Raw genomic sequence first — 114,099 nt, forward strand, 5'->3', positions numbered from 1 at the left:
GCTGGAAACTATAACCTATAAAAGTCAGACGTATACAGGATCAGGGGGAAGCGGAATTTATATTATACGCACCAATGATTCCACTATAGCATCTAATAACAATGTGATGTCAGCTTTACGAACGATTAATGAAATATTGCAGCGTTCAATAAGCAAAACTAATCCCGATACAGCTGCTAAGGTTATTACTTTTATTGAGGGTCTGATCTCGCAGGGACTCATTGAGGCAAAAGGAGGTATTAGGCTACCTTCCGGAGCGGCTTTATACTCTGCTTATGTAGATGGTACTTTGGCCTTTGCGATGGACGAAAACGGCTTTGTAATCTATGAGAGGGGTACAGCAAACAAATGGAGTGTTATAACTCATGCGGGTGCCGAATTTCAGAATCTTGTAATCAAGTTCCTCGCTCAAATAACCGACCTAGAGGTGTTGAATAAGGCTACTACGCTTGATTTGGTAGTGCAAGCACTTGCTAAGACTTATAACCTGACTGTAGATAATACGGCCGATATTATGCACGGGATCATTCGGGAGTACTTAACTTCCGAATCCTTTGTTTCCGGTTTTCTAGGTTCAGGTTTCAAAATATGGAAGGATGCAAACGGAGATTGGTGCGGTGAGTTTGATAAACTGACTGTTCGTAAGATATTTACCATCTTCGAACTGGTAGTACAGAAAGTGGTACATCAGGGCGGTATGGTAATCCGTTCCGCTGCTGGTGGAAAGCTAGTCAAGGTTACAGATGGTGGGAGTTATTGGAAGTGTGAGCATGATTCTACCGATGATTTTCTTCTTGATGATCAGGTGTTATGCCAGACATTCACGGGTACCAGCATAAAACGTTATTGGCGCAAGGTTACTTCTGCCGGAGCGGGTTATTTCAATCTCTCTAAAACAGATTGTGAAGTCGGAAGTGCAACCCCTGAAGTTGGGGACAATGTGGCTGTATTAGGTAATCGTACTAATACGGATAGGCAGAGTGCACAGATTGATTGTGCTGTAGGTGTCAATGCTCCATATCGTGATGATTACGCAGGGATTAACTCGTATTCGCTAGAAGGCAAGTTGGTATGTCGTTCAGGAAATTGTGCAGGTATTGTAGATGATGTATTCGGTGCATTGGATGAAACGATAAACTTCTATGGAAAAGGTGTACGTTTAAGAGGTTCATTTGCTTTGGAATCTTCCGGCAAATTAGTCGAAGATGCTATATCGGATGCTCAATCTGAATCGAATGCTTATACCGATGGTAAGATTACCACGGTAGAGACAAACTTTGAGATTCGTGAGGGGCAAATCAGTACAAAAGTGCAGGCGGCTACCACGGCAGCCACACAAGCATCCGGATACGCAGCGTCCGCTTCAGGTTCCGCTTCTACGGCTAGTACTAAGGCAAGCGAAGCGGCTGGCTCGGCTTCTACAGCTACAACCAAAGCCACAGCAGCTTCAAATTCTGCCAATGCAGCCGCCGGAAGTGCTACAGCCGCACAAGATGCAGCGGATGATGCAGCCACAATCTTATCGCAGGTTAGTACTAAAGAGAGTAGTATCAATCAGACAGCGAGTTATATCACCTTGCAAGTAAAAGATGTAACGACTAAGGTTGCTACTGTCACAAGTAAAGCCAGCGAAGCCGCTACCTCAGCCAGCAATGCCAAAACGAGCGAAACAAATGCCTCGGGTTCGGCATCTACAGCATCAAGCAAGGCTTCGGCCGCTGCTACTTCTGCAACAAACGCAGCGAATAGCGCCACAGCTGCTGCCGGATCAGCGACCACCGCTGCCAATATATTAACGGAGGTAACTGAGAAGAAGTCAAGCATTGATCAGACGGCTGATAGTATAACGTTGAAGGTTAGTGAAGTCAATACTAAAACAGCACAGGCGGTTACTAGTGCAACAAATGCTGCAAATTCGGCTACGACCGCATCAACAGCGGCAGGGACTGCAACAACAAAGGCTACAGAGGCCGCTAACAGCGCTTCAACGGCTACTACAAAAGCTACTGCTGCTTCCGGTTCTGCCAGCGCAGCAGCAACTTCGGCGACAAATGCTGCAACATCGGCCGCTAATGCCGCTAATATCCTGACCTCCGTTACTACAAAACAGAGTGAGATAAACCAAACGGCTGGTAATATCACTTTGCAGGTTACTGAGGTGACAACGAAAACAGTTCAGGCCACAAATGCGGCTGAATTGGCTATGGCTATGAGCAAGGGTAAGATGCTATATCGTGATCCGACATTTGTATCGGGTTTAAATGGTATCTACGTCTATAACAATACCGGCAATGGTACGGTTACTCATGCTCGTGTATCTGGTATATCCGGCAATCCAAACGGTTCAGGCTATTGCCTTAAAGTTACTACTACGGGAGCAGCAAGCCCCGGTTGGGGAGGTTTCTATTTTGGTACTCCCACGAAAGCAAATCAAGTGCTTGTCGTTCGGTTTGTCGCAAATATACCATCGGGGTGTAGCATTGAGTTCGCATCTAATGCTACAGGTGACGGAGGTTCAAGATATTGGCTGACTAATCACATCGGTACAGGCAAATGGGAGGAGTACGCATTTAAAGTAATATGTGGTTCTACGGGCTCATTCTCATCTACAAATTTCTTCTATCTGTCCGGCGGTTCGACTCCCACCGCATCAGCTCCTCTGATATGGCATGTTTGTTATGCTACCGTGTTTGATGTGACGGATGTGGATGATGTACCTACACGTACAGAGGCTTCCAACGATGCTCAGACAAAAGCCAATGCAGCGGAGAGTAACGCGAAGAGTTATGCCAATAGCACTTTTACGACTAAAACGGAGTTTAGTTCGCAATTGTCAGTCCTCAATAATTCTATATCTTCAAAGGTTTCACAGACTGATTTTAATTCGTTGAATACCCGTGTTTCTTCTGCAGAGCAAAAGATAACGTCTGATGCCATCATTTTAACGGTATCATCTACCATTACAACGGCAAAAAATGAGGCGATTAATGCAGCGGCTACCGATGCCACTACGAAGGCAAACAACGCAAAATCGGGGGCTGTATCAGAGATTGTATCTAGTTTTAATATAACATCGGGCGGCATAACGATAGGCTCTAAAACAATAGCTCTTACCGGGTTAGTTACTTTTTCGTCTTTAGCAAGCGATGCACAGACTAAAATAAATACGGCTCAATCGACAGCTACTAGTGCGTTGGATAGTGCTAATGCGGCCGGAGGTGGGCTAACCACATTAAGGAATTCACTTGGGAGTCTTGCTTACGATAGTCTGGTAGAAAAGGCAAAGCTTGGCACTACAATCATAGAAGGTGGATATATCAAAACTACTCTTCTGGAAGCCGATAAGATTTTAACGCCAGATCTGCTTGCCACTAAGATAGCGGCAACGGATATAACCACTGGGCGATTAACCGTTACTACAGGTGCTAAAGTCGCAGGGTTTAAAGTTTCGGGCAACTCCCTAACGAATGAAGGCTTTAATAACGATGCGTACATCATCATGCGTAATGATACTCAGGGGACTTTTGTCGGTATCGGGGGAAACGTGGCTAATCGTATATCTGAATTTGCCACAACGGCCAGAATCGAGAATGACAGAAAAGACAGTCCTACGGGCAATGTTATCGCTCTAAAACTGTCAGCTTCTGGTTGTCGATCTCCGTATTCAAACATTGCTCTTCAAGTTGTATCTGGATTTATTTCAGGGTTTAGATTAAATGTTCGTACAGTCTCATCCTCTCAGACGTTGACCGTGATGGATAATATTATCATATCTGTATCGAATAGTGACATAACGCTCACTCTTCCGCCCGTACCGGAACTCGGTCAAATGTATTTCATAAGAAAGAATGGCGGTGGACGTATATGGATAAGTGGAAGCTATATAATTAACGATGGAGACTGGTATAGTGAAAAGTCTACAAGTGTACAATTGAATCGAGGTGGTCTGGGAATACTTGTGTATAACGGCTATTACTGGACTTGGAACAATATGAATGGATAAATTAATGATTATGAAATTTGACTTTAGAAAAATTGCAGTAAAAGACATCGAGGGGAAGGAAAGTAACCTTGATATTAGTAAAGAGTTAGGCAATACGATCTACAAAAACACCCCTGATTTGGGAGAGTTGGAGTTCGCACAGGAACTCTATAAAAAAGGAGAAGTAGAAGTTGACGAGCCGAAAGCGGAAATCATACGAAAGTATCTTGAAATCGGTCAGTTTTTTGCATTTGTGAAAAAGGCTGTGAATGACAAATTAGATTCAATTAACCCTAAAAAATAAAAGATCATGTTTACAGAAGAATCAAGAAGTATCACAGTAACCGGCTCAGCCGAAAGCGGCGGGTTTGTCTACAAAGTGAATTACAGCACTGATGGCGATAAGCTGTTAAGACTGCACTGTAATGTCTATAAGAAAGCGAGTGAGACGGAGCCTGAACAATATGTTGGACTCATGTTTAATGAGTCAGGCAACAAGCAGTTTTCGTTTCCTCAAGATATCGATGTTGCGCCTCATGTTACTGTCTTTGAGACAGTGCTTGCAGAGGTGAAAGCGGGATTGACAAGTGAAGTAACCAAATAATAAACTGAAGAAAATGAAAGGATTAGATTCTATTATAATAGCACTATGGGTTATACTGGCATTCTATGTGAGTGACCTGCTGCTTATTTTCAGCGACCTCTGGAGTGGACTTCGTAAAGCAAAACAGCGGGGAGAAATGAAAAGCTCCTATGGGCTAAAGAAAACGGTAGATAAGATAGCCAGATATTTCAATATGCTTTTTGCTATTACGATTATTGACTGCATACAGATGGCAGTAATTTACATTCTGGATAATTACTATGGTTACGGAATACCGATGTTACCAGTGCTTACCGCATTAGGCTCAATATTCATCGGTGTTATTGAGGTTAAATCCATATACGAAAAAGCAGAGGATAAGATTAAGATTGAGTACGAGCAGGCTGCTAAATTAGTGGCTGAATTCGCAAAAGCAAAGTCTGATCCGGCCGAGATCGCTAAAGCAGTGGTAGAGTTTATTAATAAGGATAATGTAAAGGAGGAAGTAAAATGACAGCAAGAGGACTAAGAAATAACAATCCGGGCAATATCCGGATAACGAAAGATAAATGGCAGGGGTTAAGAGAGAAGCAGACAGATAAGTCTTTCTTCCAGTTTACCAGTATGCCATACGGTTATAGGGCGCTAATTCGGACGCTACAGAATTACCGCAATAAATGGGGGTGCAAAACGATAGCTGACTTCATCAAACGTTGGGCACCTGAAAATGAGAATAATACATCTGGTTATGTCACCCGTGTGTGTAGAGAAATGCAAGTTCCGTCTACCTATGTGCCTGATGTTCACGATAAGGTTACTATGTGTGCTTTTGCAGCTGCAATTAGTCAGGTTGAAAATGGAGTGCCGGCTGTGATGGAAGATGTTAGAAAAGGTTGGGAATTGTTATGATAGCGTGGATAATATATACAGTAATAGCACTCGTTGTAGTGCTATACTGCTTGAAAGCAAAAACGATCGGGCATGTTCCCGATTTCCGCAAGCCATTCTCTTTGGCACTGTTAGGGGTTTATACGACCATCATGCTTGTATGCTGTTCGTGTCGAAGCTCTAATCCTGTAGTGCAGACAGATACGCAGATTGAAGGCACTGAAAACACAAAGGAAGTAAAGGTTAGTAGCGATAGCACTAGCCTAACGGTTTCGCGTGATGTGAAATGGATGAAAGAGTGGATGAATAACTTCTCCTTTGATTTCAGTAAGCTCGAAACAAACTGGTCCGCTCCTGACTCTACCGGTAAACAGTATCCTACATCGACATCTGAAACAACTGGTAAAGCGTCTTCTCAATCAAAGGGTACTGAGCAATTCAATGATAATTCAGTGTTGCAGTACCAACGAATTACGCACGCTATAGATAGTTTAAGAAAGCGTGTTGAGATGCTTATTAAGCAAGATCAATCACCTGTGCCTGTTGAGAAGAAGCTGAATTGGTGGCAAACTACTTTGATTTGGACTGGTGGTATTGCTTGGATTGCAGACATTATCTATCTTTTTGTTTGGATGAATAAGCGGACTAACTGGATGAGTCGTTTGTTAGGCTTAATAAAGAAACTGTAGTATGGTAGAAAGTGCTACGGACATTAACAAATGTAACAAGTCTCGCTGAAAGAGAAGCGGGGATTTTTTTGTTTTTTGCTTATATCTTTTACCTTTAAAAAGACTATGTATAATGAGAATGCAAAACGGGAAATTGCCAATTATAAGAAGCTGTCAAAAATCCTAGATTTTAGGGACGAGAAGGGCAACGACCGTATGCAGGACGAGATACAAGCTAATTACGACCGTATTCGGCAAGAAGTCCGCCAAATTGTCGAGGGCGAAATTACCCGTATCAAGAACGACCCGGATTTACAGCATTTGATTAAGGAAGAGGATTAAATCAAAATACCCAATTCTCCAATTGATAGCAGGAGGACTGGGTATCTCGTTTACATTTGGGTGTTTTTGCAACCATCAGTTACATGAATTTATCATGCTTTACTCTTCTCGTGATGGAAAAATTGAAGCCAATTCTTCCTCAATATCAATTCCGTAAGCAACAGCCATTTGTGCTATCATAATTCCGAAAACACCTCTTAATTCACCTAAGGCAGAGTTAAATTTCCAACTACTTATACAATCGTGGTTATTTATATAGAATCGAACTTCTTTATCTTTATTTGGAAATTGATTTACAAATTTTCGAGATGCTTTTCGCATTGCACTAACATATCCATAGAGCTGCGTATCAGATGGAATGTCCTGCATTTTATCTGTCAAATAATGTCTGATTTCAATGATTGAATGTACACAATGGTCGAGACATTCTTGTTCGTAAGGATTGTATAAAACTCTCCTGTCTTCTAAAAAACGAATAATTTTGTTTGCCTTTGTTCGCTCTGTTTCCGTTGGATTCCACGATATGCCAAAAATCGGACAACTAATTCCTGTAAGGCGTTCTCTTATATCTGTAAAATTCATATTTAAATTGTTTCTATTTTTCTAATATTATTTACTATATTATTCGCAGCTTGACGATTATTGGCACACAATTTCATCTCTTCTTCAATTGTTTTTTTGTCGAAATCTAATTTATCCAACAGGAAACGATGCTTTATTTCAAAAAGCATAAATACATCATCCCAAGTCATTGCGTAAATCTCAAATTGGTCTTTTATATGGACTAAGAATCGTTTGTTTTTATCTTGAAACGCCTTATATTGGTCTTTTACATAATCATCAACTTTATTGCTTACAACAAAAAATTTCCACGACCGCAATTGACTGTTGAATCCATCTTCTCCTTTTATTAAATCCACATAATCTTCAATTTGTCGAAATTGTTCTTTCCCAATAGTAACAGTAGGGCGTTTTAACTCAACGATAACATTTTCTTCTAACATATTTGAATGGTCTGATGCATCTGCCACTTTGTGTTTTCGACACATAAAAATATCCGGTCGTCTATTCCGTTCAGGAGAATCGATTTTCACTTTCTTTTTTTCGCCATCCAACACATGTAAATAATTGGACAGGGCTTTTTCAAATGTTTCATCAGCAGAAACTAAATGAAACTGTTCTCCAAAAAGCCAATAATTATCTTCTACTGCTAATTGAATATGTTCTCGTTCAGTAGAGAATTTTTTAAGGTCAAAAACGAGATTCCTTAATTGCTCTACAACATCACATCTGTTTCTTATCATCTTTATTGTCCGCAATATGCGACTTAATGATGTGGTTCGTAATGTTTGAGCTAACTGCACTCTCTCTTCGGTTGAAATGTCAACAATACTACCTAATATTGAAAGTATATTTTCTCTTTCATCTGTATCCAAGAGAAGATTTAGAAATCCGACACAAGTTTGTGACTGCTCTTTTTTTAAGCCCTTAAAGATTTTAGGCTGTATGCAATATATCTCTTTTATTACATTTAGTAAATCTTGTTTTCGCTCTTGGTCGTATTTATTATCTCTAAATGCGGGCAGTATGCCATTTTGCTCATAATCAGATAGTAGTTTATTTGCAGCACCCTCTTTTACAAATCTTTTCTCTCTTTCTTTCAATAGAGATAGGAGCTTCTTTTTGAGTATTTTGTATATATCATCAGACTGATTCTTGACACCATCTAATCTTGGATGGGGTTTTTCTTCAAAAGCGAAATTGTCAAAATATTCAGAGATGATGTATAGGCTATGGAAGAAGTTTATAGCGTTGTTATTAAATGATGTCAGTTCCTTGCCAAGTTCAAACTTATCACTTTTCAAATAGTAATAGTAGAATTTATCTCCGATATTCTTTTCCCATCTAATATATGATATTTCAAAATCATAATCAGATATAGTGATAGGTATTGTTTCTGACTCTGCAATCAAATATTCATAGTCAATTTCAACACCATTCATGGTTAATGAATAACCTTTTTGTTTATTTAGATATAAAAACCATCCAAATTCTTGTGCAAGAAACTCACTAAAAGCAGGAACATAGAAGTGGTTTGCTGAAAAATCTTTTAAATCATGAAAATACACATCTGTTCCAGTTGCTCCAGATGTTATTTTTTGATTGTTATTAGTTTCGTAATGGTCTTTATCTCCAGCCCCTATTGTAATTTCATATTGAATAATCGAATTGTCTTCTGCTTTATATCTTGTTTTCCAAATAGCTTTAGAGCAAAAATTAATGAAAGAGAAACGCCCTTTCCCTTTTTTTCCTCTAACGTCAGAAGTCCTTTGATATGATTGTTGTTTTTGAGAATCAAGAAATGCACCAAATGTCGAAGCAATCGTAGATAGGTTTATACCATCCCCATTGTCCGATATTATGAAATGAGAAATATATCCTAACTCGTTAGCATCAAAATGAATATCAACATTAGATGCCTTAGCATCAAAACTATTCCAAATATATTCAGCAATAGCCAACTTATAATCTGATGGGATTCCAGCATTATCAATGCTTTTATCGCTTGTGGTTACTTTGCTTCTCATATTTTATTTATTCTAAAGTTTTCAAAATCTATTAATCTTGTATGCAGACGCACCATTGCTTCAATAGCTTTTTCTATCGGTGGCATTTTTTGTTTGTCAAAAGCCAATTTTTTTAAATCGGAGGTGTATGCCGTCATAATTTCCGGTTTTGCCATCATCTCTTTTGCTGATTTGAAAATGGGTGCATCCGCCAACGAAAGGTGCGACTTGGAATTTTTGTTCAGTCCATCTTCGACCGTAACCCGGTACATCGCTTCCAAAAATTCGTCCGAGTGCAAATATTCTTGATATTCAGGAGTGTGTAGTAACTGGCATAAATCGTAAATATCACGAATGTGCTTTGCCAGTAAGTTTACAGTATCTTCATTATAGGACAATTTGACAAGTCGTGAAATCTTATCACAAATGGTTTTTCTTGGATTAATACATTGGACATCGAATCCCTCCAGTCCATATTCTTGAATTAAATCTTTCCGTTCAATATTTTCAAGAAAAGTTGTAATAATTGGTTTGATGGTACGACTGTCAGCAGGGTAATACATTTGTTCCTTATCCGATAAATCGCAGGACTTTATTTCAACCTCTAAATTCTCCTTTAACCCTACACCTTGAAAAACATTCTCATAAGAAAAGAACAATTTACGGAAGTTTCCACCTGTTTCCGACAACTCTTCACGATATATATCGGCATTCTGTTCTATGACGAATTTGGAGAGTTTCTTGTTCAGTGTTTTTTCCGCTTGTTTGGAGGCTGTCGTATCTCCTGTGAAAACAAACAAGTCCAAATCCTCCGAAAAACGTTCAATCACTCCATAGGCTTTTGATAAAGATGTCCCACCTTTGAAAAATACTTTTTCCTTGTATTCAGACAAAGCAATCTCTTTGAGTATTTTACATACCCAATAATCTTTTTCAATATGTGATTGTTCGTAACCGAAATGGTCTGCTGCCAATGCAATTAACTCTTTAAATATCTCCTTGTCCGAATGTAAAGCCATATATTTAAGCCATTTTATAATTCAGATTAAACCGTGTTGTGGACAGTATTGTACCGGAAATTTCACGCTGTAAGTCTTGTTGTCCAATCTCGCCCAGCATATCCGCCACAATCTTTCGCACACGAGGTGGATAATCCTTTGTCAAAGATACTACTTTTATAAGTTCTGTCGTTGAAAAACCTTTGAAATATTGATTCTTAATGCGTTCGTATATATCTTGTTCGGTGCTTCCGGGTATGTGTTTTATATCTTTTACGGCATCAAGTACCCGTAGATATGGAATGTTGTTTTCATTGAGATGAGCCATAGAGTAGGCTTTTACACATTCAATATCCAAGTTTTTGAATCGGAAGCGACGTACTGGTTTAGGTGTAGCTACGGTAATGGTGGTTGCCACTTGTTCTGTTAAGCCCATCTTATTGTAGATGTATGCTCCGGTAATATAACCATCCAACTTTTGGGTAATGTATCGGAACTGTTCATCTTGATATACGGGTAATGAACCTAATCCCAAAGCAGACTTGCGGGGACGAAAATACGCTCCTTTTTCAACTCGCACCAGTACTCCTTTCTTGTTCTGCTCTGACAGTAGTACAGCTACATTTGCCAGCTTGTCGTTGGGAAACGACAAATCCCGGAACGTAAATATACGCCCCGTATCTATCCGCTCAATCTGCTGCAATATTTCTCTTCTAAATGAAGCCATAACCTCTACTTTTCTGCAAAGTTAATCTATTATGTTTTTATATGCAAATACATAACGATTATTATGCCGAAAATATTATGTGAGATTTATTCAGGCTAATTCTCTTGCCAGTGGCGAGAGTTTTTTGTTTGGCAAATTTCTCTCATCACTGCTGAGAGTTTTACGATTCTAAGTGTAGTTTCAATATGTAACATGAAATTGTAGCAACAGTGTTGCGACAATTTAAGCCGAAGCAATCACTTCACATAGACTTCTGCGGATAAGCTGGTACACCTGCGGACACCCTGTCGCCAATCGTCAATATATGGCATACTTAGTCTGTAATTTTGGATGGGACTATTCCCGTAAACCACTAAAATTCCAAAAGAGATGGATGCAAAACAGCTTGAATTAGTCCACAGTAGAAAGACAGAATGCTGAAGCACTGTGGAAGTTCTGAAAGAAGAAGTTTTAGATGTGCTGCAAAAAGAACAAGATTTCATGATAGAGATACGCAATAAAATTTCTTTATTAAACCGATGAATTTGGTTTTAGTTGCATCCCTTTTCCCACGATATTTAGGTGAAATTATACATAAAAGACAGTTTTCGGAGATATATAGCCAACTAGAAGCAATATATAATTTTTGAAAATTCAGATACCATTGAAATAATTTATCAAATAAATATATCTATCTTTGAATCGAATTTTAAATCTATTATTATGTTAAAACCATTAAAACAGTTTGTTTGTGATGAGTGAGGTCAAGTGATTAATTCTCCCGAAGAAGGATATGTGGAATGGGAAAGTGTGGTTGATGAAAAAGGGAGAGGTTTTGCTCGTGGGTTTAGAATAGTTCATGTCTCGCATGCATCTCCCTTAAAACATACAAGAAAAGGGTGTTATAAATAGGGCCAAAGCGAATACCAGAGTGATATTGATTTGGAACATTTTCTTCAAAATGCTCATCAATATATGTTTTCTTGCTTGATTTAGGATTCTTGCATGACAGAAATAACAAAATTGGATGTCAGGTTTCTTATTTTAGAGAATTTGTGGATTTTTCCAAAAGACTTACAATCTCTTACTACGAAGAAGCAAGACAATATTTTGAAGAAGCTCTTGAAGATGAAGAAATATGTGGTGATGAAAATGAAATTTATATTTTTAGTGAAGAAAAATTAAAAAGTATAGTTCAAAGATATGATAGATACTAGAATGTACTTCGAAAGGAAATTGACACATAAATTTGTAAAATAGATGTTTCCAGTGTTAGGTGTTCTTACCTGCATCTATGCACGGTTTTAAATAATATCTCGAATTATGGATTGGAGTTGGTTGAAAGTTATCATAGAAAAATTGCGTATTCATTCTGTTGTAGGTTCTGGTGTTTTTGTAACATTATGTGCAATCCTATTCACCAAAGACTACTGGGCTTTAGCTCTAGCTGGTTTGTTGTCTTTCCTGATAATTGAGTTTGTCATTTATTTATTTGGATTCTTAAAGAAAAAACGTATAGTTAGAGAGATAAAAATGAATGAAAGGCAGAAATATGAAGAAGAGCAAAGACAGTATACTGATTTAATTTGGTTGTTGTTTTTGGGGCTTTCTGAGAGGAATCTGAAACTTGCTTTAGCTACCTTTGGCGCTCCAAGAGATCCGACTGATAAATATGTACGCATAGTAAAGATGGATAGTTTGTTATACAGCCAATTGCTGTCTAGTCAGTATTCAGGTTACGGAAATTCAGACCCTTTTACTATTTCTATAAATAATAGTAGATCAATGATTGTTTGCCTTCAAAAAAAACATATTGGAGATTCAATGGTAGTTTATTTCGATTCTTATTTTTATAATTTAATAGAAGAGTTCTTAAAAACTGGTGTCAAGAAAAAAATATAATAAGTATTTCTATCATTCATGTATGTGCGTGAAATTTAATGGAATCACGCTTTTCTTGTTAATCTCCTATAATTTCCCCATATTTGCATTGCATTACATTCTGAAAGGCGAGGTAACTTGCTAAAGTTGCTACGGGCGTATACACGTCCGTTTCTTCTGTATATATACGGTTCTGACCCCCGTGTGATGTATTAATGTACTCACAGCCTTTCAGGTGTAATGCAACGGGAAAGCGGAACCGTTCTTTGTATCCGCTCTTAATGCCTGATGCAATGACATTAAGTATGTGGTGCCTTTTTATTTGTGTGAGTTGTGAAATGTTAAACTTTAGGTTTCCATAAGAATAAATGCTGTTTGATTGTTATTAAATAATAAATGATATTTGTATGGCTTTTATTTCAGATCTTGTTAAAATAGAATCTGTCAATATTTCATTGAATATATCGACGGAACTTCTTGAAAATATTTCAAGTGATATTAAAGCAATTAGTAGTCAACTCGATTCATTGATAAATGCTGGTTATCGGGAAGCTTTGCTTTATGAGAGAGAAGGTAATATCTCTAAATATAGAGAGTGTATCATTAAGGCAATTGCTGTTGATCAGTTTAATATTCTAGCGCAACTTGCATATGTAAAGATTCTTGTGAGTGAGGAGAAGTACACTAATGCGATTGAGCAATATTGGGATATTATGAATAAATTTGGAGCTTTGGATGGTTTTGTACCTCGCGAATTGGTAAATATATATATTAAGACTAATCTTGAAAATATAGATAGGGATAATTTTTCTATTAAACTTGCTCCTGAAGAAGCTGATAGCCACTTTGGTGTAACTGAGATTTGGGCATCTAGAAATATCTTTGTTGTGAAATGGGTCAGACCTAAAACAGCGTGGTTTATATTTTCTAATAATCATTCAGAAAGATCTTTTATTAAATGCTTTAATATTGAAAATACTAATCTTTTTGAGTTTTCAAATAAAACAATTGAAGTGTTATCTGTAACTAATCAGTTTGTTTTTCTTAAAGCTGATGGCCGATTAATTTGTTTTGATTATAATGGGAATCAAATTGAAAATGACTTATTGGCTATGATCTACGAAAAAATTCTGAGTAGATCGATTTCATATAATAGATTTACTATTCCGTTAGGAGAGACTAAGACTGTTGGAGATATTAGCATGCATCATAAAACAATTACAGTTGAAACATTTAAACCTGATACAGAAACCCTAACAGAAGTTATGAAGGTTCCTGTTAGTGCTGTTGAAATAAAGAAAACTAAAGCGATATAGTCGCTTTTTTATAATATATAAAGACCGTGACTTGATTAAGTGAGGGTTATATTGGGCTTGATAAATATCGTTATTGTATTTAAATGAGATGAAACATGTTTATTAATATGTAAGTTTTGTTTGCATGTGATTGAGTACTTATTCTTTTCTGGGAACTCCCCATGTTTATTCCACATTAAATTAAGACTGGTTGATATTAAACTTATACTATCATGACAGATTTTAGAATGACTTCAGATGATAAGTTGGCTGTTATATACACTGTGATGAACAGCAAAACGTTTGGCCAACGTGAAGCAGCTAGCATTGTTGGAGGTAGGGGCAGACTTTTTAAGCTGGTTGGTGAAGGAAAGATACGGGCTGAGAAACCGACGAAGGTGCAGAACGGTAAGTGGTTTTGTAATGCGTCCGATGTGCTAAGATATGCAGCTGTTAGTTATAGAAAACCGAGAAAGGTAAAGAAGAAGAAATAAAGATTCGATTTTTGTAACTAATTTGTTACATAGAATGTTGTTAATATGGTTTTCCTGTATTGCGGAGATTCAAAGTATATATTTTCGTATTTGATCAATAGCCTCGATTCCAGATCTAACAATTACATACTTACTCAGGCAAGCTAAAGTTTGCCCTTGTAATTCCTTTACATATCTCTCCATTTTACGCTCTCCCCATATCAACATGGAGTCCGTCGTGTAATCTGCCTTATTATCATATTCTTTCATCATCATAATGTCGGCTCACATCCGAAAGCGGCACACATGAGAATATATTTCTCTTTGAGACCCAATTGTGTATATCTGTCAACTGCACTACTTCCACGCTTATGAAGGCCGGCTGCATATTTATCAATCTGCACTTTATTCATTAGATCTACATGAGTTTTGCGGGCAAGCTTACTACTTGCAACCTCATAGACAAACTGATACTCATTAATGCCCAATGTCGTATTAAATATTGCAACTTTCCGGTTTATCTCGTAAAATTCAAGTAGCTTTTTAATTTGGTAATTATATCCGGTTTCTCCGTTGCCATCTGGATAATAGGGGAGTAGGGCATTGTTTGATAATTCGCCCTTATACTTCATTATAATATCGTACGCAATGGAGATAATAGGAGTTTTAACTTCTGTGCGAATCAATCCGTCTCTATGTGTTTTTTGAGGCAAATAGTGAATATATGGTATTCCTTCTTCAATGCCAATATTATCAAAAGTGAACCGTCTAAAATCACCGACACGGCAACCAAAACAGCATTGTACGATGAATAGATCTTTCACCCGTTGTAGCGACTCTGGGCATTCCTTTTCTAATAGCGTATTAAATTCTGCTTTGGTCAGGAAGATAGGCTCATCGTATTGCTGCTTCATTATAGCCTCTTTCTCTTTTCCTATTTTGCGGAATGGAGATACAGGGATAATATCGTTACTTTCGAGTTCAACCATGAATGCTTGCAGGAGTAGAAGTTTTTCAGCAATTGTGTTTTGGCTTCTTTCTTTAGATGGTTTATTTCTATTATTCATATCAAGGTACAGGGCTGGATATTTATCAACCAGTTTATACTCTGTACGCAGGAACTCACGAAATTTTAAAATAATATCTTTATTAAAATCCTTAACGGAACATCCATCCATGCCATTGATAATAAAGAACCGTGTTAACTCGCGGATAACTACATCATAGTGTTTTTTTCTGCCAGTACCTATAATGCCTGTATCTAACCAGCCATTAACATAGCGTTGAAACATCTCACATAATGGTTCTTGTTCCTCATCCACTTTGGCATATTTCTCAGGATTATGAAATTTATCTATGAAGAGGGTTAAATCATCTTTGCTTAAGTCTGTATGTGCCTCACAGAAATTTATTATTGAAACGGTCAAATTTGATAAAGTGTTGCTTGCTTCTAGCATTTCTTTGCGTGTTCCTTTTCCGTCTTCAGCACGTGGCAATGCAATTGCTCCGTTCTTAAATCTATTAGGATATACGTAAATACCGGACTTAACTCTTAGCCTAACGTTTCTATTCACGTTCACTCGTAATAGAAGCTCACTTTTACCGTTCTCATTTACTAATGATGAAATAGTAATGTCTATTTTTGCCATGCTTTAATCTTTATAAGGTATCTACAAATGTAGATAGAGTGCGGACAAAAAACAAATATTTTGTCCGCAAAGTTGCAATCTTATGAAATCTTGTCCGCACTTATGCAATAGGCTTATTTCTATAATCGCCTGATTTACAGCGGTTATATGCTTTATGTGGTTTTATGTTATTAGCAGTATTGAATCGCTTCGGAATCACGAAAAGCAGTCTTATGGGCTGCTTTTTTTGTGCTGTATATCAGCCACTTACATCAAAATAGCCTGAAAATCAGCGTTTTATGGGATTTGAACGTTTTGTGTTTAGCCACAGCGAATCACATATAATCACACCAAATATACATCTTTGCATTGCAAATGCATTGCACATCACAAAAAAATGCGTTGCATGAAATACCCAAATTTAAAATTCGTATTTGATCGCCGAAATGTGGCGAGTTTAGAGAGATTAGCTTCTGTATATTTAGAAGTTTCATTTCAGAGAAAAAGAAGAGATGTCCCTACAGGTATTAGATTGTTTTCTAATGAATGGGATGATAAAAAGCACGTAGTTAATCGTATTGATAGTATTGAATTAAATACGCAGCTAGAAACGACGTTAAGCAAGGTTCGAAAGATCATGCTTAAAATGCAAGAAGAAGGTGAGGAGTTTAGCCTTGATAAATTCGATGTCTATTATAAGGGGCTCGACAATAATGGCTCATTCCTTGACTTTATGTTTGATATGATCGCTAAACGTCCGTTAACAGAATCGACAAAGAGGCAACACCTCGTTACGTATAATATGTTAGTTACGTTTGGTAAGATACAATCTTTTAAAGACTTGACTCCAACCATGATAAAAGCCTTCGATGATCATATTCGTACCGATGGAGTAAAGAAGTGTCAGGCTACTATATTTAATATCCACAAGCGTTTAAAGCCGTATGTTCGTGAAGCGTGCGAGCGTGGTTATATAAAAGAGAATCCATACGACAAATTCACAGTTCAGGCCGGGAAAAGCAAAAGCCGAGAATTTCTAAATATGGATGAGATTCAAAAGATACAGTCTAAGAGTCTGAATTCGCAAATGGATAAAATACGGGACTTGTTTTTATTTGGCTGTTATACCGGAATGGCTTATTCTGATATTGAGAACTTCAATTATGAGAAGGATGTAGTGAGTAGTGGAGGAAACTATTTTATAGAAGCCCATAGGCAGAAAACAAATACAAGCTTCTATGTAATGCTCTTAGAGCCTGCTTTGAAGATTCTTAAAAAGTACAATAACGAGTTGCCTGCAATTTCTCTACAGAGATACAATACCCATTTAAAAACGTTAGGCGCGTTTTGCGGGATAAACAAGACGCTTACATCTCACCTTGCTAGGCATACATTCGCAACTACTATAACGCTTGCAAATGATGTTCCTTTGGAAGTTGTTTCGCGTATGTTGGGGCATACTAATATCAAGACTACTCAAATATACGCAAAAGTGCTAAATACGTCGATAGAAAGGCACATGAAGGAACTTGGGCAGAAAATGAAGAAGAATAAAAAGAAGGCGGCTGAATAAGCCGACTTCTTTGCATACAAGCCGATTGAGTATTGAGTTGGTAATAAGGTGAAAATATCTGAAGTCAAAATAAAAAACTCAATAAATATTAGAATAAAACTAATTTTACAGAGAATATCCAAAATAAAGTGTATATTTAGGACTTGTTGCTTGGGTATACTCACATCTAAGATAAGTTGATTAACAAACAGTATAGAAAAATGAAAAATAAGCCATCAAATAAAAATCAAGCCTGCTTAATATTTGAGCGTTGCTGGCCTTACTTAGCATGTTTTGTGATTTCTGTCTTCTTATACAGTTATGAATCTACACCATATATACAGAGAATGTTCGAGTCTATTAATAATACAGTGTTTCTTACTGCAATGCTTACTTCTTTAAGTATTATCTTTGGATTTCTCTTAACTGCATTTACGAGTATATTACAATCAGCATCAGAACCAATAAAATTACTTAGAGAATACGGCAGGTTTAAAGAGCTCGTACAATATAATAAGGAGGCTGTTATCTGTATTTTTATATCTGTAATTATGACATCTTTATTTTTGCTTATTAACAATACATCTTCTAATTGTATATTTAATGTATTCAAGTCTTGTTGGATTATATCTATACTATTATCTACTTTTTTAAGTTATAGATTTCTATATATATTTTATAAATTAATCTAGCGTACCAACAAGTGATCGAACTGTTTCAGCTTGTCTTACATAAACACTAGTGATTCCGCTTTTTCTTTCTGAGAACTGAAGCCCTGATGCTATATTTTGCTCCTCTAAAGGAAAGCGATCTTTTATTTTATCTAAAACAAAATTAATGACCTCGTCAATAATTTCGACGTCTTCTTCTTCAGAAGATCTTCTACTGCCCTTTATTATTAACTTATTATATCTATCAGATGAACTTGCTTCCGTTCGATTAAACATATGTGAAAATACATTGATAACTCTCAAAACCTCTTCTTTGATAAGCCCACCTTTCACTTCTTCTCCTTTTAATACTAATTTCATATCTTTAGTAGCATTAATATTTTTTGCCGCTTCAGCAAATTGATGGATAGCTCCTGTTGTATTTTGTTCGCGCAACATTAAAACCGGATTAGCTATTTTAACTTCTACTTCCATAACGCTCAACATATTGTTAACTCTATCATAAGCATTTGGTTTTAATATGGGAGCTAGTGTAATTGAAAGATTTGGCACTCCATTATTAGCTGCATGTAGCTTAAAATAATCTTCAATTTGTGTGTTAGAAAGTCCTAGTCTATTAACTTCTAAATACAAAGCAGCGGTAGTTGGATCGTATAATATAACATTAGGATATGCAAGTCCTTCTCCATCGGCTAGAGATACTGCTGAATATTCTTCCCCACCTGGCCTATGAGCAGGAGGAATATTCCTTTTCTGAGTGGCTACAAAGAGTCCTGTAATTGTCCCATTGCTATTTCTATTTACATAATTTAATTCGGCAGTCTTATACTCATTAATAGCAATTGGGCTTTGATAAGCTTCGTCTAGAAGCAAATTTTCGAAACTCATATCTCCCTGTAATTCTAGTCGAAAAATAACAACATTTTTGAAAGCCATAGTACTTGAAATTTAGTGGTTAATATTATTTTATATATAGTGATAAAACTTATTTATTTGCAAATATATAATAATATAAATCAAAATCAACTTTAGCTTTATTTTTTTTGTATACTATTCATTATTTATTTTTATTAAAATATTTTTTCTATATAATATATGAGAATTCGGATTAAAATTCACTACTTCTTGCCTAATCCCCTTCAAGCCCCACCGCCACCAAAGAAATCTATGTTTATAGACTGCATGTATGATCTGAACAATACTATCTCGGCTTTGCACAACCATACTCGAATCACGCAAACACGCATCAACACTTAACCACTTATCCCGATAATGAAAACAACTATCCGATTCGGGCACATAAACAAGGCTATCGCGGGTTACAGTTTCAGTGTGGGTGATATACTGCACATCTTTAGGGCGTAGCTTAAACTCTTTAATAAGCTTGGCATCATTGGCCCGATATTTCTTTAACTCATCCACTGTTAACCTGAGTGCGCTAACAGAAAGTACATTCAGGCTATCCCGTATTTTATACCTTTTTGCGTCTTCCATTAATGTAGAAACGTTACCTGCTTGCCGTTTTGCTTCCATACGCAACGTTTTGTTTTGCCGGAGTAGAAAGGCTACTCCGGATAACAAAGCAATGAAAACAGCCGTTATAATCAAATATTTTTTCATGGCTTATCAATTATTAAAGTAAATTCCAGCCCGCTTCAACGTCTGCCATAACAGCGGGCGTTGCATTCTCAACCTGACTAATTGCAGCCGCAAAAGCGCACATGGTAGCTTTGTCTTCAATGTCCGGCATATAGGTAGACGGAACTTGCATTTCTTTGCAAACGCGCGATATATAACCCGATGTGTTGTTTTCGCTTTTAGGAGCCCATCTTTCGATAAACTCCGCAATAGTTTGTCGATTGTGTAATTTGCGATAGTTCTGCAACAATTTTATAAGCGCACGATAACCGTATGGCATTGCTTTAAATTGCTTGAATGATTTATCCGTGCTAGGCTGTATTTCTCCAATCCATTTTGTTGTACTAATCCGGATGTTACCGGGATTGCAATTCTTTAAACCTCTACTCATTTTTTTACCTCCTTTTCATTCATATAATCGGCCACGGCCTTAACAATTTCTTTTATATCATCCTTATTTGCTATGATTCTTCCGGCTAACTGTCCGGCATGCTCAAACTGAACCTTATCCTCTGCTTTTTCGTAGATGGATTTGATTTCAATTACACCGATAAAGATTGCTCCGACAGCGGTTAATATTGGAATCATTGGCCACGAGTAACCATAATATGTATCTAAGTACCAAACAACTGCCATGTGAATACAATCCACAAGGGTGACGGCAAATAGCATGTTATAATACTTGGCAATTTTCTCAACTGTCTTTTTTAGGCCGTAACTAGAACACAGCTCTTTACGCTTCTTCGCTTTTCTAAGGCCACTGCATAAGTCAGAACCAATGAAGCCCAACACGGCAATATATATGCCCAGTAGCATACACAATACAATAATTATTTCATCTACTCCTTTCATTGCTTACTCTTTTACTTCTAATGCTGTTTTTATTTCCGAAAGTATTGTATCAAACACTGTAACATGCGGTGCAATATCTGTATCCTGTGGGAACGAAAACTGTTTATTGCCATTTTCCTGAGACATAAGTCCGGCGTATTGCTCAGGCTCTGTCTCTGTGGTTTTCTTATAAACATTGCAATGAAGCTTTATAAGCTTATTGCCGTCGGCTTTATAATCTACCTTGTAATTGAAATCTCCGCTTTCGGCTGAGCCTGTAACGGCGGTTGCTCTTGATTTTTCTGTAAACATGATCTTTTATTTTTTAAGATTAATAATTTCATCTAAAACAGGACACAAAGCTTCTTGTACAAAAGCAAGAAAACCCTCTCTCACATACTTATTCAGTATAGCGGCTTGCTCTGCATTAATTTCTACTTCACCATCTTTATAGATGTTACGAGCCAATTCTAATTCCCCCAAATCGGCCGTATTCCGGTAAATTGAATTGCCGAGCTCTTTACTAATATCAAGGCTACTTTCCTTCCCCTCGATGTCTTTTACTTTGATTTTTCTAAAGTCAAATTTCATAATGTCTGAATTCTATAAATTAATTTTGTCTATTGATAATATATGCCCTGTAAGCATCGCTTCTACTTGGTACGCTACTGGTAGAACTTCCGTCGTAAAACATGCAAAGCTCGTAAGAATCGCCTTGATCTATCCCAAAGCCTCCGTTATTAATAGCATTGTTCCAGTCTCTTAATTCAGGGTAATTATATCCCGATATACCAGATATGCCGGATGATGATCTACCGTATAATTTACCTGAATTCCCTGCCGTACTAATAACTGTTAATCTGACCGTAAAGGCTTTTGTATATGATATTCCGAGCGTGTCACACATGGAGGCAAGGGTTGGCAATACAATAGCGCAATTCGAATAGTTAAAATACACAAGGATAAATTCGGAAGTTAGAGTACCAACAACTGAATACTGATTATTTGCAGCAAAACTATATTCTCTGAAACCATAACCGCTGACAAACCCATTTAATACACCATTCCCATTGCCCAGAAAGGCATAATTCCGATTGCCGTTGTTAGTGCTTCTTATATCAAAAGCGATTCCGACATTCGGCAAATAGTTTGAGGTCGTATCTATAAATTGCCCTAGTCGTGATGTTCCTAAAGTATTATACGTACCGATAATGGCCTGTCTGCTTCCGGCATTGAAACCGATCATACTGGAATAAAGAAACATACCGTCGCTACCAACATTATCAGGACTGGCCGATATACCGATACGGTTGCTACCGATTGAGAACCCTCCGACTGTACATCCTTCTGATACCGTAAGTCTGGTTGTGGTAATATTTGTTGCCGCTATCTTGTTTGCCAGCAAAGAGCCTGTAATTATTGCATTAGCATCAATCAAAGATGTTTTAATGTAACCGCCCTCAACAATTGTACTATCTAGCTTAGCAAGTGACACAGCATTAAGATATGCAAGGCTACCCAATGAGTTTTTTAAAGTATCACTATACGTTTTAGCTAAAGCAAGGGCACTATTGGCTTTAGTGGTTGCATCAGTGGCGGCAGTGGAAATTGCGGTTGACTGCGCGTTGTTCGCCTTCGTTGTTGCGTCCGTTGCAGCGGCACTGATTGCGGCCGATTGAGCAGAGTTTGCCTTAGTGGTTGCATCTGTAGCCGCGGTACTGATTGCTGCGGATTTAGCTGTATCAACATAGCCAGTAGTCGCTTTGTCGTTGATGGTTGACTGCGTACTTGAATCAAGGGAACTAAAAGTTACTTTACCAGCAAAACTAAGCGTTTGGCCAAATATAGATATGCCTCCGGTTGTAATACTAATGCCTGATTTGATTGCATACACGTCAGGTGTATATTCATTTTTGCTACAATCAAAAACGGTAGCATAACACAACCACCATGTTACTGTTTCATCTGTAGAATTATTGAGATAATAAAAGTTAGTGCTTGAATTGCCTCCGTCACCAGCTCTCACATACGAAACATATTCAGCCCATTTTCCTTGTCCCTGTGTTGGCGTTAACCATTTCTGATACCCACCCGATCCCATACTATTAGAAGCAAATACAATAGAACAATTCGTTGGCACCCATGCGATAAACTTACAAATGTATTCCGCATAAGGCTGTGCATAATTACCAAAGTAAAAACCTCCGCGCCCTGGTGTCATACCAAATCCGGATGCTACAATTTTAATTTGATAATTGGAATCAGTCGGATTATCGCTATACCTTGGTACCCGTCCTATCGTAACCGTGCCATTGCCATTGTTATTATATACATTTATGCTATTCATCGATTCTTTAAAGGCAGGATCGATAAATAACATTTTTGCTCCAGCAAGTTTTGCAGCTAGATTTGAATACGAGATCGCCGTATCAATAACTTGACTCTGTACCGTGAAATTGATTGCATCCGAGGTTATCTTAGCTTCAGCAGAAGACAATCGGGTATTAATGCCGTTGACAGTTGTTGAGTCAGCTTTCAAGCTAATTGAACTCTCTAATTGAGCAATCTTAGTGTTGTATGTAGTAAGGGGTGTAAACGTGTTGTTTGAATACGTTTTTGCGTTGCTCTCCGCTGTGTTGGCCTTAGTTGTCGCATCCGTTGCTGCGGTTGAGATAGCGGAAGACTTTGCTGCGTTGGCTTTGGTTGTCGCATCTGTGGCAGCCGCATTAATCGCCTCGTTTTTAGCCGTCGTGATAGTCGATGATACCGTTGAAATAATTGCATCAGACGTAATTTTTTGTTCAGCAGAGGTAACGCGAGTGTTCAACGAATTAAAATCCGTTTGAGACACCTTGGACAATATCGAATTATTCAGGGCTGCAAACTGTAAACTAAACTCTGTTTTAGTAGTGAATGTACTGTTAATATATGTTTTTGCGTTGTTTTCAGCCGTATTTGCTTTAGACGTTGCATCATTAGCAGCCGTTGAAATTGCGGTTGACTGAGCGGCATTTGCTTTTGATTGAGCGTCTGTCGCCGCTGTGTTAATCGCTTTGCTTTGCGCATCCAATATTTCCGTCTCTACTGTTTTCCCGGATAGCAACCTGAATATACCTTTCAGGTAGACATTTGAACCATACAAGCCGCTTCCGGACAGTACGCCAAAGTCAGGATCAGTTATACCCGATAAGTTACCTGTACGATTAATAAGCTTGCCAACTAGCGAGTACGAGTTAATCCCTGCATAATCATCCCTGTAAGGAGCATTGACACCTACAGCACAATCAATCTGTGCACTTTGTCGGTCTGTGTTGGTACGATTACCTAAAACAGCCACATCGTCTCCAACTTCAGGGGTTGCGCTTCCGGCCTCACAATCCGTTTTACTCAGATTGAAATACCCCGCTCCGGCAGAAGTAACTTTGCGCCAATATCTCTTAACTGTTACTCCCGTAAAGGTCTGGCATAATACTTGATCATCAAGAAGAAAATCATCGGTAGAATCATGCTCGCATTTCCAATAAGTACCACCATCGGTTACTTTCTTTAGCTTTCCACCAGCGGCAGAACGGATTACCATACCACCCTGATGCACCACCTTTTGAACAACCAGTTCGAAGATGGTAAATATCTTACGAACCGTCAGCTTATCAAACTCACCATTCCAATCACCGTTTGCATCCTTCCATATTTTAAAACCACTGCCTAGAAAGCCGGAAACAAAGGATTCGGAAGTTAAATACTCCCGAATGATCCCATGCATAATATCGGCTGTATTATCTACAGTCAAATCATGCGTTTTAGCAAGTGCTTGCACTACCAAATCAAGTGTAGTAGCCTTATTCGATACTTCTAGGTCGGTTATTTGAGCGAGGAACTTAATAACTAAATTCTGAAATTCAGCACCCGCATGAGTTATAACACTCCATTTGTTTGCCGTACCTTTTTCGTATATAACAAAGCCGTTTTCGTCAATAGCGAAACTTAACAAACCATCTGTATAAGCTGAATACAAAGCCGCTCCGGAAGGCAGTTTAATACCACTTTCTGCCGTAATAAGCCCTTTTGAAATCAGACCTTCAATGAAAGTAATTAGCTTGTTTGCTGTGTCTGCTTTGTTTTTGTTTAAATACGTGGCTTCGATCGTCTTTAAAACATCCTCAATAGCTCTGTTCACCTCTTCCATAGTACGAAGAGATGAAAAGGCATTGTCATCGGATAAGACAGTTTCGTTATCCGTTTGAGCTATTATTAGTTTACGCATCTCTAATAAGGTGCGTAAAGACGAAAGAACGTTGTTTTCTGTGAATATGGAATCTTCTAAAGATTTAATGACTTTGATGGCAGAACCAGCATTTTGATTAACAACGGTCGTATTACCTCCACCGCCTTTTACCACTACAGTTCCAGTCGGGTAATTCTTCGAGCGTGGTTGTGCCGGAATTATTTTTGATTTAATATCTATCATTGTTTTCTACCATCTTACAATTAAACTGTTCCATTTTAAAGTCAAGCTCCCCGCCTGTAGTTATGAACTTCCTGTTTGGCATGTGCTTGTCTGAGAGCAACGTAATCGGTGTTATTCGCGCGTCACTCATTAATATTTGGTTTAATTTAATTTTGGTAGCTCCATATTGTCCGATAATCCGCTTTATAAGGTGTTCTTCTGGCCGAATAAGTTGATCATACAAAGAAGAATATAAATTGTTACTCAGATAATCATCGTTTAGAAGAACTTTTCCGTAACACAGTCCGTCATTGTTATATGAGGACAATTTGAACTTAATCTCATCCAATTCATTAATATATTCGCCGTTTACTACGTTCTCATAATATCGGTCGTTGCTTTCTGATAATTCATCTTCTAGTCCGTCAATAAGCTTGTAACTCATCTTTAAATCTTTGATGTAGTACCCAATTCCGGCGAAACTGTTTGTGTAGTTCCCCGGCGGTGGAGTCAAGGAGTACATGACAAATTTAAGCTCACCGAGCAATGGCTTCCCTCTAGGTAATTCTACTACATAACCATTTAACCCATCATACGGCATATTGAGTGTTTTGGTGTTTTCATTTTGGCCAAAACTTCCACCTGAAACTTCTGACATGGGAAAATTGATATTAAAACGAGCGGTACTGTCTGGTACCCAGCTAACGCCGTTATAATACTTGTTTCCAATTGATAATGAGCATTGGCAATATGGTGTACCTTCTCGTTTTTCGGAATCGGTAGACAGATCATCATTTGCAGTGATTTGGATATAACAGCTAATTGCGATCGCTCCATTAGCGTATGAAGCTACGGGTAATTGTGATGCAAAAGTTAGTATTTTATCTCTTAATAGGAAATCATGATTCCCGTCTGTTCGCTTCCAACCTCTGCGAACCTGTATTAGCTCCTCCCAATTGTAGTTTGTAATATCAGGATTCCATTGCCCGTTCTTTTCTACCATGTTGTACACACACCGCTTGATAGGCATAGCCCCAATAATTTCGTCTGGTTTGTTTTTGTATGAAGCTAATTCACTTTCAGAAATTTCATTTCTATTTTTATTGTATTGGAAGAACTTATATACTCCCGGTATATAAAATCTCTTAACAGTCACTTTATTCCCAGAAACTTTGTCTTCCGGATTAGCAAAAGATTTTAGCTTACTGTAATCCTCGGTAGGGAATATATCTCCTACATTATAATTACTTGTTCTTACTGAGGCTTTGTTATAACCGCCCAATAAATCAAGGGTATGCTCAGAACCGCTGAATTGAATCTCTTGAACGGATAGGCTGTTTCCTGATTCCATCGTGAAAGAAGAGAAATCAGGTGTATATTTGCAATACTTCCCATTATGGTCTATGTCGACAAAATACAGTTCGCCCAACCAATCCACACAAGTCCAATTTAGAAACCTGCAAATTTCTTCGATGACTTCTTTCAAGTTCATGGCTTTATCGTCTTCATCGAAAAAGTTCTGTTCACTGACCGTCATACTTTCAAGTACATTGGCAAGCTTCTGGTAATCTTCTGCATTCTTAGCATATACGTGCGGAATATACACCGCCGAATATACACCACGTGATTCCGTGACACATCTTTTGAGTAAGTACCATAACGACACAAAGCTATAATTGTCTTCGGCCTTTCTGTATGAAATATATTCTAGCGTACTCATTGCCGATATACACTGTATTTCAAGTACAAATTTGGTTGATGTGTAATCCTGTGTATATAATTCGGGTTTGACAAATCCAGTCCAAATAATAACGCCTTCTCTTCTAAAAATAACCCGGTATTGTTGGTATTTAGTTGAGTATAAACTTTGCAAATAGTCACTGCCTACTATCCGAATTGTAGCGGTAGAGAAGCGGGTAGGAGTGTACAAAAACTCTTCGTCGTCAATCTCAACACTAAAAGGACTCTCTCCATTTCCTGTTAATTCGATAACTTCCCCTTCGTAGCCATCTTTTTGAATCTCTACCAAATAAGTTGTTTCTTTTCTTGATTTAAAGGGTACTGTATATATCACTCCGTAACTCATAGCTTCTTGCCTGTTTTATTCATGTAGTTTTTTAATACGAGATATAAATCGGATGTGCGTATTTTCCAATCTCCCGAAACGTCTATACTCCGACTGGACTCGTCTGGACTTATTGATTCTCTTAATGAATTAGAGAGAGTCCCGACTTGTATTCTTTGTATTGCGCCACTATTCAATTGCTTGAATAAGTTGGCTTGTTGCGAACCGTTCAATATCATTTCACCGCTATTAAGCAATGCGGGCACTTTGTCACCTGAAAATGAACCGCCGGGCACAATACCACCATTGGCAAACTTCGGAATGCTTGCCATAGCCGCAACGATAGCCGCTATTCCTGCAACGCCCAAAGCGACACCGACAAAAGGAATACCCGCATGTGCCGATATTACTTTTGCTCCCGCATTTTCAAGTTCAGCGGTTGTATTGGCGTTGGTTGTGGCTGTGTCACTCGTTTTGATGCCGATTAAGGCTGCAATTGCAGGAATTGCTTGCCCTATCGTACTGAATAAAGAAGCACCCCATTGAAGAATAGAGGCTGTATTGCTATCAAATGCACCGGATACGTTTCCCATTATGTTACCGATAGCACTTAATGATTCGCCGTACTCTTTGTTCGCGTTAATATCTTCCTTAGTGATGGAAGGTTTAATTTTTTCGAGTTTAGTAATTTTCTTAGAACTACTTTTTATATTGTTACCTAGTCCGGCCTGTTTTAATTCGGGCATATCACGTTTGCCAAATTCAGCTCTGAAATTCAGATTGATTTGCTTAGCTTCAAGTTCTTCTATAACTTTAAACAATTGTTGCCTTAACTCATCCGTTGCAGCTTTATTATATTTCTCTCTCGCCTCTGCTAATTCTTTTGAAATTTCATTCAATGAACCTGCGGGCGATTCTTTAGCATTTTGGGCGGTTTTGTTTGATGCTCCACTCTTCGTTTTGTAAGAACCATTAATTTTAGCATCTGCCATATTGAGTTGAAGCGTGTCGTCGCTAATGGCTGAAAACATCGAATTTGCTTTTGCGTTTAGCTGCATCGCTTTGTTTAACATGGATTCTTCGCTATCATCCATTTCACTAAAGTAGTACATGAATTCTTTATTACGCCCGTCTTGCGTTTTTGCCCATGCGTCAAATTCTCTTTTAGCCTTCAAAGATGCTTTGCTGTGTATAAGTAAGCCACTTTCAGGGTCAACATCCATTAATGACGCTGCCTTTTGTTTCCTTGTTTTATATTCAGAGCTTCCGGCAATCCATTTGCTACGGTTCGATTCTTTCAACATCCAATCCCATGTAGAGCGGGCAACATTACCTTTAAAGCCCTGCTTTGCAATTGCAGTGTCTAGGGTAGAATATGCAGTCTGCTTATTTGTTCCGGCCAAACTCTTCTGTAGGTTGGTTATTTTTAACTGATAATCCCGGGCTTTGGCTAATGCATCATTACGCTCTTTATCCGATCGACTTCTATCTCTTGCAATGTTAGCTTGAATATTTTTTTGAGTGGTGAGGTTATTTATTTCAGCATCAGAAAACAAGCTCTTCGTCGCGAGTTCGTCAAGCGCATCGGCCAAAGTACCAGCCTTGCCGATTACATTTTGCAGATTGTTTATAAAGCCAGAAAAATCACCCATTGCGATAGAAGCAAAAAAAGAGTCGACGCTTGCTTTCATTTGATCTGTCACGCGAACATAAGCGTCCCCAGTTGTTTGCGTGCTATTTATAGTTTTTCCGAAGGCCTCCATGCCTCCAACCGCTACGCCTATAGCCCCGGCAAATTTGAGAATTCCAGCCCCGGCATTTTTTGCCATTTCAGTTATGGAACTTTGGTAGTTGTTTACGCCCTGTTTGGATTTGGTAAGATTTGCATCAAACCCTTTTGTGTCAAGTAATAACCGTGTTAATATATCTGCCATGATTAATCTTTTAGTGTTGATTCAATCGCTTTCGCTTTTTGCCGTAATCTTTCTATGTCCGCATCGGAAACAATATTTGCCTGAGGCTCGCTTTCTTCTTTATCCCACGGGAAACGAAGTATATCTGTTTGTTTGAGCTCTTTTGTGCTATTGGATTGAGCTATGATATAACCTAATACGCGCGCCTGTTCCCATGCTTCGCGGTTGCGCATGGATAAGCCTTCGAGGAAATACCGAATTTCTGCAAAACTCATTTTATCCAGAAAGTAATCGGGTGAAACACCGCCTTCACCCACTACACGCGCATAGAGCTTTCGAATGCTTATTTCCTCTTCTTCTTTTTTTTTACATATTCCTCTTTAACTTCTTCTTGCTCTTGCCTCTTAATTTCGTTCAAAATGAAATCTTTGAATTCTTCAAATAAGGAAGGCTTATCATCACAGAGTTTTATAAATTCGTTGAAGGGTATTGCAAAGTCTTCGTTGTTTGCAAGTAGCGCCGAATAGAACAAAATGTACTCGTCCAGTAACTTGCCGAACTTAAACGGATAGCCAGTCAAACCTTCAAAAATGAATAGTATTCTAAGCGTATATTTTAGTTTGTACGCTGTTTTGTTGATAGTGATCGTTTTCATTATGCTTTGTTTTTAATTAGAAAGAGCGGTTTTTATGCCGCTCTATACTTGATTATTATATTTAACCTTCGGCGGATGTTGGTTTTAACGGGCCCGCGCCTTCGAAGTTTACTGTATAAGTTGCCTTATCACCATCCGGGGCGTTCAAGTCAAGTGATGTTATGCGCGCTTTACCCGCATAGGATGAAGCCGGAAGCGTCCAGCCATTATCGGGAATGCCGTTTGTACTCGCATTTGCCGGAATACCAAAATTAATATCCACCAACGCACAAGATACCATTAACGCAAACAGTGTATCATATCCGTTCACGTCTTTGTCGGCACTAAAAGCGTTATCACTTGAGCCTGACCACGATAGGCTCTTTATATCTTTGTCCGTCCAAATGCCCGAATCTTTGCTTTGCGTGTCCATCGTTTCGGCTGATACGGTCAATTTGCATGATGTGGCTAATGCTAAGGCTTTGCCGTTGGCGAACAACATCAAATCTTTTCCTAAAACTGTTTTTGCTTTTGACATATACTTTATATTTGAAATGTTAGTTACTCTGTTTCCGTCTCAAAAGAGAAGGTAATGCGTTGTATAAAGGTGTCTTCAATAAAATCTTCATCGGCGGATATTACCTTTGCGTCGACAACCGAAAAGCTATTATATTCGCCTCCTTTATTTTCCAATGCAGACCTGACCAATTCAATGATTTTAACCGAATCGGCATATTTATCACTTGCCACAATTAATTCTGCCGTTGTGTTATCACCTGTGCTGTATCGGTCTTTGGTATATCCCGGTGTTAATGAGCCTCGTTTATAGATGATAAAAGGGAAAGTAGTCTCATGTGTGGCCACAATAGGAAATATCTTTTCTCCAACTGCAAATATCAGCTCCTGTGAAGCTGACAATTTCTGTAATATGTGTACGCCTATGGATAAACTCATTTCTTTTTATTTACAACTTTCATTATTGAATTGATAATGTTCTGTTCTAAAGATTTTTCGGCTTCGTTCTTCTTGCTTTCAACTGCGGTTCTAAAGAAGTAAGAAGCGGTTATACTACCTCTGTTTGCTCCTTTATTGGTAGCTCTTTCTTTAGTTCCAAGTTCAAAGAACTTCAAAGTGAACGCCTTCGAGCCTTTTTTGCGCCTGTCAAGTAAATCGACCCGTGCACCGGAAGCATTTCTATAGATGGCTACGTGAACCTCTTTCTTTAAACTATTTGCTTTTACCACTGCACCCAAATTCCTCTGCGCTTCTTTGCGGATAATAGAGACGGACTTTCTAAGAGCCGATTTGATAGCCTTCTTTGCATCCTTGTCATTCAATTGAGAAAGTATTTCGTTGATACGTATTGTGTCAACGGTTACTTTGTATGAAGCTTGTGTACTACTCATTGATTGATTCAGCTTGTATAATGGTTGCTTGTTGTATTCTGTCCCGGTTTATCATGTTAATCTTATATTTCCGGCCTTCATATATGATTCTCATTTTTTCCTGCACTTCTTTGGTGTAGCGAATCATAAACGTGAGAACTTCGGTGTTTATCACCTCGTTGTTGACTTCCTTACGTGAGCCCGAATTGAAGCGAACGTAGGCTCTCTTTTTAAATACTTCTATCCATTGATCAGACAAACCGCCGTATGTGTCGCGTGTGGGATCGTTTTCAAGAAAGGTTATTATGTCTTTTAGTAATCCGGCTTGCATTATTGGTACTTTTTAAATGGTCTGATCAAATAGCTGAGAGAATAGGGGATAACTGAAGGAGCGGCAAAAGAAACAGGTTCCCGATTTGCGTAAAAATTCCCTGCAAGTATTTTAATGGCGTGCTTTAACATAGGGTTAAACTCTCCGCCTTTTACATACTCTTCAAGTGGGGTCTTTATTGTTGTTTCGATTGATAACATAGCAACTTTTAGTATATCAGTCAAATAAGCATCATCATCACTAAAATCTATATTCAAATGCTTTTTTAATTCTTCAACTGTAACGTATTCCATCTTCTTTTATATTAAAAAAGGGATTAGGGCAAATGCCTAACCCCTCTTTGCGATTTTATTCACTTAATTATTAAACTTTCTTCTTTGCTATTGCAAAGGCTTCGGTTCGCGCCACAACAATATCAAAATCGGAGTTTAGCACGAAGTTTATGATATTAGCTTTTGATTGTGTGTATGGGTCAACAATCAGATCAATATCACCGAATTGGCCGATTGCGCAATAGGAGAATACGCCAAAACCGATAGAATCAGCATCCATGTAATTAGTTACTAATACCGGATAACCGTTAATCATATTGTCTTTGCAAATCATTTCGGCAGAGCCTTTTTCTTTGGGTGTTGATTTGAGAGCACCATATACGGCCGGGGTGCAAACATAGGCTGCTGTTCCGTCTGTCACATCCACACCTTCACTCATAACGGTAGTTTCAAGGGATACGATATTTGCGAAATTCAAAGCGGTTTCATATTCTACATTTGCTTGCTCTTTAACAAAAGGTCCGTTACTAGCACCATCCAATTTTGTTCCCGAAAACATCCATTTATTCAATAATCTTGCTGAGCCCAAAGAAATTTGTTTGAGTACAATGTCCTGTAACGCATAGTTTGTTTGTTTAATGGCTTTGCGTGATACCGGAATAGATATAGAAACGCGTTTGGGAAATGCGGTAATCTTGCCAATGTTCAATTTCGTATCTCCCACGGTTGCATTCTCCCCTTGAATGCTTGCTTCAACTGCTTGCAAGGTTGGGAATATAAGCTCACCAACAAGTCCGCTTTGCATTTTAATGCCCAGTTTGTCGATGATAAGACCCTTTTCGAGCGGTTCAATCACTTCACCAACTGTAACAGGAACCATCGGAGCTACTCCGGCGGCATCGGTAACGGTTGCATCGGCGCGTTCAATAACTTTAATGCCGTTTTCTGTTACCACTCCGGAATAGTCAGCTAATGAACGATGGTTCACAATGTCATCTACCGCTTTGGCAAACAATGCTTTGCCATGAATAGCCTTTTTCCCCTGCATTTCGTTTTCAAGATTCCTTTTTTCAATCTTCACTTGTATAAGCTCCTTTTCATTCTTCAAACTTGTGAATGCGGTTTTTTCGTCATCGGTCAATGATCTTTTTTCGGATTCGGCCTTATCCAAAATGGTTCGCATCTGTTCTTTTAGTTCAGCAACTCTTTCAAATTCTTTTTTCATACTTAAATAAGTTTACGTAAATTATTAATTTGTTCCATGTATTTTGTATCTGCTTTCAGCAAAGAAAACTCTATGTCCTCAATTCCTCGTACTGTCACATCCGTACCGAAATATGCAGGGTCGGATACTAACGATACATCAAAAAGAAGGTCTATCTTATGCACTCTTCGAATCAAAAGTCCCCCTTTCTTTTGATAGGATACATTTTTTGTTTCATCCGTCCAGTACGCGAAGGAAGAGCCGAATATGTCTCCCCGGTTAATCATTTCTATAGCGGAATCACCTTCTTGCGTATTAGGCGAATCGAACTTATATCTCATGCCATAATCATCTACGCACAAGCCCAAAGAACCAACTCCATGATTTGAACGGGCTAATAACCTTTGTTTATTATGTTCTGCCAATGCTTTAATATCGCATGAGCGTATTAATTCCTCTGTTATCGCTCCACTTTCAATTATTTCAATGAATGCGCCCTTTTTCTCCTTATCGTATTGGATGCGCGATTCTTGATTGAATACGGCTCCATATCCCTGAATCGTTCTTCCTGTTAATATTTGGGGAGCTGCTTGCTCTGTAAAACTGCGTATTTCCATGACTTAATAATACTTGTTTTCCTATATGCTTCTTATTTCTCTTTTGGTAGCTCTACTTTTTCGCCTCGAATCTTTGCCGAATTGATAGGAGCCACATTGCAACTTATCATAGCTACGTCTCCGCCTTCAATTGAAGGTAAACCGTTTTTGTGGCGGATGTCATTGGTAGTAAGTACTCCAAGTTCGTGCAAGGCTTTCCAATAGGCGGCTTGCGTTGTGAGATCGGTTTGATATAGGGCGCTTAAATCAAAAGATATTTGATAAATAGCCGCAACACTATCCGGAATAAGTTTAGCGTTAAACTCGGCCTCTATCTGTTTTAAGATAGGTTGTAATGTGTCGGTTAAAAAAGAAACCTGACTCATTTCGGATGCCTTGTAATTGGTGGCCTGTCCGGCAAATGCTTTGTCCGGGTGAACGCCGTAAAAGCGGCAAATATCCAATACGCTGAATTTCTTTGTCTCTAATAGCTCTGCATCTACTGGATTAATCGAAAGTTGTTGAAACTTCAAGTCTTCTGAAATGGCTATGATGTCTTTGCCTGAATTTAGTTGAGACTCCACACGGTCGGCAACGGGCGACGTTTGTTCATAGTCAAGCGCATCAAGTCCTGCCATTCCTCCGGACGCACCGTACAAAAGAGCCTTTACCTTTGTTCCGTTTTGGAATGTTTGCAAATTCTGATTATCTGCACTTGCTGCAATACTCAAAACTCTGTGTGCATAAGTAATAGTGCTTACTCCGGTATAGCCTCCATCTAAACTCTTATTCCGTAGGTGTATGATTTGGTCGGCCTCAAAAGTTCCGCTTATGTGGTTAATCGCATCGGAGATTACATAGCGGTTACTTATCTTATCGTAAGCAACCGAATTATTTGAGCACAGAATCAATCCAGACACGTCGCCGAATGAAGTACGGATGAAAATATAAGCATTCCCGCTATTAACCATCTGTATGATTGCATTCTGTATCATGTCGAAAGAGTTTTGTCTGTTGTTTGGGCGGCGTGTCAATATACCGTATAACTCGTTCTTTTCATCTACAGCGAAATAACCGTCTTGCTTCCTCTTTATCTGCAAGGGCAAAGAAGCGATTGTTCCCGATAAGATAGAGACGCAACGATACACCGCTGCCAATTGCATAGCACTATTTGCGCTATATACGTCAATAGGCTGCGATGGTAAATTAGGCAACCGGGCATTTATGGCTTTTCCGGTGGTGGTACTATTAATCGCGTCCAAAGAGCGTTTTTCCGCTTTACCTTTTCGTGAGAAACTAAATAGGTTCATATTGTTATCGTGTTATGTTGTTGAATAAATAAAATGTCATCAGGTTAGTTATTACCCCGTCAATCTTTAGGTTGTGAGTTTTCTTTATAGGTTTTTTATTTTCGTTCCTATCTTCATCTAGTACTGCGTTTGCGAAACAATACCAGTTAATAGGGTTTGGATTGAAGGATACAAGCTTTCTTTTTACAGCCAACTCGAAAGATTCCACGGGACTCGTGAAGGTTCCGTAAGTCTGTTTAACCGGAAATAAAATGTTTTTTGCTCCGGAAGAAGAAAGCATGTTCACGAACTCAGCCGATTTGTATGGGTCGTATCCAATACCTAAGATTTTGAGTGATTTGTTTCGTCTAAGAATGTCGGAAACGATAAGTTTATAATCTATCACGTTCCCATCGCATAATATCAAAAAACCTTTTTCCGCCCAACTTTTATAAAGTTCCCGATTGGGATGTTCGGCCAATGCTTCGCGTGGAAAATAGTAATCCGTATGTGAATGAAACGAATGAGACTCAGAGGAATACAAAGTATAGGTGACAGCGGAAAAGTCATCGCAAACGGATAGATCGACGGCGGCCATGCACGGCGGTCTATTGGCCAGATTATCTAACTTTACATCTTTAGCAAGGGCTTCGATTTCTTGTGCTTTGAGCCATATTTTATCGCTATTTTGGGCAAAAATATTTAGTAGCTTTGTGCGAAACTCTAATGCATCAGGTGCACTGAATAATGCTTTTTGGTAGGCATCTGTATAAAAGTCCTCGTAAACGGTTATACCCATGTGGGGCTGAACTTTTCGCCAAGTGGCCGGATCACCTTCTTCATCGTTAACGTCAGGTTCAAATATGTGGGCAAAAATAGAATCGTTTTCAATTTCACCTCGAAGGACTGCTTTATACATTTTCAGCATTTCAACGAACGGGGCAGTTTGCTTGTCGCTCGCTGTTGTTATCACGACGGTTAAAGGGTTGAGCCGTGCGCCCATTGAAGAGGTTAAAACGTTCTTCAATGAAGCGCTATCGGCTTGCGAATATTCGTCTACTATCACCATTGAGGCATTAAGGCCGTCCAATTTATCAGGATTGGAAGCCAAGCACCGGGCGAATGAGGTTTTTCCCTTTATTCGGTTGTATATAATCTCCCGATTGATAGTGAAGCGTTTTAGCTTCGGGTCGAGAGCTTTTAATATGTTTCTTATTTCGTCAAAGCATACTTTTGCTTGATTGTATGAATTGGCGGCAACGTATGTTTGGGCATTCGCATCACCAAATAACAGGTCGTAAATCGAAAGGCTTGCAACACTGGTCGTTTTGCTGAATTTACGCGGAACAAATAAAAGAGCCTCGCGAATAAGGCGTTTGTCTGTCCCGGGCTTGTAAAAACCTACAATGTTAGCGAACTGGAATACTTGTATAGGAGTTAATTTGTACCGGGTTTTCCCTTTCGTACCGGAAAATTTTAGTGATTCATAGAATACAACGAACTTCTTAACCTCACCTATACGAAAGTCGTACATGTCAAGCAGGCGAAAGAAACGCCGGATAGCAAGCAACTCATAAAGGTTGTGTGCTTCTGGGTTATTAATGCAGCTTATAATGTAAGAGTTTAGCCGCTTATCAGCTTTATCAAGCTGATAAGCAAAGACATTAATGGCTTGCAAAGAACTAACCGTGGCTTTCTTTAGCTTTATCAATTCGTCATTTTCCATCTTTCCCCGCTTCGTTAACGTCATTAATTAAATCGTTAACCTCGTCGTCTTCGGAAGAGGAAAGTGTTTGCAGAGTTAAGCCAAGTTCACGCAATTGCTTGCGTGTGGCTTCGAGCGAATCGAACAGAATTTTAAAAGATGGGTGTGCGGTTAGCTTGTCGTTGTTTTCTCGCGATTTCTCTTTTACAAAGGAATGCACGCCTCTCTTAGAAATATCTTTTAATGCTATTTTGAAAGCGAGATACGCTCCGGCGCAAAGCTCAATACACAAATCCAAATCAGTTGAATATGTACCCTGAGTTTCCATTGCGGTGCAAATCCTTTGCTTTATGTCGTCCAAATCGCTCATGTTTTTATATGCTTTTTACACATATAGAAACATGCTATATATTTGGTAGCTCGCTAGTTAGCTGCAAAAAAGACTACCCCCAACGCGTACCCCCTCATTTTGAAAAAATCTCGTGCATGTACATACTAGGGAGAGTGGGTTTCACTCTTTCCGGCTAGAAATAAAAAAACAGCCCCCCTTCATTATAAAGAAGAGAGTCTGTTTGAAAATTAGAATCTTTTTATTTTCGAATATAGGTATTATTAAATGGCGTTTTCTATTTTTTAGATTTTAAATATTCATTAAGTGTGGCCCTCCTAAATCTCAAAGATTCATCTTTTTTTTGCGCATCATCTGTCTCAGCTAGGAATTTGTTTATTTCTTTAATCCTATTTAAATTCTCATCATCGCCCAATTCTGTCCTAATATATATTTTTTGATTATCTAGTGAGTAATTATCATCGCTCGTTTTATGGGAAAAGTTATCAAAATAACGATTCCCTCCTTTTCTTAATAAATACATTTCTTTTCTCAATTGATCAATTACTTCAATTATATACTTACTTTCGGATATTTCTGTTTTTTCAATTGATGCTGGAATTAAGCTTCTGCCAAAACTTTTTAGGAAAGGAGAATAATTAGGGTCTGCACTTGACTTTTCATAAGTTCCGATGATACTTTTTATTAATTTGGCTTGAAATTCAGCAATTGAATGATATCTTAATGAAATGGGGTATTGAATATGCTCAATGCCGCTAGTATCAAATGCATACTCTGTTTTCTCATCTTTTATAATAATCGTAGGTTTATCAAATGCAAGCCTCATTCCCAATTCAAACATGACATTAGGGTTCTTAGAACTTACGTCGCATATTACAATATCATTATTATATATGTTAGTAACAATTCTATCATGAATTAAACCAATAGCAGTATCGTCACTTACTAATTTCGCTTCGAAATCAGTCTTATTTACAGCTTCACAAAGTATATTAAGCACATCTTGCCAATGATTAGGTGGGTATCCTACTGTATCAGCAATAGGCATTATTATACCGCACTTTTTTTTGCTCGGAACATTAGCATTATTATCAACGCTAGATCCGTTTTCTGTGTTTTTTTTGTTTTCCATATATTATATAATTAAGGTTGCAAAACTAATAAATATTTTTAAGTAAATATTGGTTTTAAATAAAATATTTTAATCGTCTATTTCAAGAATTTCTCTTCAAACCTTTCCGTCGCCCGTTTATTGTTCGCCTGAATAGATTCTTTCGAATGACTAAATGCGCGTCGATGTATTTCAGCATGGCACGGATGACACAAGCTTTGCAGATTGTTAAAGTCAAACATAAGATTCTTCATACCCATTTCATGCGGTACGGATTCGACTGGGGTTCTATGATGTACTTCGGTTGCAAGCGTACTCATGCCTTTTGTTTCGCACACTTCACAAATCGGGTTTGCTTTAAGCTTATCAATTCGAAGCAGCTTCCACCGCTTCGAATTGATTAATTTAATGTATATTGGATTACGACTCATGGCATTTCTCTATTGGTCGGGCATTCTTAAACGGTCGGAACTTCCTTGCTTCTAAAATTGCGTCATTTGCTTCTTGACTCGTATTAAAGCAAAGAGCATGTTCAAGTAGCAAAGTTCTCGGAGGATCGCCATGTCCGGAAGTAAGATATACACCTTTTTCCAATTCAACAATGTATTGCGTTTTCTCTGCCCAAGGCTGTTTCGCACTTTTAGGTTTATAATTCCATCCGTTTAACTCGTAACATTTCTTGCGAATGACTTCCTCATTCAAATCTTGATCTATCTTGTCGGCCGTACCGTCATGATTATCACGATACAGTTTGTAATGACCCATGTGGCGACAATAGTGGTAGTCCGGTCTTTTATGTACTTGCATGTCTTTATTCATATTCATACGTTGTGTTAATAATATAATCTATTCAAAAAAGCTAATCATTCAAATCATTTTTAAATCTCTTCCCATGATTCGCAATCTTCGTTTTCGTCTTTTGTCGGCTTCTTCACTGCAACCCGAATCGCCTTTTCCGTGAACTTGCTTGTCAGATAATTATCTGCTTCCTCCCAATTAGAGAAGCAAAGGTTCGGGTCGGTATAAAGCGACACAATTGTTTCGTTTAGCTTATCCATCGCGCCGAATGCACTGGAATTAATAGTTCCATCCAATAGCGTGAATTTCTCGCTAAGACGTTGATAGTTCTCTGTAATGAATCGATCTATGTAAAGGCGATTCGTTTCATTCACGGCAAATGTTTTAGCCGGAACGTTATGCAAATAATTTACATTTCTAGGTTTTGTTATTCTTCCCATAATCGTAATTGTCCGTTTATCTCGTCAAGTTTGTACTGAGGTAATTTTCTCTTTGGTTTAACGAAGTCGAATTGTCTATCCGCTTCGGAAAGGTCATAAAACATCTGTTTGATTTCGTCAGGAACGGGCTCTTCCTCTTCGTCGTGTTCCGGGTCGGCGACTCGTAGAAAGCAATGCCACAGGTATTGATTGATTTCGTAGATGCTTTTAAACCCAAATTTCTCTTTGATCAAATCGGCTCGTTCGTATGCTTCGGTTGAGATTCTCGCAACGACCTTTTTAAAGCCCCGTGGTTGGATTTTCTTTGGTGTCTTCATATCTTCCCTTGTTTTGATGGAAATAATTGCTCTATCGCGTCCGTATCGCCTTCTGTGGCTCTTCTCTTTAGTTCCATGTACCAGCTCCATGAAGTATATCCGTCTGGTATTGGCGAATTGCGGGCTTCAATTTCATCTCTAAGCCGATTCAGTCTGAGCCTTTCGAGTTCTATGTTCCTGTCGCTTCTGAATCGCTTTATTGCCTCACAGAACGCTATCGGGTCGAACGAACCGTAAAATCGGCCATAGATGCCAAGCTTGAACCGGGCGACAAAAAGCATAAATTCCGGAAGCTTCAAAAAACCATAGTGCGATAGAATCAGTTCGGCCAGTTCCTTCCGGGCGTCTTCGTTCAAATCGTTTTTAACCTGCGTGAACAGGTCGATGCTGTTCAGTTGGATGCTAATCCATGAAAGCGCGTTTGTTCGTCCGTATGCCTCCGAAACAAGTTGTATCGTTGGCGCATCGCTTGTGTACACTCGTTCGGTGTTGTTTGGAAGCCTTGCACCCACTTGCGGATTGAACGCTTTGCCCAATTCACAAAAAGTTGAGTACTTCGTCGTCAGGCAAGTTATCTGGGCTTTCTTCTGCGTTGTTTGCAATGTCTGCAATGATGTTTCTTGTCTTGTCAGCTTTACTAAGTTTCCGATCTGTTTCATTGAGTTTATTTGTTTTAAACCAGTTTGAAAAATGAAATTTTGCATCTTTGATTGATTTTGAGGTTTCGCCCCTGTTTTGAAGTTCCGCAAAGAAACTTTTTAAGTGAACCGCAAACCTCTGGGGCGTTAAGTGCTTGTTCATACAAAATTGTTCGAGCCAGACTCTTTCGTTCAAAAGCGAATCAAGGCAAACATTCAAGTCAACTTCGGCCTCGTGCGCACATGTATACGTGGGCGTTAGAGGAAGAATATTATTCTTCTCTTTCTTGTATGTTTCCGTTTGCGTATCTGTTTGCGTGTCTATTTGGTTTCCGTCTGTGATACTGTTTGCGTTATCATCTGTATTATTATTTGTATTACTATCTGCGTTACTGTTTGTGATACTATCGCTTTGATATTTATCGTAATTTAAGATTGTAATTATCTGATTTACAGTACCATTCACTACCTTAATTTGGTTTTCGTTTTCTAGTTCATTAAGGAATCGTTTTACTTTCCCTATTGACCACATCCACCGTTTCGATAATTCATCTAAACTTTTTCCAATTTGGCCACGTAATAACGAAACCTTAATTCCGCGCTTTCTATAAGAACTCTCTTTATAGCTTGCAATCATTATCAAATCGGCCCATGCTTGACCACGAGAAAACTTCTCGCTCAGCCATAAATCTGAATTCAGCATTTGCCGATGTAGCTTAATCCAACCTTCCATTACTTATTTGTTTTTATAATAATTACACATGCGAATTCCAGTCGATCTATATATTTTATAAATGGAACAGAAACACATAAAATTATTTACTCCATTTGAATTTATACAAGTTCTGCAATTAGCTTTAATGTTAACTTTATTTGCCATTGTTAGACCTCCTTTATTTTAATTCCATGTACTTGCAACATGAGTTTGCGCTTGATTATATATTCTTTCGTTTTCATGCCTTTAGAATCCTCTACGATCGTTTCACCATTTTGGATATATTGAAAATCTGCATAATAGCAAACGGCTCTTTCTAGGAGTTTCTTTTTATGAAGAGCCTTTCTTATGCCTTGTACATCGTAGTGTTCGTATTGCGCCGGAATAAGCTCGTATTTAACTTGTTCTTGCAGACATGAGATAATACCCTTCTTTTGGAGCAGCTTTAATTGTTGCGCCCGGTTGTATTCTCGAATGGAATCATAACCTTTGTACTTTACATTCTTATACTTTGCCATGCTTTATTAATTGATTTGTGAATAGTGGAGCGAAGCGGAATCGAACCGCTCATTCTGCTTTCTGTTTTGAAAGAAGTTCTAACCATTAAACTACGCTCCAATGTGCCGGGACTTTCACCCGGCCGATTTTACTCTTCTTTAGGTGTGTATGGGTAAACGTCCATAATTTCGGTTTCCTTAACCATTTCAAGGCTGTAGTCGGCAAGTGTGCCCTTCATGCTTTCTACTAAGCGATCTTTGGCCTCTTGTAGAGTGTCGGCTTGTACTAGTACATTTGATTTCGTTTTGCGCTCTTTGCCGCTTTTCTCGTCAAGTGTAATAAAGGCAATTCGACATTTAAAGAAGCGATCGCCGGAATCGTGAAAGAACGTTTCGCTATATGCGGCTCGCGCTATGGCGGTTACTGTAAACTCTCCGGATATGAACGGAGTAACTTGCTCAATAATGCGAGCCTCTGCTTCGGTGAAACTCAGCGCGTCGACTAAATAGGGTTCAGTAACTTTTTTACTTATTCCGTTTTCGCCTAATTTCTCATAACGGATTTTACATTCAAACCATGTGTGCATCATTTTGTCTATTTTTAAAAAGTGAATATTATGTTAGTGTTGTGACGGTCTATTTGGCTTTTTAGTAAGCTTTCTTAGGCTCTTTTTGAGCTTGTGTATTTCATTTTGTACAGGAACATTGCCTTTCGATTCAGGTTGTAATGCTTCGATCTCTAACTTTATCTTTAGCACTTCTTTGGCGGACTCTATACAGTCCGGGAAGTCGCGCCCGCTTCTAAGTGATTCGTCAATTATTTCATTGGATAGCCTAATACGGTCGTATAGCTTCTGTATGTTTTCCACATGATCAGCCCGGTGTAGTTCTATTATTCTACCGTCATTTATATACCCGTCGTAAATCACATAATAAAGAGTGTCTACGTCCGGGCGGCCGATGAAGTGCCCAAGAAACTGCCAATAGTATTCGTTCTTGTCGTCTATCCCGTTAAGGAATTGAAGCGACTCAATTTTGCCCTGAGACATTGGGCATTTGATTTCTCCCAATGCTATTATTTTGCCATCAAATCCGTAAACATAGAAGTCCGGGCTATCTCCAAAACCTTTAAATGGTTCATTGAATACAATATCTTTGAAGTCCGTTGTGCATGATTTGATTTCACTGATCAATTGACTACGTAGCCATTCAATTGCAAGCGATTCGTTTGCATGTCCCCAGTCAAGGGCTTTGCCCGTTGGACTTTCTCGCATAATTCCGGTTCTTCGTTCATAGCGAACTAAGTACATTTCATCAAATGCAGCTTTGCCAAACGGTGTTCCTTTTCCGGCTTTCATTAAGTCGGGAAGGGTAGAAGCGGTTATTTTGCCACGACGCTCCTCTTTCCATTCCATTTCTTTTTGCTCAGGCGATTTCATAATTTATAAGCTCTTTTATTTGGTCTTTGGTGAATCTATATTTGCCTTGTACGGTAGAAAGTTTATACCCGCTTTTCAGAGCGTCAATAATATCTTTCCATACAGTTGAATTCGTTTCTACAGGAATGAGCTCTTTCTCTTTTGGAATGAATGGCCTGATTCTAAGAGCGTCAACCATTTCACCAAATGCGTTTACTCTCGCTGAACCGATTTGTATTCGCCCGCCGTACCATTGTTCGATAAGTGGCGTTTTAAAAAGCTTCTCCATCGTTTTACAGTTGGTTTTGTTTAGTACCAACGGTTTCACGTTCTCTTCGAAATACAAAATCGTGCATTCCTCTTTTTTGCCCGATGAGTTTGGGACTTCTTTTCTATCTGTCTTTTTGATGGTTAAAACAATGTCTTTTCCTTCGGGCAAACATTGAACTCCCAGATAGTCATAATTGAATAAACTTTTCCAATGTGTCATAATCCTTTTAATTAAAAATTATCATTGTCTTCTGATTGATATAGCGTAGAATGGCATGATTCGCAAACGGTAATCATTTTGGAACTGTGTTTCTTTAAATGCACCACTTCAACTTCAATCTCTATTCCTTCGCCGTCTTCTAGTACCTTGCCGCAATCCTCGCACCGTACAATATCGGAAGGACATACGCCAAGGAAAGAGCAACGTCTACAGTTGCCAATGCATTCAATTTCCTTGTCTTTCATTTCTTCGATGATTTAATTCGTTACACACTAGTACATAGAGAATCGTTAAAGCAACGATACATAATGCAACTATTAATTTACCTCGTTCTGGTTCGCCCTCGGCTAATACGCATGCTATGAACATGGCTATTACGGCAACGGGGCTTTGTTTTAGAGTTAGCATAATGATTTCTATTAAAGTATTTGGTTGTCTTATTTGCCTAGAAAGCATTTGAGAATTTCGTTTTTCGAAAAGAACTTTCTTCCGCCTTTCTTCTTATATGGAATTTCCCCTCTTGAACACCTGTTATAAATTGCGTTCACTTTGACACCAAGCATATCAGCAACCTGTTTAGTTGTGAGTATTTCATCAGAACATTTGTTTATTGCTGCTTCAATAGTGGGAGAGATAGCTTTCGCCAATTGATTTATTTCCGCTAATGTTTTCATATCTGAAAGTTTCTTCTGGTTTTCACTCCGCCGCTTGATAGAGCTTTTTCTCTGATCCTTTCGGGCATTTCCCCCTCTGTGATGTATCTGAGCGCGTTTCTAACTGTTTGTTCGGATACTTCAAAAAGTATTGCTAACTTCTTTACTGAACCTCTTTCTACTAAAATTCTTGCCATATTATTAACTTTTAAAATATAATTCCTAACTTTGTGGAATGTGCTTTGCGTTTTGCTTCGCACAATGTTTTCGTTTTGGTTCTGCAAATATATCGCCATTTGACGATATATTAAAATAAACTCATGCATAAAATCGTCAAATGGCATTATTTAGAATTAATATAAATAATTAAAACAATGGAAAACATCGTAATACAAAGAGTTATTGAGGTGATTAAAGATAAGAATGTGAGTCCTAAAAAGTTTGCTGAAATAATAGGATTCAATTATTCAACTCTAAATAATTATATATCAGGTAGAAGAACATCTATAGAAGTATCTCTATTATATAAGATTTCATTGTCGTTTGACGATATATCATTGGATTGGATTATTACCGGAAAAGGGAGTATGTATAAGAATGCTTTAGAAGACGCTAATACAGATATTGAAAATCTGAAAGAAGAATTAGCCATGCTAAAGGGTGAGAATAGAGTGCTTCGGGAACAAATTGGTCTCGGAGAAAAAAAAGAATCAAAGCATAGGAGTGCGTAATAATAGATTTTAAAACACGAAAGATAATAAAGTAATGAAAAAACTATTTCTAGGTTTAATGTTAATGAGTTTTCCAATGTTCGCATTTGCGCAATTTAGTATTGATAAGATAGATGAATTTACAAATGACGCGATTGTGGCAACGGAAGGTGTTGTATTGCAGAGAGGCTTTTCGACCAGCTTTATATTAAACCTTAAACATTGTATGGGAAAAGACTTTGTAGGATGTGTATTAACGACAAATAAATGTTATAATATCTACGGCGATGAATCTTTATTGTATATCAAGTTTAGTGATGGCACAATTCGCAAAGCCACTTGTTACGAAAATGCGACAGCGAAATATACAATAATGTCAGGTGTTACCTTTTGGAACACGTCGATGATCTACACCCCAGAAAAGGGAATGATAGAAGATTTAGCTACGAAAGATATAGTGAAATATAGATATGAGACAAGTGTCGGCAACTTTGAAAGTGATGTTAAGCCTAAAAAGGCGAAAAAGTTTAAAGAGCAAGCAAATGCATTTTTATCAAGGCTATCACCTTTGAATAATTGGAAAGAAAAGACAGGAAAGTAATATGTGTAGATTTGGAAGGTTGAAAGGCTTCTTAATTAGTGTATCAGAAAAATCAAAGGACTGTTTTGATAGATATTGTGGCTTACAACCCGCATTATTTCAATGGAGCGAATTAAAGAAGATTTTTAGTATAATATACTTAATTTATTATTAACATTTAATTTAAAAGCTATGGAAGACGATTTTAAAGAGCTGTTGTTAAATCGTATTTATAGAGATATGAAGCAAACAACGACAGACAAGTATTATGCATCTTTGCTTTTAGATAGGCAAATATTAGTGTCAAAATGCTTTAATTGTTTAGTTTCGGTGTTTTCGGTGGGTGGTGCTGCTTTCTCATTGGTGGATGTTATCATACCAATGGCTACGGGTATGATTGTAGGCATTTTTACTATTGTAAAGCAGTTTTTTCCTGTGATATTTATGGAACCAAATGATATAACAAAATTGAATAGTATTATGACTGATTATGTGGTGTATGGTCATCGTTTGCAAAATATATTTGATAAGCTCTTCACTGGTGTTCTCGCAACTGATGAAGCATCCAAGCAATATGATGAACTAACCACTTTGTATGCTGATAAACAAATGATGCTGAGTAAATTATTTGGGAAAATAAGAAAAAAAATGAATGCGAAAGCTGCTCTTAAAAGTGATAATTATTTAAACGAAATATATCACAATGAAAATAAATAATATCGCAATAGAATTTTCATCTATGAGTGCGAAAGGCAACGCTTCTTCTCCTATCGTACGCATAAATGAACAAGTTGTACCATTTGGCAAAGTGAACCTAGAGTACAATACAAAAAAAACAGGTTGTCGGGTTTGTGTTGGGGTTAAAAGAATGAATCTTGATATGCTAATGAAAGCAAAAAAAGGGATTATTCCAAATGAAGTTAGCGCTGCGCCTTTAGGATGTTTGAGTGATCCCGGAAGCAGCACAAGGCCAACAAGACCTATAAAACCTAGTATCCATATTACAATAGGAAATCTTGAAGATAATAACAAAATATTTTCCGCTGAAGAAATAGATATAGCAATCAAGAAAAATAAATATCGAAAGAGGAAATAATAAAATACTTTATAAGGGTAATTCTATTATTTATTAAAAATATGTAATAATTATGGAAAAAAGTAGTCTGAATTCTAACAGAGATTTTATTTTTGAAGATCTAACGCAACCGGGAAGTGCTCCAAGACCTCAAAGGCCTAAGGTTGAACAACGAGGACTGCCAGACGTTGGGCATTCTCAACGTCCAGCAACTCATTCTCCGGCTCCATCAAAGCCGAATCCAAAGCCTAAAAAGTAGTTATTTTTTTGGTCTAGGCAATGAAATGTATTCGGTTGGAATACCATTCTCGTTAAGCATGTTTTTTATATGCCATATTAATCTTGCAGTAGAAACATGTTTGACAAGTACTAAGTAGATGATTTGCATAGCCATACCTTCTATGGCTATGCGACTAATCTTTTTTTTCTTTTTGAATATAATATTCATTGTGATAAACGTTAGTGGGTTATTGTTTTAACCAAATCTGAGTAAAGGCAGATCAAACGATTCTCCCTTTTTGATATAATTGAATAGTAATTCTGATAATTCAAAAGGTGAGATTTGTTTTTCTCCCATGCTACTGGTTTTAATGCATTGTATTAATCGAATAGATTGCTCAATGCAAAATGCTCTTAATTCCTCGTCTGGTGCCATAATAACTTAATTGGGTTATAGGAATATCATTTCAAGTCATAAAATGGTGGCGCGACAAGCATTAAATTGCTCCGGTGGGATAGGGGAGTTTGATTGTTAGATATAGAATAATTATAAAAAAATGATTCTACTTTTAGGGGTGAGAATCAAATATATGAATCCGATTTGCATTGCAAATGCATTGCATGAAGAGTAATTTGGTTTTGTAACGTATTGATTTATAGACTGTTAGTAAAAACAACGTGAACGCTTCGGAATCACTAAATAAAACCGCAAATAGCTTATTATAAGGCTTTTGCGGTTTTTTTGTTTTTATCTTGCACAACTTGATTGTTAAAATCACATCAAATATACATCTTTGCATTGCAAATGCATTGCACATCACGGAAAAATGCGTTGCATGAAATACCCAAATTTAAAATTTGTATTTGATCGCCGAAATGTGGCGAGTTTAGAATCAAGCTTTTGCTAAAAAGTGTTCACTCCTAATCTCCTTCTGAAGGCTAATGGGAGTTTTTCTACCTCTTGCCTTCAGAACATAGCATTTAGTAGTAATACCCGCTTTTTCGTATTATTAAAGTTATATAGATAACTTCGATTAATGTTTCTAGATAAATGCATAAATCAATGATCGTTTTTGAAAATGATACCTAGCGCATTCATTTATATCAAAGACTCCTTGCAATCTTTATATAATTTTATCAGATGGGAAATAGACATGTCTATCAGAGGCTCAAACATGAAGCTATTTAAATGGATTAGTTCTGGTGTCATCATATTGACTCGTTCTATAATCCCTTTATTGCTGTCATTAGGGCATGTGTTTTTATACTTACCAGTCCACTTACCTGTTTGATTTCCATTGACAATAAGAAAGTTTTCGTCTTTGCCAGCAGCAATTATTTTGTCATGCATATATTTTTCGGCTAAATGGCGAATGGCAATAGAAAGTACAATTTTATTCTCTATTAATACTGGGTCAGGTGATGGTTCGCTTACAATTGCATCTGCAGTGTTTATAATAAGGTCATATATTTTATTAGCAGTTTTTATACGTTTTACGCCTTTTCCTAAGGTATAGTTAGCCAAAATATCGATAACTTGTTCTTCTGTTATATTCGCTGTATCGGCTTTCATGTGCAAACAATTAGTAAGTGTAAGGTATTCAGATGCGCTGTCTCCTTTCGTGTATTCTATCAAATTTCTCACAAAGGGAATCATACTGATGAAAATCTTATCATTGTCATCATGTTCTACGAAAGCGTTAGCATATACGTTGTTTTTATACTGCCCTGTTTCCAAGTTGACTTTACCATATGCCGTGCGTTCAACCATCCAAAGATTGCTTTGGAATAGACCAAGACGAGATGAAACAGTACGATAAAAGTCATAATTATGAGTCATAATAAGCATATAGAACTTATTTTCACTTCTTTCTGCTAAATCCTTTATATATTCAACAATAGCGTATTTGTTCTGATAATCAAATGAATCCGCAATATCATCCATTATCAAGATGGAGTCATTGTCTGCTATTTTGCGAGCTTCCATTTCAAAAAGAAACTGTAGAATAATAAATGCACGTTTTTCGCCACGACTCAATATTTTGTCCAGTTCTTTTTTCTCTTTAATGACAGGATCTTGCCCTTCGATAACATAAGAAAATTGAAGTTTTGCCGCTTCTTTTTTTAAGATAATATCTCGTTGATTAGCGATAGATACTTTAAGCGGCACATGAAAACGAGCGTTGTAGAGATTAATAATGTCTTCCCATTTTTCTTGTTGTTGTCCAGCTTGTGTTAATACATCAAGTAATTGTGCCTTATTTTCGTTATAAACTTGAATATATGAATCAAACAGTGGTTTTATATCTGCTTTAGCGAGGTACCCCAACCAAACTTTCTTGCGAAAAGTTTCGTAGTTAAGCATATAGGAAATCCATTCTGGATGCGATTCAATTATAGCCTTGAATCCTCGCAATTCTGTGTTTTTATCTATTGCCTTAGTTATTTTTTCAAAAGTTTTTTTCAGTTTCTCGTCGTTAAGTACTCTTTTTTGTTCATTAGACATTATCTGTTGCAACTGTTCATGAGAGGTTATCTCCGTTCCATTTTGCAATATAATTTTATGTTGTACGCCGAAAAAAATGCCATCAGAAACATATTGAGAGAGCTGAGCTGCTTGATAAGTTCCAAAAGCGTGTGCACCTACAGAGCGATATAATGCGGATTCAGATAAAAGCTTCTCATAATTTTCAATATACTCCTTTAAATTTTCTTTATGAACTTCAAGGAATTCTTTTACAGTGCCCTTTGTGTCGAAAACATTATTATAACGGAATTCAAAAAAAGGTAATCCAGTTTTTACCTCAACATCAACTCTTTCAAGAATACTGAAAATTGTATCATTCTCACTCATAGCAAAGGTCTCAACTATTTCTTTTTCACAATCAGTACTTTGCGAGCAACTCTTTAGTTTAGTCATCAAAGCTTCCTTCTCTTTTGTCAACTTTTGATATATCTCGTCATATTTTGCCTTCAATTCAGTACTTGCAAGGAAGTTTATGAAAGATCCAGAACTATCTAATTCATCATCTCCATTAACTACAAAGATATTATTCTTGGGTACTTCGCAATCATCCACTGTAAAATCATATCTAACTTGATTATCCTGGCAAAGTTGATCACAAGGTTTCTCTTTTGACTGTTCTGATAAAAATTTCATGGTCTTGGCAAATGAAGTTTTCATGGTTCCATTAGGTGCATATATAAGATGTGTCTGTTTTCCAACAACAAACTTAAACTCATGGTCAAGACTCTTGATGCCAAAGCAGTTTTTCCAATTTATTTTTATACTCTGTATCATTCTATTATGTTTTTTAAAAGGTAGTGAATGTTTGAATAATCAAAGGATGAATAAATATATTTTCTTTTTTTGAGCACAAAACTTATTTTGAATTTAGATTAATATTATCAAAAACTATTTTTTAAAGAAACATTATAAAAAAAAATATTTTCAGTAATCTATTTTCGATAATTTATAATTAAGAGATTTTGATTAGACGTGAGTTGTATCGGCTTTGCATATTGTTCCAAAGCGATGCATTGATGCCTAGAGCAGCCTCTAAAACTAAAGCCATTTCAGCGCTGACAGGGCGTTTACAGTTAATTATTTTATTCAGCATTGTATATGAAACAGATATGATTTCTGCGAATCGCTTTTGGCTGATTCCACGTGCTTGCAATTCATCTTTCAGCACATTACCGGGATGCGTCGGTACGTATGGTCTTAATTCGTTACTCATGGTCTTTAAAATGATATGTAATAGTTATAGCAGCTTTCTTATCGTAAAGTTCTCTTTAAATACACCTGGTTAAATTCTATTGTCATATCTAATTAATATTGAATACAAAGATATGAATTGTTTTTGCTTATTCGCTTATAATGTGAGTAATCTTATGCTTTATCGATAATTTCTTATACTTTCATTCACACACTAATGAAATTAATACTACTTTTGCCGGCGTACTGTTACACATAACGCAAAGTATACAACTAATGATATCGAAAATATGAAAACCAAGAAAATAGTACTCTTCGCTTTATTATCCATTCTTGTTACCGGATACGCCAGTAGTACGATGATAGTTGAAAACCCTGTAAAAGAAAGCATTTCACCTATCGGTATTTTTGTTTGTTCCTCCACTCAAATAATAGATGATAAAGATATTCCGCATCGTGACTTTGTTATACAGAACTCATTCGATACTTTTGAAAAATTGCTAGGGTCCAGATATAAAATACTCAACTTGAACAATATTGTGCCGTACGACAAAGTTTTTAGGAAGCCATTTGGAAGCTTTTATATAAACGACAAGAAGATTGGCGAATATGCCAAAGCAAATAATTGCAATACTTATTTAATAGTATATTATGCCGAAACGGAAGTGAATTTCAGTTTCATACTACCGGATATAGGCTTAAAAATCCTTTCTAATTACCTATATGGGTAGCCCTAAAATAAGGAGAAAATGGTTCCGTTATACACTCCAATTGTCGCTTGTATGGGTGGCTGTTTAGAACGGAAGACAGAAACAGATATATTGTCTGCGAAATTGCAGTCTAATAAAATTCTGTCCGCACTTATGCTATGGGTTTATTGCTGTAATTCATTGATTTAAAATGAATATATACTATATGTTGTTTGTGGCTTTTTTTGGGATATCTGATATTTATGACCGATAAATTCTGGAGCATATCGAAATCCTATTTTACTCACTTTCTGTATAATTTACTGAAGCTTCTACGTCATTACAGTAAATAATAGCATCGTAATATTCAGCATTGGTTTGCATGTATTTTAAATCATTAGCAGCTCCAATTTCATAATATGGTTGAAATGAATAAAAATAAAAGGCTACATTTTTAGGTGTATTTTGATTAAAATTCATTGGTAAAAAATAATATTTCTTATTTGCTTTTGATAAATAGTAATTTACAGATGGAAATTCAGGAGGAGCAATGTATATAGACTCCATTTTATATTCTTTTTGTGGATTGAAGCCCGTAAAATAGCCTTGCCCAATTTGATACCCAATGAAATAATAATCACTACCTATCATTTCGTTTAACCACCAGCCTGTTATTCCAGTTGGTTTAAATAATTTATAAAAGCTGTTTACTGAAAAAGTATTTTCCATCTGTCTTAAAAATCCGTTTTTACTCAAATGTCCACTATGTGCCATGATGATCATTTTGCTGTTTTCACCTTCCAATTTTAAAATTGAACGAATCAGTTGAGCATTGCATGAATCACGTACAATCAAACTTCTAAAATCAATCCTTTCAGTTACATCGTGGCTTTTAGAATCAAAACTTTCATTTAATTGCATGAAATTTTTAAATACGGTTAATCTCAAACTGTTTATGGCATACTTCTTTTTGTCTGAATTTTTAATATATTGTGTTTTGTTTGTTTTGAATTTATGTACTAATATGTTATAAGCTAGTTTTACTGAATCTCTTTTCTCTTTGTCGAAACTACTATAATTCCAAATGTTTTTTTTGTGAATAATTTGTCTAAATTATCGGTGGATTTTTTTATGTTTTTATCAACTGTATTGAGGTATGAAAATAAATCTTCCAATAGATCTATATTACTCTGGATATCCATACCATATATCATTACCTTTTTGTTGTTTTTTGAATTATAATTTTTTAGCCATTCAAAAAAGTCTATGTATTCTTGACAGTTAGTGAAAAAATGGCCCGATTTAAGTATTTCTTTCAAATTCCCTTTTCCTGTGGAAATATATTCATTTACTTTGACACCCACATTAAAGTGCATTTCAAGAGCAATAATATTATAATTGCACTTTTGAATTAAATATTTTGCCAATTCATTGCGACTTTCATAAATGGTTTTTACTCCATGAGCAGGTTCTCCAATACCAATAATCTTTTTAACTCTGGCTATTGAATCTATTTTATTATATGCCAGAATATTATTATCTTTTCCCATATCATAGGAATTCTCACTAATCCATTTTACAATTGCCGTTGAATCTATTAATTGATTCATAGTCACTTTTGTTTCTGCATTTTGTGCAAAACTCAAATTTGACGCTAATAAAAATAATGTGATAATTTTTTCTTTCATAATGTGACTTTTATGACATTTTTTCTATTTATTGATGATAATTATTTCGCCATACTTATTTTGTGCTACTTACACCACATCTCTTTCTTTGTTATATCTTTGATAAAACTAAATTTCAATATCAGAAAGAACGATTTGGATCAAATGGGCCAAGTTTATTTGATGAATAATAACGTCCCCATCTTAGTGGGACACAAGTATTCCATAATTCTAAATAATTAAGCTTCAAAATTATGAAATATTATCAATAAATATCGTATTAAAGGATAATATTTATTTAAATATATTTTAATCCTGTTTTGTTTCTGATTAAAACCTTTATAGCTACACTTTTAAGAATCTACTTTGATAAAGTGAACTCTCAATTTCTTGTTTTGGCAGATTTTTATTTCTATGTAATCTTTATCCATTGTCTTTTTTGCTCTAGTCGATAAATTCTTATACTTTCGTTAACAAAATAATAAAATAAATACTACTTTTGTCGGAGTTCTGTTACATAACACAAAGTACGTAACAAATGATATAGAGAAAATGAAAACTAAGTAAATAGGCTCTTTGCTTTACTATTTACCTTTCTTATATAGGAAGCGCCAGCAGTAGCAGTACGATGATAGTTATAAATTCCGTAAAAGAAATAATTCTATAAATCTATAAACAACAACTAACACGATGGAAACAAAGTACATCACATTAAATGCCCAAAATCTGGATGCGGAACACATCTGTTGCGGGTTTTCCGACAAGAAAATAAAGGAAGGTTACGAGAAGAAGAAATCGTGGCTGAAGAATGAAATGGAACGTGGATATATGTTCAGGCGATTGGACGAAAAGGCGAAGGTCTTTATAGAGTATGTTCCGGCAGAGAATGCTTGGTTGCCCGTTGAGGCGAAAGGGTATTTAATGATGAATTGCTTTTGGGTGTCCGGTCAGTACAAAGGGAAGGGGCATGCAAAAGCTTTGTTGAAATCGGCGGTGGATGATGCTTGTGCGCAGGGTTGCGCCGGACTGGTTACCGTGGTGGGCACCAAAAAACTTCCTTTTATGAGTGACACCAAGTGGCTGTTGAAACAAGGTTTTGAGGTGGTTGAGACTTTACCACACGGCTTTGCTCTTTTGGTTTTGAAGTTAAAGAGTGAGGCTGAACTTCCTTCTTTCAAGCCGTGCGTGTTGAAAGGGGAGTGTGAAGAAACTAACGGATTGGTAGTTTATTACTCCAATCGTTGTCCGTTTACAGAATACTATATAAATGATGCTTTGTCGGCTTTGGCGCAACAAAACAACGTACCGCTTACCATTATTAAACTGGAAACAAAAGAACAGGCACAGCAGGCGCCTACTCCTGCAACTATTTTTTCGGCATTTTATAAGGGAAAGTTTCTGACTACGGATATGAGTATTTGTACCGCGTCTCGTTTTGCGAAATTTTTAGGCGTCTAATTGGAATAAATAGATAGATTCTCTTTGTTTATTTAAAAAATTATAACCACTTTTGCACGCGAATTCTATTAATAATATTTTGATGTATTTTTACTAACAGACTTTATTTATGAGAAAATTATTTTTTATCCTCTCTGTTATTCTATTGGCATCTTGTTCTTCTGATTCGGAAAATCCTGCTATGTTGAGTAACTCAGACATTTCTATTGAAAAGATTGTGTTGAATAACCAGACTTACACTGTAGGTGCTAAGAACTTTATGGTTTCCGATGAGGCACCACTGAGTGTAACGGGTACGTTTTCTTCTTCCAAAAAAGTAGAAGTAGATTATTCATGGGCTAAAACAACCGAGGTATTATCTTCTGTGGCTGTTGAGTGCAAGAATCCTACAGCAACAGTGAATGTGAAAAAGGAAAGTGCCAGTGAGCTTTTTAACAAATTTACAGTAACAGTGATCACCACCACACCCGAAGCACAGGTTGTTTACACTATTGCTGCCCTTAAAACTGCTGCACCTGAACAAAAATAGTTCAGCATTGTAACGAATGTTACAGAATAGAGCCTGCTTATACCTGTATATTTGCCATACGAAATCAAATTTAAAAATGATAGATTATGGAAAAAGTAATTTCAACTCAGGTATCAGTAGGCTCTTTGGTAGCCGAAAACTTTGCTGCTGCAGAAGTGTTCTCAAAATACGGTATTGATTTTTGTTGCAACGGTCATGTGTCGCTTGCCGAAGCTTGTGCCGCTAAAGGTGTCAGCGTTGACCAGATATTGAATGAACTCAATCAGGTTGAAGAGGGGGCACGTATTGATTTTGCATCTTGGCCCATCGATTTGCTGATTGATTATGTGCTGAAAATACACCACCGCGGCATTCGCCAGAAAGGTCCGCAAATGAAACAACTGCTCGATAAGGTTGCTTCCGTGCACGGCGATAGTCATCCCGAACTTTATACCATTCAAGAATTATTCGAGGGCTCTCTCATTGATCTGAACATGCACTTGCAAAAGGAAGAGAACGTGCTTTTCCCTTATGTGCTCGAGCTGTTTGAAGCTGCTGAAGCCGGTCAACCTGCCGAGGAAATGCATTGCGGAAGCGTGGCTTATCCTATTGATGCCATGATGGCTGAGCATGATAACGAGGGAGAAAGGTATCGCACCATCGATGGGTTGACGAACCATTATACTGCACCGGCTGATGCGTGTGATAGCTACCGACTGATCTTAAAACAACTTCATGATTTTGAGAAGGCTTTGCACGAGCATATTCATCTGGAAAACAATATCATATTTCCACGTGCCATTGAACTGGAAAATAAATCGGTTAGATAAGCCGGAGAGCCCACTGCTGGGGTATGGGCGAAAAAAAAGGAGTCACGCCTGACTCCAACCTTTGTTAACCTTAAATCTAATACTATGAAAAACACATTGCAAAGGTACGCACTTTTTCGGTATTTGCAAGTCTCGTGTGCGGAAACAGGTGTTTTATAACATAGATTAATAGTTGTTAGGGAATATATTCTATTTTAGCAACAATCAGCCTTACTATTTCTTCTTTTTCAGCCTTCACAAGTGCCTGGTGGTAATCATTGGGGAAGAAGAGAAAAAAGAAATCGGGCTTGGAATCAACATACTTTATTTTCTTTGCCGTGTAATGAATCACATCGGGCTTATACTCCGTTACGGGTGTGGCATCTTTGGGGTTGATGATGCCGAAACGTTCCGTCCCTTTGGCCACGTATTGCAAATCAATGTATTGGCGGTGCGACTCCACCTTGCTTTTGCTGGCATCTCGCGTTTGACTGTTCGATATTTTAATGTAGCATCTTTTGCCATCAATAGGGTAGGTACCTTCGGGCATGTTCAATAAGTCGTTTTGTGCCATCCAGCTGAACATCTTATCCCACAGTTCTTTGTTTTTGGCGTACTGAGTGGCAAACTCCACACAGTCGGTTCCTTTGTAGGGGACAGGCGCAAACCCGTTGGCCCATTCTTTTTTCGCACACCAACGTTTGGCTTCTTTCTTGCTGATAGGTTTATTGGCTGCATACAAATTGCTGGTAAGCAGACTGGTGGCTACGGCCATGCTTATGCATAGCAGCTTGCTTTTCCATGTACTTTTCTTCATTTTCAGGTTCTGTTTATTTGGGTTTGATATAAAAAATGCTTCGCCTACAGGTGGGAAGCACTTGTGTTTTGAATGACGCAAAAGTAGAAATAAAATTTGCTCGTTGCAAATCTTTTTGTAGACCCGGGTGTACAGCCATTATACACCCGGGTCTACAAACCCTGTACATGGGGGTGTACAAACTGTGTACACCCGGGTGGAGACGAAAATTGCTAACCTGCAAAATAAATCGCAGAAGCATGCTAACTAAATATCTTATATATAAAGAATAAATAGTAGCAAACTCGTAAGGAATTAATGCCAAAAAAGTTGGTGATACTTGGTGAGGCTTTTTTTAAGGCAAGTGTCACCCGTAAACACTTGTATATCAACTGATTATTGAGTTGGTGATACTTGGTGATACTTTTTTTTATACTTTTTATGAGGAGAACAGCCACACTACAAGGACACAAAGTGCCACTTTAGCTGATTTTATGGTTTCTCTTTCTCGGAAATTAGCAACAGTTTATCGCCGACATGCAACTTCAAACTGCCGTTGGGGATTAGGAATTCATTGCCTCGTTTCACAATCATAACCAGTGTGCCTTGTGGTAAATTCATCTCCTTTAAAGTGTCGGCTTGCTCAATCATCTCGGGCGTTACCGTCATGTCCGACAGGCTGCTGTCTATTTCTTCGGGCAGTTCCACGCCAAATTCATTGCCTGTTTGGGGCAGCGGGGTGGAGAGGTGCAGCAGCCGTGCAAAGAATGAGATGCTGGTGCCTTGCACAACGAGCGAAGCAATGGTGATGAAGAAAACAATGTTGAAGATGCTGTTTGAACCTTCCACACCGGCCACAACGGGGTAGGTGGCAAAGATAATGGGAACGGCCCCGCGAAGCCCCACCCAGGAGACAAACAGTTTCGACTTGAAGTTGATTTTCCGGAAAGGAAGCAGACAGAGAAACACGCTGAGCGGACGTCCTATCAGTATCAGGAACACACCGACAAGTATGGCTACAAGGGCTACATTGAGCATTTCATGGGGGTTAACCAGCAGTCCCAGCGTAAGGAACATGATGATTTGAAAGAGCCACGACATGCCGTCCATAAAGGTGGCTATTTCTTTGCGGAACACAATCTTTTTGTTGCCAACCACCATGCCGGCAATGTAAACCGCCAGGTAACCGTTGCCATGCAGGCGGTCGGTTATGGTGAAGGTGAAGAACACACAGCCTAATAGCAGTATGGCGTAAAGCGACTGGTTATCAATGTTGATTTTGTTCAGAAAAAGAACGGTGAGCTTTCCCAAAATATATCCTCCGGCACCACCCACCAGGAACTGTACCGCCAGGTTACCGGCAATCTCTCCGGCATTCATGCTGCCCGATAGTATAATCTGTATAAGCACAATGGTAAGCATGTAGGCCATGGGGTCGTTACTTCCGCTCTCTAACTCGAGCATGGGGCGCAGGTTGTGTTTGAGGTTCATCTTCTGCGACCGCAGGATACCGAAAACCGAAGCCGAATCTGTTGACGACATGGTTGCGGCGAGCAGCAGGGAGGTGGTCAGCGGAAAGCTGATGTTGGTGAAACTCATGCCCGATATAATCCAGATAAACAGTCCCGTAAACAAGGCGGTGAGCAGCACGCCTGCCGTTGACAGGACAACGCCCGCACTCATAATAGGTTTGATGTCGGCTACTTTGGTGTCCATACCGCCCGAGAACAGGATGACACTCAGAGCTACCATGCCTATGGCCTGAGCCTGATGTGTGTTGTTGAACTGTAACCCCAGACCGTCACTTCCGAAAAACATTCCTACCAACAGGAACAGCAGTAATGCGGGCACTCCGAAACGATACCCTGTTTTCCCTACAACGATACTGATGATTAATAAAACGGATCCTATGAGAAGCATGTTTTCTACTGAAAAGAGCATATGGTGTATGTTTAAACAGATTAATAATTTGAAGTATCGTTGCTAAGGTAGTCATTTTTGAGCAAACGAAAAAATAGTTTTTTATTCCTTTTTATGCCAAATAATTGTTTAATTAGTTAATTGTATTACTTTTGTACTCCCAAAACCTCTTTAATATAAATTATGGAATTAAACAACCTTTCTCCTTTGCGTAAAGGGATCGTGGGAGTGCAGTTTCTTTTTGTGGCTTTTGGGGCTACTGTACTCGTACCTCTTTTAGTAGGACTAGATCCTTCAACCGCTTTATTTACCGCTGGTATCGGTACGCTTATTTTTCATTTAGTTACCAAGGGGAAAGTCCCCATCTTTTTGGGTAGCAGCTTTGCTTTTATAGCACCCATCATCAAAGCAACGGAACTGTATGGTTTGGCCGGCACTCTTTCGGGGATGGTTGGTGTTGCATTGGTTTACTTTTTAATGAGTGCGCTGGTTAAATGGCAGGGCGTTAAGTTTCTGGATCGTTTGTTCCCTCCGGTAGTTATCGGGCCGGTCATCATGCTGATTGGTTTGTCGCTTGCCGGAACGGGTGTGAAGATGGCCAGTGAAAACTGGATATTGGCTTTGGTATCATTGCTGACTGCTGTTGTTGTTTCCGTTAAAGCCAAAGGGTTACTCAAAATCATTCCTATTTTCTGCGGAATCATTGTGGGCTATGTTACAGCTCTAATCTTTTTTGATGTCGATTTAACCGGTATCCGTGATGCCGCCTGGATTGCCGTTCCCGATTTTAAGTTTCCTTCTTTTTCATGGGAGCCTATCTTGTTTATGATACCCGTAGCTGTGGCTCCTGTTATTGAGCACATTGGCGATGTGTATGTAGTGAACACCGTTACCGGAAAAGATTTTGTGAAAGATCCCGGTTTGCACCGTACGTTGTTGGGTGACGGTTTGGCTTGTTTTGTAGCTGGTTTCCTCGGTGGCCCTCCCGTAACGACCTATTCGGAAGTAACCGGGGCTATGTCGCTGACCAAGGTTACTGACCCTACGGTTATCCGTATCGCTGCGTTTACGGGTATTATTTTCTCGGTTATCGGTAAGGTGAGTGCTTTGCTGAAATCAATTCCGAGTGCTGTATTGGGTGGCATTATGTTGTTGCTGTTTGGTACCATCGCTGCTGCCGGTGTAGCCAATTTAATAAATAGTTGTGTCGACTTTAGTCGCACGCGTAACATCATTATCTTCTCGCTGACACTGACCATCGGTATTGGTGGTGCTGTGTTTACGTGGGGTGATTTCTCATTCTCGGGCATCGGACTGGCTGCCGTGGTGGGTGTGGTGCTGCATTTATTGCTTCCGCACGAAGAACAGAAATAGTTTCGAAGAAGATAGATTCTTTCCAACCGGATAAACAGAAGAGGGGTGCATCACGAAACATGCACCCCTCTCTGCTGTTTACACCAAGGTAAACTATGCTGAACCTATTGCTTCTTTTCTTTAGCTAAGGAACTTAGCGATGTCTGCATCTGCTGTGCTGATGCCGCCAATTCCGAAGTTCTCAACCAATACTTTGGCTACGTTGGGTGAAAGGAATGCGGGCAGAGTAGGGCCGAGGTGTATTTTCTTCACACCCAGGTAAAGCAATGCCAACAAGACGATAACCGCTTTTTGTTCGTACCACGCAATGTTGTACACAATGGGCAGGTCGTTGATGTCGTCCAATCCGAATACTTCTTTCAGCTTCAGGGCGATTACTGCCAGTGAATAGCTGTCGTTGCACTGACCGGCGTCGAGTACGCGTGGAATGCCGTTGATTTCGCCCAAAGGCAGTTTGTTGTAGCGATACTTCGCGCAACCGGCTGTCAGAATAACGGTGTCTTTAGGTAATTTCTCGGCAAACTCGGTGTAGTAGCTGCGGCTCTTCATGCGTCCGTCGCAACCTGCCATCACAAAGAACTTGCTGATAGCTCCGCTCTTCACTGCGTCAACAACCTTGTCGGCCAAGGCCAATACCTGTGCATGAGCAAACCCGCCTACGATGGTGCCGCTTTCGATTTCTACCGGTGGCTGGCAACGTTTAGCATGCTCAATGATGATAGAGAAATCTTTGGGCTGACCATCTTTACGTTCTGCAATGTGAATGGCTCCGTCGAGACCCGATGCACCTGTTGTGTAGATGCGGTCTTTGTAAGTTGCCTTTGAGGTAGGAGGTACAATGCAGTTGGTTGTAAAGAGGATAGGGCCGTTGAAGCTTTCAAATTCTTCTTTTTGTTTCCACCAGGCGTTACCGTAGTTACCGGCCAGGTGTTTGTATTTCTTCAGATGCGGATAGTAGTGAGCAGGAAGCATTTCGCTGTGCGTGTAAACGTCAATGCCGGTGCCTTCTGTTTGTTGCAACAGTTCTTCCAAGTCTTTCAGGTCGTGACCGCTAATCAGGATACCGGGGTTGTTTCTTACTCCGATGTTTACTTCTGATAGTTCCGGATTACCGAAGTGGCCGGTGTTGGCTGCATCGAGCTGTGCCATAGCTGCCACACCAACCCTGCCTGTTTCAAGTGTCAGGGCAATAAGGTCTTCTACTGAAATATCGTTGCGGGTAATTTCAGCCAATGCATGTTGCATGAAGCTGTATATCTCAGGATCTTTTGAATCGAGGTTATAAGCATGTTCCACGTAAGCAGCCATTCCTTTGATTCCGTAATGAACCAATTCTTTCAGTGAGCGGATGTCTTCGTTTTCGTTACGTAATACACCTACGGTTTTTGATTTGGCTTCAAATTCGGCTTCCGAACCGTTCCAGGTACATTCGTCGGGTGCGTTGGCTATAGTTACTTGCTGTGCCAAACGATTTCTCAGTTCCAATCCGCTTTTAATCTTGGCTATGATGGCAGCATTGTCAAAGTTAGCGTTGGTAATAGTCGTAAACAGTCCGTCGAACACAAACTTGTCGGCTTCGGCAGATGCTTTTCCTTCTTTACGGAGTTCCTGATTGTAAACTGCAACCCCTCTGACCACGAAGAGAAGAAGATCTTGCATATTGGCTACTTCGGGAGTTTTACCACATACTCCGCTGATTGTACAGCCTATTCCTTTTGAGGCTTCCTGACATTGATAACAGAACATACTCATAATTATTACGTATTAAGTGATTATTTAATTCGTTTACTTTTAATTTGTATGGCAAAGGTACGGCAGTCAATGTACCTAATTCTGTAACCAATGTTACAAGCTCTGTTTTTTTTTCTATCGGATAAGAATTTTCAGCTTTTCCTTATTCAGAATCGTTATCTGTTTGCGGTCGGCTTTAATCAATCCGTCGTCTTGCATGTGCGAAACTTCCCGTGCCAGTGACGGACGGGAAATGCCGAAGTAATCAGCCAGTTCCTGTTGTGATCGATCTAATAGTATCTGGCTTCCCTGAGTGGCCGACAGCCGCAGAAAGTAAGAAGCCAGCTTTTGACGGATGGTTTTGAATGACATGAAGAAGAGTTTTTCCGACAGCGTTTGTGCGTAATTGGCCGACATATTCATGTAGTTCTCCAAAAACGCTTCGTTGCGTGCAAAGAGTTTGATGACACTCTCTTTGGGAATGATGATTGCTTCGGTGTTTTCATTGGCCGTTACCTCAACCGGAAAACGGTTGGCTGCACCGAAAAGAAACAGTGGTGCCAATGCTCTGGGAGCTGCAATATCTTCTATCTTAATCAGGCGTCCCGATTCGTCAATCATTTCACCCCTCACGCTTCCTTTGGTCAGGATAACCAGTTTGTTGCACACGTCACCCTGGTGCGCCAGAATCTCACCTTTAGTATAGTTCTTAACTTTATACGTCAGCCCCTCAAAGTTTTTCCACAACTCACCGGCCGATACATTTCGGAACAGCGGGTTAGGCAGTAGTTGTTCAATCATATTATCTAACTATTATATCAATACAAACAACATAGCATTTGCATTTGTTTGCAGAAACCTCCTCCTTTCAATTAAAATAGCTGTAGCTTCACTCCGAACGACAAACTCAGGTAGTCTTTGGGCTTTAGATAACTGTTGCCCACGGCACTGGCTATGTACAAATCACTGGTGCTTAGTTCATAAAAGAAAGTGATTTCTTTAGCAGAAAATCTTTGCTTGGGATTTATATTAATGGTGAACCGTTGCCCCACATAGGCGTGGAAACGTATCTTGGTTGAAAAGCCGTAATACCCGTTGGGGTAACGTTCGGGCTCCTCCGCCCAAAACTCATCACCGAAAATGGTGTTCATGTACAGTCCGCACGCCAGTGGCTCTATGGATAGTTTGTCGTTGACAGACCAGCTCCACGGCATGTAGTTTTGTTTCAGCGTCATGGTCATCTTGGCTCTTTTCGACGAGTTTTTAGGTAAGAAACCCAAGTATACATCCGTTTCCCATTGATTTCTTTTGCCATAATCCCATCCGGTTCCTACGGAAACAGCTCCCATATTACCTGCATATTGCAGTTTCAGGTGAGTGGGTATCAGGTTTTCCCACTGCTTGCGGTAGCGGTGCATCCGTCGGTCGTATTTAGTTTCCTGCGCTTGTAAGCTTGGTGTTACAAAAGCACATCCGCTTAAAAACAGCAGGTTAAAAATAAACCACTTCATATTCATATCCTTCGGGATTAATGGTGAATACTAAATAACTGCGATGGTTCATGCTGTCACTTCCGTAGTACATGATGTCGTCTTCAAATATGGCTTCTGCCGTGAGGTGATGCTCATGTGCGGCCGTGCAAAACTGAATGCCGGGTGCTTCCTTAACGTATCGGTGAAATACTTTGGCTACGTTGTTATTGAATTCGTAGACCAGCGGACGAACGTGCATGGAGAAAACCGTTTTACTGTATTCATCCTTCCGGTCGGCTAGTGCGTTCTCAATGAAATCGAAGTCGGGCACCGGGTGCGAATAATCATACTCAATAGCATTGGTGTTGAGGCAGACAAACTTTACGTTACCGGCAATGAATGAAAAGTTGTCCTCACCAAACACTTTGGTGTAAACCTCTTCACCGGTTCCCAGTACATCGTGATTGCCGATGATAACTACGTATGGGAATTTGAGACCGTTCAGGATGTCACGTTGCCACAAAAACTCCTTGGTTATACCAAAGTCACTGACGTCGCCCCCGTGAATGACAAAGTCAATATCGTTTCGACGGTTAATGTGTTTCACGAATTCTTCCGTCTCGTCATACCACCGTTGCGAATCACCCATAACTGCAAACTTCATGGTTGTTTTTCCTTTGCAGTTGGATTCTATTTTGGCCATGTTTTTGGCGTTGATACCCGTTTCGCCCGATATGTCTACGTCGTAAGGATGATAGTCAATTAAGTCACAGCCGTACATGAATAGTAGGGAGAAGAGGGATAGGAGAAAAGTCTTATTCTTCTTCATATAAATTGTTTTATAAAACGAAATGCAAAGATAAAGTTTACATTTCTATTGAAATAATTACCTTAATGGAAAGTTTGTTCTGTGAATCCTTTTAAATGGTCTGAATGGGATAGTTTCTTGAAATAGATGATCAAACAGATTACGGCTGTGAAAAAGGCGAAGAAGTCGGATGCCGGCATACTTGCCCACACACCGGTAACGCCATATTGTCTGGGTAATATGAGTAAGAAAGGAAGCAGGTAAACCAATTGCCGGGACAATGAAAGGAAAATGCTGACTTTTGCCTTGCCGATGCTTTGAAAGAAGTTGGAAATAACAATCTGACAGCCCACAAAGGGGAAGAGCATGATGGTGATGCGGATGCCTTCTGATGCCATACCTATTAATTCGCCACTGTTGGTGAACATGGCCGAAACTGCGTGTGGAAACAGCTCACAGATCAGAAATCCGGTAGTGGTAATAGATACTCCGCTTATAATTCCCAAACGAAGTGCCTGCTTTACCCGTTTCATGTTTTTGGCACCGAAGTTATAACCGATAATGGGTTGCAGTCCCATGGTAAGTCCCATAACCGTCATCACAAAAACAGTCATCAGCCGGTTGATAATGCCATACGCACCTATGGCCATGTCGCCGCCGTGCTTTTGCAAACTCACGTTGATAACAATAACAATGGCACAGGTACACAGATTCATGAGGAAAGGTGCCATGCCGATGGAGAATATCCGTCCCACAATACCTAAATCAACTTTCCAGAAGTTGCGGGTGAGATGCACATAACTCTGCGAACAGGTGAAATGCTTCAGTACCCAAACCATCCCGATTGATTGCGCTATGACGGTAGCCGTCGCCGCTCCCTGAATGCCCCATTCAAAATAGAATATAAAGATAGGAGCCAGGATAATATTTCCCAAAACAGTTACCATCGATGTAAGCATGGCTTTCTTGGGATAGCCTGTGGCACGCATTACGTTATTGAGCCCAATCATTATATAAGAAATTGGCGTACCTATTAAGATAACCTTCATGAAATCCCGGGCATAGGGCAGGGTCATTTCACTGGCACCGAAAAAAAGAAGAATATCATCCAGAAAAATATAAGCCATACTCCCGAAGGCTACTGCATTGATGATGCAAAGCATCAGCGTATTGCCCAGAATATGGGTAGCTCCGTTCATATCTTTTCTTCCCAAACTGATGGATGAAAGAGCAGCACCGCCTCCGGCAACCAGCGTGCAGAAGGCCATAACCAGGTTCATAAACGGAAAAGTGATGGCTAAACCCGATATGGCCATTGGTCCCACTCCATGTCCTATAAAGATGCTGTCAATGATATGATAGATAGAGGTTACTGTCATACCAATAATAGCCGGAATAGAGTATTGAAGCAGTAGTTTACCTATGCTTTCTGTACCAAGTGTATGCGGGTCGTTGTTTTGCGCCATGCGTTTTCTTTTACGTTTTTTTAAGTTGCCAAAGGTAGCAAATATTTGTCTCATCCAATGATTATTCGGAACTTTGCGCCTCACATAACCGAATAATTTTATATTTTTTTAGATTCTAATGGTAAATAATATGGATAGAAATACAATAATAGCTGCTTTGTTTGATTTTGATGGAGTGATTATGGATACCGAAGGGCAGTACACCATCTTCTGGGATGAGCAAGGCTACCAATACTTGGGTGAGAAAGATTTTGGTCGCAGAATCAAAGGGCAAACGCTGACTCAGATATACGACAATCATTTTGCCGGCATGACCGATGTGCAACAGCAAATCCGTATCGATCTGGATACGTTTGAGACGAATATGCAGTTCAATTACATCCCCGGTGTGGAAGCTTTCTTGGATGATTTAAAAGTCAACGGAGTTAAAATAGCCGTTGTGACCAGCTCCAATGAAAAGAAAATGGCGAATGTGTATAAGGCTCATCCCCGGTTAACCGAAAGATTCGACCGCATTATCACGGCCGACATGTTTACCGAATCCAAACCCAATCCCGAATGTTTCTTGCTAGGCATGAAGCTGTTTGATGCTGTTCCCGCCCATACGTTTGTGTTCGAAGACTCTTTTCACGGACTGCAGGCAGGCATGTCGTCGGGGGCAACGGTTATCGGACTGGCAACCACCAATCCGCGTGAAGCGATTGCCGGCAAATGCCATCATGTGCTCAGTGATTTCACAGGAATAGACTTCCAAATGCTATGTTCATATTCCAAACATAACCAATAACGGAAATTTTTCTGTTATTTATGTTTAAAGGCTGAACAAGCTCTTTAGCGAGGTGTTTTTTTTGTATTATTTGATAATAAAAACAAATGGATACAATAAAGATACCTCGTACCTCTCAAAAGAGAGTGGTGATAATAGGAGGCGGCTTTGCCGGTCTGGCTCTGGCCGATAAACTTTGTGGCGATCATTTTCAGGTAGTGTTGGTCGACAGGCACAATTACCACCAGTTTCAGCCCCTGTTATACCAGGTTGCTTCGGCAGGATTAGAACCCAGTTCCATTTCCTTTCCTTTCAGAAAGAACTTCAGTAAGAAAAGAAACTTCTATTTTCGTATGGCGGCAGTCACCCGAATTGTGAGTGACCAAAACTATATTGAAACACCCATAGGAACTTTGTCGTATGACTACCTGGTCATTGCGGCGGGCACTACCACCAATTTCTTTGGTAACGAAAACATCCGCAAGGCAGCCCTGCCCATGAAGAGTGTGGAAGAAGCCCTCACTCTGCGAAATACACTTCTCTATAATTTGGAGAGAGCGCTCGATTGTACCGATGCAGATCAGAAGCAAGCCCTGCTCAACATTGTGATTGTGGGCGGTGGAGCTACGGGTGTGGAAATAGCTGGAGCCCTTTCCGAGATGAAGCGTTACATCATCCCCAAAGATTATCCCGATTTGGCAGATCACGAAGTGAATATTTACCTCATCGAAGGATCCTCCCGCTTGCTGAATGTCATGTCTGAGGAAGCATCGGCTCATGTCTATAAGTTCCTCGCGGAGATGGGAGTATGCATCATTACCGAGAAACATGTAACCGATTATGTAGATGGTAAGGTGATTATGAGCGACGCGCAAACCATTGCTACGAATACGCTGATTTGGGTGAGCGGGGTTACGGCAGAACGTTTCGGAGGCATAGCAGACGATTGTCTGGCACGTGCGGGTAGGTTAGTAGTGAATGAATTCAATCAGTTGAAAGGACACAGCAATCTCTTTGCCATTGGTGATATCTGTATGCAAACCGAGCCCGACTTCCCCAATGGCTATCCGCAAGTGGCGCCTGTGGCTATTCAGCAAGGCGAACTGTTGGCCAAGAACCTGATGCAGGTGGAGAAGGGTGGTGCACTGACTCCTTTCAAGTACAAGGACAAAGGATCATTGGCTACTGTTGGCCGCAACAAAGCAGTGGCCGATATTAAAAAGATAAAGCTTCAGGGATTTGTGGCCTGGGCGGTTTGGTTGTTGGTGCATTTGCGTTCCATCTTGGGAGTAAAGAACAAATTGATGGTATTAATCAATTGGATATGGAATTATGTGATGTACGATCAATCTCTTCGTTTTATATTCCGTTCCCGTCCAAAAGGTGATTGATGGAAGAGATTTCCTGTCATAGGGGTTTTCGCACAGAATACCTTTTCATGAATAACCTTTCCGGGCAGAGACCAAAATATAGAGAAATATTTCTTCGTTCCACCCGAAAGCTATAACTTTGCAGCCAATTTTTAATTATTAATTTCAAATATTATGGCTGGTTATATTTCAGACGATACCCGCAAAGTGACAACTCATCGCCTCATTGAGATGAAAGAAAGAGGCGAAAAGATATCGATGCTAACAGCATACGACTACACAATGGCCAAGATAGTTGATGGCGCCGGAATGGATGTGATCCTCGTAGGCGATTCAGCTTCTAATGTGATGGCCGGTAATGTAACGACTTTACCTATCACGCTGGATCAGATGATCTATCACGGTAAATCGGTTGTTCGTGCGGTGAATAGAGCGATGGTGGTGGTTGACATGCCGTTTGGTTCTTATCAGGGAAACTCCAAAGAGGGATTGGCTTCTGCTATCAGAATCATGAAAGAGAGCCATGCCGATGCTTTGAAATTGGAGGGCGGAGAAGAAATCATCGAAACCGTTAAGCGAATTTTATGTGCCGGAATACCCATCATGGGACACCTCGGACTCATGCCTCAATCCATCAACAAGTACGGCACTTACACCGTGCGTGCCAAAGATGAGGCTGAAGCTGAAAAGCTACTTAGCGATGCCCATTTGTTGGAAGAAGCAGGTTGCTTTGCCCTGGTACTCGAAAAGATTCCGGCCTCACTAGCCGAACGCGTAGCCAAAGAGCTTACCATTCCGGTGATCGGTATTGGTGCCGGAGGCAAGGTCGACGGTCAGGTACTGGTTGTTCAGGACATGCTGGGTATGAGTAAAGGTTTCAGTCCGCGCTTTTTGCGCCGCTATGCCGATTTGCATACCATCATGACCGATGCGATTCAACAATATGTAACAGACGTAAAAGATTCCGATTTCCCAAATGAGAAAGAGCAATACTAGCGGACTGCTTTCTTCGAGCTATCTGCAAATTTGTTTAGGTAATTTTTTGTTGTTTATTTCCCGCTACATGTTACTTCCCATGTTACCTGTGGTCATGGCGGGACGCTTGGGTGTTTCACTCGCTTTTACAGGTAGCATATTTGTGCTGCTTACGGCGGGAATGTTTCTGGCAGGTCCGTTCTACAGTTACCTGATGGATACCTATAAGCGTAAACACATTTGCTTGTTATCGTTTGCCATCATGCTGTTGGTTAACGCTGCCTGCTTGTTTGTGCAAACTCCCGTAGAGTTTATGTTGCTGTGTCTTATTCACGGAATATCATTCGGGTTGGCTACCACCACCAGCATTACTCTGGCAATAGACCTTACCAATCCGGGTAAGCGAAGCGCCAGTAATGTGGTTTTCGGGTGGACTTCCCGCTTTGGCATGATGATGGGAGTTGCTGCCGGCATTGCCATTTTCATGTACCGCGGATTTGATGAAGTGGTTTATCTGTCGGCTGCGGTAGGAGGAGTGGGCATTTTGCTGATTAACATGCTGTATGTGCCTTTTCGTGCACCTATCGGTTCGAAGCTGTGCACAACAGACCGCTTTTTACTGGGACGCGGATGGATACCCATGCTTAACATGATTCTCATTGCACTGATTCCCAGTGTGCTGATCACGTTGGTACCCGATACGTATAAATGCGTGGTTCTGATGGGATATAGCATTCCGTTCTTTGCCGTGGTCGGAACCGGCTTTTTCATCTCGGCTGTATTTCTGAAACTGCTTTTCAAAGAAGACAACTTCCTGAGGCAGATTATCAGCGGACTGGTTGTGATGATTCTGGCTACAGCATTGCTGGCTTTTCCCGTTGCAGGATCAACCACTGCTCCCGGTGCTGTTTTGCTGGGTATCGGTATGGGTTTGGTTACCCCCGAGTTTCTGCTTATGTTTGTGAAACTGTCACAACATTGTCAGCGCGGCACTGCCAATACCATGCATCTATTGTCGTGGGAAACCGGCATCTCCATCGGTATAGCCATTGCCTGCTACACAACGGCACAGATACCCGAATCACTTCCGGTACTTTACCGTTTCTGTCTGGCCATGGCCGTGTTATCACTTATCTTCTTCCTGCTGGTAACATACCCTTATTTCAAGAAGAAACGATTCAGGTGATTATTACCCGATTCAACCATAAAAGAATGGCTGCCTATCACCCGATAAGCAGCCATTTCTGTATAGCAAAAGTTTGCTCAGTGCTATTTAAAATTGAAAGAAGTTCTTGGCGTTGTTGTAGCTGATGTCTTCAATCATCTGGTTCACCCTTTCAATCTCAGCGTAAGGAATCTCACCGTTCTCAACATCGCGACCTACCAGGTTACACAATGTTCTGCGGAAATATTCGTGGCGAGGATAAGAAAGGAATGAGCGAGAGTCGGTAAGCATACCTACGAAGCGGCTTAGCAGACCCAGTACCGACAGAGAATTCATTTGTTTCTCCATACCGTCTTTCTGATCGAGGAACCACCATCCCGAACCGAATTGAATCTTTCCGGCTACCGTTCCGTCCTGGAAGTTACCCAACATAGTAGCAATAACCTCGTTGGCAGAAGGGTTCAGGTTGTACAAAATCGTTTTAGTCAGCTTGCCTCTGCTGTTCAGCTTATCGAGATACTTAGCCATTGCTTTGGCAGTAGTAAATTCACCGATCGAATCGAAACCGGTATCCGGTCCCAGTAATTTGAACATCTTGGTGTTGTTGTTACGAATGGCACCGTAGTGGAACTGTTGTGTCCATCCCTTATCAGCATCCATTTCGCCGAATACAATCAGCATAGCCGATTTGAATTTCAGAATCTCTTCCTTGGTCAGTTCGCTGCCGCTGTACACCTTGTTGAAAATCGCTTTGATCTCAGCATCCGTATAATCTTCAGCATAGAACTCCTCAATACCGTGATCAGACAATTTACAGCCCTGCTCAGCGAAGAAGTCGTGACGTTTGTGCAATGCAGCAATCATGTCGTCGAAGTTCGAGATGGTTACCCCGCTTACCTCAGACAACTTCTCCATGTACGCTTTGAAATCAGCAGGCACCTCAACCGCCATTGCCTTGTCGGGTCTCCAGGTAGGAAGCATTTTCACTTCGAAACCACTCTCGCGAGTCTGAATGTGATACTCCAGAGAATCGATGGGATCATCGGTTGTGCAAACCGCTTCAACGTTGTAGCGACGCATCATGCCACGAGCCGAATACTCCGGTTTAGCCAGCTTCTCGTTACACTCATCAAAGATTTCACGTGCTGTTTTCGGATTCAAAATCTTATCAATGCCGAAAGCCGTTTTCAGCTCCAGGTGAGTCCAGTGATACAACGGGTTTCTCATGGTGTAAGGCACCGTTTCCGCCCATTTTTCAAATTTTTCCCAGTCGGTTGTGTCCGTTCCTGTACAATAGCGCTCATCAATTCCGTTGGTACGCATGGCACGCCATTTATAATGGTCGCCTCCAAGCCATATCTCCGTTAATGATTTGAACTTATGATCATCCGCAACCATTTTAGGAATAAGGTGACAGTGATAATCAATGATCGGCATTTTAGCAGCATGCCCGTGATACAATTTCTGTGCAGTTTCTGTTTGCAGCAAGAAATTCTCATCCATGAAATTCTTCATTTTATTGCGCTTTAAAAGTATATAATTGTTACTTAATTAGTATCTGCCGGTATTACATTGGTAATAAGCCAAATAGGTCTTTTAGACCTTTTACTTTTATTAACCGTTATCGAACACAAAAATAGAAGTTTTACTTGGCAAACCAAAATTATTCGTATATTTGCGGGAAATTTTATAATATTTAAACGCTTTGCGTATTTGCCCTTCAAAGAACAAATATGCGAAAAAAATCTTATACTGACCTTAATACGAGGCGTAAAAACACATGGATAAGAAGAATTACACCATTAAAGACATTGCACGTATAGCCGGAGTTTCGGCCGGAACAGTTGACCGTGTGATGCATAACAGAGGCGAAGTTTCTGAGGCCACTTTGAAAAAAGTGCAGAAAGTTTTGAAAGAGATTGATTACCATCCCAATATGTTTGCTATTGGTTTGGCAGCCAAAAAAAGGTATCAGATAGCCTGTTTGATCCCCGCCCATCAGGAAGGAGATTATTGGCATTCCGTTGCCCAGGGCATTGAAAAAGCAGCCCTCGAACTGCGTCCTTTTAATGTAAGTGTGGAATTCATTTACTATGTGCATGCCCATGAATCATCTTATAGCAAGGGTTGTGACGCCTTGCGAAACATGGAGATTGATGCCGCACTCATAGCGCCTAATTTCGAGAAAGAAACGACAGAGCTTGCAGCTGTTTTGCAAACGCGCAAGGTACCCTACATCTTTGTTGATTTAAACATAGAAGGTGCCCGTGCGTTGAAATACATCGGGCAAGACTCGCACATGAGCGGGTACATAGCTGCCAAATTGCTGATGCAGAGCTATCGGGAAGGGCAGAAGCTGGTTCTTTTCTTAGTGAATGGAAAAGACAATCCCGCCGAGATACAGATGATTCGCCGCATGGAGGGTTTCATGCAGTACATCAACGAAAGTTTTCCGCAAGTAAGAGTGCTTGAATTTGTTTTGAACAAAGACAATACAACCACAGATTACGAAGCCCTCGAGAACTTTTTCAAGAATCATCCGGATGCAGAGCTGGGCATTGTGTTTAACTCCAGAGTTTACCAAGTCGGTAATTTCCTGCGCGAAAGTGGTCGGAAGATGGAAGCCCTGATTGGTTATGACTTGCTGGATAAAAACACAGACCTCATGAAAGCGGGCTATGTGAAATACCTCATCGGGCAGCGTCCCGGCTTGCAGGGATATCGCGGAATCAGAGCTTTGTGTGAGTACGTAGTGTTCAAGCAAAACGTCTTATCTGCGAGGTTTATGCCCATTGATATTCTGATGAAAGAGAATATCGATTATTATTTTGAATTTGATTAAAATACTGATTATAAATATTTTATAAATTGCAATTAGAATGAAAGCTTTAAACAAAGAAACAGCCGTGAAAGTACAGCGTCCCGAACGCATCATTCAGTTTGGCGAAGGTAACTTTCTTCGTGCGTTTGTTGACTGGATCGTTTACAACATGAATGAAAAAACCGACTTTAACAGCAGCGTTGTAGTAGTACAACCTATTGACAAAGGTATGGTTGACATGTTGAATGCGCAGGACAATCTGTACCACGTGAATCTTCAGGGACTTGATAAAGGTGAGGTAGTTAACAGCCTTACCATGATTGACGTTATCAGTCGTTCACTCAACCCATATTCTCAGAACGCTGAGTTCATGAAACTGGCCGAACAACCTGAAATGCGTTTCGTTATTTCAAATACAACAGAGGCAGGTATCGCTTTCGATCCTTCTTGCAAGCTCGATGATGCTCCTGCATCTTCTTATCCGGGCAAGCTAACTCAGTTGCTTTACCATCGTTTCAAAACCTTTAATGGCGACAAGAGCAAGGGACTTATCATCTTCCCATGCGAGTTGATCTTCCTTAACGGTCACAAACTGAAAGAAACCATCTACCAGTACATTGAACTTTGGAACCTCGGTGCCGAATTCAAAACATGGTTTGAAGAAGCTTGCGGCGTTTATGCAACGTTGGTTGACCGTATCGTACCGGGCTTCCCCCGCAAAGACATCGATGCTATCAAAGAAAAACTTCAGTATGATGACAACTTGGTAGTACAAGCAGAGATCTTCCACTTGTGGGTTATCGAAGCTCCTCAGGAAGTTTCTAAAGAATTCCCTGCTGATAAAGCCGGTTTGAACGTATTGTTCGTACCTTCTGAAGCTCCTTACCACGAACGTAAGGTAACCTTGCTTAACGGCCCTCACACCGTGTTGTCACCCGTTGCATACCTTTCAGGGGTAAACATTGTGCGTGATGCCTGCAACCACGAAGTGGTAGGACAGTACATCAACAAAGTGATGTTCGATGAGTTGATGGAAACATTGAACTTGCCGAAAGACGAGTTGAATCAGTTTGCAAAAGATGTATTGGAACGCTTCAACAACCCGTTTGTTGACCACGCCGTAACAAGCATCATGCTGAACTCATTCCCCAAATACGAAACACGTGACCTTCCCGGTTTGAAAACATACCTCGAACGTAAGGGTGAATTGCCTAAAGGCCTTGTATTAGGATTGGCAGCTATCATCACTTACTACAAAGGCGGTGTTCGTGCCGACGGTGCTGCCATTGTTCCCAATGACGCTCCTGAAATCATGGACTTGCTTACTCAACTTTGGGCAAGCGGCTGTACACAGACCGTAGCCGAAGGCGTGCTGGGAGCTGAGTTCATCTGGGGTGAGAACCTGAACAATGTTCCGGGGCTGACTGCTGCTATCAAAGCCAACCTGGATTCAATTCAGGCAAACGGTATGCTTGAAACAGTAAAGAGCATTCTCTAATTCCTGAGAAATAAGCATAAATGAAAAGGGCTGCATTCTTAACGAGTGCAGCCCTTTTTCCCTCTCTAATACTAAGTGTGCTTATTAATTATGTAGATAACATTTATTTTCCGGCTTTCAGAATAATCGATGTAGCCCCCAGCGTCATGATAGCGCCATCTTCAATGCGCATCCTGTCTTTATCTCCCAGAACCTCATTGTGCAGGAACGTACCTGTCAGACTCGGCGCATCTCTGAGCGTATAAACCAGTTTCCCGGCCTTGTTTCGTTTCACGTTGATGATGCAATGGCGTCTGTCCATACTCATGTCTCCCGTTTCAATAGGAGTGTTGACTACCGTGCCTACACAGCGACGACCTATTACATTATCACCTTCCGCAAGCGGTATTACCTGTTTGAATCCAAACACATTGGCAATTACCACAATGCTTCCAAAACCCTCGTCGGTTAATTCCTCACTGAGGTCTTCCTCTTTGCGTACCGCCTTTACTTTACTTTTGCCCAAGCGTATGCTGAACTGCTTGCCGCAATGTTCACACACAAACACCAAAGATTGCCCTTCGGTATATTTTGTTTCATCAAAAGACAGGTAATTCTCACATTTGGGACAAAGAACTCTTTTCATTCTTAAACTTTTAGTTGTATCTTCTTACTTATTGGCAGGAGTCAACACCCATGCAGTGGCAAACTCATCGTTTTGCCTAACCTGAGACAGCTTTTTGCCTGCCTCTTCACGGTTGCCGTAGCTGTCAATGCTCACACGAATCACGCTGCTGCCTTTCAGCACCCGAGCATTTTTGTATCCTTTAGCCTTTAGCTTTTCGGCAAGAGACTCGGCATCTTTTTGTCCGATGCTGCTTGCTATAATGATGTGATAATCAGAAGAATTAGCTTTTATTTCCTGAACTTCAGCTTTAGCCTTAACCGCTGCTGTTTCCGTTTCCTTGGTAACCTTAGGTACGGCAGGAACCGTTACCTCTTTTACCGTTTTAGGCTTCACTGCTTTGGAAACCGTTTTGTGTGCTGTTGAGCCTGCTGCTGCCTTACCGGTAACAACCTTTTCAGTGTTGCCCACCAACGCAGTGGTAACCGATTGCTTTTCTATGCTGGCAAACAGTTCGGATGGCATCAGCTGAGCGTAGTTCTCGTTTCTGATTTCCGTGTTTTCAACAGGAACAGAAAGCATAAAGAACATCACGATGGCGGCTGCCACAGCTGCTGCATGACGCACAAAAGTACGGTTGATGCTGATGTTGTACGTATTCTTATCGGCCGAAGTGTTATAGCTGACCACCGGCTTGCGGTCGGCCACCTTGCTTTTCTGCTTCAGCGGAGTAATGGATACGGCATCCAAGCCATATAAAGACGGAGTTGTAATCTTATTGTTGAAAGGAGTGAACTCATACGTGCCGTGAATGGTGAAATGCAGTTCGCCCACATTGGGTAAGTCCGCGCGACCTTCTTCGTGCAGTGTTGAAATCAGTTCTTGAATCTCCTTGTCGATTATCCTTTGCGCATCAGAGAAATTGGTATCGTGCACAGCCATGTATGACTGCACCAACAATCCGTCATTCATTTTGAGTTGCGGATTGAAGCCGATGTTCCGGGTAGGGGGCAGGTAGATGCACTCTTCCTCCACCCATTGGGCAGATGCATAGTGCGCCACAAAGCCGCCGAATCCGGGAATGATTACACAATCATTCTCCAATAGTAATGTCTCTATGTGCTGTGATAATTCTTTCATAAGTGCAAAATTAGTGTTTTTTTTGAGATATGCATCATAATTCCCCTTGTTTGTTATTAACAAGTTATCAACGCACCGAAATGTACAAGGCCTGTTCTTTCCGATTCAGAAAATTTGTGTACTTTTGCCTCTCGAAATAATCCGATCAACAAACATTCAAACCAAAAATGAATTATATTCAAACAGAGATTGACGGTGTTTGGCTCATTGAACCTACCGTTTACGGTGATCAGCGCGGCTACTTCATGGAGTCGTTCAAGCAACAAGAGTTTGAGCAGCACATCGGCCGGGTAAACTTTCTGCAAGACAACGAGTCGAAGTCGGTTTTCGGCGTGTTGCGCGGATTGCATTACCAGCAGGGCGAATACAGTCAGGCCAAGCTGGTGCGCGTCATCAAAGGCACCGTGCTCGATGTGGCAGTGGACCTCCGCACCGCATCGCCTACATTCGGCAAGCACATCAGCGTGGAACTCAGTGAAGACAACAAACGTCAGCTATTTATTCCCCGCGGATTTGCGCACGGATTTCTGGTGCTCAGTGATGAAGCTATTTTTACTTATAAGGTTGACAATTTTTACACACCTCAGGCCGAAGCTACAATTATGTACAACGACCCTCAGTTAAAGATCGACTGGCCCGTTGATCCCAGTGTACTTATTGTATCGGATAAAGATAAATGCGGAACCCCTTTTGCCGAGGTTGCAACAAAATCTTTGTTTTGATTGTTTTTTATTCATAAAATTGCTACATAAATAGATGCGAAATTAGTAATTTTGCACAAAACAAACATATGGAAAAGAGTATTGCTTCATTCATATTCGTGCTGTTGTTGTTCTCCTGTAAGGGCGGCGGTACCAAAGACTCTTCTGCTATGCAGGAAGACACGCTGGCCAAATCGCAACTACAAGGTATATGGGTTGACGATGACAGTGACATGCCGCTGATGAAGATCAAGGGCGACACCATTTATTATTCAGACCCTCAGAACTCGCCTGTCTATTTCAAAGTACAGAACGATACCCTGCATACGTACGGCAATGAAGTAACGCATTACCACATTGATAAACTAGGGCAATACGTGTTCTGGTTCCATTCCCTCTCGGATGACGTAATTAAGCTGCACCGTTCGGAAGATGCCGATGACAGTCTGGCGTTCAGTGCCGGTGGTGTGGAAGTGATTCCTACGTACCGCGAACGTGTGGAGCGCGACAGCGTGGTGAATTACGACGGCAAGAGATACCGTGCATACGTGTACATCAACCCCTCGAAAGTCAAAGTCGTAAAAACATCCTATAACGAAGACGGCATGAGCATTGACAATATCTATTATGACAACGTGATGCACATTTGCGTATACGAAGGCCGCAAGAGCCTGTACGCCAGTGACATCACCAAGCAGATGCTCAGTCCGTACGTCTCCGCCGACTTCCTGTCTAAATCCCTTTTCTCTGACATGCAGTTCATTGGCGTTGGGCCTTCGGGCTTTCACTACCAGGCTTCTGTGTGCATTCCCGAAAGCTTTGTTTGCAATATCGTCGATTTGTATGTGAGCTTCAAAGGAAAGCTGACTATGAAGGCGGCGAAGTAGTAGGACTATGAATCTGATAATCACAACAAACTGTGAATTTAATCGTTTTCAGGAAAATAAGATATTCATATTCTTATAAAATCACACTGCATTGTGAATACGAAGAAAATAGGAGAAATAATAAAGGAACGCCGACAAAGTTTGAAAGTAAAGCAACAGGAATTGGCAGATACATTGACAAATCTTATTTGTCGGGCGAGGGTAATCCTCCGGTAAGGAGGATTACCTATCGCAGTTAGCTAGCTTACTTAAATTTGCAAAGATAAGTGTCTAGTCCTTGAATTAATTCATTTACAACTTTTTCTGTTTTTTCTTTATTGGCCAATTCTAGCATATTCTTCTCGTCTAATTGACTGAGTATCATATTATTTAGGGGTTTGTAGTCTTTGTTATTACAACATTCTCCTACTGTAAAGCCTTTACTGTCATTGCATAAATATAACAAATGTTCATTGTATGTAAAGTTAAAGACTAGTCTGGTTCCGCTTCCTTGGCTAACTTTATCTATACTCTTCTGAAGTTCTCTGTGATCAACAGTAAGTTCTAATTTCTCCATTTTGCCTATTTTCTCAAATAATAGCTGAAAGAAATCATAAATAATGTGCCATTTCACATTTTTCATTTCTTCATCTAAAAGGTCCGTATTTTCAGACTTATTACGTATATCTTCAAATTCCTGAAGGTTTTCGCCTATAATTTCTTTAAGCATCATAGTCCTATCAACATTATTAAGCGAAAGATCAAGCATTTCTTTGTATTGACGCATAACCTCCTTTTTAAAGCAGTCGGTCTCTTTTTCAGAGCATTTTTGAATCCATGATTTTATGTGATTGTCATAGGCTACAGTGATGAGGATTTTGCCTTTAAAATCTTCTATATTCTTAGGATCATATTTTCTTGGAGTTAGATACACATAGAATATCGTTTTGCACTGGGGGGGCTCTTTTTGTAGAGCCTTACCATAACTTATCAATTGATGTTCATTGCCTACGAATCTGTCTTCTGCAAAAGTCTTGTTCTCTATGATGATAGCTTTAGTCTTATCGGGAGACATAATAAGAATGTCGATGTTATGTTTCTCGCTGTGGTTGTCTTTATTGGGATAGATTTCGCAGTCACCATTCTCGAAGAACTTCTTGCATTCTCTATTTTTACTACCGGATCTTTCAAAGATTTCCTCTAGAAGAAAATGAAGATAATCTTTGTTCATTGAAATCATCATACAGATGAAGCTGGAATGTAGATACCTCTCATTGTGCCAGTTAAACATGTACCGAAAGAGGTTAAAGTTTTGTTTCTTTGCGTTATCTTCTTCTAACTCTTTAATAATTTGATCTAAAGTTTGTTTTGTTTCCATTTTTTTGTCTTTTGAATTTCTTCAAATTTAATCATAATAGTTGAGAGCTCAAAAGAAATTTAATTTATAAGACCTGTTAGGTCGCGAATTAATTTTTCTGCTATATTTGTGACATATTAAAAAAGTAACAACTATGAAAATTTCCAATTATTCAATTACATTCCATACCGATAAGATAAAGGAATGCATAGACTTCTATCAAAAGTATTTTCAGGCTAAAGTAACTTTCGATGCCGGCTGGTACGTCAGCATCCGTCTGGAAGGCAATGAAAATGCTCCTTTATTTCTCTCTTTCCAAGGAAGCTATAACGAAGAAGAAAAGGCAAGCTTCACAGGAGGGGTTACTCTCAACCTGATGGTGGAAGATGTTGATGCTTGCTACAACCAGATTAAGCCAAGCGGAGTGCAGTTTATTGAAGAGATTGCCGACCATGAATGGGGCGACAGAGCTTTCAGACTATATGATCCGATAGGGAATGTGCTCTATGTTTATTCCGAACGTGAGCTCGATGAAAAATATAAAAGCGCGGTAAAAGAATAAAAACAAGTAAGAGGATATTTGATATGAAATTTATATTGCGAAAATTCAAAGAGTCCGATTTAGCAAGCTTGGTGAAATATGCCAATAATTATAACATTGCCAAGTTTCTAACCAATATGTTTCCACATCCCTATACAGAAGAAAATGGCAAGGAGTATTTATCACTGGCAATAAATCATCCCGGTATTTTTGCGATTGATGTTGACGGAGCGGTGGTTGGTTCTATCGGTCTGTTCCCGCAGACTGATATTCATCAAAAAAGTGCCGAACTAAGTTATTGGCTGGCAGAACCCTTTTGGGGTAATGGCATAGTACCCCAAGCGATAGGCGAAATAGTGGAGTATGGCTTTAAAACCTTTGATATTGTGCGCATATACGCACGTCCGTTTTCAGCGAACCGAGCCTCTCAGCGGGTATTGGAGAAAGCCGGCTTCACATGCGAGGCACGACATAAAAAGGCTTTGTACAAAAACGGTGAGTTTATGGACGAGCTGGTTTATGTGATGTTTAAATATGGGTGAAGTTTATATATCTACAATATAAGTTGTACAACCTATAAAAATAAATTATAGGTTGTATAGCCTATAAAATGCTCGTATGTAGTAAATACACATTTTATTTGTTATCTATTAAATTCAGAAAGAAATCAATAGCTTTCTGGGTATTAGCGCTTCCAAACGTTCTATATACTACACCCCCTTGATCATTTAAAATAATATATGTTGGGTATGTATCAACTCTGAATCTTTGATGTGGTGTTGTTAACGATTTTACATTTGATTTATTAACCCAATAGTTACCCCATTTTATTCTTTTATTATTAATAATAGAAGATAATTTTTCTGGTTTTTCTTCATATTCTAAGGCGATACCTATTACATCCACATCTTTACGTCCCTCAATTTTTTCATATAATTCTTTAAGCTTGGGAATAGAGGCTATACAAGGATTACACCAACTTCCCCAAAAATCAATAAAAACATATTTGTTTTTGATTATTTCAGATAAAGAGACATCTTTATTGTCTAATTTTTTAATGCAAATGTTTGCGGTATCATTATAGGCATGTGAAGAGCCTAATGTTTCCAGATTTAGTTTATCATTATTGACCTCTTTGAGTAAAAATATTTCTTTGTTAATAATAACTGAATCGTTTATTTGATAATTAAGAGGAAAAATAGTATCGGTAGGCTGGAAAAATAAAAATCTGGGATTGTCACCTAATTCTATCTGAGTAAAATCATTTGTCTTAGCAGAATTGGCATGCACCATATATTCTTTCCCTTCAATAATGGCAGTGCCCTCCCAGAAATGGCATGTGTACCATAAGTATTCAAGATAATAATCTTCATCTGAGTGATAACTACTACGATTTTTATCAGATGAATATGGATCTAATTTTAAATAAAATAAGACTTCCTTATTTTGATATTTATCAAAATAATTCACCTGAATAACGGGGCATAATATATCATGTTCTTTGGTGTATTTAGTAACGGCATAATTAGCTAATGAGAAAGTATAGATTTTATCATCACTAAAATCCAAATTGCAGTTAGTGTCAACTATGATTGTCTTTTCTTTCTTAATTGTATCCAAGCTAACATAAGTGTATATTTTATTTATATCAGTTTCCTTGGAAATCGTTATTGGGTTGGCATCTTGTTTAATTGGAATTTCAAATATTTTATGTACTGTGTTTTCTTTGGGAATTCCTTGCAAGAAATTGTAATCTACCACTTCTTCCGGTATTTTAATCTCTGATTTATAATATTTAGAATCTGGTGTTGCAAACTTCTTTTCTAAGTTTACTATTTTCGTTTTAGCATTTTCTTGCCCGTATAACATATTTAGAGACAAAGGTATAAATAAAAAAAGAGTAGCAATTTTCATATATCTATCATTTAAAGGTTTTTCATCGCTCAAATATAAATAAAAGTAAGTAAATAACAAAACTTTTTTGATGGGACAGATCTATATTATTTATAAAGTTGAAAGAGTACCAAAATTACTTGGTACCCAAATATCATAAGTTATGTTTATATGAAAAAGACTTCTATCTTTGCATTAAATATTGATAGTGTGGGGTTAGAACTAATACGTTTAGATAGATACGAAGGCACCAAAGCTGTTTCTATTCTGTGGCAATAGATTGTAGCGAGGATACTTTATTTGATGAATTTCTAGAAACACATATTTAAATCCAGATGGTACATTTTCTGGGAATTTTAAACTGGAGGAATAAATTATGTCATCATCTAAAAAACATTCAGCTTGGATCTCATCATCTCAATGAGAGATGAGCGTGAATATGCAAAAGTTAAAAGCCGTATGAAACTTGCGGTTAAGATAGCCGATGCTTTAAAAGAACGAAATATGTCTCAAAAGGAATTAGCCGAAAAATTAGGTAAAAAGCCTTCTGAGGTATCTAAATGGCTATCTGGCACTCATAATTTCACTCATGATACTTTGGTGGATGTTGAATTTGTTTTAGGAATAGAATTGTTTAGTATTAAGGATGGTGTGAAAAGAGAGATTGATTCGAATATTTCTGGTTCAAAACTGAACTAAAAGAAATCTTATGGCAAATAAAAAGGAAGAGGCAAAGGTTAATGTTTTATTGTCAATTATTGATATCCAAAAAACTGCCTTTAAGTATAATGCCGAATATGATGGTTATTCTCAATTATCACGAGGTAGCTTGAGGTTAGTATTCAATAAAAAACTGATTCCTAATTATGTCGAATCGTTTTTAGACGATTTTCAGGATTAATATTAAAATTCAAAATGATCCCATTAATCAAGGAGACTACAATCGGGGGGTCGAATCCCCCAGTTTCCGCCAGATGCAAATGATTTCAACACCAAAGGAAATTCCACATCGGTTAGCAGTTCAAGTAATTTAAATGCCACATCGATAGCGGCTGCCGGTCCGGTAGACGTAATGATGTTGTGATTAATCTGGTACCGTCATTCTTTGTCATGGCTCACAACAATTTCTTTTCGAAGCACAAACTATTTGGAAAATCTTTATACTGACCGTAGTTCTCTATTCTTTCGTATCCGCATCGGGTGTAAAGTCCTATGGCTTCCGGCTGTCCGGATCCCGTTTCAAGTACGGCTTTTGAGTAGCCCAGCTCCTTCGCCCATGCTTCCAGCTCGCTCAATACCTGTTTTGAAATCTTCCGTCTCCTGTAATCAGGTGTGACGAACATGCGTTTCATTTCAACCGTGTCATTGTCATACTCTTTGAAACAGCCACACCCCACAGGCTTTTCTTCGTCGAAGGCTACAATTACAGTGGCTATGGAGTCAACTTTGTTGTACTGATCATATTTTGATTGCTCCCTGTGGTACCTTCCATTCAAATCGTTGTCGAGCTGAGCTATCAAGTAACTAAAGTCTTTGCTTTCACTTTGAGTCCGTTTTGTCGTTATTGCATTCATATATTCATAGATTATAGTTTATTTCTGAGGCAAAGGTACTTTGTTCTTTCGTTATTACCTACTAAATGTTACTCCTTATTTCCTCCCCAACAATTATAAATCCTCCGCCAACTTTTTAAAATTCTAGGCGTAGAAATAAAAATCGCAGGCGAACAATAAAATATTTATGGTAATTATATAACACATAAATAACGCATTGCACATACAATGTGTAAAATAATCGTTTTTTATAAAATATCTGTATGGCAATATTTTTCTTGCTAAAATAAATTAAATTTATAGCTATTATATCAATTATTATATTTAAGTTTGCATTAATAAAAGGAAAAGCATTATTGTTAATTTATTAAAATGTCGTGCATGACTCTAAGAAAAACGGACTCTAAAACTATTTCAGACCGTCCATCTGTTAAGCTTCAAAAAGCATCTCACCTATATCTCAAAAACACCTTGATTGCCATCAGCGATTGGCGGTACATTGATTCGTAAGAGAAATCATTACAGCGTGATTTACCGACTCAGCCAAAACTCAACCCGAATCTTCTTATCTATATTTTTAATATAATATTAATATATTGTGGCTGAAAGAGAGGCTGAAATGAATTTTAATTACATTTGTAAATCACTGATATTCAATTGGTTAAAAGCATATTTTGAGGGGCTGAAAGAGAGGCTGAAAATTTTCGGTTATTTATTTCAACAAAATCAGGCATGCGGAAACCCGCTTGTACAGCCTGATTCAGCCCTTAACACATTTAAAATCTCTATTTATGGCTTCTATCGACGGCAAAGAGCCTGCCAAGGGTTATCTGCTTTTTCAGAAAGAGTTGCTCGAAGTGATTAAAAAGCTCAGCGACAAGCCGCTCACCGAGCGGGAGGCGTTCTTCGCCATGTTCATCAAGGTCAACTACAAAGACGAGATCCTAGAGATCAAGCGGCAAAAGGTGTTCTACAGAAGGGGTGAATCGGTTCTTAGCAAAGGATCTAGGCAACGTATATTTCGGTCACAACCCCAGCATGACGTGTATCGGTGATTACATGCCGCCTATTGAATGGATGCAGAGAAATAGTAGACAAGTTGCGAAAAAGGAGTAAAGTAGCACAGTGGGGCTTAAAATAGCTTTAGCGAGCGTTTAAAGAAAAGGGATGTGTTACATCACAAAAAAGGGGAGCCGTTTACGGTTCCCCTAAATGTTCCACAATCAGCTCCACCTGGCGACGGGTGAAATAGTGGTCGTTTTTCCCTTCTCTGCCGCTGTAAAGCGCATCATACAAGTCTTCGTTTTTGCGTATCCAGTTACGCAGTTTGCGCATGGCCGACTCCACGGGCAGCCCCGGATTGTACAAATGGGCCAAGATGCCTTTGTGGTAGGCTCGCACCCTGAACGGTTCGTCTTCTTTCATCAGTTTATCTTATTGGTTTACTCTTGTAAATTTACATATTTACGGGCAGAAAAGCAAGTTTTTCAAGGAAAAACAAGGGCGTTCAATGAAATAAAAACAATGCACGGTTTGAGTGGTAAAGTACGGTAAAAAGGCTTTTTAGCAGGTTGTATCTTTGTTGTACCGGAGCGGGAAACAGGGTTGGCAAGCAGCCCGAATCCGTGTTTCGGGAAAGAGTATTAATCATTTAATTTATTACAACATGAGTGTACCTGTTACAGTAGTGGCTCGAAAAAATCCTGCCAAGCAGAACGAGCCCGAAAAGTTTTATGCCATGGCCCAGGCGGCGGGCGAAATGAATTTCCGCAGTTTGTGCAAAGATGCCTCTGAAGGCTGCACGGTGATGCGTTCCGATATCGCGGCGGTGCTCTATGCGCTGATCGATAGCATGATGAAGAGTCTGGCCAAAGGGGAGATTGTGCGCTTCGGCGACTTCGGCAGCTTCCAGGTAGGGGTAAGCAGCACGGGAGTGGAAAAGAAGGATGATTTCAGTGCCAATCAGGTGAAGGGCGCACACATCATTTTCCGTCCGGGCATTGACCTCACGGAGATGATCAAGACGCTGACCTTCAAGAAGAAGACAGTGGGCAAGGTGGTAGCCGAGAATGAGTTGCCAGGTGAGAATACGGGTGGCAATACGGGCGGTAACGTTCCGGTGAATCCGGGTGAGGAAGATGATCCTAATGGATAATCTGTTAACCAAGAGTAACGGATGTGCAAACGTCCGTTACCTACTTGTCTGTATTTAAGAATATATGTATTTTGTTTAATATATAAGGATAATTGAATATGAAAACCATTGTTTATAAAGTTTTGGAGTGTATCAAGGTGATTCTTCCGTTTTTCGTAAAAACGAATAAAAAGGACAGCAAGGAGTTTAGCGACCTCATCAAGGGGCAGTACGAGTTTCTGGTGGCTCAGCTGGAGAAGGTGCTCAAAGATTACTTTGAGACCAGTGAAAAGGTTCGTGAGATGCACACCGAACTATTTGCCTTGAAAACGCAGCTGGCGGCAGCGCTGGCGCAGCAGTGTGCGGCCAAGGAGTGTTCATCCAGAATGTAGGCGGTATGAGACACATTGACCTGATTGTGATTCATTGTTCGGCCACGAGGGAAGACCGCACCTATTCCGAGCATGATCTGGATACAGATCACCGTCGCCGAGGCTTCAAAGGTGCGGGTTATCACTTTTACGTTCGCAAGGACGGTAAGATAGTCACCACTCGTCCGCTGGAGCAGGTCGGTGCCCATGCACGGGGCTACAACGCCAACAGCATCGGCATCTGCTACGAGGGCGGGCTCGACAGCCGGGGCATGCCCAAAGATACGCGAACCTGTCATCAGAAACATTCGCTCAGGGTATTGGTGCGCACGTTGTTGCTTGACTATCCGCTCAGCCGGGTATGCGGTCATCGGGATTTAAGTCCGGACCTGAACCACAACGGCGAAGTTGAACCGGAGGAGTGGGTGAAGCAGTGCCCTTGTTTTGAGGGGAGCGAGGTTTTGGATAAAGAATAATCTAACTACACGTAATTCATAAGCTATTTGGGAGCAGCCTGTAAAGCGGTTATCGTTACGGAATGAAACGGTTCGCTTTATGGGTTGCTTTTTGCATGAATTGGTTCAGGTATTTATATGCCATCATGCGCAGTTGATCCAGCAATACAGCCACAATGAAAATGGCAATCAGAAAGATGAACGCTATTATGCCAAATTGAACGGATGCATAAGAGTTCCCCAAATAAATGATGCTTTCTTTGAAAATGGGATCGAATACGGCAAAATGAGTGTGTAGCAAATAGACCGCAAAAGCAGATGAAGCAATCTTATTTACAAAGTTGTTTTGTATCCGGAGCTTTGAAAATGCAATGAATAAGTACAAGCTCGACAAGATTACAAGAGGTGAAGCATACGAATACAAACGTTCCACAATAGTAGCGCTATGCGATGCTCTGAAGAAAGCGACCAAGGCGATAGTAACCGACAATAGCGCATAAATTAAAAGATCCTGTTTTATCTGCAACCGCATCAAAGTGTTTGGATATAGCTTGATGTAGCGTGCCAGCAAGTATAGCCCGATAAAAGAGAACGTGGAATAACCGTCACAAATGAAGTTAACGCTTGGAATGATCCAACCATAAAGTGATTGGAATACAAAGAATGACACCAACACTATTTGCAACTGTTTCTTCCCCGAATTTTCTATAAACGTATTAAGAATCGGAGATAAAATGTACAATCCAATATATGCCTTCACGAACCACCAGTTCTCCATGAAAAGAAAACAATTCAATAGTCCGGTCTTAGAATATTTAGAAACTCCGCAAAGCATAAGTATCAGATAAATAAAGAACAAAAAGAAGAAACACTGAAATATGAAGTTGGCAAATCCCTTCAGCGATGGTTTTATTCCGAACCATCCGGATATCAGAACGAATACATTGACACATACAATTGCGAAAGCTTCAACCATAAATCTGGAAAAAGAGGACAGGGGATACATCTGAATATCCAGTTCTTTGGGTACACCGAGTGAATAAAAATCACAATGAACCAGCAAGACAAAAAACATGGCTATTATTCTCAGAAGTTCAAAGTTAGACTGTCTAGTCTGTTTTGGCAAAGATGTATGTTGTTCCATTAAAAAAAGATTGATAGATGAAAACCTCCTTCATTGGGAGGTGTACATTTGGGTTACAGGCCACAATGCCTGCTTGCGTTTGCAAAAATAGTCATCTTTATATGAATGCAGTGTAATCTTGGGTTATACATTGATACCAATATTTATCTTCTCATTTGCCCTGAATCGAGTTACATTCCTTTCATCGTTTATATTTTTTTAGAAGGCCGAACATGGTTAATCCCCAAAACAAGACTGCCATTAGCAATATAACCACTGCCAATGATACTAGATAGGATGAAAATGCTCTCCAAAAATCGCTACCGATAAATTCTTCTAACCATAAATTAATAAATGGAGATAAAATTCTATTTGATAAAATTGATATTAATCCTCCACTAACAACAGCAATAGCTAATTTCTTTCTGTTCATGTTAATTAGGTTTACTTCTCAAACTCCAAACTCACCACTTCACCCGCTGCAAGGGGCAGACTGATATATTCTCCCGTAAAGGTTTTGGTTCGCTTGCCGCGTGTTACTTTCACGGCTTGTGTGCCGGCGGGCTTCTTCAGCTGATAGGAGTAGGCTTTGTCGGCTTGCAGGGTGGCGGTCGTTACCCGGTTGTCGTTCCATGTGAGTGACACAGTGGCACCGCCGCGTACTTTGAAGCCTTGCAAACTGCCTTCCGACCAGCTTGGGGGAAGGGCGGGGAGCAGGTTGATAAAGCCTTCGTGGCTTTGCACCAGCATTTCGCTGATGCCGGACGTGCCGCCCCAGTTGCCATCCATCTGGAAGGGCGGGTGCGAGCAGAACAGGTTGGGGAAGGTACCGCTACCGTGTTTCTTCGGGTTCTCGAGGGTGTAGGCGGGCACCAGCAGACTGCGGAACAGTTTGTAGGCGCGGTCGCCATCGCCCAAACGTGCCCAGAAGTTGATCTTCCATGCGCGGCTCCATCCGGTGCCTTCGTCGCCTCGGCGGTTGAGGGTGGCACGGCAGGCTTCGGCAAGGGCAGGGGTTTTCGTGGGACTGATCTGGTTGCCGGGGTGCAGGCCGTACAGGTGTGACACGTGCCGGTGGTGCACATCGGTTTCGCGGTAGTCTTCCAGCCACTCCATGAGGTAGCCTTCCTTGCTGATTTGAAGCGGGGGTAGCTGTGCCAGGGCGGCGGTCAGACTGTCGGCAAAGGCTTTGTCGGTTTTCAGCAGGCGGGAGGCTTCAATCACGTTGCCGTACAGTTCGTGAATCAGCTCGGTATCCATGACCGGCCCCATGCACACGCTCACGGGAGTGGGGTCATTGCCTACGAAGAAGGAGTTCTCGGGCGAAGAGGAGGGGGCGGTTACCAACCAGCCGTGCACCGGCTCTTTCACCATGGTGGAGAGGAAGAACTCGGCCGCTCCTTTCAGCGTGGGGTATATTTCTTTGAGGTATTGGCGGTTTTGTGTAAACAGGTAGTGTTCCCACAGGTGGGCGCACAGCCAGGCACCGCCTGTATTGGTAGCGCCCCACGAAGGATGTTCGCCCGGTGCGGTGAAGTTCCACACGTTGGTCATCATGTGGGCTACCCATCCGCGGGCGTGGGGACCGTAAAATGCTTTGGCGGTGGCCTCACCGCTCTGTACCAATCCGCGGGTCAGTGCCACAAGGGGTTGGTGAAGTTCCGAAAGATTGCCCTGCTCCACTGGCCAGTGATTCATCTGCACATTGATGTTGAGGTGGTAGTCGCCGTTCCACGGGGTGCCGCACTCATTGGCCCAGAGTCCTTGCAGGTTGGGCGGTAGCGAACCGGGGCGGGTGCTGCTGATGAGCAGGTAGCGACCGTAGTTGTAATACAGTGATGCCAGTGACGGGTCGTCGTTTTGCACGAAGCGGCGGATGCGCTCGTCGGTTGGCAGGTTCCACGGGCCATCGCTGTCGTTAGCGTCGCCGTCTTTCCCAACGAACAGGGAGGCGCGCTTAAACAGTTTCTGGTATTCGGTGATGTGTTCCTTTTTGATGTCTCCGTACGAAACACCGATGGCTTCCATCAGCTTTTTGCCGGCATATTCGTTGTAGTCGCTGCGTTCCAGGCTGGTGGCGGACGAGATGAAAAGGGTCGTGGCACTGGCGCCTTCAACGCTGATGCCGTGGTCAGATACGCTCACCTTGCCTCCGGTGGCGTCGACAAACAGTTTGGCTGTGAAGCGCACGCCGTCAACTCCTTCTTTTCCGCTATCCAGCGTTCCTTCCATAATCAGGGTGTCGCCAACGGCTCTGACCGTGGCACGTTCCGGGCGGCTCAGCTTGGCGGTAAACGAAATGGCGTGACCGTCTGTCTGCAACGGCGTGATGATGCGCATCACCATCACGTCTTTGCTGCGGGGCACGAAGTAACCGCGTATGAAGTTAACGCCTCCTTTGGTGAAGTGGGTGGCGCTGAATGCTTGCTCCAAGTCGAGGTAGCGTTTGTAGGCTTTGTAACTGCCATCGTCGGTGGGGTAGCGATAGGCAATGTCGAGGTTGCCCAACATTTGGTAACTGCCGTAGGTACCGCCTTTCTCGGGCTTAACGGGCACGAAGTGTTGGTACATCATCTCTTGCGCTTCTTTGTTTTTACCCTGAAAAAGCAGCTGTTGAATGGCGGGTAGGTAAGAGGCGGCTTCGGGATTGCGATAGTCGGCCTCGGAACCGCTCCACATGTGGATGTTGTTGAGCACGATGCGTTCCTGCTCCACGCCACCGTCGGGCATCATGCCCAACCGGCCGTTGCCCAGCGGCAGGGTTTCTTCCCACTGAGCAGCGGGGGTGTTGTACCACAAGGTGTTGTTGACCTCGGAGATGCGTTTCTTACTGCCTTGCGCATGCAGTGATGCGCAGGTGCCTGCGGCCAGAAGGGCCAGTATAACTAAGGAGTGCTTTTTCATGGTTTCAAGGATTTTACGTGTCAGTGGCTGACTGGTTTACGGTAGCAGATAGGGCAAAAAGATGATGAGTCCCACAACGGTGGCGGCAATGGCGCACACCAGTACGGCGCCTGCCGCTACATCTTTTATGTCACCGGCAAGAGGGTTTCGCCCGGGTGAGACCAGGTTGACCAGGCGTTCGATGGCGCTGTTGAACCCTTCGGCGGCCAGCACCATGCCGAAGCACAGCACCACGGCAATCCATTCGCCGCGGCTGATGCCGAAGTAGAAACCCGCTGCCGTGACAACCGCTATGGCCAGGCAATGGAAGCGTGCGTTGCGTTCGCTTCGCACAAAACTGCAGATGCCTTTGCCGGCATACACAAAGCCTTGGAGGAAACGTTGCAGCGCTCCGCCCGGCCGGGGTTGGTTAGAGGGTTCGCCTTTCATGTGCTAACTTCTGTTTACCTGCTTCACACCCTTCACGGTGCGCAGTTTTTTGATTAATGCCTCCAGTCGGCCGGTGTCGCCCACCATGATGGTGAGGGTTCCCGAAAACAGACCGTCGTTCGAATCGATTCCGATGGAGCGCAGGCTGATGCCGTTCTCTTTCGAAATGATAGAGGTAATATTAGTCACAATACCAATGTCATCATGCCCCACAATGCGCAGGGTGATGGGGTATTGCGTGCCTTCCGACTTGCCTGCCCAGCGTGCTTTCACGATGCGGTAGCCGAAACGTTCGGTCATCTGGGTAGCGTTGGGGCAATCGTGGCGGTGTATCTTGATACCTCCCGACACGGTAACAAAGCCGAATACCTCGTCGCCGTAGATGGGGTTACAGCATTTGGCCAGTTTGAAGTCGATGCCTTTCAGGTTCTGATCAATGACCAATACATCTTCCTTGCCACTGGTTTCTTCCTGCAAGGTTGTTTGCAGGTTGTAGCCCTCGGCGCTGCGGTACACCAATTCGTCGTGCGAGTCACTGTCGCGCTTCTGCTGTTCCACGTAGCGATCCAGTATGTCGTTCACCTCGAGTGCACCTTCGGCTAGTTTTTGGTAGAACTCCGTCACGGTTTTGTAACCCATGCGTTTGATGAGTCGCATCATCACCGCCTCGTCATAATCCATCTTGCGGTTCTTGAACTTACGCTCAATGGTTTCCTTGGCAAATTCGAGCTGACGGGAAGTCATCTCCTTCAACGCCTGGCGTATTTTGGTTTTAGCCTTGGAGGTGGTTACGATGTTCAGCCAGTCTTGCTTGGGCGTTTGGGTGTTGGAGGTCATTATTTCAACCTGATCACCGCTGTTGAGCTTTTGCTTGAGCTGCGCATTCTTGCCGTTCACCTTGGCACCGATGCACTTGCTGCCCAGTTTGGAGTGAATGTGGAAGGCAAAATCGAGTACGGTAGCTCCTTTGCCCAGCTTGAACAAATCACCTTTGGGGGTGAACACAAACACCTCGTCTTCATACAAGTCCATCTTGAACTGATCCATGACTTTCATCGAGTCACTGTCGGAATTCTCCAGCGCCTCACGCACGGAAGTAAGCCATTCGTCGAGTCCGCTTTCTCCCTTGATGCCTTTGTAACGCCAGTGAGCAGCCAGTCCGCGCTCGGCAATCTCGTCCATGCGCCGGGTACGTATTTGCACCTCCACCCATTTGCCTTCGGGGCCCATCACCGTAATGTGCAAAGACTCATAGCCGTTGCTTTTGGGAATAGACAGCCAGTCGCGCAAACGCTTGGGGTTGGGCTGGTACATATCCGTTACGATGGAGTACACCTGCCAGCACTCCTGTTTCTCCTTCTCCGGATCGGAATCAATGATGATACGAATGGCGAAGAGGTCGTAAATGCCTTCGAAAGGTGTTTTCTGCTTCTGTATCTTGTTCCAGATGGAGTGTATCGACTTGGTCCGTCCCTTGATTTCAAAGGTGAGTCCGGTGTCCGCCACCTTCTTTTGAATAGGCTCGATGAAAGAGGCGATGTACTTATCGCGTGAGGCCTTCGTTTCGTTGAGCTTATCCTTTATAAAGTAATAGGTTTCCTTCTGGGAGTACTTGAGGTACAGGTCTTCCAGTTCCGACTTGATTTTGTACAAGCCCAGCTTGTGCGCCAGCGGAGCGTAGAGGTACGCAGCCTCGTTGGCCACACGAATGCGGTCTTCCTCATTGGAGTCATGCTTGATGAGCCGCATGATGTTCACACGGTCGGCTATCATAATAAGTATCACCCGCATATCTTCGGCGAATGACAGGAGCAGGTTGCGGAAGTTCTCGGTTTCTATGGCCGGACTCTTAGCATACAGTTCGTTGGTTTTGACCAGTCCTTTGATGATGCTTGCCACGTCGTCTCCAAACGCCGCTCGCACGTCTTCCAGCGAAAGCATGTTGCTTTTCACGATTTCGTGCAGCATGATTCCTGTGATAACGGAACCCTTCATACCAATCTCCTCGGACACGATCACAGCGGTCTGCATGTCACGTATCACGGGGTTCATACCGAAATTGTTACGCTGCAGGTTATTGTCGGCAGCGGCCTTTATCAAATAGTTCTTTAACTTCTTAGCGTCTTCTCGGGCAATGCTGTCTCCGGCGGATTGCATGAGCCTTCTGTAAAGAGCCGTCAGTTCCGCTTTCTCGGTTTTTGTAAAAAATGCATCCATAATTTGCCGTACAGTTAGTTTGCAAATACCGATTGGGTTGATTTTCAGCTTTCTGTGCGAGCTGAAACAAAATCGGCCGTTAATCTTCTAATTTTTCGTTGTAAAAATAGCTTTTTTTGTTCAGTGTACCGCACAAACTAAATAACATTTTGTATTTTTGGGCATCAATTAATAAAACTTCATACGATGATTACACCGCAAGATAAAGAACAACTGGCGCAGAAAGGCATTTCCGAAGCACAAATTGCCGCTCAGCTGGATTGTTTCAAGACTGGGTTTCCGTATTTGGAACTAAGCGCCGCCGCTTCTGTTGAGAAGGGCATTGTTAAACCCGATGCCGAAGCAGAAAATGCTTTTCTGGCTGCATGGGAAGATTATGCGAATGCTGATAAAACAATCGTAAAATTCGTACCTGCCTCGGGCGCTGCAAGCCGCATGTTTAAAGACTTGTTTGAGTTTCTGGAGGCTGCGTACAACGAACCGACTACTGCCTTTGAACGCACTTTTTTTGAGAACCTGACTTCCTTTGCTTTTTATGCCGATTTAAGTGCGGCTTGCGAAAAGCAAACGGGTAAAACGGCTGCTCAACTGGTGCAGGAGGGCAATTACAAGGCGGTTGTGGCTGCGCTACTTACGGCCGAGGGGTTGAACTACGGTTCGCTGCCCAAGGGATTGCTCAAGTTTCATTCGTATGAAGACGGGGCACGTACGCCGCTCGAAGAGCATTTGGTGGAAGGGGCGCTTTACGCCGCCGGCAAGAGTTGCCGTGCCAATGTGCACTTCACCGTTTCGCCGGAGCACAGACTCTTCTTCGAAGCGCTGGTGAACGAGAAGGCGAAGGCGTATGCCGGTAAATACGATGTGATCTACAATGTGTCTTTCTCTGAGCAGAAACAAAGCACAGACACCGTTGCGGCCGACATGAATAACGAGCCGTTTCGCGACAAGGGCAAGCTGTTGTTCCGTCCGGGCGGTCACGGTGCGTTGATTGAGAACCTCAATGACCTCGATGCGGATGTGGTGTTTATTAAGAATATAGATAATGTGGTGCCCGACAGACTGAAGGATGACACGGTGCGCTACAAGAAGTTACTGGCCGGGGTGCTGGTGTCTTTGCAGAAGCAGGCTTTCGACTATCTGGAGTTGCTGGATAGCGGACAGTACACGCACGAGCAGATATTAGAGGTGCTGCACTTCTTACAGAAGAAGCTTTTCTGCAAGAATCCGGAAACGAAGAATCTGGAGGATGCCGAACTGGTGATCTACCTGCGCAACAAGCTCAATAGGCCGATGCGTGTGTGTGGCATGGTGCCCAACGTGGGCGAACCGGGCGGCGGTCCGTTCCTGGCTTACAACCCCGACGGAACGGTGTCTCTTCAAATCCTGGAAAGCTCGCAGATTGACATGAACGATCCCGCCAAGAAGGAGATGTTTGTGAAGGGTACGCATTTCAATCCGGTAGATTTGGTTTGTGCTGTGCGCGATTACAAAGGGCATAAGTTCGACCTGACTGCTTTTGTTGACAAGGCTACCGGCTTCATCTCGTATAAATCAAAAAATGGAAAAGAACTGAAAGCGCTGGAATTACCGGGACTGTGGAACGGGGCTATGAGCGACTGGAACACCGTGTTCGTAGAGGTGCCGTTGTCGACTTTCAACCCGGTGAAGACGGTGAACGATTTGTTGCGCGATCAGCATCAATAAATAATAAATAGTATAGAAAGGAGAACAGATATGCAAACAAGTACGGCTTATTTCGCTTCGGGATGTTTCTGGGGCACGGAATACCATTTCATGAAGCACGCGGGTGTGCTGAGCACAGCGGTAGGATTTATGGGTGGACACAAGGATTTCCCTACGTATCCGGAGGTGAAAACCGGTACAACGGGACATCTTGAAACGGTTGAGGTGGTGTATGACCCGCAGGTTACTTCGTACGAGGAACTGGTGAAGTTGTTTTTTGAAACGCATGACTTTACGCAGCTCGACGGACAAGGACCCGATATTGGTTCGCAATACTTATCGGCCATCTTCTACTTGTCGCCCCAGCAGCAAGAGGTTGCCAGGAAGTATGTCGACATACTGACCGAAAAAGGCTACGAGGTGGCTACTTCGTTGCGCCCGGCGGAGCGTTTCTGGATGGCGGAAGATTACCACCAGCAGTATTACGAGCACAAGGGTACTACTCCGTATTGCCACATTTACCGCAAAATATTTTAAAAACAACATACTGATGAAAAAAATACTGTTGCTCGGCTCGGGCGAGCTGGGCAAAGAATTTGTCATTTCTGCCAAAAGAAAAGGGGAATACGTCATTGCTTGTGACTCGTATGCCGGTGCGCCGGCTATGCAGGTAGCCGATTGCTTTGAGGTGATTGACATGTTGCACGGCGAGGAACTGGATGCGGTGGTGAAGAAACATCAACCCGATATCATCGTTCCCGAAATTGAGGCCATTCGCACCGAACGCCTTTACGACTATGAGAAGGAGGGTATTCAGGTGGTGCCTAGCGCGCGTGCGGTGAATTTCACCATGAACCGCAAGGCTATTCGCGATTTGGCAGCGAAGGAACTGGGACTCAAAACGGCCAAGTACTTTTACGCCACTACTTTCGAGGAGTTGGAGGCGGCTGCGGCTCAGATAGGTTTCCCGTGTGTGGTGAAACCGCTGATGTCATCGTCGGGTAAGGGACAGTCGCTCGTGAAGGGTGCCGACGAGCTGCAACATGCCTGGGAATACGGGTGCAGTGGTAGCCGGGGCGACATTCGCGAACTGATCATTGAAGAGTTTATCCGTTTCGACAGCGAGATTACGCTGCTTACGGTGACTCAGAAGGACGGGCCCACGCTGTTTTGCCCACCCATTGGTCACGTGCAGAAAGGGGGCGATTACCGCGAAAGCTTTCAGCCTGCCCACATCGATCCCGATCATTTGAAACAGGCGCAGGAAATGGCCGAAAAGGTAACGCGTGCGCTGACGGGTGCCGGCCTGTGGGGAGTGGAATTCTTCTTGAGTCACGAAAACGGTGTGTATTTCTCGGAACTCTCTCCGCGTCCGCATGACACGGGAATGGTTACGCTGGCAGGCACACAGAACCTCAATGAATTTGAATTGCACCTGCGTGCGGTACTGGGACTGCCTATTCCTTGCGTGAAGTTGGAGCGCAACGGGGTGAGTGCGGTGATCCTTTCGCCCATCGCTTCTAATGAACCGCCGGCATACCGCGGAACGGAAGAAGTGCTGAAGGAGGAAGATACCCTTCTGCGCATCTTCGGAAAGCCCGCCACACGGGTAAACCGCCGCATGGGAGTGGTGCTTTGTTACGCACCTGCGGGGAGCGATTTGGATGCCCTGCGTGAAAAAGCAAAACGATTAGCCGCCAAGGTTGAAGTCTGCTAAATTGATAAGTATGTCGCCCGCGACACACCTTCTTACGATAGAGCCTTTTTCCATTCAATGCCTGATGTACAGAAAGGAAAGAGGCTCTTTTCACTTTTTAACGTTTTAACGATTCTTTTTAGTTGAATACAGAGCAAATTATGTTCTAAAACTCTTTTACACAGAACTAATGAATGTTATCGTTAGGCAAATTATGGTAAAGGAGAACAACGACGCTATTTTGTGTCTATATTTGCACGGTTGTTGGCTTAACTATTTAGCCTGAACAATACAACACTGAATTACGTTTTCTTATCTAAAAACATATTGAAGCTTATGTCACAGATTATCGGGCATATTTCTCAGGTCATCGGCCCAGTTGTCGATGTTTATTTTGATGGTACTGATGCCGAATTAGTACTTCCGAGTATACACGAAGCGCTTGAGATCAAACGGCCCAACGGCAAGAAACTTATCGTAGAAGTTCAACAGCACATTGGTGAAAACACTGTACGCACGGTGGCTATGGATAGTACCGACGGATTGCAGCGTGGCATGAAGGTATTATCGACTCACATGCCTATAACGATGCCTGTGGGAGCGCAGATAAAAGGACGCCTGATGAATGTAGTGGGTGATTCCATCGATGGCATGAAGGAGCTCGACCGCAAGGGGGCTTACGCCATTCACCGCGAACCGCCTAAGTTCGAAGACCTCACTACCACGCAGGAAGTGCTTTACACGGGTATTAAAGTGATTGACCTTCTGGAGCCTTACTCAAAAGGTGGAAAGATTGGTTTGTTTGGTGGTGCCGGTGTAGGCAAAACGGTTTTGATCATGGAGCTGATTAACAACATTGCCAAGAAACACAACGGTTTCTCGGTGTTTGCCGGTGTGGGTGAGCGTACCCGCGAAGGTAACGACTTGTTGCGCGAGATGATTGAATCGGGCGTTATCCGCTACGGCGAAGCGTTTAAAAAGAGCATGGAGGAAGGAAATTGGGATTTGTCGAAAGTGGATTACGACGAAGTAGCCAAATCGCAAGCTACCCTGGTGTTCGGACAGATGAACGAACCTCCCGGAGCACGTTCGTCGGTTGCCCTGTCGGGTCTTACCGTGGCAGAGTCTTTCCGTGATATTTCCGAATCGGGTTCCAGAGACATTCTGTTTTTTATCGATAACATATTCCGTTTCACGCAGGCAGGTTCCGAGGTTTCGGCTTTGCTGGGACGTATGCCTTCTGCGGTGGGTTACCAACCTACGTTGGCTACTGAAATGGGTGCCATGCAGGAACGTATCACTTCAACAAAATCGGGTTCCATCACTTCCGTTCAGGCTGTTTATGTGCCTGCCGACGACTTGACCGACCCGGCGCCTGCTACCACATTTACTCACCTCGATGCCACCACGGTATTGAGTCGTAAAATTACGGAGTTGGGTATCTATCCGGCTGTTGACCCGCTGGAGTCGACCTCACGTATTCTGGATCCGCTGGTAGTGGGACAGGAGCATTACGATGTGGCTCAACGGGTGAAACAGATTCTGCAACGTAACAAAGAATTGCAAGATATTATTTCTATTTTGGGTATGGAGGAGCTGTCTGACGAAGACCGCCTCACTGTGAACCGCGCGCGCCGTGTGCAGCGTTTCCTTTCACAGCCTTTCACCGTGGCCGAACAGTTTACCGGAGTACCCGGAGCGATGGTGGCCATTGAAGATACCATCAAAGGTTTCAAAATGATTCTGGACGGTGAGGTCGATTACCTGCCCGAACAGGCATTCCTGAACGTGGGAACCATTGAGGAAGCCATCGAAAAAGGAAAACAATTACTTGAACAAACCAACTAAAAATAAAGATTCATGGCTCTGCAACTGAACATCGTTTCGCCCGAGAAAGAACTTTTTAACGGAGAGGTCAGTCAGGTTACGCTTCCCGGTTTGCTGGGGCAATTTACCATTTTGCCCAATCATGCCCCCATTGTTTCCTCTCTTAAAAAGGGAGAAATCATTTACGTGGCCGGCAATAAGGAGTGTAAACTGGAAATTAACGGAGGCTTCGTTGAGTTAAGTAACGGAAACGTTTCTGTGTGCGTTTCATAAAGAATGAGGATAGACAAAGAATGAGTATTAGCAAAACCAAATTGAATTACCTGAGTGCTCTTGCCTCAGTAACCTGTATGACAGCTGCGCTGGGAGCGCTGGTATTTTATTTCCTTTTGCCGGAACATTACTTTAACTGGTATCCGTTCATTCCTATTTATTTCTTTGTCTTGGGAGTGTTTTCCATTTATATGTTTGACGCTTGCCGCAAGCACATGCCGAAGAAACTGGTGCTTTTTCACCTGGCGCTGAAGATCATCAGAATGATTTTCTCCGTTTTTATTTTGGTGTTGTATTGCCTGGCGGTGAGAGACCATATAAGGGAGTTCATGGTTACTTTCATTATTTTTTATTTGGTGAATCTGGTATTTGAAAGCTGGTTCTTCCTGGCTTTTGAGTGCAACCGTAAAAGAAAAAAAGAAAATGAGAAGATTGCATAATATAGTTGTTTTCCTGTTGCTTTTGTGCGTGGTGCCCACCGTTTCGGCCAACGAACACGAGGGTGAACCGGTTAATGTGAAAGAGATTGTTTTCGGTCACATAGGCGATTCATACGAGTGGCACATCACAACCTGGGGGGAAACAGAGGTGCGCATTCCGCTTCCTGTCATAGTGTATAGCAGTACAACGGGCTGGCATGCCTTTCTTTCTTCGGAACTGGTAGAGAACGGAGGTACTTACGAAGGACTCTCCATCGCTCCGGCAGGCAGTAAGTACGAAGGCAAAATTGTGGAGCACGATGCTGCGGGACAAGAGGTTCGCCCGTTCGATATTTCCATTACCAAAGTAACACTGGCTCTGCTTATTAACAGCTTGCTGCTTGTGGTTATTGTGTTGGGAGTGGCTCGCTGGTACAAGAAGAAACCCAGAGGAGCAGCCGCACCCGGAGGGTTTGTAGGCTTCATGGAGATGTTCATCATGATGGTGAATGACGATGTGATCAAAAGCTGTGTGGGACCCAAATACAAAAAGTTTGCACCCTACCTGCTCACGGCATTCTTCTTCGTTTTCATCAATAACCTCATGGGGCTGATTCCTTTCTTCCCCGGTGGGGCCAACGTAACGGGCAACATTGCCATTACCATGGTGTTGGCACTGTTTACCTTCGTGATTGTGAACGTTTTTGGTACGCGTACTTACTGGAAAGAGATATTCTGGCCGGATGTGCCCTGGTGGCTCAAGGTGCCCATACCCATGATGCCATTCATTGAGTTTATAGGCATTCTGACCAAGCCGTTTGCCTTGATGATTCGTTTGTTTGCCAACATGCTGGCGGGTCACATGGCCATGCTGGTACTTACCTGTCTGATATTTATTTCCGCCAGCATGGGACCGGTGCTCAATAGCAGCCTTACCATTGCGTCGGTGCTATTCAATATCTTTATGAACGCACTCGAATTGCTGGTGGCTTTCATTCAGGCGTACGTGTTTACCATGCTGTCGGCGGTGTTCATTGGCTTGGCACAGGAGGAGCACAAAGAAGAGCATTCTGCTGAAAAACAGCAGGCTCATTAATTACATGATTTCAAGAGACTTACAAGTATATTAATAATTTAAAAAAAATAAGATTATGTTACTTACAATGTTATTTCAAGCAACAGCAGCAGCTGCTGGAGTGAGCAAACTGGGTGCAGCTCTCGGAGCTGGTTTAGCAGTAATCGGTGCCGGACTAGGTATTGGTAAGATTGGTGGTTCTGCCATGGAGGCAATTGGCCGTCAGCCCGATGCAGCCGGAGATATTCGTATGAATATGATTATTGCAGCCGCGCTGATTGAAGGTGTTGCGCTGTTGGCTATCGTTGTTTGTTTATTGGTATTCTTTTTATAAAAAAGAGATTTTATGTCATTATTATTACCAGAGAGTGGGCTTTTGTTCTGGATGTTGCTGTCTTTCGGAATCGTCTTTGCCGTTTTGGCGAAGTACGGTTTCCCCATCATCATCAAGATGGTGGAAGACAGGAAGGTGTACATCGACCAGTCTCTTCAGGTAGCCAAAGAAGCTAACGAGCAGTTGGCCCGTTTGAAGAGCGAGGGGGAAGCGATCGTACTCAGCGCCAACAAGGAACAGGGACGCATATTGAAAGAGGCCATGCAGGAGCGCGAAAAGATTATCTATGAAGCGCGTAAGCAGGCCGAAATGGCTGCTCAGAAGGAACTGGATGACATGAAGGTGCAAATTCAGTTGGAAAAGGAAGAGGCTATACGCGACATCCGTCGCCAGGTAGCCGTTCTGTCGGTCGACATCGCCGAGAAAGTGATTCGCAAAACGTTGAACAGCGAAAAAGAGCAGATGGAAATGATTGACAGAATGCTCGATGAAGTTTTATCAAGGAAGTCTTAAAACAAGTGTAGTTTATGGATATAGGAATAATTTCAATGCGATATGCCAAGGCGCTGCTTGCTTACGCTCGTGAACACAAGGCGGAGAGGGTGGTTTACAAGGAACTGAAGGCTTTGTCGCAGAGCTTTGAAACACATCCTGCACTGAAGAAGACGCTCGATAACCCGGTTCTGCCTACTGAGGTAAAGCTCAAGCTGCTCTGCTCTGCCGTGTCCGACACGTGCGATGTGAGCGAGCAGTACAAGCGCTTCATGCAGCTGGTGCTCAAAGAACGCAGGGAAAACTTCCTGCAGTTTATGTGCATGACCTACATCGGACTGTATCGTAAACTCAGACACATCGGCGTGGGGAAACTGATTACCGCTGTGCCGGTTGACGATGATACGCGCGAACGGATTAAAACCGCGGCAGCCACGAGGCTTCATGCCCGCATGGAGCTGCAAACGGCTGTAGATCCTTCTATTGAAGGCGGTTTTATTTTTGATATCAACGGCTACCGACTGGATGCCAGCATCGCTACTCAGCTCAAAAAAGTGAAGCAGCAGTACATAGATAAGAATCGTCGAATTGTTTAATTATCAGGTTCTTAGGGTGTAATTTTTAAATTAATAGTAAAAGAATTATGTCAGAAAATATAAGAGTAAGTGAGGTCTCGGATGTGCTGCGCAAACAGCTCGAAGGCATTGAGGCTCGCGTGCAGCTCGATGAAATAGGTACCGTGTTGCAGGTGAGTGACGGTGTGGCACGTATTTACGGACTGAATAACGCTGAGGCTAACGAACTTCTGGAGTTCGACAACGGCATTAAAGCCATTGTGATGAACTTGGAAGAGGATAACGTGGGTGCCGTGCTGCTCGGTCCGACTGATAAGATTAAGGAGGGATTTACGGTGAAACGTACCCGCCGAATTGCTTCTATCATGGCTGGTGAAAGCATGCTGGGACGTGTTATTGACCCGCTGGGCGAACCGCTCGACGGTAAAGGACGCATCGGCGGTGAGCTTTATGAAATGCCGTTGGAGCGCAAGGCACCGGGAGTTATCTTCCGTCAGCCGGTTAACGAGCCGTTGCAAACGGGTTTGAAGGCTATCGATGCGATGATTCCTATTGGTCGCGGACAGCGTGAGTTGCTCATTGGCGACCGTCAGACGGGTAAAACGGCTATTGCCTTGGATGCCATCATTAACCAGCGTGCCAACTACGAAGCAGGCAATCCGGTTTATTGCATTTATGTGGCTATCGGTCAGAAAGGTTCTACCGTTGCCAACATTGTAAATACCCTGAAGCAGCACAAAGCAATGGATTACACGGTGGTGGTGGCTGCTACGGCAGGTGACCCCGCTGCGTTGCAATATTTTGCTCCTTTTGCCGGAGCTGCCATCGGTGAGTACTTCCGTGACACCGGTCGCCATGCGCTGGTAGTGTACGATGACTTGTCGAAACAGGCTGTTTCTTACCGTGAGGTATCACTGATTCTTCGCCGCCCGTCGGGTCGTGAAGCGTATCCGGGAGATATCTTCTACCTGCACTCTCGTTTGCTGGAGCGTGCTGCTAAAATCATCAACCAGCAGGAAGTGGCTTGCCAGATGAATGACTTGCCCGAAAGCCTGAAAGACAAGGTGAAGGGGGGCGGTTCGCTAACGGCTTTGCCTATCATTGAAACACAGGCGGGCGACGTATCGGCTTACATTCCTACGAACGTGATCTCCATTACCGACGGACAGATTTTCCTTGAGACGGACCTCTTTAATCAGGGTATTCGTCCGGCTATCAACGTAGGTATTTCGGTGTCTCGTGTGGGTGGAAATGCACAAATCAAGGCCATGAAGAAGGTGGCCGGAACGTTGAAGATAGACCAGGCACAGTATCGTGAGCTAGAGGCTTTCTCGAAGTTCAGCGGCGACATGGATCCGGTTACGGCGCACACCATCGACAAAGGGCGTAAGAACACCCGCTTGCTGGTTCAGTCGCAGTATTCGCCTCTGGCTGTTGAAAAGCAGATTGCCATTTTGTATTGCGGCACGCACGGACTGCTCAAAAACATTCCGCTCGAGAAGGTGAGTGAGTTTGAACAGAACTTCTTGAAATCGCTCGAACTCAATCATCAGGCCGATGTGCTGGATGTGCTCAAAAGCGGTGTTATTAACGACCAGGTAAGCAAGCTGATTGAAGAAACGGCTGCCATGGTTGCCAAGCAGTTTATGGTTTAATGAATAAATGAGAGACAAATGGCTTCATTAAAAGAAATAAAAACGAGAATCGGGTCGGTAAAAAGTACCAGACAGATTACATCGGCCATGAAGATGGTGGCTTCTGCAAAACTGCACAAGGCACAGGGAGCCATTGAAAGTATGTTGCCGTATCAGTCGAAACTCAATGCGATACTGACCAACTTCCTGAGTACCGATTCTGAAATTGAATCACCTTTTACCCGTGTGCGCCCTGTTCAAAAGGTGGCACTCGTGGTGTTCTCGTCCAACAGTTCGCTGTGTGGCTCTTTCAACGCCAATGTGTTGAAGCAGTTTGCGTTGGCGCATGAGTCATACCAGCAACTGGGTGCCGATAACATTTTGGTGTTTCCGGTGGGCAAGAAGATTGAGGAGAAAGTGCGCAAGATGGGCTACCAAACACAAGGTAGTTTTCAGCACATGGCCGACAAGCCTTCGTATGACGAGACGGTTCAACTGGCTACTCAATTGATGGAGATGTTTCTGGCGGGCGAGGTCGACAAAGTGGAGCTTATTTATCACCACTTTAAGTCAGTAGGTAGTTTCCAGTTGGTTCAGGAAACTTATCTGCCCATTGACCTTTCTGCAGCCGAATCTGCTTCTGAAAAGAAGGCTACAGGTCGCAAGATTGATTACATTGTGGAGCCTTCGGTTGAAGAGTTCATTGCCCATTTGTTGCCACGCGTCATCACGCTGAAGATGTTTACGGCACTGCTCGACTCCAACGCGTCCGAGCATGCTGCCCGCACCATGGCCATGCAGATTGCAACTGATAATGCCAATGAATTGATTCAGGAGTTGACCAAGCAGTACAACAAAATACGTCAGCAAACCATTACAAATGAATTGCTCGATATTGTGGGCGGTAGCATGAGGTAAATACCCGTATAACACTGATATACACAAAAAATAAAGGGGTTGTCCGTAACAGGATAGCCCCTTATTTTTTCAGTACAGGTAAGGGTTGTTACCACCCCGCTGCACTTCAATGCGTACCCCGAAGTTCTTGTTGAACTTCATCTCCATGGCACCTTTGAAGTAGTTTTTGTCCCACGGCAGGAGGTTGTTTCCCCGTATCTTGGTACCGTCGGCGTTGTACTGGCCCGACAGGTTGAGCCTGATTTTATCGGTAATTTGATAGCTTGCCACACCGATGTTCTCATTAACAGAATAGAAGTTGTCCATGCGGTTGGTGTACAGCAGCGTAGGGCGCCCGTCGGCCGATGCCTTACCGAATACCCAGCGGGCGGGCTGGTTGATGGATTGCAGCAGTCCATCCATGCTGGGAGCAGTCTTCAGCAGGTCGGCAAACGAAGGCATTTGCTTCACGGCCATGGTGAACAAACTACCGTCGAGAATGAAATCACCAAACATTTTGTTTTGCCCCATCGACAAGGTCAGGCTGTCATTCTTGATTTCCGACTGCGCACTCACGGCCGCCGAAATCCATAACACGGAAAATAAAACTATTAGTTTTTTCATATAAAAAGTGTTAGTTTTACGCGATATGCAAATATACTCATCCCTCAAACAATCATACCGATTTTATTGTTATTTTTGCACCTTTAAAATTATAAATATAGCATTTTTATGAAGTCGGATATAGAGATAGCACGTACCACAGAGCTAAAGAAGATCAAACAAGTAGCCGAAGAGATAGGCATACCTCGCGATGAAGTAGAGAATTACGGACGCTACATAGCCAAAATACCCGATCACCTGATAGACGATGAAAAGGTGAAGAAAAGCAACCTCATTCTGGTAACAGCCATCACGGCTACCAAGGCGGGTATTGGTAAAACCACCGTTTCCATCGGTTTGGCGCTGGGACTCAACAAGATTGGCAAGAAAGCCATTGTGGCATTGCGCGAACCCTCTTTGGGCCCTTGCTTCGGCATGAAGGGTGGGGCAGCAGGCGGCGGCTACGCACAGGTGTTGCCCATGGAGAAGATTAACCTCCATTTCACCGGCGATTTTCACGCCATTACTTCCGCGCACAACATGATTGCAGCCTTGCTCGATAACTACCTGCACCAGAACCAGTCGAAAGGTTTCGGACTGAAAGAGATTTTGTGGCGCAGGGTGCTCGATGTGAACGACCGCTCGCTGCGTAGCATCGTGGTAGGCTTGGGGCCTAAGAGCAACGGCATTACCCAAGAGTCGGGTTTTGACATCACCCCGGCATCCGAAATCATGGCTATTCTCTGTTTGTCGAAAGACGTGCAAGATCTTCGCCGACGCATTGAAAACATCATTTTGGGCTTTACGTACGACAACAAGCCTTTCACCGTGAAGGACTTGGGTGTGGCAGGTGCCATCACCGTGCTGCTCAAAGAGGCGTTGCACCCCAATTTGGTGCAGACTACCGAAAATACCGCAGCCTTTGTGCACGGTGGTCCGTTTGCCAACATTGCACACGGATGTAACTCGTTGCTTGCCACGAAAATGGCCATGACTTTTGGCGATTACGTGATTACCGAAGCCGGATTTGGTGCCGACCTCGGTGCCGAGAAGTTCTATAACATCAAGTGTCGTAAATCGGGCTTGCAACCGAAGCTGACCGTCATTGTGGCTACGGCACAGGGACTGAAAATGCACGGCGGTGTGAGCCTTGACCGCATCAAAGAGCCCAACCTCGAAGGATTGAAAGAGGGCTTGCGCAACCTCGATAAGCACGTGCGCAACCTGCGCGCTTTCGGGCAGAACATTGTGGTGGCTTTCAACAAATACGCTACGGATTCCGAGGAAGAAATTGAACTGCTACGCACGCATTGCAACGAACTGGGTGTGGGCTTTGCAGTGAACAATGCCTTCTCGCAAGGTGGCGAAGGGGCTGTGGAACTGGCACAACTGGTGGCCGACACGGTGGAGAATAACCCGTCGAAACCGCTGCAATTTACCTACAAGGATACCGACAGTGTGCAGCAAAAGATTGAGAAAATTGCAACCGGCATTTACGGTGCCAGCATTGTGACTTACAGCAGCAGCGCGCGCAACCTGATGAAGCAGATCGGCGAATTGGGCATTTCACACTATCCGGTGTGTATTGCCAAAACGCAGTACTCATTTTCGGCCGACCCCAAGATATACGGTGCGGTGAATAACTTCGAGTTCCACATCAAAGACATTGTCATTAATAACGGTGCGGAGATGATTGTTGCCATTGCCGGAGAAATACTTCGCATGCCGGGCTTACCCAAAGAGCCTCAGGCGCAACACATCGACATTGTTGACGGTCACATTGAGGGCCTCAGCTAATACCCGTTCGGCAACAACATAATTGGCTGCGTGCAACGACAAAACTCGTTGTGCGCAGCCAATTTCTTTTCTGTGCACGGCTTATAAACTTTCCGTGTGCAGCTTCTGCACACGCATTTGCGCAAAGCAGCCGGGGTAATTTTGCTGAATGAAATCCAGCAACTGCTCGCGCACGTCAACCCGCAAGTCCCAGTTCAGAGAAGCATCTTTGCTGCTCACCAGTACGCGAAGTTCCTTGTAACGCTCTTTGGTGTCGGTCACCTGAATGTTGGCTACGCGCCCGTCCCACTTGGGGTGATGCTGCACAATCTCCGTCAGCCGTGAGCGCAGCGCATCCACCGGCAAGGCATAATCAACATACAAAAATACCGTTCCCAGAATCTCCGCCGTGCTACGTGTCCAGTTCTGAAAAGGCTTTTCAATGAAATAAGTAACGGGCAGTATCAGCCGCCTTTCGTCCCAAATCTTCACCACAACGTAAGTTAGCGTAATCTCTTCAATGCGCCCCCATTCACCCTCTACAATGACCACATCATCCAGTCGGATGGGCTGCGTAATGGCAATCTGCACACCCGCCAGCACGGTGGCGATGCTCTTTTGTGCGGCAAACCCCACGATAATACCTGCAATACCTGCCGAGGTGAGCAGACTGACACCAATGGAACGCACCTGCTCAAACGTCATCAGGCAAATGCCCAGCACCACCACGACAATGGTGGCAACGATGATGTTTTCAAATATTTTCATGCGGGTAAGGTTCCTGCGCGCATTCAGATTGTCGGCCGTATGAATGTCGAGTTTGTTGAGCCAATAGTAAAAGAATGCTTTCACTATTTTAATGACAAGCCACCCCACGGTGAGTATCAGCAAAATGTTGTTGATGCTCATTAACGTGCTGAAAACAGGCGTGTCTGATATGAATGAATGGCTGAATATTTTAAACAGAATCCATAGAAGCAACCACAGAACAGGTATCTTCAGAATGTCAATCACAAAGCTGTTGACAGCCGGCTTTCTAATGAGCGATTTTCGCTTCAAAACGCTAATTACGCGTTGGTAAATTAGGTACAGCAGCAGGCTGCTCAATAGAAACAACCCCATTCCTATTAAAATGCGGTAAGGTTCTTGAGACATTAATCTTTCAATAAAATTCATAGGCAGTATGTATTTATAAAAGTGAATAATAAGCTGATTGCGGCACGGCTCCCTATTCATGCAAACGCCTCTGCGGGGTGTTTGGTTCATTTTGGCTGTTAACTATTAGTAGGTATTATACAGGTTAATAAACGTTTTTATACCTTTTTTATGCTACATTTTTACCAACTATTGGGTATTGATACCCCTTGTTATAGTTCGTAAGTTTGTAGTATCAAAATGAAAAATAATGCGATTCAAAACACTAATCTTATTTTTTGTAATACTTCTTCGTGGCGTAGCGATGCAAGCCGAAGAGACGAAAACGATCTCCCTGAGCGGAGTGGTAAGCGATGCACAGTCGGCTGAGGCACTGGGCTTTGCCACCGTACAGTTGGTTTCGGCCTCGGGCACGGTGTATGGCACCATAACAGACGTGAGCGGCTCTTTCCGCTTTTCCGGATTGCCGGCGGGCAAGTACCAATTGATTGCATCCTATCTGGGTTACGAAAAACAAGAGTTGGCAGTGGTGTTGCCTGTGCGCAAAAGGATGCAAGTGTTGCTGCGGGCAACGTCGACTTCTCTCAACGAGGTGGTGGTCACCGCATCTGAATCACGCGGGGTAACCAGCTCGTCGCGCATTGACAAAAAGGCAATGGAGCATTTGCAACCCACCAGCTTTACCGATTTGCTGGAGCTGCTGCCCGGTGGCAAGTCGGCCGACCCGCAAATGGGAACTCCCAACCTCATTAGTCTGCGCGAGGCAGGAGCCACGGGCGAAGACATTTCGTCGCTCGGAGTGGCTTTCAGCGTTGACGGCGCTCCGGTTAGCACAGACGGCAACATGCAGTACATTCCCGGAAGCAGCTCGTCCGATAAAACGTTCGTTTCACGCGGGCTCGACATGCGTACCCTCTCAACGGATAACATCGAAAGCGTAGAGGTTATTCGTGGAATTCCCTCGGTGGAGTACGGCAACCTCACCAACGGACTGGTCAAGATTAACCGCAAAAAAACGCAGACTCCTCTGGAGGCGCGCTTCAAAGCCGATCAGTATTCCAAGCTTTTCTCCGTAGGCAAGGGGATGGAGTTTCTGAGCGGACGATACGTGCTCAACACCGATTTGAGTTACCTTGACTCGAAAGTCGATCCGCGTGATAATTTTGAGAACTACAAACGCATAACGGCTTCTGCCCGGCTCAACAGCGTGGGCGAAAGCAAGAACATCCGCTACGAGTGGGCGGCTAACCTGGACTATTCCGGCTCGTTCGACGACCAGAAGTCCGACCCCGACATTAGTTTAACGGACGATTATTACAAATCTTCTTACGATAAGCTGGGTGTAGGCGCATGGTTGAGCCTGAAGTTTTTGAAAGGTCGTTTCTTCCGCACGGTAGATGCCCGGGCAACCCTTTCGCAGGAGTTCAGCCGCTTGAAGGAAACTAAAACCGTGTCGCTCGACAGGCCCATGGCCGTACCTTCGAGCTTGGTGCAAGGTGAGTCCGACGGCGAATTCCTGCCTTACACGTACGTGGCCAATATGCTGGTCGACGGTAAGCCGATGAATGCCAATGCAAAGCTCTCCACCACGGGTGGTTTCAATTGGTTGGGTGTTGCGCACACCCTTAAAGGCGGGGCGGAGTGGAGCTACAACAAGAATTTCGGCGATGGTAGGGTGTATGACATAACTCGTCCGCTCAACAAAGCCACCACAACGCGTCCCCGCAGCTATCGGGATATTCCCGCTACCGGTGAACTTTCGTTCTTTGCCGAAGAGGCTATGACCTTTGCGCTGGGGCATCACTCGTTCGACGTGGTGGCAGGTGTGCGCACGCTCTCGTTGATGAACCTCAACCGTGCATACAGCATGCACGGCAAGGTATATGCCGACCCGCGTTTCAATGTGAAGTGGACTTTGCCCGAATGGCCCGGGGGGTGGAAGTTCGACTTGTCGGCCGGACTGGGCTGGCACAGCAAGTCGCCCACCGTGGCGCAGCTTTACCCCGATGTGATTTACCAAGACATTGTGCAACTCAACTACTACCATAATAACCCCGAGTATCGTCGCATCAACATGATGACTTACACGTGGGACAACACGAATTATGAGTTGGAACCGGCGCGCAACCGTAAGTGGGAAGTGCGACTGGGCGGTAGCTTCAAAGGGCACAGCTTCTCGGTTACTTACTTTAACGAGTCCATGAATAATGCCTTTCGTGACCAGTCGTACTACAAGCTGATGCCCTACAAGAGCTATGACATCACGTCCATCGACGGCTCTACGTTGACCGGGCCGCCCGACTTGCAACAGATGACCTATAGCAACGATACCCTCATTGATACCTACAGCATGACCGGCAACGGCAGTCGCATTCGTAAGCAGGGCATTGAGTATCAAATCAGCTTCAAGCGCATTGAATCGCTGAAGACCAAAGTGACCCTCAACGGGGCGTGGATGCGTACCGTTTACAGCAACAGTCAGCCGTTTTACAAATCATCGTCCATTCTGCTCAACGGGCAACAGCTGGAGTATGTGGGGCTATACGACTGGCAAGACGGCAGCGAGAAACAGAAATTCAACACCAACGTGCTGCTCGATACCTATATTCCTAAGCTGGGACTGATCTTTTCTACCAAGGCAGAGTGCACCTGGTTCACCAACAACCGTCCCCTATGGAACGACGGAACACCGGTTAGCTACGTCGACAAAACGGGTACGGTACGTCCTTTTACCGAGGCCGACAAGACCGATACGCAGTTGCAGCACTTGGTAAAAACCTATTCGTCGACCTATTTTGACCGTACCACCGTGCCTTTTGCACTCGACATTAATTTCAAGGCAACAAAAGAGTTCGGCAAGAACGTGCAGCTGGCTTTGTTCGTCAACCGCATACTGACCGTGTACCCCGATTACCGTTTGAATAATGCGGTCATCAAGCGTCAGGCTTCGCCCTATTTCGGTATGGAAATGAACATCAAACTTTAAAGGATATATTTAGTAATACACATAAAATATGAGAATGAAGAATTTTGCTTTTGCATCCGCTTTGGCGGGTATGTTGCTGCTCACCGCATGCAGCAGTGATGATGAGTTGAAAACCTCGCAGGTGGGGTTGGCGCTGAATGTTTCTTCCAACATTGAAAACCTACAGGTGGCATCGGGTACTTATACGTTCACCAACGTTTCTACCGGTACCGATACGCAGGTGGCTTACGCCGCGGCAGGCAGTACCGTGTTGCCCGACGGTCTTTACAACGTGGCTTTCACCGGAGAGGCTAGTTATACGTACAGCAAAGAAACCATTGTTGATGACCAGACGGTGGTAACCGATACCTTGGTAACCCGTGCGCTGCAAGGTTCCCAGCAGAATGTGGAGATTACCGGTGGCAGCTACTCGCTCAAGCTGGACGTGTATGTGGTGAATGACAAATCGGATTTTGTGATTGCCGAAATCTATGGCGTGGGAACGTACAAACCCGGAACCACTTCACAGTACAACGGCGATCAGTATTTTCGTATTTACAATAACTCGGATGAGGTGTTGTATGCCGACGGACTGGTGTTGCTCGAGTCAAAGTTCACCACAACACAGAAGTTTGCCTACACACCCGATAAAATGGCTGAGGCTATGACGGCTCAGGTGGTGGCAATGATACCCGGCACAGGCAAGGAATACCCGGTTCAGCCCGGAAAATCAATCATTGTGTGCGACAATGCCATTAACCACAAAGAGGCCAACACCAGTTCTTTCGACCTGAGCACGGCCAATTTTGAGTGGTACACGAACTCAACCAGCACGTCAAACCCCGATTCCGACAATCCTTCTGTGCCCAACTTAGTGATGCTTTACAACTATACGAAAACCATTTGGTTGCTCAATAAGCAGGGCAACAAGGCTTATGCGCTGGCACGTTTGGGAGTAGATGCTGACACGTACCTTAAAGATTACACGTATGATTATTCTTATGTAACCGTTACGGGCAGTGTGTCGACAGTCAATGCGCAGTATTACGTGCCCAACGACTGGATTATCGATGCGGTGAACCTCAGTCCGAAGAGTGCATACGTGTGGAACGTTACGTCGCCCGCGCTCGACATGGGCTTTACTTACTTCGGACTGAACAGCACGCTGAAAGAAAATCTGGGTAAAGGAGTGGTGCGCAAAGTGTCATATACCACACCCGACGGACGTGAAGTGTTGCAAGATACCAATAATTCATCTGTCGACTTTACACCGGCAGCAAACCCCACGTTGGCCAATTAATAAAATATGAAACCAAGTTGTCTTCTCTGCTTTTCTCTGGCTGCTGCCTGCTGTCTGTCGGCAGCGGCGCAGCAACCCGAAACTGTTTTGCAGAAGCAGGTGAGCGCCGTTGCGCCTCAGTCGGTTTTTCGCACGCAGGTGTGGCAAAACCCCGCCCTGAATTTCTACAGGCAAGATTTTAGTCTGTCGTCACTGGCGTTGAACGGGCGTTGGCTGAACAAGGGCGAGGCATATCTTTCCGAAGAAGGCAGCTCCCAGAGGAATAGCGGACTCAACGCTACCTCGTTCGTGAAACTGTCTGACGCGGTGAAGGTATTCGGGTCGGCTTCTTACAGCAGCGAGCGACAAGAGAATGTTTTGTGGAACGAAACATCCGATTTCAGTGTGGTTTACCCTTACGTTACCGGCGATTCCATCGGAGGAAAAATGACGGGTGAAACGTATGCTTTTCAGGGAGGCTACTCGCGTACGATGAAGGAGTGGACACTGGGCGTAGTGCTCAACTACCGCGCGGCAATGCATTACCGTCGCAAAGACCCGCGCCCCAAAAATGTGGTGTCCGACCTGAATGTGTCCGCAGGAGTTTCGCACAAGCTGTGGCAAACGTACCAGCTGGGAGCGGCGTTGCACGTGAGGAAGTACGACCAGAAGAGCGATATTGATTTTATGAGTGATCTGGGCTCCACCTCTGTGTATCACATGTTGGGACTGGGCATGAATTACGTGCGTTTTGCCGGTAACGTGACCGATGCCGTTTACAAAGGCACGGGCGTAGGAGCAAGCATTGATTTGCTGCCTCAAACGGCAAACGGACTGTCGGCTTCGCTCAGGGCGGATCATTTTCATTTCAGCAAGCAGTTGTCGAACATTTCTTACCTGCCCATTACAGAGGTCGATGAGAACAAACTGGCACTGGAGCTGGCGTGGATGAAACAGGAGGGTGGTCTGCTCTATGGCACTCGTCTAGTGGGGCACGGTAAGGTACGCACCGGAACGGAAAACATCTTTGGCGATCCTACCGGCTCTTCGTATCCGCTCATCAGCAGTCTGGAGCAGTATGAACACACCTCGGCAGGGGCGGTGCTAAGTGGTTTGTTGGCAACAGATGCGTTTACGCGTCGTTTCAGCTGGAGCGTAGAACCTCAGGTGGCTTATCAGTGGAACAAGGAGGAATACAAAAATCCGCAGCGATTTACGGAGTATGCCAGCTGGTGGGCGGGCTTAAAAGCCGGTGTTCAGTGGCAGTTCAGGCAGTCGTTGCTGGCCTTTACGGCAGGCGGTGGCTACAGTGGCAACCTCACGGCCCGCAAACAGTGGGGAACGCTGGATCTTTCGGGCTCGGTGGGGCAAAGTCTGTTGCACAATTTTGCTTACCTCACCGATCAGTACGGTTTGTGGCAGGTGGGCAGCCGTTACGATTACAAGTTAAAGGGTAATCAGCTGCTTTTTGCCACACTGTCATGCATCGGCAAATCATACAAAGAATGTGGCACTCAAAACGAAGTGGCATTATCTGTCGGAATGTCTTTTTAATTAAATATACAACGCAATGAAAATGAAAAAGTATGTAGTTTTAGTAGTTGCCCTGATGGCAATGGTGGGTTTTAACTCGTGTGGTAACAAACAACAAAAGCAACAAGACGAGGATTCGGAGCAGTTGTCGGATGCAATTGATGTCGATTCGCTCTTGGCAGCTGCCGACTCCTTAACAGGTGAGGAAGTTACCGTTGAAGGAGTATGTACGCATATCTGCGCTCACGGAGGTGGTAAAATTTTCCTCATGGGGAGTGACGACACACAAACCATTCGCATTGAAGCCGGAAAAGTAGGGAAGTTCGACCAAAAGTGTGTTAACAGCATAGTGAAAGTAACCGGTGTGCTGGTGGAACAACGGGTTGATGAGGCGTATCTTGAAAACTGGGAAAACCAGCTGAAAGCTGCCACTGCCGAGAAGCATGGCGATAGTGATGCGGCGGGTTGCAGCACCGAAAAGCAGGCACGCGGAGAAACGGCCAACAGTCCGGAACAGCGCATTGCCGATTTCCGCAAGAAGATTGCTGCCCGCAAGGCTCGCGACGGCAAAGAATATCTTTCTTTCTATTACGTTGAGGCTAACAATTATGAAATTCAAGAGTAATACACTGAGAAAATGGAGCAGGGCAGTCCACCGCGACCTGTCCTTCTTCTTCTCGGGCATGTTACTTATTTATGCTGTGTCCGGACTGGTGATGAACCACCGTGACAGCATCAACCCGCATTACATCATCGAGCGCAAAGAATACACCCTTCCGGCGGGGCAGCTGACGGGAGCCGAGAAGATAACCCGCGAGCAGGTGTTGCAGCTGTTGCAACCATTGGGCGAGGAGGATAACTACACCAAACACTATTACCCCAAGCCGGGTGTTGTGAAAGTGTTCCTCAAAGGCGGCTCCAATTTGGTGGTGCATTTGCGCACGGCAACAGCCGAGTACGAAAGCGTGCGCAAACGGCACGTAATCAGCGAGATGACGAAACTGCATTACAATCCGGGCAGGTGGTGGACTTATTTTGCCGATGCCTTTGCCGTGGGACTCATTCTCATCACCCTGACGGGAATAATCATGCTGAAAGGTTCCAAAGGTCTTTGGGGCAGAGGAGGTGTGGAGCTGCTGGTGGGCATACTTATTCCGCTGGCGTTTCTCTTTTTATTTTAATAAAGTTACAGAATGGAAAACAATATCATAGAATGTAAGAATCTGACCCATTATTATGGGAAACGATTGATTTACGAAAACCTGAGTTTTAACGTGCCCAAAGGGCGCATTTTGGGATTGCTCGGTAAAAACGGAACGGGTAAAACAACCACCATCAATATTTTGAGTGGTTACTTGAAGCCTCGTGCCGGTGAGTGTTACATTTTCGGACAGGAGATACAGAAGATGGATCCTGCTTTGCGCACCAACATCGGTTTGCTCATTGAGGGACACGTGCAGTATCAGTTTATGACCATCGCGGAGATTGAAAAGTTCTATGCTTCGTTTTACCCGCAGTGGAAAAAGGAGGCGTATTATGAACTGATGAATAAGTTGAAAGTGGCTCCGGGGCAGCGCATTGCCCGCATGTCGTGCGGACAGCGGTCGCAGGTGGCGTTGGGGCTTATTCTGGCTCAAAATCCTGAATTGCTGGTGCTCGACGATTTTTCGCTGGGACTCGATCCCGGCTATCGTAGACTGTTTGTTGACTACCTGCGCGACTATGCCTCGTCGGAGAATAAAACGGTGTTTCTGACTTCGCACATCATTCAGGACATGGAGCGACTGGTTGACGATTGCATTATCATGGACTACGGCAAAATTCTGATTCAGCAACCTGTTAAGGAACTGCTGGCGGGCATTAGCCACTACACCTGCACGGTTCCCGAAGGTTATGCCTTTCCGGTAAGCGACGAGTTTTATCATCCTTCGCTGATTCGCAATACGCTCGAAACCTATTCGTTTCTTTCTCCTCAGGAGGTGGAAAACAAGCTGAAAGAATGGCAGGTGCCGTTCAGTGAGCTGAAGAGT

120 protein-coding genes, 1 tRNA gene and 2 pseudogenes (2 of these 123 cut by a window edge) are annotated in these 114,099 nt (G+C 42.0%); 57 read left to right on the forward strand and 66 right to left on the reverse strand.

Annotation, left to right across the window (positions count from 1 at the left end):
- The 7 genes and pseudogenes from ACKPCE_RS10345 to ACKPCE_RS10375 all read left to right on the forward strand — a co-directional run.
- Positions 1-4,003 carry the 3' portion of a hypothetical protein gene (locus tag ACKPCE_RS10345; protein ID WP_319505115.1) on the forward strand. 1,490 nt of this gene lie to the left of the window's left edge, so only the last 4,003 of its 5,493 coding nucleotides appear in the window; its start codon lies beyond the left edge, outside the window; the stop codon is at positions 4,001-4,003.
- Between the two features lie 10 nt (positions 4,004-4,013).
- Positions 4,014-4,286, forward strand: a complete 273-nt coding sequence (locus ACKPCE_RS10350; protein WP_319505116.1) for a hypothetical protein — start codon at positions 4,014-4,016, stop codon at positions 4,284-4,286.
- Between the two features lie 6 nt (positions 4,287-4,292).
- Positions 4,293-4,586: a hypothetical protein gene (locus ACKPCE_RS10355; protein WP_319505117.1), complete on the forward strand. Its 294-nt coding sequence runs from the start codon at positions 4,293-4,295 to the stop codon at positions 4,584-4,586.
- A 13-nt stretch (positions 4,587-4,599) separates the two neighbouring features.
- Positions 4,600-5,079, forward strand: coding sequence for a phage holin family protein (locus ACKPCE_RS10360; RefSeq protein WP_319505118.1), 480 nt, complete (start codon positions 4,600-4,602; stop codon positions 5,077-5,079).
- Entirely contained in the window at positions 5,076-5,474 is a 399-nt protein-coding gene (locus tag ACKPCE_RS10365) for a structural protein P5 (RefSeq protein ID WP_319505119.1), read from the forward strand. The genes ACKPCE_RS10360 and ACKPCE_RS10365 overlap by 4 nt, the downstream gene beginning before the upstream one ends.
- Positions 5,471-6,142: a hypothetical protein gene (locus tag ACKPCE_RS10370; protein ID WP_319505120.1), complete on the forward strand. Its 672-nt coding sequence runs from the start codon at positions 5,471-5,473 to the stop codon at positions 6,140-6,142. Before ACKPCE_RS10365 ends, ACKPCE_RS10370 begins: the two co-directional genes overlap by 4 nt.
- Before the next feature lie 111 nt (positions 6,143-6,253).
- Positions 6,254-6,463: pseudogene (locus ACKPCE_RS10375) on the forward strand (conjugal transfer protein TraG); the annotation flags it as partial.
- A 99-nt stretch (positions 6,464-6,562) separates the two neighbouring features.
- Here ACKPCE_RS10375 and ACKPCE_RS10380 read toward each other — a convergent pair.
- From ACKPCE_RS10380 to ACKPCE_RS10395, 4 genes are read right to left on the reverse strand one after another with little or no spacing between them, the layout of a single operon-like run.
- Entirely contained in the window at positions 6,563-7,045 is a 483-nt protein-coding gene (locus tag ACKPCE_RS10380; protein WP_319505121.1) for a DUF6650 family protein, read from the reverse strand.
- Between the two features lie 2 nt (positions 7,046-7,047).
- Positions 7,048-9,051 carry an ATP-binding protein gene (locus tag ACKPCE_RS10385; RefSeq protein WP_319505122.1) on the reverse strand — a complete coding sequence of 668 codons (2,004 nt, stop codon included), beginning with the start codon at positions 9,049-9,051 and terminating at the stop codon, positions 7,048-7,050.
- Complete coding sequence (locus ACKPCE_RS10390) at positions 9,048-10,049, reverse strand: nucleotidyl transferase AbiEii/AbiGii toxin family protein (RefSeq protein ID WP_319505123.1); 1,002 nt, start codon at positions 10,047-10,049, stop codon at positions 9,048-9,050. The genes ACKPCE_RS10385 and ACKPCE_RS10390 overlap by 4 nt, the downstream gene beginning before the upstream one ends.
- Positions 10,050-10,053: 4 nt before the next feature.
- Positions 10,054-10,755 carry a DUF6088 family protein gene (locus tag ACKPCE_RS10395; protein WP_319505124.1) on the reverse strand — a complete coding sequence of 234 codons (702 nt, stop codon included), beginning with the start codon at positions 10,753-10,755 and terminating at the stop codon, positions 10,054-10,056.
- Between the two features lie 962 nt (positions 10,756-11,717).
- Here ACKPCE_RS10395 and ACKPCE_RS10400 point away from each other — a divergent pair.
- The 4 genes from ACKPCE_RS10400 (at position 11,718) to ACKPCE_RS10415 (ending at position 14,404) form a co-directional block, all read left to right on the forward strand.
- On the forward strand, positions 11,718-11,951 hold the full coding sequence (locus tag ACKPCE_RS10400) for a hypothetical protein (protein ID WP_319505125.1): 234 nt from the start codon (positions 11,718-11,720) through the stop codon (positions 11,949-11,951).
- Positions 11,952-12,057: 106 nt separating this feature from the next.
- Positions 12,058-12,636 (forward strand): hypothetical protein, encoded by a 579-nt coding sequence (locus ACKPCE_RS10405; RefSeq protein ID WP_319505126.1) that lies wholly within the window; start codon positions 12,058-12,060, stop codon positions 12,634-12,636.
- A gap of 386 nt (positions 12,637-13,022) precedes the next feature.
- A complete protein-coding gene (locus ACKPCE_RS10410) occupies positions 13,023-13,931 on the forward strand; it encodes a tetratricopeptide repeat protein (RefSeq protein WP_319505127.1) in 909 nt (302 codons plus the stop codon).
- Positions 13,932-14,143: 212 nt separating this feature from the next.
- On the forward strand, positions 14,144-14,404 hold the full coding sequence (locus ACKPCE_RS10415; protein ID WP_277639916.1) for a hypothetical protein: 261 nt from the start codon (positions 14,144-14,146) through the stop codon (positions 14,402-14,404).
- A 251-nt stretch (positions 14,405-14,655) separates the two neighbouring features.
- On the opposite strand, the gene ACKPCE_RS10420 is transcribed toward ACKPCE_RS10415, so the two are convergent.
- Positions 14,656-16,032: a phage integrase SAM-like domain-containing protein gene (locus ACKPCE_RS10420; protein ID WP_319505128.1), complete on the reverse strand. Its 1,377-nt coding sequence runs from the start codon at positions 16,030-16,032 to the stop codon at positions 14,656-14,658.
- A 385-nt stretch (positions 16,033-16,417) separates the two neighbouring features.
- On the opposite strand from ACKPCE_RS10420, the gene ACKPCE_RS10425 reads away from it, so the two are divergent.
- Entirely contained in the window at positions 16,418-17,584 is a 1,167-nt protein-coding gene (locus ACKPCE_RS10425) for a site-specific integrase (RefSeq protein WP_319505129.1), read from the forward strand.
- Between the two features lie 662 nt (positions 17,585-18,246).
- On the opposite strand, the gene ACKPCE_RS10430 is transcribed toward ACKPCE_RS10425, so the two are convergent.
- The 36 genes from ACKPCE_RS10430 to ACKPCE_RS10605 form a co-directional block, all read right to left on the reverse strand.
- Complete coding sequence (locus tag ACKPCE_RS10430) at positions 18,247-19,170, reverse strand: DUF6731 family protein (protein ID WP_319505130.1); 924 nt, start codon at positions 19,168-19,170, stop codon at positions 18,247-18,249.
- A gap of 114 nt (positions 19,171-19,284) precedes the next feature.
- The gene (locus tag ACKPCE_RS10435) at positions 19,285-19,854 is read right to left on the reverse strand and encodes a DUF6549 family protein (protein ID WP_319505131.1); all 570 of its coding nucleotides are present in this window, start codon (positions 19,852-19,854) and stop codon (positions 19,285-19,287) included.
- A gap of 13 nt (positions 19,855-19,867) precedes the next feature.
- Positions 19,868-20,263, reverse strand: coding sequence for a structural protein P5 (locus ACKPCE_RS10440; RefSeq protein WP_319505132.1), 396 nt, complete (start codon positions 20,261-20,263; stop codon positions 19,868-19,870).
- Positions 20,260-20,724, reverse strand: a complete 465-nt coding sequence (locus tag ACKPCE_RS10445) for a phage holin family protein (RefSeq protein ID WP_319505133.1) — start codon at positions 20,722-20,724, stop codon at positions 20,260-20,262. The genes ACKPCE_RS10440 and ACKPCE_RS10445 overlap by 4 nt, the downstream gene beginning before the upstream one ends.
- Before the next feature lie 3 nt (positions 20,725-20,727).
- Positions 20,728-21,015 (reverse strand): hypothetical protein, encoded by a 288-nt coding sequence (locus ACKPCE_RS10450; RefSeq protein ID WP_319505134.1) that lies wholly within the window; start codon positions 21,013-21,015, stop codon positions 20,728-20,730.
- 6 nt (positions 21,016-21,021) lie between these two features.
- Positions 21,022-21,294: a hypothetical protein gene (locus ACKPCE_RS10455; protein WP_319505135.1), complete on the reverse strand. Its 273-nt coding sequence runs from the start codon at positions 21,292-21,294 to the stop codon at positions 21,022-21,024.
- Positions 21,295-21,313: 19 nt separating this feature from the next.
- Positions 21,314-25,171, reverse strand: a complete 3,858-nt coding sequence (locus tag ACKPCE_RS10460) for a hypothetical protein (protein WP_319505136.1) — start codon at positions 25,169-25,171, stop codon at positions 21,314-21,316.
- On the reverse strand, positions 25,158-27,236 hold the full coding sequence (locus ACKPCE_RS10465; RefSeq protein WP_319505137.1) for a hypothetical protein: 2,079 nt from the start codon (positions 27,234-27,236) through the stop codon (positions 25,158-25,160). The genes ACKPCE_RS10460 and ACKPCE_RS10465 overlap by 14 nt, the downstream gene beginning before the upstream one ends.
- Positions 27,233-29,149, reverse strand: a complete 1,917-nt coding sequence (locus tag ACKPCE_RS10470; RefSeq protein WP_319505138.1) for a hypothetical protein — start codon at positions 29,147-29,149, stop codon at positions 27,233-27,235. The genes ACKPCE_RS10465 and ACKPCE_RS10470 overlap by 4 nt, the downstream gene beginning before the upstream one ends.
- 2 nt (positions 29,150-29,151) lie before the next feature.
- Positions 29,152-29,403, reverse strand: a complete 252-nt coding sequence (locus ACKPCE_RS10475) for a hypothetical protein (protein WP_319505139.1) — start codon at positions 29,401-29,403, stop codon at positions 29,152-29,154.
- Between the two features lie 68 nt (positions 29,404-29,471).
- On the reverse strand, positions 29,472-29,783 hold the full coding sequence (locus ACKPCE_RS10480; protein WP_319505140.1) for a hypothetical protein: 312 nt from the start codon (positions 29,781-29,783) through the stop codon (positions 29,472-29,474).
- Positions 29,784-29,844: 61 nt separating this feature from the next.
- Positions 29,845-30,300 (reverse strand): phage tail tube protein, encoded by a 456-nt coding sequence (locus ACKPCE_RS10485; protein WP_319505141.1) that lies wholly within the window; start codon positions 30,298-30,300, stop codon positions 29,845-29,847.
- Positions 30,301-30,323: 23 nt separating this feature from the next.
- Complete coding sequence (gp17, locus tag ACKPCE_RS10490) at positions 30,324-30,716, reverse strand: tail completion protein gp17 (protein WP_319505142.1); 393 nt, start codon at positions 30,714-30,716, stop codon at positions 30,324-30,326.
- The gene (locus ACKPCE_RS10495) at positions 30,713-31,168 is read right to left on the reverse strand and encodes a hypothetical protein (protein WP_319505143.1); all 456 of its coding nucleotides are present in this window, start codon (positions 31,166-31,168) and stop codon (positions 30,713-30,715) included. The genes gp17 and ACKPCE_RS10495 overlap by 4 nt, the downstream gene beginning before the upstream one ends.
- Entirely contained in the window at positions 31,161-31,478 is a 318-nt protein-coding gene (locus ACKPCE_RS10500; RefSeq protein ID WP_319505144.1) for a phage head closure protein, read from the reverse strand. The genes ACKPCE_RS10495 and ACKPCE_RS10500 overlap by 8 nt, the downstream gene beginning before the upstream one ends.
- Positions 31,478-31,771, reverse strand: a complete 294-nt coding sequence (locus ACKPCE_RS10505; RefSeq protein WP_319505145.1) for a head-tail connector protein — start codon at positions 31,769-31,771, stop codon at positions 31,478-31,480. Before ACKPCE_RS10505 ends, ACKPCE_RS10500 begins: the two co-directional genes overlap by 1 nt.
- A gap of 70 nt (positions 31,772-31,841) precedes the next feature.
- Entirely contained in the window at positions 31,842-32,975 is a 1,134-nt protein-coding gene (locus ACKPCE_RS10510; protein ID WP_319505146.1) for a phage major capsid protein, read from the reverse strand.
- 2 nt (positions 32,976-32,977) lie between these two features.
- Complete coding sequence (locus ACKPCE_RS10515; RefSeq protein ID WP_319505147.1) at positions 32,978-33,571, reverse strand: HK97 family phage prohead protease; 594 nt, start codon at positions 33,569-33,571, stop codon at positions 32,978-32,980.
- Between the two features lie 32 nt (positions 33,572-33,603).
- The gene (locus ACKPCE_RS10520) at positions 33,604-34,860 is read right to left on the reverse strand and encodes a phage portal protein (RefSeq protein ID WP_319505148.1); all 1,257 of its coding nucleotides are present in this window, start codon (positions 34,858-34,860) and stop codon (positions 33,604-33,606) included.
- 4 nt (positions 34,861-34,864) lie between these two features.
- A complete protein-coding gene (locus ACKPCE_RS10525) occupies positions 34,865-36,565 on the reverse strand; it encodes a terminase large subunit (protein WP_319505149.1) in 1,701 nt (566 codons plus the stop codon).
- Positions 36,555-36,914 carry a P27 family phage terminase small subunit gene (locus tag ACKPCE_RS10530; protein ID WP_319505150.1) on the reverse strand — a complete coding sequence of 120 codons (360 nt, stop codon included), beginning with the start codon at positions 36,912-36,914 and terminating at the stop codon, positions 36,555-36,557. Before ACKPCE_RS10530 ends, ACKPCE_RS10525 begins: the two co-directional genes overlap by 11 nt.
- A 256-nt stretch (positions 36,915-37,170) precedes the next feature.
- On the reverse strand, positions 37,171-38,025 hold the full coding sequence (locus ACKPCE_RS10535) for a hypothetical protein (RefSeq protein ID WP_319505151.1): 855 nt from the start codon (positions 38,023-38,025) through the stop codon (positions 37,171-37,173).
- A gap of 77 nt (positions 38,026-38,102) precedes the next feature.
- On the reverse strand, positions 38,103-38,435 hold the full coding sequence (locus ACKPCE_RS10540) for an HNH endonuclease (protein ID WP_319505152.1): 333 nt from the start codon (positions 38,433-38,435) through the stop codon (positions 38,103-38,105).
- A complete protein-coding gene (locus ACKPCE_RS10545) occupies positions 38,425-38,829 on the reverse strand; it encodes a hypothetical protein (protein WP_319505153.1) in 405 nt (134 codons plus the stop codon). Before ACKPCE_RS10545 ends, ACKPCE_RS10540 begins: the two co-directional genes overlap by 11 nt.
- 53 nt (positions 38,830-38,882) lie before the next feature.
- The gene (locus tag ACKPCE_RS10550) at positions 38,883-39,242 is read right to left on the reverse strand and encodes a hypothetical protein (RefSeq protein WP_319505154.1); all 360 of its coding nucleotides are present in this window, start codon (positions 39,240-39,242) and stop codon (positions 38,883-38,885) included.
- Positions 39,230-39,559 (reverse strand): hypothetical protein, encoded by a 330-nt coding sequence (locus tag ACKPCE_RS10555; RefSeq protein WP_319505155.1) that lies wholly within the window; start codon positions 39,557-39,559, stop codon positions 39,230-39,232. Before ACKPCE_RS10555 ends, ACKPCE_RS10550 begins: the two co-directional genes overlap by 13 nt.
- Entirely contained in the window at positions 39,556-40,209 is a 654-nt protein-coding gene (locus ACKPCE_RS10560) for a DUF6633 family protein (RefSeq protein WP_319505951.1), read from the reverse strand. The genes ACKPCE_RS10555 and ACKPCE_RS10560 overlap by 4 nt, the downstream gene beginning before the upstream one ends.
- The gene (locus ACKPCE_RS10565) at positions 40,097-40,930 is read right to left on the reverse strand and encodes a DUF7833 domain-containing protein (protein WP_319505156.1); all 834 of its coding nucleotides are present in this window, start codon (positions 40,928-40,930) and stop codon (positions 40,097-40,099) included. Before ACKPCE_RS10565 ends, ACKPCE_RS10560 begins: the two co-directional genes overlap by 113 nt.
- A 149-nt stretch (positions 40,931-41,079) precedes the next feature.
- A complete protein-coding gene (locus ACKPCE_RS10570) occupies positions 41,080-41,430 on the reverse strand; it encodes a DUF1064 domain-containing protein (RefSeq protein WP_319505157.1) in 351 nt (116 codons plus the stop codon).
- Positions 41,431-41,455: 25 nt separating this feature from the next.
- Positions 41,456-41,529: transfer RNA gene (locus ACKPCE_RS10575), tRNA-OTHER, on the reverse strand.
- 29 nt (positions 41,530-41,558) lie between these two features.
- A complete protein-coding gene (locus ACKPCE_RS10580; protein WP_319505158.1) occupies positions 41,559-41,999 on the reverse strand; it encodes a DUF4494 domain-containing protein in 441 nt (146 codons plus the stop codon).
- Positions 42,000-42,029: 30 nt separating this feature from the next.
- Positions 42,030-42,848: a PDDEXK family nuclease gene (locus tag ACKPCE_RS10585; protein WP_319505159.1), complete on the reverse strand. Its 819-nt coding sequence runs from the start codon at positions 42,846-42,848 to the stop codon at positions 42,030-42,032.
- Positions 42,835-43,317, reverse strand: a complete 483-nt coding sequence (locus ACKPCE_RS10590) for a hypothetical protein (RefSeq protein ID WP_319505160.1) — start codon at positions 43,315-43,317, stop codon at positions 42,835-42,837. The genes ACKPCE_RS10585 and ACKPCE_RS10590 overlap by 14 nt, the downstream gene beginning before the upstream one ends.
- Before the next feature lie 11 nt (positions 43,318-43,328).
- Positions 43,329-43,562, reverse strand: a complete 234-nt coding sequence (locus ACKPCE_RS10595; protein ID WP_319505161.1) for a hypothetical protein — start codon at positions 43,560-43,562, stop codon at positions 43,329-43,331.
- Between the two features lie 192 nt (positions 43,563-43,754).
- Entirely contained in the window at positions 43,755-43,991 is a 237-nt protein-coding gene (locus ACKPCE_RS10600; protein ID WP_319505162.1) for a helix-turn-helix domain-containing protein, read from the reverse strand.
- Positions 43,988-44,167 carry a DeoR family transcriptional regulator gene (locus ACKPCE_RS10605; RefSeq protein ID WP_319505163.1) on the reverse strand — a complete coding sequence of 60 codons (180 nt, stop codon included), beginning with the start codon at positions 44,165-44,167 and terminating at the stop codon, positions 43,988-43,990. Before ACKPCE_RS10605 ends, ACKPCE_RS10600 begins: the two co-directional genes overlap by 4 nt.
- A 177-nt stretch (positions 44,168-44,344) precedes the next feature.
- On the opposite strand from ACKPCE_RS10605, the gene ACKPCE_RS10610 reads away from it, so the two are divergent.
- From ACKPCE_RS10610 to ACKPCE_RS10625, 4 genes are all read left to right on the forward strand, one after another.
- Positions 44,345-44,701: a helix-turn-helix domain-containing protein gene (locus tag ACKPCE_RS10610; RefSeq protein ID WP_319505164.1), complete on the forward strand. Its 357-nt coding sequence runs from the start codon at positions 44,345-44,347 to the stop codon at positions 44,699-44,701.
- Positions 44,702-44,735: 34 nt separating this feature from the next.
- Positions 44,736-45,281 (forward strand): hypothetical protein, encoded by a 546-nt coding sequence (locus ACKPCE_RS10615; RefSeq protein ID WP_319505165.1) that lies wholly within the window; start codon positions 44,736-44,738, stop codon positions 45,279-45,281.
- Between the two features lie 171 nt (positions 45,282-45,452).
- The gene (locus tag ACKPCE_RS10620; RefSeq protein ID WP_319505166.1) at positions 45,453-45,977 is read left to right on the forward strand and encodes a hypothetical protein; all 525 of its coding nucleotides are present in this window, start codon (positions 45,453-45,455) and stop codon (positions 45,975-45,977) included.
- A complete protein-coding gene (locus tag ACKPCE_RS10625; protein WP_319505167.1) occupies positions 45,964-46,356 on the forward strand; it encodes a hypothetical protein in 393 nt (130 codons plus the stop codon). The genes ACKPCE_RS10620 and ACKPCE_RS10625 overlap by 14 nt, the downstream gene beginning before the upstream one ends.
- A 1,297-nt stretch (positions 46,357-47,653) precedes the next feature.
- On the opposite strand, the gene ACKPCE_RS10630 is transcribed toward ACKPCE_RS10625, so the two are convergent.
- Together ACKPCE_RS10630 and ACKPCE_RS10635 are read right to left on the reverse strand one after the other, a co-directional pair.
- Positions 47,654-49,855 carry an AAA family ATPase gene (locus tag ACKPCE_RS10630; protein WP_319505168.1) on the reverse strand — a complete coding sequence of 734 codons (2,202 nt, stop codon included), beginning with the start codon at positions 49,853-49,855 and terminating at the stop codon, positions 47,654-47,656.
- Between the two features lie 178 nt (positions 49,856-50,033).
- Entirely contained in the window at positions 50,034-50,294 is a 261-nt protein-coding gene (locus tag ACKPCE_RS10635; RefSeq protein WP_319505169.1) for a HigA family addiction module antitoxin, read from the reverse strand.
- A gap of 268 nt (positions 50,295-50,562) precedes the next feature.
- On the opposite strand from ACKPCE_RS10635, the gene ACKPCE_RS10640 reads away from it, so the two are divergent.
- Positions 50,563-51,003, forward strand: a complete 441-nt coding sequence (locus ACKPCE_RS10640) for a hypothetical protein (RefSeq protein ID WP_319505170.1) — start codon at positions 50,563-50,565, stop codon at positions 51,001-51,003.
- 258 nt (positions 51,004-51,261) lie between these two features.
- Here ACKPCE_RS10640 and ACKPCE_RS10645 read toward each other — a convergent pair whose 3' ends face one another.
- Both ACKPCE_RS10645 and ACKPCE_RS10650 read right to left on the reverse strand, forming a co-directional pair.
- Positions 51,262-52,065, reverse strand: coding sequence for an erythromycin esterase family protein (locus tag ACKPCE_RS10645; protein ID WP_319505952.1), 804 nt, complete (start codon positions 52,063-52,065; stop codon positions 51,262-51,264).
- Entirely contained in the window at positions 52,002-52,649 is a 648-nt protein-coding gene (locus ACKPCE_RS10650; protein WP_319505171.1) for an erythromycin esterase family protein, read from the reverse strand. Before ACKPCE_RS10650 ends, ACKPCE_RS10645 begins: the two co-directional genes overlap by 64 nt.
- A gap of 41 nt (positions 52,650-52,690) precedes the next feature.
- Here ACKPCE_RS10650 and ACKPCE_RS10655 point away from each other — a divergent pair.
- The 4 genes and pseudogenes from ACKPCE_RS10655 to ric form a co-directional block, all read left to right on the forward strand.
- Positions 52,691-52,819, forward strand: a pseudogene (locus ACKPCE_RS10655) (IS4 family transposase); the annotation flags it as partial.
- A gap of 499 nt (positions 52,820-53,318) precedes the next feature.
- Positions 53,319-54,086 (forward strand): N-acetyltransferase, encoded by a 768-nt coding sequence (locus tag ACKPCE_RS10660; protein ID WP_319505172.1) that lies wholly within the window; start codon positions 53,319-53,321, stop codon positions 54,084-54,086.
- Between the two features lie 109 nt (positions 54,087-54,195).
- Positions 54,196-54,615, forward strand: coding sequence for a hypothetical protein (locus tag ACKPCE_RS10665; protein WP_319505173.1), 420 nt, complete (start codon positions 54,196-54,198; stop codon positions 54,613-54,615).
- A gap of 86 nt (positions 54,616-54,701) precedes the next feature.
- Positions 54,702-55,424 (forward strand): iron-sulfur cluster repair di-iron protein, encoded by a 723-nt coding sequence (ric, locus tag ACKPCE_RS10670; protein ID WP_319505174.1) that lies wholly within the window; start codon positions 54,702-54,704, stop codon positions 55,422-55,424.
- Positions 55,425-55,599: 175 nt separating this feature from the next.
- Here ric and ACKPCE_RS10675 read toward each other — a convergent pair whose 3' ends face one another.
- Entirely contained in the window at positions 55,600-56,220 is a 621-nt protein-coding gene (locus ACKPCE_RS10675; RefSeq protein ID WP_081698322.1) for a NanQ anomerase/TabA/YiaL family protein, read from the reverse strand.
- A gap of 471 nt (positions 56,221-56,691) precedes the next feature.
- On the reverse strand, positions 56,692-58,140 hold the full coding sequence (locus tag ACKPCE_RS10680; RefSeq protein WP_319505175.1) for a potassium/proton antiporter: 1,449 nt from the start codon (positions 58,138-58,140) through the stop codon (positions 56,692-56,694).
- Positions 58,141-58,302: 162 nt separating this feature from the next.
- Between ACKPCE_RS10680 and ACKPCE_RS10685 the strand changes: the two genes are divergently transcribed.
- Complete coding sequence (locus ACKPCE_RS10685; protein WP_319505176.1) at positions 58,303-59,493, forward strand: uracil-xanthine permease family protein; 1,191 nt, start codon at positions 58,303-58,305, stop codon at positions 59,491-59,493.
- A 120-nt stretch (positions 59,494-59,613) separates the two neighbouring features.
- Here the strand turns inward: ACKPCE_RS10685 and hcp are convergent, their stop codons facing one another.
- From hcp to ACKPCE_RS10710, 5 genes are all read right to left on the reverse strand, one after another.
- Positions 59,614-61,239, reverse strand: coding sequence for a hydroxylamine reductase (hcp, locus tag ACKPCE_RS10690; RefSeq protein ID WP_319505953.1), 1,626 nt, complete (start codon positions 61,237-61,239; stop codon positions 59,614-59,616).
- 120 nt (positions 61,240-61,359) lie between these two features.
- Positions 61,360-62,025: a Crp/Fnr family transcriptional regulator gene (locus tag ACKPCE_RS10695; RefSeq protein ID WP_319505177.1), complete on the reverse strand. Its 666-nt coding sequence runs from the start codon at positions 62,023-62,025 to the stop codon at positions 61,360-61,362.
- 71 nt (positions 62,026-62,096) lie between these two features.
- Positions 62,097-62,741: a hypothetical protein gene (locus ACKPCE_RS10700; protein ID WP_319505178.1), complete on the reverse strand. Its 645-nt coding sequence runs from the start codon at positions 62,739-62,741 to the stop codon at positions 62,097-62,099.
- Positions 62,716-63,525, reverse strand: coding sequence for a metallophosphoesterase family protein (locus ACKPCE_RS10705; protein ID WP_319505179.1), 810 nt, complete (start codon positions 63,523-63,525; stop codon positions 62,716-62,718). The genes ACKPCE_RS10700 and ACKPCE_RS10705 overlap by 26 nt, the downstream gene beginning before the upstream one ends.
- A gap of 62 nt (positions 63,526-63,587) precedes the next feature.
- Positions 63,588-64,970: an MATE family efflux transporter gene (locus ACKPCE_RS10710; RefSeq protein WP_319505954.1), complete on the reverse strand. Its 1,383-nt coding sequence runs from the start codon at positions 64,968-64,970 to the stop codon at positions 63,588-63,590.
- Between the two features lie 130 nt (positions 64,971-65,100).
- On the opposite strand from ACKPCE_RS10710, the gene ACKPCE_RS10715 reads away from it, so the two are divergent.
- From ACKPCE_RS10715 to ACKPCE_RS10730, 4 genes are all read left to right on the forward strand, one after another.
- Positions 65,101-65,757 carry an HAD family hydrolase gene (locus ACKPCE_RS10715; RefSeq protein WP_319505180.1) on the forward strand — a complete coding sequence of 219 codons (657 nt, stop codon included), beginning with the start codon at positions 65,101-65,103 and terminating at the stop codon, positions 65,755-65,757.
- A gap of 86 nt (positions 65,758-65,843) precedes the next feature.
- Positions 65,844-67,127, forward strand: coding sequence for an NAD(P)/FAD-dependent oxidoreductase (locus ACKPCE_RS10720; RefSeq protein ID WP_319505181.1), 1,284 nt, complete (start codon positions 65,844-65,846; stop codon positions 67,125-67,127).
- Between the two features lie 153 nt (positions 67,128-67,280).
- The gene (panB, locus tag ACKPCE_RS10725; protein ID WP_024997005.1) at positions 67,281-68,102 is read left to right on the forward strand and encodes a 3-methyl-2-oxobutanoate hydroxymethyltransferase; all 822 of its coding nucleotides are present in this window, start codon (positions 67,281-67,283) and stop codon (positions 68,100-68,102) included.
- Positions 68,083-69,267 carry an MFS transporter gene (locus ACKPCE_RS10730; RefSeq protein WP_319505182.1) on the forward strand — a complete coding sequence of 395 codons (1,185 nt, stop codon included), beginning with the start codon at positions 68,083-68,085 and terminating at the stop codon, positions 69,265-69,267. The genes panB and ACKPCE_RS10730 overlap by 20 nt, the downstream gene beginning before the upstream one ends.
- Positions 69,268-69,354: 87 nt before the next feature.
- Here the strand turns inward: ACKPCE_RS10730 and uxaC are convergent, their stop codons facing one another.
- Entirely contained in the window at positions 69,355-70,761 is a 1,407-nt protein-coding gene (uxaC, locus tag ACKPCE_RS10735; protein ID WP_319505183.1) for a glucuronate isomerase, read from the reverse strand.
- A 265-nt stretch (positions 70,762-71,026) separates the two neighbouring features.
- Between uxaC and ACKPCE_RS10740 the strand changes: the two genes are divergently transcribed.
- Positions 71,027-72,088: a LacI family DNA-binding transcriptional regulator gene (locus tag ACKPCE_RS10740; RefSeq protein ID WP_319505184.1), complete on the forward strand. Its 1,062-nt coding sequence runs from the start codon at positions 71,027-71,029 to the stop codon at positions 72,086-72,088.
- A gap of 37 nt (positions 72,089-72,125) precedes the next feature.
- Positions 72,126-73,565 carry a tagaturonate reductase gene (locus ACKPCE_RS10745; protein WP_276990803.1) on the forward strand — a complete coding sequence of 480 codons (1,440 nt, stop codon included), beginning with the start codon at positions 72,126-72,128 and terminating at the stop codon, positions 73,563-73,565.
- A 103-nt stretch (positions 73,566-73,668) separates the two neighbouring features.
- Here ACKPCE_RS10745 and ACKPCE_RS10750 read toward each other — a convergent pair whose 3' ends face one another.
- Together ACKPCE_RS10750 and ACKPCE_RS10755 are read right to left on the reverse strand one after the other, a co-directional pair.
- The gene (locus ACKPCE_RS10750) at positions 73,669-74,190 is read right to left on the reverse strand and encodes an FHA domain-containing protein (protein WP_319505185.1); all 522 of its coding nucleotides are present in this window, start codon (positions 74,188-74,190) and stop codon (positions 73,669-73,671) included.
- Positions 74,191-74,214: 24 nt separating this feature from the next.
- Positions 74,215-75,309, reverse strand: a complete 1,095-nt coding sequence (locus ACKPCE_RS10755) for an HU domain-containing protein (protein WP_319505186.1) — start codon at positions 75,307-75,309, stop codon at positions 74,215-74,217.
- A 167-nt stretch (positions 75,310-75,476) separates the two neighbouring features.
- Between ACKPCE_RS10755 and rfbC the strand changes: the two genes are divergently transcribed.
- Positions 75,477-76,031: a dTDP-4-dehydrorhamnose 3,5-epimerase gene (gene rfbC, locus ACKPCE_RS10760; protein ID WP_319505187.1), complete on the forward strand. Its 555-nt coding sequence runs from the start codon at positions 75,477-75,479 to the stop codon at positions 76,029-76,031.
- Positions 76,032-76,099: 68 nt separating this feature from the next.
- Positions 76,100-76,897 carry a DUF4738 domain-containing protein gene (locus ACKPCE_RS10765; RefSeq protein WP_319505188.1) on the forward strand — a complete coding sequence of 266 codons (798 nt, stop codon included), beginning with the start codon at positions 76,100-76,102 and terminating at the stop codon, positions 76,895-76,897.
- A 244-nt stretch (positions 76,898-77,141) separates the two neighbouring features.
- Here the strand turns inward: ACKPCE_RS10765 and ACKPCE_RS10770 are convergent, their stop codons facing one another.
- Entirely contained in the window at positions 77,142-78,254 is a 1,113-nt protein-coding gene (locus ACKPCE_RS10770) for a PD-(D/E)XK nuclease family protein (RefSeq protein WP_319505189.1), read from the reverse strand.
- Between the two features lie 133 nt (positions 78,255-78,387).
- Between ACKPCE_RS10770 and ACKPCE_RS10775 the strand changes: the two genes are divergently transcribed.
- Both ACKPCE_RS10775 and ACKPCE_RS10780 read left to right on the forward strand, forming a co-directional pair.
- Positions 78,388-78,795 (forward strand): VOC family protein, encoded by a 408-nt coding sequence (locus ACKPCE_RS10775; protein WP_319505190.1) that lies wholly within the window; start codon positions 78,388-78,390, stop codon positions 78,793-78,795.
- A gap of 23 nt (positions 78,796-78,818) precedes the next feature.
- Positions 78,819-79,316 carry a GNAT family N-acetyltransferase gene (locus tag ACKPCE_RS10780; protein ID WP_319505191.1) on the forward strand — a complete coding sequence of 166 codons (498 nt, stop codon included), beginning with the start codon at positions 78,819-78,821 and terminating at the stop codon, positions 79,314-79,316.
- Between the two features lie 94 nt (positions 79,317-79,410).
- Here ACKPCE_RS10780 and ACKPCE_RS10785 read toward each other — a convergent pair whose 3' ends face one another.
- Positions 79,411-80,688, reverse strand: coding sequence for a TlpA family protein disulfide reductase (locus ACKPCE_RS10785; protein WP_319505192.1), 1,278 nt, complete (start codon positions 80,686-80,688; stop codon positions 79,411-79,413).
- Positions 80,689-81,069: 381 nt separating this feature from the next.
- Between ACKPCE_RS10785 and ACKPCE_RS10790 the strand changes: the two genes are divergently transcribed.
- Together ACKPCE_RS10790 and ACKPCE_RS10795 are read left to right on the forward strand one after the other, a co-directional pair.
- Positions 81,070-81,366, forward strand: coding sequence for a helix-turn-helix domain-containing protein (locus ACKPCE_RS10790; protein WP_319505193.1), 297 nt, complete (start codon positions 81,070-81,072; stop codon positions 81,364-81,366).
- Between the two features lie 10 nt (positions 81,367-81,376).
- Positions 81,377-81,568 carry a hypothetical protein gene (locus ACKPCE_RS10795; RefSeq protein ID WP_319505194.1) on the forward strand — a complete coding sequence of 64 codons (192 nt, stop codon included), beginning with the start codon at positions 81,377-81,379 and terminating at the stop codon, positions 81,566-81,568.
- Positions 81,569-81,782: 214 nt separating this feature from the next.
- Here ACKPCE_RS10795 and ACKPCE_RS10800 read toward each other — a convergent pair whose 3' ends face one another.
- Positions 81,783-82,241 carry a GNAT family N-acetyltransferase gene (locus ACKPCE_RS10800; protein WP_319505195.1) on the reverse strand — a complete coding sequence of 153 codons (459 nt, stop codon included), beginning with the start codon at positions 82,239-82,241 and terminating at the stop codon, positions 81,783-81,785.
- A gap of 770 nt (positions 82,242-83,011) precedes the next feature.
- Here ACKPCE_RS10800 and ACKPCE_RS10805 point away from each other — a divergent pair.
- Positions 83,012-83,275 (forward strand): hypothetical protein, encoded by a 264-nt coding sequence (locus ACKPCE_RS10805; protein ID WP_319505196.1) that lies wholly within the window; start codon positions 83,012-83,014, stop codon positions 83,273-83,275.
- A 142-nt stretch (positions 83,276-83,417) separates the two neighbouring features.
- Here ACKPCE_RS10805 and ACKPCE_RS10810 read toward each other — a convergent pair whose 3' ends face one another.
- Positions 83,418-83,645 (reverse strand): DUF4248 domain-containing protein, encoded by a 228-nt coding sequence (locus ACKPCE_RS10810; protein WP_027317654.1) that lies wholly within the window; start codon positions 83,643-83,645, stop codon positions 83,418-83,420.
- Between the two features lie 241 nt (positions 83,646-83,886).
- Between ACKPCE_RS10810 and ACKPCE_RS10815 the strand changes: the two genes are divergently transcribed.
- From ACKPCE_RS10815 to ACKPCE_RS10825, 3 genes are all read left to right on the forward strand, one after another.
- The gene (locus ACKPCE_RS10815) at positions 83,887-84,375 is read left to right on the forward strand and encodes an HU family DNA-binding protein (protein WP_319505197.1); all 489 of its coding nucleotides are present in this window, start codon (positions 83,887-83,889) and stop codon (positions 84,373-84,375) included.
- Between the two features lie 98 nt (positions 84,376-84,473).
- On the forward strand, positions 84,474-84,746 hold the full coding sequence (locus ACKPCE_RS10820) for a hypothetical protein (RefSeq protein WP_407654965.1): 273 nt from the start codon (positions 84,474-84,476) through the stop codon (positions 84,744-84,746).
- A gap of 5 nt (positions 84,747-84,751) precedes the next feature.
- Positions 84,752-85,201 carry an N-acetylmuramoyl-L-alanine amidase gene (locus ACKPCE_RS10825; protein WP_319505198.1) on the forward strand — a complete coding sequence of 150 codons (450 nt, stop codon included), beginning with the start codon at positions 84,752-84,754 and terminating at the stop codon, positions 85,199-85,201.
- Positions 85,202-85,256: 55 nt separating this feature from the next.
- Here the strand turns inward: ACKPCE_RS10825 and ACKPCE_RS10830 are convergent, their stop codons facing one another.
- The 5 genes from ACKPCE_RS10830 to ACKPCE_RS10850 form a co-directional block, all read right to left on the reverse strand.
- Positions 85,257-86,324 carry an acyltransferase gene (locus ACKPCE_RS10830; RefSeq protein ID WP_319505199.1) on the reverse strand — a complete coding sequence of 356 codons (1,068 nt, stop codon included), beginning with the start codon at positions 86,322-86,324 and terminating at the stop codon, positions 85,257-85,259.
- Positions 86,325-86,505: 181 nt separating this feature from the next.
- Complete coding sequence (locus ACKPCE_RS10835; protein WP_319505200.1) at positions 86,506-86,736, reverse strand: hypothetical protein; 231 nt, start codon at positions 86,734-86,736, stop codon at positions 86,506-86,508.
- Between the two features lie 11 nt (positions 86,737-86,747).
- Complete coding sequence (locus tag ACKPCE_RS10840; protein ID WP_319505201.1) at positions 86,748-89,207, reverse strand: glycoside hydrolase family 95 protein; 2,460 nt, start codon at positions 89,205-89,207, stop codon at positions 86,748-86,750.
- A 36-nt stretch (positions 89,208-89,243) separates the two neighbouring features.
- Entirely contained in the window at positions 89,244-89,636 is a 393-nt protein-coding gene (locus ACKPCE_RS10845; RefSeq protein ID WP_319505202.1) for a diacylglycerol kinase family protein, read from the reverse strand.
- Positions 89,637-89,639: 3 nt separating this feature from the next.
- Complete coding sequence (locus ACKPCE_RS10850; protein WP_319505203.1) at positions 89,640-91,853, reverse strand: RelA/SpoT family protein; 2,214 nt, start codon at positions 91,851-91,853, stop codon at positions 89,640-89,642.
- Positions 91,854-92,039: 186 nt separating this feature from the next.
- On the opposite strand from ACKPCE_RS10850, the gene ACKPCE_RS10855 reads away from it, so the two are divergent.
- The 12 genes from ACKPCE_RS10855 (at position 92,040) to ACKPCE_RS10910 (ending at position 102,779) form a co-directional block, all read left to right on the forward strand.
- Positions 92,040-93,557, forward strand: a complete 1,518-nt coding sequence (locus ACKPCE_RS10855; RefSeq protein ID WP_319505204.1) for a DUF4301 family protein — start codon at positions 92,040-92,042, stop codon at positions 93,555-93,557.
- A gap of 30 nt (positions 93,558-93,587) precedes the next feature.
- Positions 93,588-94,073 carry a peptide-methionine (S)-S-oxide reductase MsrA gene (gene msrA / locus ACKPCE_RS10860; RefSeq protein WP_319505205.1) on the forward strand — a complete coding sequence of 162 codons (486 nt, stop codon included), beginning with the start codon at positions 93,588-93,590 and terminating at the stop codon, positions 94,071-94,073.
- Between the two features lie 13 nt (positions 94,074-94,086).
- Positions 94,087-95,253, forward strand: a complete 1,167-nt coding sequence (purT, locus tag ACKPCE_RS10865) for a formate-dependent phosphoribosylglycinamide formyltransferase (RefSeq protein WP_319505206.1) — start codon at positions 94,087-94,089, stop codon at positions 95,251-95,253.
- 315 nt (positions 95,254-95,568) lie between these two features.
- Complete coding sequence (gene atpD, locus ACKPCE_RS10870; protein WP_024997351.1) at positions 95,569-97,080, forward strand: F0F1 ATP synthase subunit beta; 1,512 nt, start codon at positions 95,569-95,571, stop codon at positions 97,078-97,080.
- 12 nt (positions 97,081-97,092) lie between these two features.
- Positions 97,093-97,332, forward strand: coding sequence for an ATP synthase F1 subunit epsilon (atpC, locus tag ACKPCE_RS10875; RefSeq protein ID WP_024997350.1), 240 nt, complete (start codon positions 97,093-97,095; stop codon positions 97,330-97,332).
- A gap of 20 nt (positions 97,333-97,352) precedes the next feature.
- Entirely contained in the window at positions 97,353-97,772 is a 420-nt protein-coding gene (locus tag ACKPCE_RS10880) for a hypothetical protein (RefSeq protein ID WP_024997349.1), read from the forward strand.
- Positions 97,756-98,847 (forward strand): F0F1 ATP synthase subunit A, encoded by a 1,092-nt coding sequence (gene atpB, locus ACKPCE_RS10885; RefSeq protein WP_319505207.1) that lies wholly within the window; start codon positions 97,756-97,758, stop codon positions 98,845-98,847. The genes ACKPCE_RS10880 and atpB overlap by 17 nt, the downstream gene beginning before the upstream one ends.
- A gap of 55 nt (positions 98,848-98,902) precedes the next feature.
- Positions 98,903-99,160, forward strand: a complete 258-nt coding sequence (atpE, locus tag ACKPCE_RS10890; protein ID WP_276990853.1) for an ATP synthase F0 subunit C — start codon at positions 98,903-98,905, stop codon at positions 99,158-99,160.
- A 12-nt stretch (positions 99,161-99,172) separates the two neighbouring features.
- Complete coding sequence (gene atpF / locus ACKPCE_RS10895; protein WP_276963716.1) at positions 99,173-99,673, forward strand: F0F1 ATP synthase subunit B; 501 nt, start codon at positions 99,173-99,175, stop codon at positions 99,671-99,673.
- Between the two features lie 14 nt (positions 99,674-99,687).
- Positions 99,688-100,248, forward strand: coding sequence for a F0F1 ATP synthase subunit delta (locus ACKPCE_RS10900; protein ID WP_319505208.1), 561 nt, complete (start codon positions 99,688-99,690; stop codon positions 100,246-100,248).
- A gap of 47 nt (positions 100,249-100,295) precedes the next feature.
- Entirely contained in the window at positions 100,296-101,882 is a 1,587-nt protein-coding gene (atpA, locus tag ACKPCE_RS10905) for a F0F1 ATP synthase subunit alpha (RefSeq protein WP_276963722.1), read from the forward strand.
- Positions 101,883-101,900: 18 nt separating this feature from the next.
- Complete coding sequence (locus tag ACKPCE_RS10910) at positions 101,901-102,779, forward strand: F0F1 ATP synthase subunit gamma (protein ID WP_276990856.1); 879 nt, start codon at positions 101,901-101,903, stop codon at positions 102,777-102,779.
- 69 nt (positions 102,780-102,848) lie between these two features.
- On the opposite strand, the gene ACKPCE_RS10915 is transcribed toward ACKPCE_RS10910, so the two are convergent.
- Entirely contained in the window at positions 102,849-103,382 is a 534-nt protein-coding gene (locus ACKPCE_RS10915) for a hypothetical protein (protein WP_308764994.1), read from the reverse strand.
- Between the two features lie 108 nt (positions 103,383-103,490).
- On the opposite strand from ACKPCE_RS10915, the gene ACKPCE_RS10920 reads away from it, so the two are divergent.
- Positions 103,491-105,158: a formate--tetrahydrofolate ligase gene (locus ACKPCE_RS10920; RefSeq protein WP_319505209.1), complete on the forward strand. Its 1,668-nt coding sequence runs from the start codon at positions 103,491-103,493 to the stop codon at positions 105,156-105,158.
- Positions 105,159-105,239: 81 nt separating this feature from the next.
- Here ACKPCE_RS10920 and ACKPCE_RS10925 read toward each other — a convergent pair whose 3' ends face one another.
- Entirely contained in the window at positions 105,240-106,313 is a 1,074-nt protein-coding gene (locus ACKPCE_RS10925) for a mechanosensitive ion channel family protein (protein WP_276990859.1), read from the reverse strand.
- A 229-nt stretch (positions 106,314-106,542) separates the two neighbouring features.
- On the opposite strand from ACKPCE_RS10925, the gene ACKPCE_RS10930 reads away from it, so the two are divergent.
- The 6 genes in view from ACKPCE_RS10930 to ACKPCE_RS10955 are tightly spaced (at most 28 nt apart) and all read left to right on the forward strand, a layout consistent with a single transcriptional unit that may run on beyond the window.
- Positions 106,543-109,278, forward strand: coding sequence for a carboxypeptidase-like regulatory domain-containing protein (locus ACKPCE_RS10930; RefSeq protein WP_319505210.1), 2,736 nt, complete (start codon positions 106,543-106,545; stop codon positions 109,276-109,278).
- A 28-nt stretch (positions 109,279-109,306) separates the two neighbouring features.
- Entirely contained in the window at positions 109,307-110,557 is a 1,251-nt protein-coding gene (locus ACKPCE_RS10935; RefSeq protein WP_407654967.1) for a DUF4876 domain-containing protein, read from the forward strand.
- A 6-nt stretch (positions 110,558-110,563) separates the two neighbouring features.
- Positions 110,564-112,090 carry a DUF6850 family outer membrane beta-barrel protein gene (locus ACKPCE_RS10940; RefSeq protein ID WP_319505212.1) on the forward strand — a complete coding sequence of 509 codons (1,527 nt, stop codon included), beginning with the start codon at positions 110,564-110,566 and terminating at the stop codon, positions 112,088-112,090.
- 16 nt (positions 112,091-112,106) lie between these two features.
- On the forward strand, positions 112,107-112,694 hold the full coding sequence (locus ACKPCE_RS10945) for a hypothetical protein (RefSeq protein WP_319505213.1): 588 nt from the start codon (positions 112,107-112,109) through the stop codon (positions 112,692-112,694).
- Positions 112,678-113,250 carry a PepSY-associated TM helix domain-containing protein gene (locus tag ACKPCE_RS10950; RefSeq protein ID WP_319505214.1) on the forward strand — a complete coding sequence of 191 codons (573 nt, stop codon included), beginning with the start codon at positions 112,678-112,680 and terminating at the stop codon, positions 113,248-113,250. The genes ACKPCE_RS10945 and ACKPCE_RS10950 overlap by 17 nt, the downstream gene beginning before the upstream one ends.
- A 12-nt stretch (positions 113,251-113,262) precedes the next feature.
- Positions 113,263-114,099, forward strand: partial view of an ABC transporter ATP-binding protein gene (locus tag ACKPCE_RS10955; protein ID WP_319505215.1) — the 5' portion only. 51 nt of this gene lie beyond the right edge of the window; 837 of the gene's 888 nt are visible here — the first part of the coding sequence; it begins with the start codon at positions 113,263-113,265; the stop codon falls past the right edge of the window.

This window comes from Bacteroides graminisolvens (genome assembly GCF_963666085.1).
Classification (GTDB): Bacteria; Bacteroidota; Bacteroidia; order Bacteroidales; family Bacteroidaceae; genus Bacteroides; species Bacteroides graminisolvens.

Coding starts and splice junctions, on each gene's coding strand:
- ACKPCE_RS10350 (WP_319505116.1), top strand. CDS start 4,014: ATGAAATTTGACTTTAGAAAAATTGCAGTAAAAGACATCGAGGGGAAG.
- ACKPCE_RS10355 (WP_319505117.1), top strand. CDS start 4,293: ATGTTTACAGAAGAATCAAGAAGTATCACAGTAACCGGCTCAGCCGAA.
- ACKPCE_RS10360 (WP_319505118.1), top strand. CDS start 4,600: ATGAAAGGATTAGATTCTATTATAATAGCACTATGGGTTATACTGGCA.
- ACKPCE_RS10365 (WP_319505119.1), top strand. CDS start 5,076: ATGACAGCAAGAGGACTAAGAAATAACAATCCGGGCAATATCCGGATA.
- ACKPCE_RS10370 (WP_319505120.1), top strand. CDS start 5,471: ATGATAGCGTGGATAATATATACAGTAATAGCACTCGTTGTAGTGCTA.
- ACKPCE_RS10380 (WP_319505121.1), bottom strand. CDS start 7,045: ATGAATTTTACAGATATAAGAGAACGCCTTACAGGAATTAGTTGTCCG.
- ACKPCE_RS10385 (WP_319505122.1), bottom strand. CDS start 9,051: ATGAGAAGCAAAGTAACCACAAGCGATAAAAGCATTGATAATGCTGGA.
- ACKPCE_RS10390 (WP_319505123.1), bottom strand. CDS start 10,049: ATGGCTTTACATTCGGACAAGGAGATATTTAAAGAGTTAATTGCATTG.
- ACKPCE_RS10395 (WP_319505124.1), bottom strand. CDS start 10,755: ATGGCTTCATTTAGAAGAGAAATATTGCAGCAGATTGAGCGGATAGAT.
- ACKPCE_RS10405 (WP_319505126.1), top strand. CDS start 12,058: ATGGATTGGAGTTGGTTGAAAGTTATCATAGAAAAATTGCGTATTCAT.
- ACKPCE_RS10410 (WP_319505127.1), top strand. CDS start 13,023: ATGGCTTTTATTTCAGATCTTGTTAAAATAGAATCTGTCAATATTTCA.
- ACKPCE_RS10415 (WP_277639916.1), top strand. CDS start 14,144: ATGACAGATTTTAGAATGACTTCAGATGATAAGTTGGCTGTTATATAC.
- ACKPCE_RS10420 (WP_319505128.1), bottom strand. CDS start 16,032: ATGGCAAAAATAGACATTACTATTTCATCATTAGTAAATGAGAACGGT.
- ACKPCE_RS10425 (WP_319505129.1), top strand. CDS start 16,418: ATGAAATACCCAAATTTAAAATTCGTATTTGATCGCCGAAATGTGGCG.
- ACKPCE_RS10430 (WP_319505130.1), bottom strand. CDS start 19,170: ATGGCTTTCAAAAATGTTGTTATTTTTCGACTAGAATTACAGGGAGAT.
- ACKPCE_RS10435 (WP_319505131.1), bottom strand. CDS start 19,854: ATGAAAAAATATTTGATTATAACGGCTGTTTTCATTGCTTTGTTATCC.
- ACKPCE_RS10440 (WP_319505132.1), bottom strand. CDS start 20,263: ATGAGTAGAGGTTTAAAGAATTGCAATCCCGGTAACATCCGGATTAGT.
- ACKPCE_RS10445 (WP_319505133.1), bottom strand. CDS start 20,724: ATGAAAGGAGTAGATGAAATAATTATTGTATTGTGTATGCTACTGGGC.
- ACKPCE_RS10450 (WP_319505134.1), bottom strand. CDS start 21,015: ATGTTTACAGAAAAATCAAGAGCAACCGCCGTTACAGGCTCAGCCGAA.
- ACKPCE_RS10455 (WP_319505135.1), bottom strand. CDS start 21,294: ATGAAATTTGACTTTAGAAAAATCAAAGTAAAAGACATCGAGGGGAAG.
- ACKPCE_RS10460 (WP_319505136.1), bottom strand. CDS start 25,171: ATGATAGATATTAAATCAAAAATAATTCCGGCACAACCACGCTCGAAG.
- ACKPCE_RS10465 (WP_319505137.1), bottom strand. CDS start 27,236: ATGAGTTACGGAGTGATATATACAGTACCCTTTAAATCAAGAAAAGAA.
- ACKPCE_RS10470 (WP_319505138.1), bottom strand. CDS start 29,149: ATGGCAGATATATTAACACGGTTATTACTTGACACAAAAGGGTTTGAT.
- ACKPCE_RS10475 (WP_319505139.1), bottom strand. CDS start 29,403: ATGAGTTTTGCAGAAATTCGGTATTTCCTCGAAGGCTTATCCATGCGC.
- ACKPCE_RS10480 (WP_319505140.1), bottom strand. CDS start 29,783: ATGAAAACGATCACTATCAACAAAACAGCGTACAAACTAAAATATACG.
- ACKPCE_RS10485 (WP_319505141.1), bottom strand. CDS start 30,300: ATGTCAAAAGCAAAAACAGTTTTAGGAAAAGATTTGATGTTGTTCGCC.
- gp17 (WP_319505142.1), bottom strand. CDS start 30,716: ATGAGTTTATCCATAGGCGTACACATATTACAGAAATTGTCAGCTTCA.
- ACKPCE_RS10495 (WP_319505143.1), bottom strand. CDS start 31,168: ATGAGTAGTACACAAGCTTCATACAAAGTAACCGTTGACACAATACGT.
- ACKPCE_RS10500 (WP_319505144.1), bottom strand. CDS start 31,478: ATGCAAGCCGGATTACTAAAAGACATAATAACCTTTCTTGAAAACGAT.
- ACKPCE_RS10505 (WP_319505145.1), bottom strand. CDS start 31,771: ATGGAATACGTTACAGTTGAAGAATTAAAAAAGCATTTGAATATAGAT.
- ACKPCE_RS10510 (WP_319505146.1), bottom strand. CDS start 32,975: ATGAAAAAAGAATTTGAAAGAGTTGCTGAACTAAAAGAACAGATGCGA.
- ACKPCE_RS10515 (WP_319505147.1), bottom strand. CDS start 33,571: ATGGAAATACGCAGTTTTACAGAGCAAGCAGCTCCCCAAATATTAACA.
- ACKPCE_RS10520 (WP_319505148.1), bottom strand. CDS start 34,860: ATGAACCTATTTAGTTTCTCACGAAAAGGTAAAGCGGAAAAACGCTCT.
- ACKPCE_RS10525 (WP_319505149.1), bottom strand. CDS start 36,565: ATGGAAAATGACGAATTGATAAAGCTAAAGAAAGCCACGGTTAGTTCT.
- ACKPCE_RS10530 (WP_319505150.1), bottom strand. CDS start 36,914: ATGAGCGATTTGGACGACATAAAGCAAAGGATTTGCACCGCAATGGAA.
- ACKPCE_RS10535 (WP_319505151.1), bottom strand. CDS start 38,025: ATGGAAAACAAAAAAAACACAGAAAACGGATCTAGCGTTGATAATAAT.
- ACKPCE_RS10540 (WP_319505152.1), bottom strand. CDS start 38,435: ATGAGTCGTAATCCAATATACATTAAATTAATCAATTCGAAGCGGTGG.
- ACKPCE_RS10545 (WP_319505153.1), bottom strand. CDS start 38,829: ATGAATATGAATAAAGACATGCAAGTACATAAAAGACCGGACTACCAC.
- ACKPCE_RS10550 (WP_319505154.1), bottom strand. CDS start 39,242: ATGGGAAGAATAACAAAACCTAGAAATGTAAATTATTTGCATAACGTT.
- ACKPCE_RS10555 (WP_319505155.1), bottom strand. CDS start 39,559: ATGAAGACACCAAAGAAAATCCAACCACGGGGCTTTAAAAAGGTCGTT.
- ACKPCE_RS10565 (WP_319505156.1), bottom strand. CDS start 40,930: ATGGAAGGTTGGATTAAGCTACATCGGCAAATGCTGAATTCAGATTTA.
- ACKPCE_RS10570 (WP_319505157.1), bottom strand. CDS start 41,430: ATGGCAAAGTATAAGAATGTAAAGTACAAAGGTTATGATTCCATTCGA.
- ACKPCE_RS10580 (WP_319505158.1), bottom strand. CDS start 41,999: ATGATGCACACATGGTTTGAATGTAAAATCCGTTATGAGAAATTAGGC.
- ACKPCE_RS10585 (WP_319505159.1), bottom strand. CDS start 42,848: ATGAAATCGCCTGAGCAAAAAGAAATGGAATGGAAAGAGGAGCGTCGT.
- ACKPCE_RS10590 (WP_319505160.1), bottom strand. CDS start 43,317: ATGACACATTGGAAAAGTTTATTCAATTATGACTATCTGGGAGTTCAA.
- ACKPCE_RS10595 (WP_319505161.1), bottom strand. CDS start 43,562: ATGAAAGACAAGGAAATTGAATGCATTGGCAACTGTAGACGTTGCTCT.
- ACKPCE_RS10600 (WP_319505162.1), bottom strand. CDS start 43,991: ATGAAAACATTAGCGGAAATAAATCAATTGGCGAAAGCTATCTCTCCC.
- ACKPCE_RS10605 (WP_319505163.1), bottom strand. CDS start 44,167: ATGGCAAGAATTTTAGTAGAAAGAGGTTCAGTAAAGAAGTTAGCAATA.
- ACKPCE_RS10610 (WP_319505164.1), top strand. CDS start 44,345: ATGGAAAACATCGTAATACAAAGAGTTATTGAGGTGATTAAAGATAAG.
- ACKPCE_RS10615 (WP_319505165.1), top strand. CDS start 44,736: ATGAAAAAACTATTTCTAGGTTTAATGTTAATGAGTTTTCCAATGTTC.
- ACKPCE_RS10620 (WP_319505166.1), top strand. CDS start 45,453: ATGGAAGACGATTTTAAAGAGCTGTTGTTAAATCGTATTTATAGAGAT.
- ACKPCE_RS10625 (WP_319505167.1), top strand. CDS start 45,964: ATGAAAATAAATAATATCGCAATAGAATTTTCATCTATGAGTGCGAAA.
- ACKPCE_RS10630 (WP_319505168.1), bottom strand. CDS start 49,855: ATGATACAGAGTATAAAAATAAATTGGAAAAACTGCTTTGGCATCAAG.
- ACKPCE_RS10635 (WP_319505169.1), bottom strand. CDS start 50,294: ATGAGTAACGAATTAAGACCATACGTACCGACGCATCCCGGTAATGTG.
- ACKPCE_RS10640 (WP_319505170.1), top strand. CDS start 50,563: ATGAAAACCAAGAAAATAGTACTCTTCGCTTTATTATCCATTCTTGTT.
- ACKPCE_RS10650 (WP_319505171.1), bottom strand. CDS start 52,649: ATGAAAGAAAAAATTATCACATTATTTTTATTAGCGTCAAATTTGAGT.
- ACKPCE_RS10660 (WP_319505172.1), top strand. CDS start 53,319: ATGGAAACAAAGTACATCACATTAAATGCCCAAAATCTGGATGCGGAA.
- ACKPCE_RS10665 (WP_319505173.1), top strand. CDS start 54,196: ATGAGAAAATTATTTTTTATCCTCTCTGTTATTCTATTGGCATCTTGT.
- ric (WP_319505174.1), top strand. CDS start 54,702: ATGGAAAAAGTAATTTCAACTCAGGTATCAGTAGGCTCTTTGGTAGCC.
- ACKPCE_RS10675 (WP_081698322.1), bottom strand. CDS start 56,220: ATGAAGAAAAGTACATGGAAAAGCAAGCTGCTATGCATAAGCATGGCC.
- ACKPCE_RS10680 (WP_319505175.1), bottom strand. CDS start 58,140: ATGCTCTTTTCAGTAGAAAACATGCTTCTCATAGGATCCGTTTTATTA.
- ACKPCE_RS10685 (WP_319505176.1), top strand. CDS start 58,303: ATGGAATTAAACAACCTTTCTCCTTTGCGTAAAGGGATCGTGGGAGTG.
- hcp (WP_319505953.1), bottom strand. CDS start 61,239: ATGTTCTGTTATCAATGTCAGGAAGCCTCAAAAGGAATAGGCTGTACA.
- ACKPCE_RS10695 (WP_319505177.1), bottom strand. CDS start 62,025: ATGATTGAACAACTACTGCCTAACCCGCTGTTCCGAAATGTATCGGCC.
- ACKPCE_RS10700 (WP_319505178.1), bottom strand. CDS start 62,741: ATGAATATGAAGTGGTTTATTTTTAACCTGCTGTTTTTAAGCGGATGT.
- ACKPCE_RS10705 (WP_319505179.1), bottom strand. CDS start 63,525: ATGAAGAAGAATAAGACTTTTCTCCTATCCCTCTTCTCCCTACTATTC.
- ACKPCE_RS10710 (WP_319505954.1), bottom strand. CDS start 64,970: ATGGCGCAAAACAACGACCCGCATACACTTGGTACAGAAAGCATAGGT.
- ACKPCE_RS10715 (WP_319505180.1), top strand. CDS start 65,101: ATGGATAGAAATACAATAATAGCTGCTTTGTTTGATTTTGATGGAGTG.
- ACKPCE_RS10720 (WP_319505181.1), top strand. CDS start 65,844: ATGGATACAATAAAGATACCTCGTACCTCTCAAAAGAGAGTGGTGATA.
- panB (WP_024997005.1), top strand. CDS start 67,281: ATGGCTGGTTATATTTCAGACGATACCCGCAAAGTGACAACTCATCGC.
- ACKPCE_RS10730 (WP_319505182.1), top strand. CDS start 68,083: ATGAGAAAGAGCAATACTAGCGGACTGCTTTCTTCGAGCTATCTGCAA.
- uxaC (WP_319505183.1), bottom strand. CDS start 70,761: ATGAAGAATTTCATGGATGAGAATTTCTTGCTGCAAACAGAAACTGCA.
- ACKPCE_RS10740 (WP_319505184.1), top strand. CDS start 71,027: ATGGATAAGAAGAATTACACCATTAAAGACATTGCACGTATAGCCGGA.
- ACKPCE_RS10745 (WP_276990803.1), top strand. CDS start 72,126: ATGAAAGCTTTAAACAAAGAAACAGCCGTGAAAGTACAGCGTCCCGAA.
- ACKPCE_RS10750 (WP_319505185.1), bottom strand. CDS start 74,190: ATGAAAAGAGTTCTTTGTCCCAAATGTGAGAATTACCTGTCTTTTGAT.
- ACKPCE_RS10755 (WP_319505186.1), bottom strand. CDS start 75,309: ATGAAAGAATTATCACAGCACATAGAGACATTACTATTGGAGAATGAT.
- rfbC (WP_319505187.1), top strand. CDS start 75,477: ATGAATTATATTCAAACAGAGATTGACGGTGTTTGGCTCATTGAACCT.
- ACKPCE_RS10765 (WP_319505188.1), top strand. CDS start 76,100: ATGGAAAAGAGTATTGCTTCATTCATATTCGTGCTGTTGTTGTTCTCC.
- ACKPCE_RS10770 (WP_319505189.1), bottom strand. CDS start 78,254: ATGGAAACAAAACAAACTTTAGATCAAATTATTAAAGAGTTAGAAGAA.
- ACKPCE_RS10775 (WP_319505190.1), top strand. CDS start 78,388: ATGAAAATTTCCAATTATTCAATTACATTCCATACCGATAAGATAAAG.
- ACKPCE_RS10780 (WP_319505191.1), top strand. CDS start 78,819: ATGAAATTTATATTGCGAAAATTCAAAGAGTCCGATTTAGCAAGCTTG.
- ACKPCE_RS10785 (WP_319505192.1), bottom strand. CDS start 80,688: ATGAAAATTGCTACTCTTTTTTTATTTATACCTTTGTCTCTAAATATG.
- ACKPCE_RS10795 (WP_319505194.1), top strand. CDS start 81,377: ATGGCAAATAAAAAGGAAGAGGCAAAGGTTAATGTTTTATTGTCAATT.
- ACKPCE_RS10800 (WP_319505195.1), bottom strand. CDS start 82,241: ATGAATGCAATAACGACAAAACGGACTCAAAGTGAAAGCAAAGACTTT.
- ACKPCE_RS10805 (WP_319505196.1), top strand. CDS start 83,012: ATGGCTTCTATCGACGGCAAAGAGCCTGCCAAGGGTTATCTGCTTTTT.
- ACKPCE_RS10810 (WP_027317654.1), bottom strand. CDS start 83,645: ATGAAAGAAGACGAACCGTTCAGGGTGCGAGCCTACCACAAAGGCATC.
- ACKPCE_RS10815 (WP_319505197.1), top strand. CDS start 83,887: ATGAGTGTACCTGTTACAGTAGTGGCTCGAAAAAATCCTGCCAAGCAG.
- ACKPCE_RS10820 (WP_407654965.1), top strand. CDS start 84,474: ATGAAAACCATTGTTTATAAAGTTTTGGAGTGTATCAAGGTGATTCTT.
- ACKPCE_RS10825 (WP_319505198.1), top strand. CDS start 84,752: ATGAGACACATTGACCTGATTGTGATTCATTGTTCGGCCACGAGGGAA.
- ACKPCE_RS10830 (WP_319505199.1), bottom strand. CDS start 86,324: ATGGAACAACATACATCTTTGCCAAAACAGACTAGACAGTCTAACTTT.
- ACKPCE_RS10835 (WP_319505200.1), bottom strand. CDS start 86,736: ATGAACAGAAAGAAATTAGCTATTGCTGTTGTTAGTGGAGGATTAATA.
- ACKPCE_RS10840 (WP_319505201.1), bottom strand. CDS start 89,207: ATGAAAAAGCACTCCTTAGTTATACTGGCCCTTCTGGCCGCAGGCACC.
- ACKPCE_RS10845 (WP_319505202.1), bottom strand. CDS start 89,636: ATGAAAGGCGAACCCTCTAACCAACCCCGGCCGGGCGGAGCGCTGCAA.
- ACKPCE_RS10850 (WP_319505203.1), bottom strand. CDS start 91,853: ATGGATGCATTTTTTACAAAAACCGAGAAAGCGGAACTGACGGCTCTT.
- ACKPCE_RS10855 (WP_319505204.1), top strand. CDS start 92,040: ATGATTACACCGCAAGATAAAGAACAACTGGCGCAGAAAGGCATTTCC.
- msrA (WP_319505205.1), top strand. CDS start 93,588: ATGCAAACAAGTACGGCTTATTTCGCTTCGGGATGTTTCTGGGGCACG.
- purT (WP_319505206.1), top strand. CDS start 94,087: ATGAAAAAAATACTGTTGCTCGGCTCGGGCGAGCTGGGCAAAGAATTT.
- atpD (WP_024997351.1), top strand. CDS start 95,569: ATGTCACAGATTATCGGGCATATTTCTCAGGTCATCGGCCCAGTTGTC.
- atpC (WP_024997350.1), top strand. CDS start 97,093: ATGGCTCTGCAACTGAACATCGTTTCGCCCGAGAAAGAACTTTTTAAC.
- ACKPCE_RS10880 (WP_024997349.1), top strand. CDS start 97,353: ATGAGTATTAGCAAAACCAAATTGAATTACCTGAGTGCTCTTGCCTCA.
- atpB (WP_319505207.1), top strand. CDS start 97,756: ATGAGAAGATTGCATAATATAGTTGTTTTCCTGTTGCTTTTGTGCGTG.
- atpE (WP_276990853.1), top strand. CDS start 98,903: ATGTTACTTACAATGTTATTTCAAGCAACAGCAGCAGCTGCTGGAGTG.
- atpF (WP_276963716.1), top strand. CDS start 99,173: ATGTCATTATTATTACCAGAGAGTGGGCTTTTGTTCTGGATGTTGCTG.
- ACKPCE_RS10900 (WP_319505208.1), top strand. CDS start 99,688: ATGGATATAGGAATAATTTCAATGCGATATGCCAAGGCGCTGCTTGCT.
- atpA (WP_276963722.1), top strand. CDS start 100,296: ATGTCAGAAAATATAAGAGTAAGTGAGGTCTCGGATGTGCTGCGCAAA.
- ACKPCE_RS10910 (WP_276990856.1), top strand. CDS start 101,901: ATGGCTTCATTAAAAGAAATAAAAACGAGAATCGGGTCGGTAAAAAGT.
- ACKPCE_RS10915 (WP_308764994.1), bottom strand. CDS start 103,382: ATGAAAAAACTAATAGTTTTATTTTCCGTGTTATGGATTTCGGCGGCC.
- ACKPCE_RS10920 (WP_319505209.1), top strand. CDS start 103,491: ATGAAGTCGGATATAGAGATAGCACGTACCACAGAGCTAAAGAAGATC.
- ACKPCE_RS10925 (WP_276990859.1), bottom strand. CDS start 106,313: ATGAATTTTATTGAAAGATTAATGTCTCAAGAACCTTACCGCATTTTA.
- ACKPCE_RS10930 (WP_319505210.1), top strand. CDS start 106,543: ATGCGATTCAAAACACTAATCTTATTTTTTGTAATACTTCTTCGTGGC.
- ACKPCE_RS10935 (WP_407654967.1), top strand. CDS start 109,307: ATGAGAATGAAGAATTTTGCTTTTGCATCCGCTTTGGCGGGTATGTTG.
- ACKPCE_RS10940 (WP_319505212.1), top strand. CDS start 110,564: ATGAAACCAAGTTGTCTTCTCTGCTTTTCTCTGGCTGCTGCCTGCTGT.
- ACKPCE_RS10945 (WP_319505213.1), top strand. CDS start 112,107: ATGAAAATGAAAAAGTATGTAGTTTTAGTAGTTGCCCTGATGGCAATG.
- ACKPCE_RS10950 (WP_319505214.1), top strand. CDS start 112,678: ATGAAATTCAAGAGTAATACACTGAGAAAATGGAGCAGGGCAGTCCAC.